This window comes from Microvirga splendida, from assembly GCF_016427565.1.
Lineage (GTDB): Bacteria > Pseudomonadota > Alphaproteobacteria > Rhizobiales > Beijerinckiaceae > Microvirga > Microvirga splendida.
In genome coordinates this window covers 1-90,568 of sequence record NZ_JAELXT010000020.1, presented here as the reverse complement: position 1 = coordinate 90,568, position 90,568 = coordinate 1, and the positions used below count along the sequence as shown (strand labels likewise).

Sequence of the window (90,568 nt, the reverse complement as noted above, 5' to 3'; positions counted from 1 at the left end):
CGGGGTGGAGCAGCCCGGTAGCTCGTCAGGCTCATAACCTGAAGGTCACAGGTTCAAATCCTGTCCCCGCAACCAACTCAACACAACACTCACAAAAGCCCCCACGGGAAACCATGGGGGCTTTGTGATGTTTAGGGCCCATGATCTCAGGTGGCGCAAGAGATGGCGCAGGCCGCGATACACGCGTAACGACAAAGCCTCCCTTGGTCTCGCAAGGGAGGCTTTGTCGATTTGCAGTTCGCAAGCGCGATGATGGAGTTCAGGCCACCTGGCCGACCGGGTCGAGGTCGGCACTCATCGAGAACCGCTCCAGTTGAACCGCGTATGCAGCCTCCAATCCTTTAAGGCGCATCTCCGGCTGGGGCTCGATCCGGTCGGCCGCCGCTCCGAGACGCATGCAGAAACGGTCGGAGGCGGACAGAAGGATGCGGAGCGACCTCGCCGACGGAGGAGTGCCCGACGAGGCGTCCTTCACGAGCACCGCAGCGGCCGCGTAGAGATCGTCGACGGCAGCTTCCGTTCCCGGGTCGCGCTTGAGCAGACTCATGGTGTTGATGAGGAGAACGCGCAGGTCGTGCAGATCATCCGCCCTGCCCGCTTGAGCAAGGAGATTGACGACCTTTTTGACAGCTTCGGTTCTGTCTTGGATTGTTTTTGCAAGAGCGCTATCGATCATGAGCCTCCCCCTTAAGGCCGTGCGCGAAATCCTCTGGGACTCACAAGACTCAGCATGCGCTTTCATGGTTAACCAATCATTACGACGACGCTGAAAGGCAGGCCTCGTCAGCGTTTCGCAGATCTGTGTCGACAGCATGCGATACTTTCCCGTGCGGCGTTTCATGAGCATTGAGATTCAAAACGAAGCCGACTACATCAGCGTACCGATCGTGATTTGAATCTTTGTCATGCCACAGCAGAACGACCTCATTCGACCGAATAGGATCGTCTCGCGAAGCAAGCGCTTCGCGAGGAGGTGCTGCACGCATGGCCATGAGCTGCGACCTGAACCAAGTCCCCAGCGGGAAGTTCAGGCGGTCAGCCCCGTCAGAGCCGGCGCCCTTTACGGCGCGCCTCCCACTTCGATGCCGGTCTGACGCACCCCGTCGCCGGTCCGATCCGGCGATTTTTCCATCCCGCATTCGCTCTTCGTCCGCAATGCAGGCTCGCCGGATCCCAGTTCGCTGAGACAAGGAGAAGCCCTGCAATGAACAGGGTCTGGACTGAAGAAGAACTCGACATCCTGCGCCGCGACCGAGAGGCCAAAGTGCCGGTTCCAGTGACGGCTGCGAAGCTCGGACGGCCGGTGCCGGCAACCTATGCCAGGGCCCGGCTGATCGGGACCCTCGTCCAGCCTCACCAGTCCTGGGATGAAACCAGCGTCGCACGCCTGCGCGAGCTCGTCTGTGCCGACCCGCCGATGACGGACAAGCGAATCGCCGCGGAACTCGGCAGGACCGTGACCCAGATCCGCTGGAAGATGCAGGATCTCGGTCTCATTGGCGTGAGGGATCTCTCCAAGCTTGCCAAGATGACGGCAGCGGAAACCGCTCGTCCGAAGGCGACAAAGTTCCCGTCTGACAGGACGCTCCCGAAGAGGCCCAAGGCTCCTCCGAGACCTGCGCGTCAGCCGGCTCACGAGCCTTCCTCACGTCCAGCCGCAATCGTCACGGCCCTTCCTGACAACGCACCTGCGATGCTCGACCCTCGGGCAGCCTTGGAGCAGGCGATCGAGGCTCTTGAAGCCACACTGACGGAGCGCTTGAAGAGCCTCGTTGCCGAGGCCGAGGCCGGCATGATCAAGGCGGCACGCGCAGCCATTGCCGAGAAAGGACGCATCGACCAGCGGCTTGTCATTCGAGTCAAACGCGCAGGCGAGGCGGAAGCCCGTCGTCTAGCGGCTGCGAAGGAGGCGGACGCGGAGGCCAGGAGAGCCGCGGCAGAGGCAAGAAGCAGGGAGGCCGAGGCGAGAAAGGCCGACGCTCAGCGGAAGGCTGAAGAGGCGGCGCGCGCTGCACGTGAACTCAAGCTGCGCGAGGAACGGCTGCGCGAAAAGGCTCAGCCGGCCGTCGTCAGAGCAGTCGAAAAGCCGAAGCCTGTCGAGAAGAGAGCCGCCCTGTCCGCTGTGCAGGGCGTGTCGCGCGTTGCCGCTCCGCGGCCTGTCCCGCAGCCGGAACCGTCAGCCGCGCCGAAGATCGTGGTGTGCGACGAGCCCGCCGCCGTCCGGCCGACGGAGCTCGATCCGGCGTCGTCGCAAGTGTCCGGCCGCGGCGGCTGGAAATCCGTTCGCCGGGACCCTGCCCGCGCGCTGGCGCAGGCGAAAGCCAAAGCCAAGCCGGCGAACCGCGCCGACGCCGTCGATCTGGCCCAGGCCGCGCAGGCCGCAATCGAGCGCTTCATCGCGGAACGCGGCGTGACGCGGACTGAATCCGGTGGCATTCAGGCCATCGTGTCCCGCCTTCAGGCGCGCGGCTACATCGTCGTGCGCGACGAAACCGGATGGACCATCGATCAGCGTCACCACGTCGCCAGCGAGTCCGACCTCGTGGCCTTCGCCGAGGCGCGTGGCATCACGTTGAGTGCCGCTGCTTAACCAAGGATCCAGCAGCACCCGACGCGTCGGGTTCTGCTTCTTGATCTGCCGTCTTGCCCGTGTCCTTATCCGCCCCACATCGGCTGCGGATTAAGGAGAAGATGATGGAAAAGCGCAGGCTCGGCCGCTCGGACTTGATGGTTTCGCCGCTTTGCCTTGGTGGCAATGTCTTCGGATGGACTGCCGACGAGGCAACCTCGTTCAGGATCCTCGACGCCTATGTGGATGCGGGGCTCAACTTCATCGACACGGCGGATGTCTATTCCACCTGGGCAGCGGGCAACTCAGGCGGAGAGTCGGAACGAATCATCGGCCAATGGATGAAGGCGCGCGGCAACCGCAGCGGGCTCGTGATCGCCACGAAGGTCGGCTCCGAGATGGGACCCGGCCAGAAGGGGCTGTCGAAGAGCTACATCCGCTCTGCCGTCGAGGCCTCGCTTCAGCGGCTTCAGACCGACTGCATCGATCTCTACCAATCCCACCGCGACGATCCCGACACGCCTCAGGAGGAGACGCTCGAGGCCTATGCGGACCTGATCCGCGAGGGGAAGGTGCGGGCAATCGGCTCCTCGAACTTCACAGCGGCACGGATGCGGGAAGCCCTCGCGATCAGCGCGAAACACGGACTGCCGCGCTACGAAAGCGTGCAGCCGAAGTACAATCTTTACGACCGCGCCGAGCATGAGGCCGAGCTGGAGCCTCTCTGCCGGGAGGAAGAGATCGGGGTCATTCCGTATTACGGCCTCGCCAGCGGCTTCCTGACCGGCAAGTACCGCTCGGAGGCGGATTTCGGAAAGAGCGTGCGCGGCGGGCGCATGGCGGCCTATCTGAACGAGAGGGGCAAGCGCATCCTTTCGGCCCTGGACGCTGTCGCGGCCCGCAAGGCTGCGACGCCGGCTCAGGTCGCCTTGGCCTGGCTCATGGCTCGTCCCGGCCTTACGGCTCCCATTGCTAGCGCTACGAGCGTGGAGCAGTTGCAGGACATCGTGAGAGCCACCAATCTGCGGCTCGAGGCAGCCGACATTGCTGAACTCGACCAAGCCAGCGCCTAGCGAATGAAAAGAGGGAGCATCGGGCTGATCGATGCTCCCCCAGAGACCTCCGTTTTTTGCATGGCAGCTCCTCCGTTGCACGAAGCGGAAGGGCTCTTATCTCGTGACGACCTGTGCTTCATGAAATTCCACAGGATAGAACGAGGTTTTCAATGAGCGCCGATGCCAATGCATTGTTCCAGCCCTTCACGTTGGGCAGCCTGACCCTGCCGAACCGTCTGGTCATGGCTCCCCTCACCCGCAACCGGGCTGCGGAGGGCGACGTGGCGCGTGACATCACCGCGACCTATTACTCCCAGCGCGCCGGCGCAGGCCTCCTGATCTCGGAGGGGTCGCAGATCTCGCATCAGGGACAGGGCTATCTGCGCACGCCGGGCATCTACACACCGGAGCAGGTTGCACACTGGCGCAAGGTAACGGATGCGGTCCACAAGGCCGGCGGGCGGATCTTCATTCAGCTCTGGCACGTGGGCCGGGTCTCCCACACCTCGCTTCAACCGGGCGGCGCAGCGCCCGTCGGTCCGTCGCCGCTCCAGGCCCAGACCAAGACCTTCCTTGAGCAAGGTTTCGCCGAAGTCTCCGAGCCCCGCGCACTCGAGCTCTCCGAGATCCCGGGCATTCTCCGCGACTACGAGAATGCCGCCCGCAACGCCAAGGAGGCCGGGTTCGACGGCGTCGAGATTCACGCCGCCAACGGCTATCTGCTCGACCAGTTCATGAAGGACGGTTCGAACCACCGGACAGATGCCTATGGCGGCTCCATCGAGAACCGCGCCCGCCTCACGATCGAGGCGGCGGAGGCCGTGCTGAAGGTCTGGGACAAGGGCCGCGTCGGCATCCGCCTCTCGCCGGCAAAGGTCAACGACGCGGCGGATTCGAATCCGCATGCTCTGTTCAGCCATGTGGTCGAACGGCTCGATAAGCTCGGGCTCGGCTACATCCATATGATCGAAGGCGCCACGCAGGGCGACCGGAACGCAGTCGATGTGGACTACGCCGGCCTGCGCCGCTCCTTCAGCGGCGCCTACATCGCCAATAACGGCTATACCCGCGACATGGCGACTGAAGCGGTCTCCAGCGGGCATGCGGACCTCGTGGCCTTCGGACGGCTCTTCATCGCCAACCCCGATCTCGTCGAACGCTTCCGCCTCAATGCGCCTCTTAACGAGCCGAACCGCGCCACCTTCTATGGCGGCGGCACCGAGGGCTATATCGACTACCCGGCTCTCGGCGAGGCAGCCTGACCGTCGGGCCGCAGCATTCGTTTCGCTTCGGAACTCCGGCAGTCGCCAAGCAGGTGACCGACCGCTCGTCGTCACAGGTGGCTTGAGCAGCTCTCGAATATTCCGGAGCAGGGTTGAGTGTGCTGAGCACCCAACCCATCATCATCCGCATGATGACAGGAAGCGAATTGCAGAAGCCTTTGGAGGAATTCCTGCAGCGGTTTTCCAACGAGACGCTGCAGGACCTCACCATTGAAAGCAAGCTCCTGCACGGCGGAGCGGAAGCCGCCGCCGTGCAGCTCGTCGATCTTCGTTACAGGGATAACAGGGGATGCCGCAGGAGCCTTCGCGTCGTGGTGAAGCATCTCCAAGGCAGGCCCGCTCGCGAGGCTGCAATCTACGAGAGCCTCGTGGCCGCTCACGCCCCGGGATTGGCGCCAGCGCTTCTGCACGTCGACCGCACTGGCGCGGACCAGGCCATCCTCGTCATCGAAGCGATCAGGAGAACCGCCGCGTGGCCGTGGCGCGATGTTCGCAGGGCCGAGGATCTGGTTACCCGCCTGGCGCAGTTCCATGTGAAAGCGGAAGATGCGCACATCGCCGATCCCGGGTGGGATTACGAGGCTGAACTCGGCGCCATGGCGGAGAGCACGCGAGAGGCGCTCGACGAATGCCGCCGGGATCCGGAACTCTCGGACCTCGCCGGGAGCCTGCGCTCCGTCGACGATATCGTTCTTGCCCTCCCCGAACTCCGCCGGCAACTGCTGAACGAGCGGCCGTTTGGATGCCGGCCCATTCATGGCGACGTCCATCCGGGCAATGCACTCACGGCCCGCCGTGGACGGGGAGAGGAGCCCGTACTGATCGACTGGGGCCGCGCCAGGCTCGGCTCGCCCCTGGAGGACCTGAGCTCATGGCTCCAGTCGCTCGGCTATTGGGAGCCGCAGGGCCGCCGCTATCACGACACGCTGGCAACGACGTATCTCGCAGCATTCGGAGAAGGCCTCCAATTCAACGCATCGGTCAGGGCCGCCTATTGGATGGCGGGAGCGTCGAACGCGCTGTCGGGTGCCCTGCTCCATCACCTCCGGCACGCGAGGGATCCGCATCAAACGAGCGCCGCGCGCGCCAACGCTTACTATGCCGCCAAGGATGCGCTTCGCGTCATCCGGCGCGCGCATGCCTTGTGGCGCTGACCCGGCACGGCGGGCGAAAAACAGCGGCAGCGCCGAATCTCGGCACCGGCCGTTTAGGGCCGCCAGATCGTCAGGCTGACATTGCCAGCCGGATCCAGAAGTCGGCGCTCTCCGGACGCCAGCCCACGCTCGGACAGAATGTCCTCAGCACTCCTGCCGGATCGGCACGCTGAAAAGATGGGAACGCCATCCGGCACATGGCTGCCTTCCGCGCGCGTCAGATGGAACGCGTCGTAGCCGATCGCGAGGAAGAGATCGAAGACCCGTCGTCCGCCGGGCACGGCAACCCGCCCCCCTTCCGGCAGCACGGTGCGGATCGCCTCGTCCCAGGACAGCCTGCCAGGATTCCACCACCAGCCGTCGGAGCGCCGCTCCAGCCCGGAGGAGGACGAGGACAGGACGATCCGCAGCCGGCCCCTCGGGTTCGGGTTGGCCTCGTGCCCGAGTCGCCCGAGCACGGTCACGGCGGATTTGTTGAGTTCCGCCTGAAAGTAGGCCCAGTCCCCCTCGTTGCGCAGGATGTCGGGCGTACGTCCCGACGCATCGGCAATGCAGTCGTTGTCGGACACGATGGCATAGCCGTGAATCTCAACCTGGGACATGGACCGGCCTCTTGCGGGACGAGTGAACGATGGCAGCCCTCATGAGGACCGCGAGAACGACCGCATTGAGCACATGCCAGAGGAAATGAGTTCCGGCCGGCAGGGACGAGCAGACCGCGCTGTCCATGGAGCGGAAGACCAGGGACAGGGCAAACGCCCCCGCGGCCATCATCAGCGCCCTGCCCGGCCCCCTCTCATTCCCGAGCAGGCACAAGCCCCCGACCGTCAGCAGTGCAAACGCTGCCGGTATATAGCCCACGGAGCCGTTCAGCGTCACGCCGGGAAAGACCGTGAACCACAGGCGGTCGAAGGACATGTTGAACGCGGCAAACAGCATCGTCACCAGGACGGAGACGACGAGGCCGAGCCGCAGGTAGCGGCGCATGGCGATCAGGAAGTAGCTGTAGATGAAGACCGCGATGGGCAGCACATCCGCCAGGAGGGACCAGCGGTTGGCGAAGGTATGAAACAGGAAGCTGCCGATCCCGACTACGAAGGTCACCGCGATCAGCCACAGGGCGGGCCAGTCCCGGGCTCCCGCCCGCCGCCAGAGCACAAGGGCATAGAGCGCCGCCGCAAGGAAGGCACCGTTGGTGAGCGCGTTCAGCGGCTCGGCCCAGAAGCCTGGCCCGAGGCGTTCGCAATAACTGTCGATGGAGGTGAGCCAGGATTCGGGCATGCGGTGCAACCGTGGGGATGACGATGAAGTTCCAGCTTGCCAGCCGAGGACGAAAATCCGATGAAGCAGATGGACCGAGGAAGCGGGAGTGCCGGGATGCGGATCGCCACGTGGAATGTGAACTCCATCAAGCAGCGGCCGGAGCACCTCGCCACCTTCGTGAAGAGCGCCGATCCGGACGTCGTCTGCCTGCAGGAGCTGAAATGCGTGGACGAGGCCTTCCCCCGCGCCGAGGTCGAGGCTCTGGGCTACAACGTCGTCACCCACGGCCAGAAGGCCTATAACGGCGTCGCCATCCTGTCCAAGCGCCCGCTCGAAGACGTGCGCCGCGGCCTGCCGGGAGACGAGAGCGACGAGCAGGCCCGCTACCTGGAAGGCGTGATCTCGACCTCCACGGGCGCCGTGCGGGTAGCCTCCATCTACCTGCCGAACGGCAACCCTATCGGCACGCCGAAATTCGACTACAAGCTCGCCTGGATGGACCGCCTGCGCGCCCATGCCCGCAGCCTGCTGGCGCTCGAAGAACCCCTCGTTCTCTGCGGCGACTACAACGTGATCCCCGAACCAGAGGACGCGAACGATCCCGCCGCCTGGACGAACGACGCCCTGTTCCAGCCGGAAAGCCGGGCGAAGTTCCGGGAGCTTCTCAACCTCGGTTTCATCGACGCCGTCCGCGCCTGCAACGACCAGCCGGGGCTCTACTCGTTCTGGGACTACCAGGCCGGAGCGTTCCAGCGGAACAACGGCATCCGCATCGACCACCTCCTGCTCTCGGCCCAGGCGCAGGACCGCCTGAGGACGACCTCGATCCGCAAGGAAGTGCGTGGCTGGGACAAGCCCTCCGACCATGTGCCGGTGATGGTCGACCTGGATCTCGACTGATCGTTAAATCTCTTCGTCTTCACCGGCCTTGTGCCGGTGATCTCGATTGAAAGAGTGCCGAGCCTCACAGAATCGAGATGGCCGGGACAAGCCCGGCCATGACAGTATGGATATTCAGCAATCCGCCTTAGCGGCGCGCCTGGATGTACTGCTCCAGCAGGGCCAGCGCGAGCTTGCGGTCGCTGTCGTCGGACGCCGCGAAGGCTTCCTTGTAGAGATCCACGATCCACTGATCCTTGGCGCCATCCGTCGAGGCCTCGCGGGCCAGCGTCAGCCACATGAGGCCCTTGGCGCGCAGGCGCGGAACCCCCTGGCCCGTCATCAGCAGATGGCCCAGAAGCGCCTGGGAGGCCGTGTGGCCCTTCTCGGCCGCCAGGTTGAACCAGCGGGCCGCATGGCGGGCATCCTTCCGGACGCCGGTGCCCTTGAGGTAGAGGCGCGCGAGATTGTACTGCGCGTTGGAGTCGCTGAAATAGGAGGCCGCGTAGCTGAACATCTCGACGGCGCGCGCCGGATTGGCCGCCACATAGGTGCCCTGGATGCCATCGAGGAAATAGCTGCCGAGCGCCACGAAGGCGCTGGAGACCACGGCGGCATTCGGCGAATCCGGGCTCTCGTCCGCATGCTGGTCCGCAAGCTTCGAGAAATACTCGAAGGCCTTCAGGTCGTCATGCTCGACTCCGTCGCCGTCGGCATACATGCGACCGAGCTTCCAGAGGGCGAGCGAATGCCCCTGCCCGGCTGCATATTCGAGCGCATGGACGGCTCCGATCTTGTCGCCGGCATTGTAGGTGCGCATGCCGCTGCGCAGGGCATCGCGCGCCGAACCGTACTTGGTGGCGGGTGCAAGCGCAGGCGCAGGCACGAGGGCGGGCGTCAGCGTCTGCGGACGCGGCGCGGCATCGAGCGCGTGAACCGCCCCCACCCCGAGGAAAGCCACCCCCAATGTGGCAAGGATGAAGTTAGACGTCCGCATAGGTTTCTTTTTCTGCGGCACCGCCAGGATGGGTGACTGCCCCATCCCGTGCGGGACCAACGGTTTGTGCGTATTTCCAGAGGTAGCCGGAGGTGGCGCTCGTCTCCCGCGGCTTCCATGCGGCCCGGCGCCGGGCCAGCTCCTCGTCCGAGAGCTCCACGTCGATGGTGCCGGTGATGGCATCGATGGCGATGATGTCGCCGTCCTCGAGGAGCCCGATGGGACCGCCCACGGCCGCTTCCGGCCCCACATGGCCGATGCAGAAGCCGCGGGTCGCGCCCGAGAAGCGGCCGTCGGTGATGAGCGCGACCTTGTCGCCCATGCCCTGGCCGTAGAGCGCCGCGGTGGTGGAGAGCATCTCGCGCATGCCGGGTCCGCCGCGCGGCCCCTCATAGCGGATCACCAGAACCTCGCCTTCCTGATACTGGCGCTTGGAGACGGCTTCGAAGCAGGCCTCCTCGCCGTCGAAGCAGCGAGCGGGGCCGCGGAAGGCCTGATGCTCGGCAGCCATGCCGGCCACCTTCACGATGGCGCCCTCGGGGGCGAGGTTGCCCTTGAGCCCCACGACGCCGCCGGTGGGGGTGATCGGGATGTTGGCCGGATAGACCACGTCCTGATCCTCATTCCATTTCACGGAAGCGAGGTTCTCGGCCATGGTGCGGCCGGTCACGGTCATGCAGTCGCCGTGCATGAAGCCGTGGTCGAGAAGCGTCTTCATGAGCAGCGGGATGCCGCCGACCTCGAACAGGTCCTTGGCCACATAGCGCCCACCGGGCTTCAGGTCCGCGATATAGGGCGTGCGCTTGAAGATCTCGGCCACGTCGAACAGGTCGAACTTGATGCCCGCCTCATGGGCAATGGCCGGCAGGTGGAGAGCCGCATTGGTCGAGCCGCCGGAGGCCGCCACCACGACAGCTGCATTCTCCAGGGCCTTGCGGGTCACGATATCGCGCGGGCGAATGTTCTTGGCGATCAGGTCCATGATCTGCTCACCGGCCGCGGCGCAGAACCGGTCGCGGATCTCATAAGGCGCCGGAGCGCCAGCCGAATACGGCAGCGCAAGGCCGATGGCCTCGGAGACCGTCGCCATGGTGTTGGCGGTGAACTGCGCCCCGCAGGCGCCGGCCGACGGGCAGGCCACCTGCTCGAGCTCGGTCAGGTCCTCGTCGGACATCTCGCCGACGGAGTACTTGCCGACCGCCTCGAAGAGGTCCTGCACGGTCACCTGCCGGCCGCGGAAGGAGCCGGGCAGGATCGAGCCGCCATAGATGAAGATCGACGGCACGTTGAGGCGCACCATCGCCATCATCATGCCCGGCAGGGACTTGTCGCAGCCGGCCATGCCCACAAGCGCGTCGTAGGAATGGCCGCGCATGGTCAGCTCGACCGAGTCGGCGATCACCTCGCGGGACGGGAGCGACGTCTTCATGCCCTGGTGACCCATGGCGATGCCGTCGGTGACCGTGATGGTGCAAAACTCGCGCGGGGTGCCGCTGGCGGCCGCCACGCCCTTCTTCACGGCCTGGGCCTGGCGCATGAGGGAGATGTTGCAGGGAGCGGCCTCGTTCCAGCAGGTGGCGACGCCGACCAGCGGCTGGGCGATCTGCTCCTTGGTGAGGCCCATGGCGTAGAGATAGGAGCGATGCGGCGCACGAGCCGGGCCCACCGTCACGTGACGGCTCGGCAGCTTCGACTTGTCGATCAGGCGCGCATCCATCGTCCGCACTCGTTTCACCCGGTTCTCACGAGGAGATCCAAGGCTTGGAACTCCTGTGATCTGCCATGTGCCGCGCCACCCGCGCAATGACCCTTAGGAAGGATCGTTTCAGCAGCCTTAACCTGGATTTGTCCCAGGGCGCTTTGCTGTAAAGCATTGGTTTGGAAGCACTTTAGCCAGCTTCATGAGGTGCGCTCCGTTTATGGCGGGATCGCGGCGGAGCTTGGGCTAAGGGAGGCAAGATGTTGAAGGTTTGAGGGTGTTGCTGGGCCGCAACATTTTTGGCTCTCCAGGAAGGCGCAGGACTCCTCTTCGATAGAGAGAGCGGAGCGCTTTCGGCCCCCCCCTGCTCACCGCCGGCTCGCCGGGGGCCCTCGCTCAATGTGCGCAACCGCACATGCCCATCTCCTCCGTCCAACCAGCACCGTTGCCGGCCCAACACATGGCCCTAACTGCCCTCTCGTTAACATTATAACGTAAAAAGAGGCATCCATCTTATTCGCCAGTCCTCGCTTGCGCATTCGCAAACAGAGCGACTGAGAATTTGAAGCAAGCTTCGTCTTAACAGGCAGAAAAAACGCCGCTCAAAACAGCTGAGCGACGAACGCGTCTTTACGTCCGACGATCAACATAGAAGGGAGACCAAGATGACTAAGACACTGGCAACTGGAGAAACCAGGGTTAACACTTATACAGGGGACGACCAAACCTACTCTAGCGTCACAACTTTGTCGAACGGCGGCTGGGTCGTTACCTGGATGTCCAATGGTGAGGACGGACACGGTTACGGGATCTATCAGCAGCGCTACAACTCAAAAGGTCAGCCGGAAGGTGGCGAGATCCGCGTCAACCATACCACGCTCAATGACCAGAGCATGCCATCGATCACAGGCTTGAAGGACGGAGGCTGGATCGTTACCTGGCAGTCTCCCGGCGCCGATGGCACCTCGACCGACATTTTCCAGCAACGTTTCAATCCTCGTGGATTGGAGTACGGCTACGAGACACGCGTCAATACCACCACAACCAACGATCAGAAAGATGCTCGCGTCACGTCCTTGAAGGACGGAGGTTGGGTGGTGACCTGGACATCTTACAACCAGGATGGTTCCGGAGATGGCATCTACCAACAGCGCTACAACAGCAGCGGGCAGGCCATCGGTGGAGAAACTCGCGTCAACACGACGACGAACAGCTTTCAGAACTATTCGTCTACGACAGCGCTCGCGGATGGCGGATGGTTGGTCTCCTGGGTGTCTTCGGCGCAAGACGGTTCCGGTCAGGGCATCTACCAGCAGCGATATAACGCCAGCGGGGAGGCCGTCGATGTAGAGGTCCGGGTCAACACGTTCACCGCCGGTCATCAGAGCCAGCCCAGCGTGACTGCCTTATCGAGTGGCGGTTGGGTGGTGACATGGACCTCTGAAGCTCAGGACGGCTCATCCCAGGGGGTGTATCAGCAGCGCTACAGCATCGCCGGCGACAAGTTGGGCAACGAGGTCCGGGTCAACACCACCACCGTGAACAGCCAACTGGGAGCTCAGTCCATCAGCCTGTCGGACGGCGGCTGGGTCGTCACATGGTCCTCCTACGACCAGGATGGTGACATGTTCGGCATATACCAGCAGCGCTACGATGCCGTCGGTCAGGCTGTTGGAGGCGAAATCCGGGTCAATACCACAGCTTATAACGACCAGCACTTGTCTTCGGCGACAGCTCTGCCGGATGGCGGCTGGGTGGTGACCTGGACGGCGAATGATCAGGATGGCTCCGGGCTGGGGATCTACCAGCAGCGGTTCGACAAGAGCGGCCAGAAGATCGGGCCGACAACACCCACGGATCTTTCTCTCTCCTCCCTTCAAGTCAACGAGGGAGCGCCTGTTGCTCTTTCCGTCGGCGATCTCGGTGCAACCGCACTCGTAACGGACCAAGGACTTACCTATACCCTGCTCGACGATGCGGGCGGGCGTTTCGAGATCGTCGGCAACAAACTCGCGGTCAAGGATGGCATCAGGCTCGATCACGAGCAGGCGCAGTCCCACACGATCAAGGTGCAGGTCAGAGATTCACTCGGGGCAACCTTCGAGAAGTCTCTTACCATTGCCGTTGCGGACGTCGCTTCCGAAAACCTCGTAGGGAGTTCGTCATCCGACACGATCAAGGGCGGTCAGTACGCGGATGTTTTCTACGGTGCCGCCGGCGACGATGTGTTGTGGGGCGGAGCTGGCAACGACAAGATCTATGGCGGGGACGGCAACGACATGCTCTACGGCGAGGCCGGCAAGGACGTGTTCGTGTTCGACACCAAGCTGAACAAACGCGCGAACGTGGATAAGATCGCTGACTTCCGCTACCGGGCCGACAGCATCTTCCTGGAGAACAAGATCTTCACCAAGCTGGGTTCCGGAACAGAATCTAGGCCCAAAAAATTTAAGGCCGACATGTTCACCACCGGCAACAAGGCCCAGGATGCCGAGGATCGGATCGTCTACGACAAGAAGACCGGCGCACTCTACTACGACCAGGACGGCACCGGCTCCAAGGCCCAGGTGAAGATCGCCACCATCACCAACAAGACCACCCTCAAGTATCACGACTTCTTCGTGATCTGAGTAGGGACGCAAGGAGCGCAGAGTTCGCTTCGAAACCATCGCTTCAACAGGGCCGGAGGCAATCCGGCCCTGTTCGAATCAAAATCAGATTCTTTCGGACGAAAACCAGACATCCTCGTAAATGGCGACACTGCTTGCATCGGGTGCCCGGTCGCGTTTAATCCAGACGGAGCGAACCGTCCCAAGGTCAGATTCCGTCGGCCGGTTCGCCACTGACGTGGTTTCCTTCGTGCCGCTGCAGGAGATGAACCCCACAGTCATCAGGGGTTGGGCGCTGAAGCCTCCGGATTGGCGCGTCACCAGAACTGCGGGGCCCCAATCCTTATGCGGCTGCCAGGGAAAGATCAGCCGTCCGCCGGGATTGAGCGACCGCAGCCATTCCACATCCGGAGCCGGTACGCCCGCATTCACATAGATAACATCGGCATTGGGCAGGACGCGTCCGAAGGCTGAGGCCGCATGCACCATGACATGAGAGTAACCCTGCAGGTTTCTCCGAGCTTCAGCCGCGAGATCCGCCTCGTACTCGAAAGCATCGACGCGGCCGCCAGGCTGCACGAGCAGGGACAGGATCGCGGAATAATAGCCTGTGCCCGCCCCTACATGGATGACGGTCTCACCCGGCTGCGGTTTGATGGCATCGATCCAAGCCGCATGAAGAGCAGGCTCGCCATTGTTGATGCCACGCTGCCGGTCAATGGCGACGAGCACATTATCGTAGATGTCCGAAACTTCACGAGTTTGCCTCGCATGACCCATGCTGATCACGGTCCAGGGCGGTGGCGGCAGGAAGGCTTCGCGAGCAACCTGTTCGAAGGCCCTTCTTATCCGGGGATCCCGGACACCGGCCAAATGCTCGATGTGAGACGCATAAGAACAGCGCGCCTGCTCAGATGTATCGGGAGTGATGCCTTCCTTCATATCCGCGACCGCCTCTGACACCCTCTCCGTTCAGAGAGGTCTTTGAAGGGCGAGCTTATGATATTTCCGAATCTTCAGGAATCCGGAAATGCCACTGCAACGCCACCTTCGCGCCAGCCTCCTCGTCGCTGCTCTGCCGCTGCTGCCCGCGTGCACCCAGACGGCCGCTCCCGTCGCCAACGCTCCGGAGGCTGAGGAAACGGGCATTATGGCTGCCATTCAGGACGCCCAGAGAACTCAGGCCCGCCACAAGGCCACCTCAGCGGTACTCGGCCATGCATCCGCACTCGATCCGACCGGCCTCTCAGGATTTGCGATTGACGCCCTCGAGGAGCAGCAGGAGCGCATCGAGGAGGAGAAGTACCGGCGGATCGATGAGGAGGTCGAGAAGGCCATTGCGGAAGGCATGGCCCTGCAGGCCCGCAGCGAGGCATTGGAGCAGAAGGCAGGCAATACCCGGCCGGGGACCTCACGGCGCAAGCCGAACCCGTGAGCGGTCTCCAAGTCAACCTAAGCAGACATGCACGCCGGGCAACTGCAGCGGACCAGCGCGCAGGCGGTCCATGAGGAAGGGCTTCATCTCGAAGCGGAATTTACCCCCTACATCCGGAACACGCCGAACTTCGTCTCCGGTACGGGAGCGTTGAGAGCCGCCGAGAAGGCCAGCGCCAGCACGCGGCGGGTTTCCGACGGCAGGATGACGCCGTCGTCCCACAGGCGCGCTGTCGCGTAGTAGGGCGAGCCCTCCTGCTCGTACCTGTCCCGGATCGGCGCCTTGAACGTCTCCTCCTCGTCCGCGCTCCAGGACTTGCCCTCGGCCTCGATGTTGTCGCGGCGCACGGTGGCGAGAACGCTCGCCGCCTGCTCGCCGCCCATGACGGAAATGCGCGAGTTCGGCCAGGTGAAGAGGAAGCGCGGAGAGTACGCGCGGCCGCACATGCCGTAATTGCCGGCGCCGAACGAACCGCCGACCAGCAGAGTGATCTTCGGCACCTGGGCGCAGGCCACCGACGTCACGAGCTTCGCGCCGTCCTTGGCGATGCCGCCTGCCTCGTACTGGCGGCCGACCATGAAGCCCGAGATGTTCTGCAGGAAAAGCAGCGGGATGCGCCGCTGGCAGCACAACTCGATGAAATGCGCGCCCTTCTGGGCGCTTTCCGAGAACAGGATGCCGTTGTTGGCGATGATGCCGACCGGCATGCCCCACAGCCGGGCGAAGCCCGTCACCAGGGTCGTGCCGTAGAGGCGCTTGAACTCGTCGAATTCCGAGCCGTCGACAAGACGGGCGATCACCTCGCGGATGTCGTATTGCTTCTTGAGATCGGTCGGCACGATCGCGTCGAGATCGTCGATGGCGTATTTCGGCTCCACCGGGTCGGCGACGTCGATGTCGATGCTCTTGCGGGTGTTGAGCGTGCCGACGATGCGGCGCACGATGGCAAGCGCATGGACGTCGTCCGTGGCGTAATGATCCGCCACGCCGGACTGGCGGGCATGCACGTCCGCGCCGCCGAGATCCTCCGCCGAGACCACCTCGCCGGTGGCAGCCTTCACCAGGGGCGGCCCGCCGAGGAAGATGGTGCCCTGGCGGCGCACGATGACCGTCTCGTCGGACATGGCCGGCACATAGGCGCCGCCCGCCGTGCAGGAGCCCATGACGCATGCGATCTGGGGGATGCCCAGCGAGGACAGGGTCGCCTGGTTGTAGAAGATCCGGCCGAAATGCTCCCGGTCGGGGAACACGTCCGTCTGGTGCGGCAGGTTCGCGCCGCCGGAATCGACAAGGTAGATGCAGGGCAGACGGTTCTCGCGCGCCACTTCCTGGGCGCGCAGGTGCTTCTTCACCGTCATCGGGTAGTAGGTGCCGCCCTTGATGGTCGAATCGTTGCAGACGATCATGACCTCGCGGCCTTCGACCCGGCCGATGCCGGTGATGATGCCGGCCCCGTGGATCGCGTCATCGTACATGCCGTGGGCGGCAAGAGCGCCGAGTTCCAGGAACGGCGCGCCGGGATCGAGCAGGCGCATCACGCGCTCGCGCGGCAGGAGCTTGCCGCGGGCCAGATGCCGCTCCCGGGCCTTGGCCGGTCCGCCTTCCGCCACGGCCTGCCGCTTGGCCTGCAGATCCAGGGCGAGTTCGGCCCAGGCGGCGCGGTTCGCCCGCGCGGCGTCCGAGGTCAGATCGGCAGAGGTGGCGATGACGGGCACGGCGTCGGTCTCCCTGGTTCTTGTGTTTTGGCTCCTTCCCGGCACAGCCGGAGGGCTTCACCGCTCAGTAGCTAGAACCGGGGAGGCTGTGCAACTGGGATTTGGGAGGTTGAGGCCTCAACCCTTGGCCTGAATGACGGCCTCTCGCCGGATCACGCCCGATCCGCAGCGATAGGCGATGCCGCGCACGAGCAGCCAATCCTCCGAGACCTGCTGGAGGTAGAGATGGGTGCCGCCGAGGGCGACGGTCGCCTGCAGCATCTCTTCGGTGGCGCGGCGGAAGGTGGAACTGCCGAGCGTCACGCCGAAGCCGACATTGATCTGTGTATGGGGGCCGGACGTCGTCGGAATGACCGGGCTCACCTCACCCAACCGCGTGCAGGCACGCATATCCACCTGCGAATCGACGATCTTCACGAGTTCCGTCGGCTCGGGCCGGTAGGCACAGGCCGAAGCGGCCAGGGCGATAAGGGAGGCAAGGAGGGCACGTTGCATGAAGGTTCCGCCAATGATCAGCCGTTTGCCCCAGCTTAGAGCATGAAGCCGCCTTGAGGAGAAGCCTTGCCGTATGGAAGGCGAAAATCCTAGGCGGCGTGACTCTGGAGCAACGGTGTCTCCACCCGCTCGGTCGGCCCGAAGATCTCCTCGAAGGCGCCGCGCATGACGGCGTCGACCTCCGGCAGGGTGACGGGGATCCCGAGATCGACCAGGCTCGTGACCCCGTGCTCGGTCACGCCGCAGGGGACGATGCCCGAGAAGTGGGAGAGATCCGGCTCCACGTTCAGGCTGATCCCGTGGAAGGTGGCCCAGCGGCGCACCCGGATGCCGATGGCGGCGATCTTGTCCTCCGCGGCCTCGCCCTTGTCGGGCCGGCGCACCCAGACCCCGACCCGGTCCTCCCGCCGTTCGCCGCGGACATTGAAGCCGTCGAGGGTCGCGATGATCCAGGCCTCCAGGGCGGCCACGTAGCGGCGCAGATCCGGCGCCCGGCGCCTGAGGTCGAGCATCACATAGGCCACCCGCTGGCCTGGGCCGTGATAGGTATACTGCCCTCCCCGGCCCGTCTGATGGACCGGGAAGCGATCCGGATCCACCAGATCCGCGACGTCCGCCGAGGTGCCGGCCGTGTAGAGCGGCGGATGCTCCAGGAGCCAGACCATCTCGCGGGCCTGACCTGCGGCAATCGCCTCGGTCCGGGCCTCCATGAAGGCGACCGCCGCCTCATAGCCGACGAGGCCGTCCGTAATGGCCCATTCCACCGGCCCAGAGCCGGGCTCGGCATGAAATTGAGCGGCCAAGCTGTCTCGCAGGTTCGACACCGATTCACCTTGAATTTCTCAGAATCCAGGACGGCAGCCGCCTGGGTCCTTCAAGAGCGAGGATCAAATCCTGCGCTCGCATGGGATCTTCGCTTATATAGTCGTTTCAGAAGCTTATCGCCTATCCCCTCCCGGCATCCGAGGCATTCGCGCCGTTCAATCGTCGCAAGCTCGATGGAGGGGGTTGCAGCGGTTCAATCGTTCTGCTAGAGCGACCACCTCTTCAGGAAAACCTTTCCTGGAACCGAGTTCGCGGTCATGGCGGAATTGGTAGACGCACTACCTTGAGGTGGTAGCGGGGAGACCCGTGGAGGTTCGAGTCCTCTTGACCGCACCAACTTTCAGCACGTCACGTGCTGGAGACATAAAGGCCCCTCACCGGGGCCTTTTTTGTTGACCGTTTCTGCCCGGCGTGGACGGCGGCTCAAGGTCCCTGCCTGGAGCGCCCGATTCAAGCGGGCAGGAACGGCGACAAGCGATTTTCCGAGAAAGCCTTTGAGGCGCATTGCGCTGGCTGGCGCAGGCACCTAAAAGGCCGGCAACCCATCTCCCGAGGACGGCTCATGCAGGAAGTCGACGACAAGACGCTGCTTCCGAACCCCGATGGGGCCGAGCCGGTCATCCCGGCGTTCCGGGACGAGGAAGGCGAGCTCAATCCGGAGTTCCTGGCCGCCGCCGCCGATGCCATCGACGCTTCAGAAGCGGACCTGCTGCAGCGGCTCGTCGAGGACTTCCACGAATCCGAGATGGGCGACCTGCTCGAGGCCCTGCAGCCCGAGCACCGCCACCGCCTGATCGAGCTTCTGGGCTCCTCCTTCGACTTCGCGGCGCTGACCGAGGTGGACGAGGCCGTCCGCGAGGAGATCCTCGAGGAACTGGAGACCTCGACCGTCGCCGAGGGCGTGCGCGACCTCGATTCCGACGACGCCATCACCATTCTCGAAAGCCTGCCGGAGGACGAGCAGGCGGAGGTTCTCGATCAGCTCCCCGCCATCGAGCGCGTGGCGCTGCAGCGCTCCCTCGACTACCCGGAAGACAGCGCCGGCCGGCGCATGCAGACCGAGTTCATCGCCGTGCCGCCTTTCTGGACGGTCGGGCAGACCATCGACTTCATGCGCGACGCCCCGGATCTGCCCGAGACCTTCTACGAGATCTTCGTCATCGATCCCGCCGCTCACCTGCTCGGCTCGGTTCCCCTGGACAGGCTCCTGCGCTCCAAGCGCCCGGTCACGATCCAGGAGATCATGAACGACGAGCCCGACCGGATGGAGGCCACCCAGCACCAGGAGGAGGTGGCGCGCCTGTTCGAGCGCTACAACCTCGTCTCCGCCGCCGTGGTGGACGAGGGCGGCCGGCTCGTGGGCACCATCCTGGTCGACGACATCGTGGACGTGCTGGAGGAAGAGGCCGATGCCGATATCAAGCAGCTCGGCGGCGTGAAATCGGACGAAGAGCTCTCCGACACCATCCTCTACATCCAGAGGAGCCGCTTCCCCTGGCTCTTCGCCAACATGTGCACGGCCTTCGTGGCGGCGAGCGTCATCCGCCTCTTCGAGGATTCGCTGGAGCGGATGGTGGCACTGGCGATCCTCATGCCCATCGTCGCCTCCATGGGCGGCAATGCGGGCACCCAGACCATGACCGTGGCCGTGCGTGCGCTCGCCACGCGAGAGCTGGGGCGCGCCAATGCCTGGCGCATCATCCGCCGCGAAGCGGCGGTCGGCGTGTTGAACGGCATGGTCTTCGCCGTCATCATGGGGACCCTGGCGGGTTTCTGGTTTCAGTCCATGGAGATCGGCTTCGTGATCGGCCTCGCCCTTGTCACGGTCCTGTTCTTCGCGGCGCTCGGCGGCATCTTCGTGCCCCTGACCCTCAACCGGATGGGCGTGGACCCCGCCGTCTCATCCGGCCCCTTCGTCACCAGCATCACGGATATCGTGGGATTCTTCGCCTTTCTGGGCATCGCAACGGCGTGGTTCAACCTGTAAGCTTGTTTCGCACCTCTCCCGTAAGGGCCTGTTAACGCTCTTGCGTCATCCCTGGTGTGATCCAGTCCCGCGTACAATACAGTTGAACCGATGAAGACTCGCCGCCGCTCCCCCAGCCGTTCCAAGAACTCTGGCCTGACGACGTTCGCTCGAATCGCCCGGTTCAGCGCCCTCGCGGCTGTTGCCCTGGGCCTCGCCTCCTGCGCCATCGCCCCCTCCTCGTCCAGCCGCTACCCGACCAAGGGCGATGCCCGTCCGCACGATGGCGTCGCCACGGCTCACAGGCTGCCCATCCACGGCGTCGACATCTCCAAATGGCAGGGCGACGTGGACTGGGCGTCGCTGCGCCGGGCCGGCACCAAGTTCGCCTTCATCAAGGCCACGGAGGGCGGCGATCACATCGACAGCAAGTTCCACGAGAACTGGCAGGCCGCCAGGAGAGCGGGTGTTCCGCGCGGCGCTTATCATTTCGTCTACTGGTGCCGCCCAGCCCATGAGCAGGCGGCCTGGTTCAAGCGGAATGTGCCCGCGGATCCGGACGCCCTCCCCCCGGTGCTCGACGTGGAATGGAACGGCCAGTCGGTGAACTGCCCGAAGAAGGTTCCGCGAGAGCAGGCCCTTGCCATGATCGACCTGATGCTGCGCGAGATGGAGGCCCATACCGGCAAGCGGCCGATCATCTACACCGACATCACCTTCCATAAGGAAATCCTGGAAGGCGAGTTCAACGACTATCCCTACTGGATCCGCAGCACCGCCGCCGAGCCCCACGTGCGCTACAACAACCGCCGCTGGACCTTCTGGCAGTTCACGACGACGGGCCGCGTGCCCGGCGTGAAGGGCGACGTGGACCGCAACGCCTTCTACGGCACCGAGAACCAGTGGCGCATGTTCGTCGCCAGCGCCTGCGACCCGCGTGACCACAGCCGCCTCAAGCCGCAAGGCATCTGCCGCGACATGGACGCGGTGCAGACCGCGAGCATCGACGAGTAACTCTCGATGCCAGGTTAAGGCTCAGGCTCCCCACGGATCGTGCGGGAGCCTTTTCTTTGTCGGCCAGGACCGATTGTGCGCCCGGCGGCGGCGCCTCACTTTTCTTGATGCCCTGACCTTGATAAGGGCAGCATTGCTGACCAAAATGGTCCGCGACAAAAACGATCCATCGCGTACCCTTCCGGGTCACGAGTGGAACGGGGAGGAATCAATGCTGCCGAATGCCGCCAAGGGCTTCAATTTCGATCTCGGCGAGACTGCCGACGCCATCCGCGAGACCGTCTCCAACTTCGCCCAGGAGAAGATTGCGCCGCGCGCCGAGGAGATCGACCGCACCAACCAGTTCCCGCGCGACCTCTGGCCCCAGATGGGTGAGCTCGGCGTCCACGGGATCACGGTCGAGGAGGAATACGGCGGCGCGGGCCTCGGCTATCTCGAGCACGTGATTGCCATGGAGGAGATCTCCCGCGCCTCCGCGTCGGTGGGCCTCTCCTACGGCGCGCACTCGAACCTCTGCGTGAACCAGATTCGCCGCAACGGCAACGAGGACCAGAAGCGCCGTTACCTGCCGAAGCTGATCTCCGGCGAGCATCTCGGCGCCCTTGCCATGTCCGAGCCGGGCTCCGGCTCGGACGTGGTCTCCATGCGCACCCGGGCCGAGAAGCGCGGCGATCGCTACGTGCTCAACGGCAACAAGATGTGGATCACCAACGGCCCCACCGCCGACACTCTCGTGGTCTATGCCAAGACCGACCCGGAGGCAGGCCCGCGCGGCATGACCGCCTTCCTGATCGAGAAGGGCTTCAAGGGTTTCTCCACCCACCAGAAGCTCGACAAGCTCGGCATGCGCGGCTCCGACACCTGCGAGCTGGTGTTCGAGGATTGCGAGGTGCCGGAGGAGAACGTGCTCGGCCAGGTGGGCCGGGGCGTGAACGTGCTCATGTCCGGCCTCGACTACGAGCGCGCGGTTCTGGCGGCAGGCTCGACGGGAATCATGCAGGCCTGCATGGACGTGGTGCTGCCCTATGTCCACGAGCGCAAGCAGTTCGGCCAGGCCATCGGCGAGTTCCAGCTCGTGCAGGGCAAGATCGCCGACATGTACGTAACCATGAATGCGTCCAAGGCCTATGTCTATGCGGTCGCCAAGGCCTGCGACCGGGGCGAGACCACCCGCGAGGATGCCGCCGGCGCGATCCTCTACGCGGCCGAGAACGCGACGAAGATGGCTCTCGACGCCATCCAGCTCCTCGGCGGCAACGGCTACATCAACGACTACCCGACGGGCCGCCTGCTGCGCGACGCCAAGCTCTACGAGATCGGCGCCGGCACCAGCGAGATTCGCCGCATGCTGATCGGTCGCGAGCTGTTCGCCAAGACCGCCTGATCAAGCTTCCAATGCAACGGCCGGGCACAGTCCCGGCCGTTCGTAGGTCGAGCCTGCCGCGGGTGCCCCGGATCTTTCCCTTCTGGAAAGACTGTTTACAGTCAGGAACGGATTCATACCCGCGAGACGGCAATGACCCTGAAGCTCTACGCCCATCCCTTCTCCTCGTATTGCCAGAAGGTGCTGATCGCGCTGTATGAGAACGACACCCCGTTCGAGTACCTGACGCTCGACGATGCGAAGAACGGTGCCGAGCTGGAGGCTCTCTGGCCCATCAAGAAGTTTCCCGTCCTCGTCGATGGCGGCCGTACCATCCTGGAGGCCAGCATCATCATCGAGCACTTGGAGCTCCATCATCCGGGTCCGGTGCGGCTGATCCCGGCCGACCCGCGCGAGGCCCTCGACGTCCGGCAGATGGATCGCTTCTTCGACAATTACATCGCAACGCCGATGCAGAAGATCGTCCTCGACCGCCTCCGCCCGGAGCAGGATCGCGACCCCTATGGGGTCACCGAGGCGCGATCCATGCTCGACAAGGCCTATGCCTGGCTCGACGAGACGCTGGCAGGCCATGAGTGGGCCGCAGGCGCCGCTTTCAGCCTTGCCGACTGCGCCGCCGCCCCGTCCCTCTTCTATGCCGACTGGGCGCACCCGATGAACGAGAGGTTTCCGCGCGTCCGCGACTACCGGCGGAAGCTCCTTGCCAGGCCGTCCATGGCACGGGCGGTGGACGAGGCCCGGCCCTACCGTCCCTACTTCCCACTCGGCGCGCCCGATCGCGACTGATGCACGGCAGGCATGCGGTCGCGAAGCGCTTGTTGCGCTGGCCCTGCAGGCTCCCGACCGTTATGAAAGCCTGATCCATTCTCAGGGAAACACCCATGACCCTCGACAAAGCCATCGCCGACGCCCTGCGGGCCGCCTCGACCGCGACACTCACCACCGTGCTGCTGAAGAAGGGCATTCGCCGCTGCTGGATGAAGGGGCCGATGCCAGCCTTCAATGCGTCGGAGAAGATGGTCGGACGCGCCTTCACCCTGCGCTTCGTGCCCGCCCGCGAGGACTTGGCGACGCCGGAATCCTGGGCTTCCCCGATCTCCACCCGGGCGGCCATCGAGGACATGCCGGAGGGCTGCATCGCCGTGATCGACGCCATGGGCGTCACCGATGCGGGCGTCTTCGGCGACATCCTCACTGCCCGCATGAAGAAGCGCGGCGTCGCGGCTCTCGTAACGGACGGCGCGGTTCGCGATGCGGTCGGCGTCGAGGGCACGAACCTGCCGGTCTGGTCCGCGGGCGTGTCCGCCCCTCCATCCGTTGCGGGCCTGACCTTCGTGGGCTGGCAGGAGCCCATCGGCTGCGGCGGCGTCGCGGTGTTCCCGGACGACGTGATCGTCGCCGACCGGGATGGCGTCGTGGTGATTCCGGCCGCGATGGTCGAGGAGGTCGCCAAGGCGGCCGTCGCGCAGGAGCACTACGAGATGTGGGTCATGCGCGAGGTGGAGAAGGGCGTGCCCCTCCCCGGCCTGTACCCGCCCAACGCCGAGACCAAGGCCCGCTACGAGGCCGAGTTGAACAAGTCGTAAGGCTTACGTCCTAACCAGAGCCCTCATCCTGAGGAGGTCACGTCAGTGGCCGTCTCGAAGGATCAGGGCGTCTCCAGTGCTCTCTGGATCCTCCTTCGAGACGCCGCTTGCAGCGGCTCCTCAGGATGAGGTTTGGGCTGGAAATGCTGGTAGCATCGAGAATGAGGCTGGCGGGTGTTCTATTACGTCTCGAAAATCGCGTGGTTCTTCACCACGCCATCCAATCTGCTGCTCAGCCTCATTCTGCTCGGGCTGGTCCTTAGCCTGTTCAAGCGGCTGCGCCGTCTTGGCATCGCGCTGAGCCTCGCCTTTACGCTTGCGACCATCGCCCTGGGGCTGCTGCCCGTTGCCAGCTATATCCTGCTGCCGCTGGAGGAGCGTTTCGCCCCGTTCCGGGACGACGGCAGGTCTGTCGACGGCATCATCCTGCTCGGCGGTGCCGTCGAGGCAGCGGACTCGAAGGCCCGGGGCAGCCTTGTGGCCAACGAATCGGCTGAGCGCGTGCTCGACACCACTCAGCTCGCCCATCGCTACCCGAATGCCCGCATCCTGATCTCGGGCGGCGGCGGCACGGTCTTCGGTGACGGCGCCGCCGAGGCACCGATCATCGCGGATTACTTCAAGAGCATCGGCATCGACCCTGCCCGCATCCTGGTCGAGGACCGCTCCCGGACGACTGCGGAGAACGGCGTCTATTCGAAGGAACTGGCAAGGCCTGCCGAGGGCGAGCGCTGGCTTCTCGTGACGTCGGCGTGGCACATGCCGCGCGCCGTCGGCGTGTTCGAGAAGGTTGGGTTTCCGGTTACGCCCTATCCGGTGGACTTCCGCACCGGGGGTGGATCGCGCGTGCACGGCCCCTTCGCCTTCATCTCGGAGGGCCTGAGGCGGCTCGATATCGGCGCTAAGGAATGGGCGGGGTTGATCGCCTATTACGCCTCTGGGCGCACCACGCGGCTGTTTCCCGGCCCTCAGGTTTCCGCAGACGGCAGCGCCAGCCGGTAGGTGCCGCGGAAATCGTCCGGATCGACCGGGCGGCCCTTGCGCAGGATGACGACGCGCCCCTCCTTCATGAGGCGCACGGCCACTTTCCGCACCGGCTGCATCAGCGGCCCCCACCCATCCGGCTGGTTGCCGCCGAGTGCCTGCGCCACGTCGGCGGGCCCGATGGTCCTGCCGGGGCCCCGCTCCTGCAGGAGCCCGAGCATCGCGGCTTCCAGTTCCTCGGGTGTCGCTGTCTTAAGCATCGGCCTGCCTCATCGCGGCGTCTAGGGCATCGGAGAGGAACTGGCGCCGCCACATGACGATCAGCACCCCGGCGGTCGCGGCCATGAAAAGATAGCCGCTCACGAACCAGCCGAGATAGGCGAGCGAGAAGAAGAACGCCCGCTGGCCCCGGTTGAAGTGCTTGCCCGCCACCGCGTTCATGGCACCCGCCTGACGCGCGACGGCGAGCGCCTCCTCGCGGCGGCCCTCCTCCAGCACCGGAACGGCCCCAACGATTATCGCCATGTAGTTGAAGAGCCGGTACGACCAGGCGAATTTGAAGAAGGCATAGACGAAGATCACCGCGAGGCCCCCGACCTTGACGTCCCAGGCAATCCGCGTCGGCTGCGCGCCGAACGGCAGGTCCGCGAAGAGCGGCAGGACCGCATCGGTCGAGCGTAGGAGCGCCAGCACGCCACCGATGGCGATGAGCGATGTCGAGGCGAAGAACGCCGTGCCGTTCATGAGCGAGGCCAGGATGGTCGTGTCGACGATGCGGTTCTCGCGCACCACCATCTGCTCCATCCAGCGATAGCGGTACCGGTCCATCACCCTGTTGAGGCTTTTCTGGCCTGCCGGCGTGAGCTCGAGCGCCGCGTGGTAGCCGAACCACGCGATCAAGAAGAAGGCCAGTGCCGCGTAGTCGAGATTGGTGAAGCCGAGCACCCGTGATCCCCCGTTGACTCCGCCGTCATCATGCCCAGTTTGTTGAAGGGCTCAATGCGGAAGAACGACCTGTCATGCCTCAAACCATCACCCGCGGCTACAAGACATTGCTCGACGAGGCCAATGCGAAGATCAGGACCCTGCCCGTCGCAGAGGCCCTGTCCCTGCATGGGCGCGAGGACGTGGTGTTCGTGGACCTGCGCGATCCGCGCGAGCTGGAGCGCGAGGGGCGGATTCCCGGCGCGGTGCACTGCCCGCGCGGCATGCTGGAGTTCTGGATCGATCCGGAAAGCCCCTACCACAAGCCGGTCTTTGCCCAGGACAAGACTTTCGTGTTCTTCTGCGCCGCCGGCTGGCGCTCGGCGCTCTCGGCCGCGACGGCACAGGACATGGGCCTGCAGCCGGTGGCGCACATGGAGGGCGGATTCACAGCCTGGAAGGAGGCGGGCGGCCCCATCGAGACCGCCGCGCCCAAGAAGACCTAGGCCGTTCGCCGGATTTCGAACCGCTCCGGCAGGTCGAGATCCGCATCGCCGCCGTCGATCGTAACGACGCTCTCGACAAGGGCTCCGGCCGGCCCCTGATGGCAGGCCTTCAGCATCACCGCGACGAGGTCGGCCGGGCCTGAGAACACGGCCTCGACCGAGCCGTCCCGCCTGTTCCGAACCCAGCCTGTGAGGCCGTGCAGTTCCGCCAGGTGCTGGGTCCAGGCGCGAAAGCCCACGCCCTGGACGCGGCCATGGATCAGGACATGGAGGGTTCGGTTGTCGGCCATCATTCCTCGGCGGCATTCGTCGCGTGCAACATCTGGAGCTTCAACGCCTGCACACGGCAGAGGTTCTTGAGCTCCAGAGCTGGCCTCAACGAGCCTTGCGGAGGGTGCCCGAGGGTGCGCTCCAGAGCGGGCGGACCTTGGCCTCCTGCGGTGCCGGCGTCTGCGTCGCAGACCCGCCCTTCGGCAGCCACACGCCCAGGCTCCGGATGTAGTCCTCCGGCAGGCCCGCATGCCGGGCGGCCTCGACCACGCCCTCCATGTAGCCCGGGAGCGGCGTGCCGGGCCTGGCGCTGCGGCCCACATAGACCACCGCCCGGCGTGGCCCCTGGGCCGTCACGACGGGCTGGATGACCTTGGTGTAGAGGCCCGTCGAGAGGCTCTCGTAGCGGTCGAGGGCCGGCACGTCGGCGAGCGCCAGATCCCACACCATGCCCCAGACTGCCCTCTGCGGGTCGCGGACCACCGTGGCGTAGCCTTCATCGAAGATGACGAAGCGGTGCCGCATGAGCCGGCCGATGCCGACCGGCTTCGAGGCCGGGCAGCGCTGCAGCATGGCAGCCCGGTCCATGTTGGACCCATAGGCGAAATACAGGGGCATCGGGTGCGCTTTGGCCCTTATGCAAATTCCAGGATCACCGCATCGACGGCGAGGCTGTCGCCTTCCTTGGCGTGGATCTTGGAGATGGTGCCGTCGCGCTCGGCGCGCAACACGTTCTCCATCTTCATCGCCTCGACGATGCAGAGCGGCTCGCCCACTTTCACTTCCTGGCCCTGGGCGACGCTGATCGCCTTCACCAGACCCGGCATGGGACACAGCAGCTGCTTGCCCGTATCGGCCTCCAGCCGTTCCGGCATCAGGGCGGCGAGTTCCGCCTCGCGCTTGGTATAAACCCGCACCTCGGTCGAGGCGCCTGCATGGGAGAGCGCGACGCCGTTGAGGATCGGCCGCACCTGAACGGCAACGGCCTCACCGCCCACCGTTCCGGCCCAGACCGGCTGGCCCGGCGCCCAATCCGACACGATCGGCCAGGCCTGGCCGTTGACCACGACGGCAAAGCCGCCATCGACGTCCTCGACCGTCACCTCGTGCCGCTCCTTGCCCAGAAGCACCACGCGCTCGCGCTCGAAACGCAGGCTGGCGGCCGGGCGCATCTGGCCCGAGATGTGGCGCTTGCGCTCGTTCAGGATGTGATCGATGGCAGCGCCCACGGCCGCCATGCGCAGGGCCACATCGCCCTCCGGCGCCGGCGCCTTGAACCCTTGCGGGAACTCCTCGGCGATGAAGCCTGTCGAGAGCTTGCCCGACTGCCAGCGCGGGTGCTGCATCAGGGCCGAGAGAAACGGGATGTTGTGGCGGATGCCCTCGATGGCGAAGGCGTCCAGCGCCGTCGCCTGCGCCTCGATGGCCTGGAGGCGGGTCGGCGCGTGGGTGACCAGCTTGGCGATCATCGGATCGTAGTAGATCGAGATCTCGCCGCCCTCGTACACGCCCGTGTCGTTGCGCACTGTGACGCCGTCCTGCTCGCCTTCCTGAGGCGGGCGGTAGGTGACGAGGCGGCCCGTGGAGGGCAGGAAGTTGCGCACCGGGTCTTCCGCGTAGATTCGGCTTTCCACCGACCAACCGTTGAGCTTCACATCGGCTTGGGACAGCCGCAGCTTCTCGCCGGCGGCTACGCGGATCATCTCCTCCACGAGGTCGATGCCGGTGATCATCTCGGTGACGGGGTGCTCCACCTGCAGGCGGGTGTTCATCTCGAGGAAGTAGAAGGACTTGTCCTGGCCGGCCACGAACTCCACCGTGCCGGCGGAATCGTAGCCCACGGCCTTGGCGAGAGCGACCGCCTGCTCGCCCATGAGGCGACGGGTGGCCTCGTCGAGGAGCGGCGACGGAGCCTCCTCGATGACCTTCTGGTTGCGGCGCTGGATCGAGCATTCGCGCTCGCCGAGGTAGATCACGTTACCGTGCTTGTCGCCGAGCACCTGGATTTCGATGTGGCGCGGATCGGTGATGAACTTCTCGACGAACACCCGGTCGTCGCCGAAGGAGCTGGCCGCCTCAGACGTGGCGCGGGCAAAGCCCTCGGCCACCTCGTCTGCGGAATAGGCGATGCGCATGCCCTTGCCGCCGCCGCCGGCGGAGGCCTTAATCATGACCGGGTAGCCGATCTCGTTGGCAATGGTGACGGCCTGTTCCGGCCCTTCGATGACGCCGAGATAGCCCGGCACCGTCGAGACCTTGGCAGCGGCTGCCGCCTTCTTCGACTCGATCTTGTCACCCATGGCGGCGATAGCACCGGGGTTCGGCCCGATGAACACGATACCGGCCTCGGCCAGGGCCTTCGGGAAGGCCTCGCGCTCGGACAGGAAGCCGTAGCCCGGATGGACCGCCTGGGCGCCGGTTGCCTTGCAGGCTTCGATGATCTTCTCGATCACCAGATAGGACTGGGCTGCTGCGGCCGGTCCGATATGGACGGCCTCGTCGGCCATTTCCACGTGGAGGGCGTCCCGGTCGGCGTCGGAATAGACCGCCACGGTCTTGATGCCCATGCGCCGGGCGGTCTTGATGACCCGGCACGCGATTTCGCCCCGGTTGGCAATCAGGATCTTGTCGAACATGAACCCTCGAACGCTCCAGCCTACAGCGCATCGTGCGAAAAAGTGGCCCCGGTTTTTCGCTCAGAACGATGCGCGCACCAAAAAGTTAGCCCCACCTCCGTTACTGCACATCGGTGCCTTGGGGAAGCGGGGCCGGATCAGCATTTAGCGTTAGACACGGAAGGCCGGTCAGGCGGCCATCTGGGACAGCCTCGCCTGCTGGCGTCCGCGCATGATGAAGTCGAGGAGCGCCACATCCACATGCCCCGCCTCGTCCAGGATGGCATAGGCGATATTCGTGGCGTTCGGGGACGGTCCGCTGACCTCCAGGAGGGTTGCGAGCCAGAGGGCATCGTCGTTGCCGACCACACCATAGGGCGCGCGCTTCCAGACGATGAAATCGGCGACGAGCCTGGTGAGCGCCGCTCCCCAGCCCTCACCGGCGGTGACGATGCGGTCGAGGGCGAGCAGGGACTCGACCTCGAGACGGCTCGCGATCCCATCGGAGAGGATCTCGTCTTGGAGCATCGCCACGTCATCATTGCCGACATGGCCCCTCTCGGTGGCTCTGTCGATGAAATCGCGAAGTTGATCCTTCAACATCCGTTCTGACTCCCGCCGGCTATTCTTGTCCCAACGCCGGTTGATCGTTTGTGCGGGGGTGACATTCACATGGACGGCAGGGCTAAACCGTTAACACGACATACTGAATCGCCGTTGAGGTTAAGCGTTGTTGAGACTCTTTGGTTGCCGGATTCTTGACGGATCGAAATCCCTAACGTTTGCGCGGATTTGCCGGTGAGGCTGCCAGCGCCTTGCATTCCCGCAAGGTCGCCCTTTCCGCACTTCATCGGCACGCGATGGTACATATTTCCCGGACAACGCAGCGCAATCCGCGCCTGCCCGTTAAGGAACGCTCCCATGCGGCACCACGGCATTCATCACGTCACCGCCATTGCGGGCCCTGCCCGCCGCAACCTCGATTTCTACACCCGCGTGCTCGGCCTGCGCCTGGTCAAGAAGACGGTCAACTTCGACGATCCCGGCACCTATCACTTCTACTTCGGCGACAGAATCGGCCAGCCCGGCTCGATCCTGACCTTCTTCCCCTGGGAGCACGTGGCGCCGGGACGCAACGGCGTCGGCACCACGCAGGAGACGGCCTTTCGCGTACCGGAGGGCGCCCTGGGCTTCTGGGCCCACCGCTTCATCGAGCAGGGCATCGAGCATGGTCAGGTGGAGAAGCGCCTCGGCCAGAGCGTGCTGACCTTCAAGGACCCGCACGGCACGAGCCTGTCGCTCGTCGGCATTCCGAACGCGGACGCCGAGGGTGCTTGGACAGCGGATGGCATTCCGGCGGAGCATGCGATCCGTGGCCTGGAGGGCGTCACGCTCCTCGTCGAGAACGGCGAGCGGACGGGCGCGATCCTGACGGACGTGTTCGGCTTCCGCGAGACGGCCCGCGAGGGCTCCCTCGTGCGCTATCGGACGGACGCGCTCATGGGCAGCACAGTCGACATCCGCAGCGCCGGCGGCTTCCTGCCGGGCCGGATGGGGGGCGGCTCCGTTCATCACGTGGCCTTCCGCGCAAAGGACGACGCCGATCAGGCCGAGATGGTGCGAAAGCTCGCCGAGACCCACGGCCTCCAGACCACGGAGCAGAAGGACCGCAACTACTTCCGATCCGTCTATTTCCGGGAGCCGGGCGGCATCCTGTTCGAGATCGCCACCGACGAGCCGGGCTTCGCCGCCGACGAGGCGCAGGACCGGCTGGGCAATGAGCTGAAGCTTCCGGCGTTTCTGGAACCGCGCCGAGGCGACATTGAGGCCCGGTTGCCCGAGTTGGCCTAGACAAAATCCCTCTCCCCCTACGGGAGAGGGACAGGAGCACCCTATGACCGAACTGTCCTTCATCCACCGCTACGAGCCCGCCACGGATCGATCCCGTCCGCCGCTCCTGCTGCTCCACGGCACGGGCGGCGACGAGAACGATCTGCTGGGCCTCGGCCGCATGATCTCCCCCGGCTCCGCCCTGCTGTCTCCGCGCGGCAAGATCCTGGAGAACGGCATTCCGCGTTTCTTCCGCCGGCTCGCCGAGGGCGTGTTCGACGAGGAGGACGTGCGGTTTCGCGCCAACGAGCTTGCGGATTTCTTCACCGAGGCACGCAAGGCCTACGGGCTTGCGGCGCCCATCGCGGTGGGGTTCTCAAACGGCGCCAACATCGCCGCCGCCATGCTGATGCTACGCCCGGAGGCGCTAGCCGGCGCGGCGCTGCTGCGGGCCATGGTGCCGCTGTCCCAGGCTCCCGACGTGGACCTTGCGGGCAAGCGGGTTCTGATGATCTCGGGCGCCATGGACCCGATCATTCCGGCGGAGAATGCAAAGCGCCTGGCTGCGTCCCTGTCCACATCCGGCGCCGAGGTCCAGCACGAGATCCTGCCTGCGGGTCACAACCTGTCGCAGACGGATCTGCAGTTGCTGGTGCAGTGGTTTGGGCGCTAGGCAGACACCATCCGATTCCCTGGTGTCATTCCCGGCCGGAGCGTCAGCGGAGGGGAAGGGAATCCATCGCGCTGAGCGTGCAAATGGATCCCCTTCCCTCGCCTGCGGCTCGCCGGGGATGACATCCACCTCGTCATGGCCGGGCTCGTCCCGGCCATCCCCATCTTAGGAAGCGGCCAGGATCCCAGCCTCGAAGAAGCGCTCCATGGCCTCCTCGGCGGCCTTGATGCAGATGCCGCGGCATTCGAGCCAGGCATCGTCGAAATGCGTGCTGCGGTAGCGCTCGCCGGAATCGCACAGGAGCGTCACGACGGAACCTTTTTCGCCGTTTCGCACCATCTCTCCGATGACCTGCGCAGCGGCCCAGAGATTGGTGCCTGTGGAGCCGCCGCAGGAGCGGCCGATGCGGCGCGACAGAACCCGTGCGGCCGCGATGCTCGCCGCATCCGGCACCGGGTAGGCGCGGTCGATGAGCTCCGGCACGAAGGATGGTTCGCAGCGCGGGCGGCCGATACCCTCGATCACCGAGGGCGGACCGGACACAGTGCAGACCTGCCGGTCCGCCAAGTGGCGGTGGAACACAGACGCTTCCGGGTCGGCGAGACACAGCCGGGTCGGCAGGCGGCGGTAGCGGATGTAGCGCCCGAGCGTCGCCGAAGTGCCGCCGGTCCCCGCCCCCACCACGATCCAGCTCGGGATCGGGTGCTCCTCGTGGCTCATCTGGCTGAAGATGGATTCCGCGATGTTGTTGTTGCCGCGCCAGTCCGTCGCCCGCTCGGCATAGGTGAACTGGTCCATGTAGTGGCCGCCCAGCTCCTCGGCCAGCCGCGCGCTCTCCGCATACATCTCGGCGGGGCTATCCACGAAATGGCTCTCGCCGCCATAGAAGGCGATCTGCGCGATCTTCTCGGCGGAGGTCGAGCGCGGCATCACGGCGATGAAGCGTAAGCCCAGCATACGGGCGAAGTAGGCCTCGGACACGGCGGTCGAGCCGCTCGACGCCTCGATGATCGTGGTCTCCGGCCCAATCCAGCCGTTGCACAGGCCGTAGAGAAACAGCGACCGCGCCAGCCGGTGCTTCAGGCTACCCGACGGATGGGTCGATTCATCCTTGAGATACAGCTCGACGCCCGGCACCGCCGGCAGCGGCACCCGCAGCAGATGCGTGTCCGACGAGCGGTTGAAATCCGCCTCGATGATCTGGATGGCCGTGGAGACCCAGGAGCGATTGCACGTGGCTGTCATGGGCATGTTCTCGATGAGCCTCACGGGAGGCGCCTGAGCCGGACCATCCGGTCGGCGCTGTTCACCAAGACGCCTTATCCGAGATCAAAGGACCAGCGCAATGGCCTCTGTCTCCCTGCCCTAGGGACTGACGGCGGCCGAAAGAGCGGGCTGCGAAGAGGACTCGGCCGGCTCTGCCATGGCGTGGAGGCTCTGGGCGATCAGCTGCGCCATGCAGTCATAGCCGCGGTCGCCCATGTGGAAGCCGTCGCTCGAGAGCATGGCGCCCAGGATGTCCGGCGACCTCTCGCCCCAGGCTTTCATCAACTGATACCGGGAGAACACCGGCACCTGCTCGGCGGCTCCTGTCGTCCCGACGAGGCGGACGAACCGCTCATAGCGGCCGAGATCCTTGATGGCAGGGAAATACTGCTGGTCGACGAGGAGAACCTCGACGCCGGCGGCCTGCGCTGCATCGATCCCCTGCCGCAGGAGGTCCGAGAACCGTCCCTCATCGCCACCCTTGACCGCGTCGTTCGTGCCGACCTGCCAGATGATCAGGTCCGGCTTGTCCGCTTTACGAAGAGCAGCCTCGAGGCGAATAACGGTTTCGGGGATCGTCTCCCCGCCCATTCCGGCGTTCTCGATCTGGACGGTGCCCTTCCAGATCCGGGAGAGATCCGCTTGGAGCTGAACCGGATAGGAAAACGCCGGGGAGGACGCCCCGACGCCCTGGGTGGAGGAGGATCCGATGGCCAGGATCCGAACGGGCTCGCCTTTCTTCAGCCGCGAAGCCAGACGCTCCATCTTGGCCTGAACGGAAAGGATTGGCTTGGCGCCCGGACAGCCCGTCTCGTCCGCCAGGGCGGAATAGCTCATGCCGACAATGAGAAGGGACGCTAACGCGGAAGTTGCCCGGGTGAAACCGACACGAGGCCAGATTGTCCGGCGCGCTCCAGTCTGGGAGCGGTCGAGCCTTTCTTTTTCCATTCGAGGTATCGTGCCAGTCCAAGAAGGGCGAAGATGCCGAAGAAGGTGAATACCATACCCACGACATGCGGACTAGCGGATGACTTGACGGTCGCCAGCGTCATCATGACTTCCCCGCCGGCACTCAAGACGGAGCCAACCGCAAAGACCGGCAGGGCATTGCGCCCGAGGCGCGCCATCTCAGCTCCGAAGGCGGTTTTCTGCAGCGCCTGCCCGAGGCGCAACTGGGTCACCACATAGGCCAGCGCCAGGAAGTGAAGCAGGCGGCCGATCCCGAGATCGCTCTTGATGATGTCGAAATTGACGAAAGCGCTCCAGAGCAGGTTAGGCGCAAGGCCGAACCCGTTCGTCATGGTGACCAGCGCGGCGGCCAGGAAGACCACGGCGCCCAGGAACACGGCACGGCGATACGGCATAGCCTTCTGAGACAGGAAGGCCCCCGTGAAGATCCCGATCGTGAACAGAAGCTGCCAGGCAAAGGGATTGAAGAACCACCGCCCCGGCTCGGGCCAGCTCGGGATGGCGAGCACGTCGGCGCGCGCCAGCATGTATATGCCGATGGACACGGCCGCGGCCAATGCCACATGGATCCGCATGAGGATCATGGCCACCGGCGCCCAGAGCATGAGGGCGATGTAGAGGGGGAGGATGTTGAAATAGCCCAACTGGTGGCCGAGCAGGAGAATGCCCGTGATGCCGCGCGCGGTATCGTCGAACACGGCGCCGCGGCCATGAGCCTCCAGCATGCCGATGTCGTTGCTGACCACGTAGCCGACGGAGAACAAGGCCACCGCCGCGCCGGTCATGATAAGGTGAATGCGGTAGAGTTCGAACGAGCGCCGAAAACAGCGCCTGACCACGCCGAGAACATCCCCCTTGGGCAAACGGGGATAATAGACGAGCGCGACGGAGAGGCCCGAGATGAACACGAAGGCTTCGGCTGCGTCGGAGAAGCCGAAATTGCGCGGCGTCAGGTTCTCCAGAATGTTGCCTGGAACGTGGTTGACGAAGATGATGACGAGGACGAGTCCACGCCAGAAATCGATTACCGTGTTGCGGCCGCCGTTGGCGTGCATTCCCGATCCTCTGAGTTTTTAGGTGACGGCACAACGCCGGAAACGGCTAAGGGATCCGAGGATCATCATCAACTCTTTGAGACAGATTCGGCCCGTCAGCGGGTATCACAAATGAGCGACTCAGAGGCAGGCGTGACAGAGCACCGCGCATGCTGGTTTCGACGAGCGGGAACCTGGGCGCTGGCCTTCAACTCAGCTCCTGCTTTGGCCTCTCGAACTCAAAAGGAATCCCCGTGCGAAGCTGCATCGTCGCGCTTTTCGCCGTTACGTCCATGGCTGCTGCGGCAGCCTCGTAGGCATCGCCCGTGCTCAAGAAACGCGCGCGCAGCAACAGGAATGGGCCCGTAAGCTGGAAACACCCGGAGGAACTTTTCCCTTATCTTCTTGAGATCGACTCGGAAACTGCCGACTCATTGATGAGGTCGCCGAGCGGTACACCCCCTCAGCACCCGAGCCAAATAGGAAGCTGTAAATGCCCGGAGCGACGTTGACCATGTCCCTGTGATGCGGCTGGAGAGGCTCAAAGGGATCATATAGGCTCTGACGCGTGTAAAGCAGAGCCTCCATCAAGCATCGTCTCGGTTCAATCAATGGGCTACTTGAATTTGATCGATGACAGCTAGCGTTTCGCCTTCAAAGCGGATATCGACGTTGGTGTACTGCCCGGCCGTGATCACCTTGCCATAGTGAACCTCTCGTTTCCCCATCAATGCGCTCCGGGCACCCGCAGCAGATGCGTATCCGACAAGCGGCGAAAGCCGGCTCGATCGTTTGAATAGCGGTGGAAAGCCAGGAGCGGTCGAGAGCTGGCTGTTTATCCGCCGTAGCAATTTTTCCTAACGAAATTTGCTAAACTCCAGATACTGGCGGCGGTAACGTCGACGGGGGAAACGCTGAAATGTCCTACCATGTAATCTTTGCAGATTTGAACGGTGGTTAAGACATCTTCGTTTCTCAGGACACAGTACGCAGTTCCGACAGGCAGATCGATTCCGGAGATGCACTGAACGATACGGCCTGGAAGCTTCCGTTCCTTCATCTCAGCTTCGAACTCGGGGATGAGTTGCTTGATCTCATCTTCGGAAAGCCTTACCAGGGTATAGGTTTGGCCGTCGAGGACGATTTCTTCCACATTAGCAGCACTCAATCTAGACGATGCTGCAATAATGAGCACCGAAGCTAAAGTCGCCAGAACATGCCCCGGTCTCATTGGCCTTCTCCAGAGTGAGATCGCGACGCGTCAGAGCGGAATATTGTCGTGCTTCTTCCAGGGCCGCTCCGTCTCCTTGTGCCGCAACATCGCCAGAGCCCGCGCAATCCGCCGCCGTGTCGAATGCGGCATGATCACTTCGTCGATGTAGCCGCGCTCGGCCGCCACGAAGGGTGACATGAATCGGTCCTCGTATTCCTTGGTGCGGGCCGCGATCTTGTCCGCGTCGCCGATGTCCTGGCGGAAGATGATCTCCACCGCGCCCTTGGCGCCCATCACGGCGATCTGGGCGGTGGGCCAGGCGTAGTTCACGTCGCCGCCGATATGCTTGGACGCCATGACGTCATAGGCGCCGCCGAAGGCTTTTCGCGTGATCACCGTCACCAGCGGCACGGTGGCTTCCGAATAGGCGAAGAGCAGCTTGGCGCCGTGCTTGATGAGACCGCCATATTCCTGCGCCGTGCCCGGCAGGAAGCCCGGCACGTCCTCGAAGGTGACGATGGGGATGCTGAAGGCGTCGCAGAAGCGCACGAAGCGCGCGGCCTTGCGGGAGGCGTCCGAGTCGAGCACGCCGGCCAGCACCATCGGCTGGTTGGCCACGAACCCGACCGTGCGGCCCTCGATGCGCCCGAAGCCGGTGATGATGTTCCGGGCGTAAGCTTCCTGGATCTCGAAGAAGTCGCCCTCGTCCACGACCTTCAGGATCAGTTCCTTCATGTCGTAGGGCTTGTTCGGATTGTCCGGGATCAGGGTATCGAGGCTGTCGTCGACGCGGGCCGGATCGTCGAAGCTCGGGATCTCGGGCACGCCATCCATGTTGTTGGCCGGCAGGAAATCGATCAGGCGGCGCACCTGCAGGAGCGCCTCCACGTCGTTGTCGTAGGCGCCGTCGGCCACCGAGGACTTGGTGGTGTGGACCTTGGCGCCACCCAGCTCCTCCGAGGTCACGGTCTCGTTGGTGACGGTCTTCACCACGTCGGGGCCGGTGACGAACATGTAGGAGCGGTCGCGCACCATGAAGATGAAGTCGGTCATGGCGGGCGAATAGACGTCGCCGCCCGCGCAGGGCCCCATGATCACGGATATCTGCGGGATCACCCCCGAGGCGACCACGTTGCGCTTGAACACCTCGCCATAGCCGCCGAGCGCCGCCACGCCTTCCTGGATGCGGGCGCCGCCGGCATCGAACAGGCCCACGATGGGCGCGCGCATCTTGAGCGCCATGTCCTGGACCTTGATGATCTTCTGGGCGTGGGCCTCGGAGAGCGAGCCGCCGAAGACGGTGAAGTCCTTGGCGAAGACGAACACGGTGCGGCCGTTCACGGTACCCCAGCCGGTGACCACGCCGTCGCCCGGGATCTTGGCCTTGTCCATGCCGAAATCGGTGGAGCGGTGCTCGACGAACATGTCGAACTCCTCGAAGGAGCCCTTGTCGAGCAGGAGCTCGATGCGCTCCCGGGCGGTCAGCTTGCCGCGGGCGTGCTGCGCCTCGATGCGCTTTTCGCCACCGCCGAGGCGGGCCTGCGCGCGCCGCTCCTCAAGCCGTTCGAGCATATCTTTCATGGCTGGACCCTGACTCCCGGGAAAATGATCCCCCGCTTAGCACAGCCGTGCCAGCGTCAAAATCCCACTATGGGTGTGTGCTCCACAGCACTTCACAGGGGGACCGGAGCAAGGTAGGACATTTATGTTGTTACGTTACCTCGGGGCTGAACATGAACAAGACTACCCAGTTTGCGGCTTTGGCCGTATCCCTTTCGCTTCTGGCGGCCGGCTGCGCGAGCCGCTCGGAGGATGTCGGAGCGGCTTATGTGTCGCCGGTCACCTACCAGAGCTACAACTGCAAGGAACTGAGCCTTGAGGCTCAGCGGGTCAGCAGCGCGGCCGCCGCCGCCGCAGGCGCCCAGGACTCTCAGCGGACTAAGGATGCGGTCGCCACGACGGCCGCCGTCGTCATCTTCTGGCCGGCCGCCTTCCTCGTGGGCGGCGACAATGCGAAGACGGCGGAACTCGCCAACCTGAAGGGGCAGATGCAGGCCATCGAGGCAGCCTCGATCCAGAAGAAGTGCGGAATCAGCTTCCAGCGCGGCTGATTTCCAACGAATTGAGCCGCCGGTGCTGTCGCGCCGGCGGCTTTTTCATGCCTGCGTCAGCCGATAAACCCGGGAGGCGGCCAGGAAATCGGCCTCGCGCCGGCGGCGTCGCTCCATGGCCTCGTAATCCTCGCCCCAGACGCTCTCCTGGTAGAGCTCGTCCACATGGGCGGCGGCCCAGGCCTGATCCACATCGAGATGCTCCGCCGCATGAGCGAGGGCGATGAGCACCGAACCCGACAGGGTCGTCATGACGTGCAGGGCGGCGAGCGCAAACGGCGAGCCAATCTGCTCGACCGCCCGGCGGATGGCCGCGACCGCTTCGTCCGGCTGCGCCACATGCATCACGCCCTCGCCTAAGGCAAAGTGCGCGCCGTGGGCATCCCTCGCCCAGTCGAGCACCGGGCTCCAGGCCGCATCCTGCGCTTTGGCGAGACGCTCGGGCTCGCCGGCCCGGTAATAGACGAGGTCCGATCCGGCATAGCGGACGAGGTCGTCGACCACCTCGGCCTTCCGAGGCGCAACGCCGTCGATGGCCGAGTTGACGATGCGGGTGACCGGCATGGTGGAGGGATCGATCTCGCCCCCCTGCCCCTGCCACTCCTCCGCCAGGGCCTCGGCCAGCGCCCGCGTCGGCATGGCCAGGGGCTGCTTGCTCGGCGTCTTCGCCGTGCGGCCGTCGAGGGTCAGATGGAACAGGCCATCCCGCTCCTCGACGCCGGCCTCCTTGTAGAAGCGCTTCGGCAGGGTGGGCTTCATGCCGGCCTGAGCGGCCCGCATGGGATTGGGTTCCTCGTCCGACGGGAACCAGTCGCGTGAGTCTGTCATGGGGCGAAAATAGGCGCTTCCGCAGCCATGTGCGAGGGATAGGGCGAAAAATCCTGTAGGAAGGGCTGGGGGCTCGGGAGCGGCGGCGAAGCTCCCTAGCCGCCTGCCTACCACCGGATCCTCAGTTCCCCTCCCACGGACCAACGGCTGAATGGCTCGTCGTCTCCGAGATCGGGGATGCCGTCGTTCTCGGACGAGCGCGCATAGGAGACGAGGTGGCTTGCATAGAGGGCGAAGGTCGCCTGCGAGGTGAAGTCGTAGTTCAGGCGTGCAGAAGCATAGGACACGAAGCCGCCTTCGCCGGGCTCGCTCCAGCCATATCCAGCCGCCCCCTGAAGATCGAACCACCAGCCCTCGGCCAAGGGGCCGTAGAAATGAACGCTCGCCTCCAGCGATTGGTAGCGGTCGGGATTCCAGTATCCGTTGTCGACGACCTCCGCGAAATCGAAGGCCGTGTAGCGGGCGCCGAGCCAGAAATACGGGTTGGCCGTAAACCGCTTGGCGAACTCCACCTGCCCCCAGGCCCGCTCGTTGCCGTCCGAGTAGTGGCTGTAGATCGCCTGGGCGCTGAAACGGGTCGCATTGTCGGGCGTGACGAAAACCTTGAAGCCGAAATCGTTCGCCAGAACATCGTTCACGATGGAGCGGGTGTTCTCGTCCGCGTAGCGCCGCATCAGGTTCAGGTCGAACCGGAACACGTCGGACGGGATCAGGCTCAAGGTGGTGTCGTGGGTCAGGGTAACGTCCTGATCGTCCTCTCCGTCTGGACGATTGCGCCGCGACTCGTCCTCGAGATTCAGGAACAGCGACGACTTGAGTTCCACATGGTCGCCGAACCTGTGCAGGCCCGCGATGCCGATGCTGGACATGTCGACGCCCGGGAAATCGTCGCCGCGATAGCGCATGAAGCGGGCCTGAGGCCCGAACTTCGTCAGGCCATCGTTGAACGTCAGCTCGTGGGAAGCCTGCAGCGACCAGATGGCGAGATCGTCTGAGCGGCGGGCATACCAGCTTTCGATGCGGGTCAGGGGCCGGCGCTCAAGATAGAGCTGGTCGAGAAGCGCCAGGGCGCCGGCATCGCCGGGCTTCTGCACGAGTACGGCCTTCGCATAATCCTCAGACAGATCCGGACGCCCCATCTCCCGCCGCGCCTGGGCGGCGATGAACAGCGTGGCGGGATTCCGGTCGCCGCTGGCGATAAGGGGCTCGATCCGGGCCAGGGCGGCGCTCGGCAGCCCCATGGATCTCTCGGCCGTCGCAGCGCCGCGGATCGCCTCGACGTTATTGGGCTGGAGCGAGAGCACCACCTCGAAATCGGTCAGGGCCGCCCTGTGGTCCGTGATGTCGTTGAGGGCGTTGCCTCGCCCGATGAGGGCCTCCACGTCACTTGCGTTCGACGCGAGGATCTCGCTGAAAACCGGGATCGCGAGCTTCTGCTGGCCGCTCCAGGCCAGCGCGCGGGCGAGGCCGAGCTGAGCATCGCGCCTTTCCTGCGCGCTCAGATCGGCCCGTTGAAGCACCTCCTGGAAGAGCGGAATGGCCCTGAGCGGCTGGCCTGCATAGAGCACCTGCTCGGCATATTCCCGCAGCAGCTCCCGGCGTCGTCCCGGCATGACGGCCAGCGCGCGCTCGAAGAGGTTCACGGCTTGCGCATTGCGGGTCTGACCCGCGGCCTGGCGGGCCGCACCCACGAGCGCATCCGAGAATGCCTTGCGGGTCTCCTCGTCGCGCGGGTTCTCCCGGTACAGGGGCTGCCAGGCGGCAATGGCCTCGCGGAACTGGTTGCTCCAGAGCAGCGCGAAGGCAAGGCCGCGTCGCACCCGCCGGCGCTCCGCCTCGGGGCGCTGGCCATCGCGCAGGGCCTCCCGGTACAGGGGCACCGCGCCAGCCGGATTGCCCGAATAGGCAACCTGATCGGCATATTCGGGCAGGAGTTCCTGACGCCGCTGCGGAGCGGTCTCGATGGCTTTGCGGAAGGAAGCCGCGGCATCGGCGTTGCGGGTGCGCTCGGCTGCCTGCCGGGCGGCGCCCACATAGGCCTCGGAGAGCGTCTTGCGCGCCTCCGCATCGCCCTGATCCGCCTTCAGGATGTCGCCCCAAGCCTCGATCGCAGGCTGGAACTGGCTGCTCCACAGAAGCGCAAATGCCAGCGCGCGGGTCGCCCGCTGACGCTCCGCCGCGGACAGATCCCGGCGGGCGAGAACCTCGCGATAGACAGGAACGGCCCTGCCCGGTTCTCCGGAAAAAGCGAGCTGGTCGGCATATTCGCGGCCGACCTGCCCTCGCCTGGATGGATCGAGCGCAATCGCTCTCTCGAACAGCGAAACCGCCTCCTTGTTGGCGCCCCGTCCTGCCGCCTCCCGGGCCTCCGCAATGGCGGCATCGGCGGGCGAGGCCGGAGCGGCCGGCGCTTGTTGGGATGGCGCAGTCTGGGAAGACTGCCCCGCCTGTGCGCGGCCTCTCTCGGCGCCGGTTCGAGCCTCCGCCAATCCCTGCCGGACCTGAGCGTCTTCCGGGGATGCCCGCAACACCTCCTCAAGAGCCGCGACGGCGGCGGGGAACTGGCCGCTCCACAGGAGAGCGAAGGCCAGCCCGCGCTCCGCCCGTTTCCGGTTGGCAGCGTCGAGGGTCGGATCGGCCAGACGTTCGCGATAGAGCGGCACCGCATCGGCGGGGCGACCGGAATAGGCGATCTGATCCGCATATTCGAGCAGGAGCTCGTTCCGACGCTCGGGGGCAAGTCCGATGGCCTGCTCGAAGAGACGGGCGGCCTCCCGGTTGTCATTGGTGGAGGCAGCCTGACGGGCCTGCTCCAGCAGGTCCTGGGCGGATTGGGCCAGGGACGGTGACGCGCCCAGCCCGAGCCCACAGAGGAAAGCAAGGCTTGCGAACCGAATACGAAGGGCAAGCCTACGCTGATGCATCGTCTGAGGATCTCGAATCACAACTTCAGGAGGGGCAGTATCTGGATTTTGCCCTTATGGCGGGTAAAGATTGGATTCGGCGACAGCATCGCCTCACCTAACTTCCTTTCCCGGAAAATAACCTACTTTCTTCCCTGAGCCAGAGGCTTGGCGTTTAAACTTTATTCGGAGACGTTCTGCTTGTCCCGCCCCTCCTCCCGTTTCCAAGATCAAGTCCCTTGGACTCCACTGCCATATTCGCCTCTACATGAAACAATATGGCAGTTCCTCTGCGTCGCGAGCCTCGTCTTTGGAACGTGGTACATCGGATGGCGCTGGGTTGCCTCGATCAATTATGACGCCCTGTGGTTTGCAATCCCGCTGCTGATCGCCGAAACGGGCTCCTTCATCGGTCTCGTTCTCTTCACCGTGAACCTCTGGTCGGCGAAGTCGCCGGTCCCCGGCCGCCTTCCGGCGAGCATCCGCGACTGCCTGGACGATCCGGACATGCCAGACCGCCCTTTGGCGGTCGACGTGTTCTTCGCCACCTACAGCGAAGACCCCGAACTCGTGCGGCTTGGACTGCAGGACGCCAGGAAGCTCACCTATCCACATCCGATCAACCTGCAGGTTCACGTGCTGGATGACGGCAAGCGGCCGGCCATGGAGGCCGTGGCCCGCGAAGAAGGGGCGAACTACATCACCCGCTCGGACAATATCGGGTTCAAGGCCGGCAACCTGAGAAACGCCATGGCGTCCACGTCGGGCGACTTCATCCTCATCTGCGATGCGGATATGCGGCCCTTTCCGACCTTCCTGGAGGAGACCCTCGGCTACTTCCGGGATCCGAAAGTCGCCTGGGTGCAGACGCCGCAATGGTTCTATGACGTCCCGCCCGGCGTCCCGCTGCCGGCGGCGCTCGGAAAATGGCTCGGAGGCGTCGGGCGCGGGCTCGGACGAGCCTTCGAGGGGATCTTCGGCCCCGTGCAGATCGGACAGGACCCGTTCGCGAACGACCCCCAGCTCTTCTTCGACGTCATCCTGCGCCGTCGGAACTGGGCCAATGCCAGCTTCTGCTGCGGGGCCGGTTCGATCCATCGACGGGAGGCTGTCATGGAGGCCGCGCTGCGGCAATGGTCCGATCAGGTCGCCGCTGCGGCCGGGCGCAACGAGCGGGCCGCACGCCAGCTCACCGGAGAGGAGGCGATCTCCGACTCGATCAGCGACGTCATGCGCTGGCAGAGCGCGCTTGAGGAGGAGTTCCAGCCCTACAAGTTCCACGTCTCGGAAGACATCTACACCTCCATCGTGCTGCACAGCGACAGGGAGCGGGGGTGGAAATCCGTGCTTCATCCGGTCGTCCAGGCCAAGATGCTCTCCCCGAACGACCTCCTGAGCTGGACGATCCAGCGGTTCAAGTATGCGGGCGGGACCCTGGACATCCTCGCCCACGACAATCCGCTGCTGCGGCGCGGGCTGACGCTGCCGCAGAAGCTCATGTACGGATCGACGTTCTATTCGTACTTGGCGCCCCTGTGGAACATCGTCTTTCTCTTCTCCCCCATCGTGTTCCTGTTCTCCGGCGTTGCCCCGGTCGCCGGGTATTCGCTGGATTTCTTCGTTCACATTGCGCCATTCCTACTCTTCAACGAGCTGTCGCAGTTGGTTGCCATGTGGGGGAACTCGAATTCCAAAGGCCGCGCCTGGTATCTTGCCATGTTCCCGCTGAATCTTCAGGCGCTCTGGGCTGTCGTCCGCGGCCGCAAGATCTCGTTTCCCGTAACCCCCAAGGACAGGCAGATCGGCTTCTATCCCCGTCTGGTGCGATGGCAGATGGCCCTCGTGGCATTGACGACCGCAGGTCTTCTCTGGGGCTGGATGTCCTTCACTCTCGGACGCGAGGGCTATACGCTGGGAGCCATGATCGCCAACACCCTGTGGGGAACCAGCAATGCCCTTTCGATGATCCCTATGATCCGGGCCGCATTCTGGCAGCCTGACCCGGTCTATGAGGCCCCCATCGTCGAAGGCCCACTCGCCGCACAATAAGACCTTCAGTTTGCATCGGAGACGTACAGTTGGGTTTCAGAACAGGCCTTCTCAACGCGCGAGGCCAGATCACCTTCATCATTGCGCTGGCGGTCTCGACCGGGTTCATCATCTATCTTGAGACCCTCGATACGGAAGCGCGCATCCAGGGCCGCGTTGCGACCGAGCTTGCGCGACAGAGGAACGCTCCCCCGGTGATTTCCCCCGCAATCGACGCAAGGGTCAGAGCCAATCTTCAACGCTCGGAAGAGATCTATGCCGCGGAACCGGACGCTGCGACCGCGCGGGCAGCTTTGCTGTCCTCCCTCGCCTCCGCGGTTCAGCTCAGCATCCTGAAGCCCGAGGATGGCCTGGCGCGGGCTCAGAGGGTCATTGCCGATATGGAACGGCAGACGGGCGACATCCCGCCGGTGCTCATGTCAGCCCTGGGAAATGCGGCGGTCGCCTTCCCGACCCTGCAGGACCGGATCGCCAGTCTCGCCTCGGCTCCGTAAGGCCGAGGCTTACTGCGAACGGGGAGCGATCCGCTTGACCATGCGCAGGCGGTTCTCGGAATCGCCCGAATGGTACTCGACCTCGTCCATGTTCATGCGGATCAGTGCCAGACCCATGCCGCCCTCGGGGATATCGGCAAGATCCGCCTCGTCGAACGCGAAGGTATCCTCCGGGGCCTTGTCCAGCACCTGAGCGGGCATGGGGGGAGCATGGTCGATGACCTCGATCACCACCTGATCGGCCTGAAGCCCGACCGCCACTTGGACGTCCTTGCCCCGCTCCCCGTGGTATCCGTGCTTGATGACGTTGTTGATGGCCTCGACGAGGCTGAGTTCAACGGCGTCCTGATCGTCGGGGCCGAGCAGGTCCTCGCAGAGGGCCCGGACGGCGCGGGCGAGGAGCGACACCTTGTCGAGGTCGCTATCGATGGAGAGGCTGATGGAAGATACCATCGTGGCTCTTTCTGCGCTCTGGCAGTGATGGATCAGGCGGAAAGCTGTTCGACTGCGGCATCCACATTCGGATGAAGGACGAAAACCCGGTCCATCCGCGTCAGGGTGAACAGGCGGCTCACCGCTCCCGTCGCGCCCGCGACCGCCAGGCTTCCCCTTGGCCCGAGGCGCTTGAGACAGCTGACGAGAGCCCCGAGGCCGGAGCTGTCGACGAAATCAACATAGCTCAGGTCGAGAACGATCTGGTTCTGTCCGGAGTCGATGCACCGCGTCATTTCATCCTTGAACGCCGGAGCCTTGCTGGCATCGATCCGCTTCTCCTCAACCCGGACGACGAGAATATTATCGCGTAGATCAGTGGACAGCATTCGCAGGGATCCTTTCGGCTAAGCGCTCCAGCATGAGAACGCTCAAATCGTCGTCCAAGGTTTCAGAGCCCCGCCAGTTCCGCAAGACATCATCGAGGCGGCCCAGCAGAACGGAGCTTGGATCTGCAGCGGCCTCGCGCACGAGGGTGCGCAGGCGGCCTTCGGAGAACTGTTCGCCGTCCTGGCCCTCCGCCTCGACAAGCCCGTCCGAGTAGATGAACAGCCGGTCGCCCGGATCGAGATCGAACTCGAGCCTGTCGTATGAGGCGGCGGGCAGCATCCCGACCGGAAAGCCCCCCTCGCCGATCACCTCGACGGCGCCGTCGGAGCGGATCACCAGGGGCGAGGGATGCCCCGCCTGGATGATGCTGGCGCGCCGGGAGCGGGGGTCGATCTCCCCCAGGATCATCGTGAAATACGGCAGGTCCTCTGGCCATTCCTCGTTGATCTGGACTGCAATTTCCTCCAGGGGCGTTCCCTGGGTCCTGGTCAGGATCGCTTGCGAAAGCGTATGGTGGCAGGCCACCGACACCAGCGCCGCCGCCGCTCCATGGCCGGCCACATCGACCTGGAAGAATCCGACCGAGCCATCGGTGCGCCGCACCACGTTATAGGTGTCGCCGGCGATGTGGCTCGAGGGGCGGAAGAGACCGTGATACTCCACACCGTCGAGCCGCGAAGACGGAGGCAGCATCGTCCGCTGAATGACGGCTGCAGCCTCCAGATCCTTCTGGAGCTGCCCATAGGCCTCCCGAAGGCGGGCATGGAGGACCTGCTTCTCGTTCTGGGTCCTCTGCCGCTGGATGGCATTGGCCTTGAAGACCCGCAGGGCATCGTTCATCTCGCCGATCTCGTCCCCTCGCGAGGAGCGAGGCAGCGGCGTCTCCAGATCGTTGTCCGCCAGCCTGAGCATGGCATGGCTAAGGCCCTCCAGGGGCCGGACGACCCTTCGACGCACCACCAGGATGCTGACGAGCACGGCCGCCGCCCCCAGCAGGAGCAGGACCGACCACAGGGCGACGGACCGCCGTGCCCGGCTGAGTTCCGCCTCGAGCCGCTCCCGCGAGCTGCGCAGGAGTTCCCGCTGCATCAGCGCGATGTTGCCCAGCGCCATCTCGGTCAGCCCATACCACTCTTCCGGCCCGAGCGAGGGCGGCACCTTTCCGAGGAGAGCCGCCAGCATTGATTTCTGAAGCGGCGCGAAAGTCGTGCTGTAGTTCTCGTGAGTTCTCGCGACGCTTTCCCTGACGCTCTCGCTCAGCGGCACGGTCAGCTGACCGTCGATAAGTTCCCAGGCGAGTTCCGCACGGCCGGCATTCTGGCTGATGGCGTCGATCTCCAGGGACCCGACACTGGATGGGCTTGCGAGAGCGCGGCTCATCAGCGCCTGGTTGCGGGCAATGCTCTCGCTGAGGATGGCGGCAAAAGCCCTCAGATTGGCCTCGGTCCTCAGAACCGGATCGAGTGGTCTCTCCTGCTGCAGAATGGTCATCCGGGAGGATTGCAGTTCCCCCACGAGGCGGGTGGCCTCCTGGAACCAGCGCGGAGCGAATTCTTCGCTTCTCATCCCATCAGCAGGCCTGAGAAAGCCGTCTGCCTGCTCCCGTAGGGTTTCGATCTCCCGGTGAATGCGGGACAGCGTGGCCAAGCTCCTGTCGGTATTCGTCAGCCCCCCCCCGGCGGCCACGATCTCGCGCTCGGCTGTGTTCAACAGGTCGTCCACCTGTCGCCGCACCTCGCGCAGTTCCAGGGCACCAGCTTCCTTCCCTTGTCCGATCAGCCGCACGTAGGTCTGACTGCGCTCACTCTCGAGGGCATCCGTCCCGAGCAGAAGCTGCTCCCTGACGGTATTTGAGGCCGCCATCCTCTTCGCTGTCTGGTACTCGCGCAATTCGTCGCGAATCTGGAGCGCGACGGCAACCAGCAGGGCGACCCCGAGGAATGCTGTCAGGATCAAAAGGATGTGGCGGATCTTCATAGAAGGGGGCTGCGGCGGTATCGGTTAAGCTGAAATGGACCCGTGACAGTGTTCGCGGGCGAGGGATGAATATGCACCATGAGCAAAGGATGGGCGGCTTGTCGAGCGCCGCTGCTCAAAACGGCCTGCTTTTCGGCACCGCTGTATGCACCTCCGACGTTCTGGCACAACCTCTCACCCGGGCAATTCTGCGTGATTGCTCTATTGTTACGCCAGAATATGAAATGAAGTGGGATGCCGTATGCCCGAATCCCGGCTTCCCCGACTACTCGGCCGCCGATGAGTTGGTTTCCTTTGCATTGGCCAATGCCCTGGCGGTTCACGGGCACACGCTTTGGTGGCACGAGTCCGTTCCTCCCGCGCTTCGCACAGAGCCTGAGAAACGGTTCCGGGAAGCCGCGATGGACCACTTGCAGGCGACGGTGACCCGGTATGCCGGGCGGCTGCATTCCTGGGACGTGGTGAACGAACCGCTGGAGCCTGCCGACGGCAGGGCGGACAGCTTGCGCGAGACGCCATTTCTCTCGGCGTTCGGCCCCGGTTATATCGAGACCGCGTTTCACCAGGCCTCGCTCCTGGACCCGGCGGCCATTCTCGTTCTCAACGAGATGGGGCTCGAATACGCCTCACCGGCGGCCGAGGACAAGCGCCGGCAGATGCTCGCCCTGCTCGAGCGGGAAAAGTCCAGGGGCACCCCGATAGCCTGCCTGGGCATCCAGTCCCACCTGACCGCCCTGGAGCAGCCGCGAAATCACCCGGAGCTTCGAACCTTCCTCCGGGAGGTTCGGGCCATGGGCCTGACCGTCATGATCACCGAACTGGATGTCTCGGATCACCTTTGCCCCCGCGACCGGAGGCGGCGCGACGCTATCGTGGCCGACACCTACCGGGCCTATCTCGATCTCGTCCTTGAGGAGACCGAGGTTCTCGCCGTGAGCACATGGCGCCTGTCCGACGACCGGACCTGGCTGAACGGCTTCCGCCCGCGGCCCGACGGCGCCCCGCAGCGGCCGCTCCTCTACGACCGAGCGATTCGAAGAAAACCAGCATGGCACGAGGTCGAGCATGCCCTCTCGAAAGAACGACAACCCGGATCCGACGAGGCTCCGCCATAGGAACTGATTAACGCAGACGGTTTATAACCGGGATGCGAGTAGCTTGCGTCCGCTCTGAAGTGGATTCGGCCGGCTGAATAAACCGACTTTTCGTGCGACGATAGCCTTCCCGCAGCGCATGCTTCAGGAATGAGGCACCGAGGATCGAGAGCAATGCCTTTCCCCACCGGCGCGAACGAGGAGGAGCGCCTGCAGATCCTCCTGGAAACCGGCGCGCTCGATGCAAAGGCCGATCCTGCGCTCGATCGGATTTGCGAAGAGGCACGGCTGCACTTCGAGGTCCCGATCTGCACGCTCACCCTGCTGGACAAAGCCCGGCAGCGCATCAAGGCAGCGCAAGGCATGGATCCTGGTGAAACACCGCGGGACGCAGCCTTCTGCAATTACACGATCTTAAGCGATGAGGTTTTCGTCATCGCCGATACCTTGGCGGACGACCGCTTCAAGGAAAATCCTTTCGTGACCGGCACTCCCTTCATTCGGTTTTACGCGGGAGCCCCTCTAACCTTCCTCAAGAACGTCAGGCTCGGCGCCCTGTGCCTGATCGATACGAAACCTCGTGTCTTCTCCCGGGGCGACAAAGCCGAACTTCAGCTCTATGCGGACAGGGCTGTCCGGGAGATCGCCGCCTCCGAATTCGAGAAGAGAAGCTGACACCGGTCCTGGGATCTCCTTCGAACGGCCGACGATAGGATCATGGCGCTTCCTACGCGTCTTCTGTCGGCAGGAGATCGCCTGCGTTCAGGCTCGACGAACAATTGGTGGAGGCGGGGCAAGCCCCGCCTCACCGTTGTTGAGATTAGACGTCCCAGAGACCGCCATCGCCCATGTCGTCGCCGACATCGCCGAACTCGGGCTCCTCGATGATGTTATTGTTGTTCTCGTCGTAAGACGCATAAACACCATCGTAGAACTCGCTGTCGGTCAGCCGGGTGTCGTTGTTCACGTCCCATTCGTTGAAGGCATCTTCGCCGAAGCGGGTGTTGAACGCCGTTGCGTTGTCACCCAGACCCGTCTCGAACTCGCTCTCGGTCAGGGCGGCGTTGCTATCCGCATCCCACTCGTTGAACACGCCGGCCTTCTCGAAACCGGTACGGAACTCGCTGTTGTTCAGGCCGGCATCGCGGTCCGCATCCCACATGCCGAACTCTGCGGCGCTCACGGGAGCCGCCACCAGGGCGAGACCGAAGGCATAGGCGCTGATACGGGAAATATTACGTAGCTTCATCGAAAGCCTCCTCTGTGTCGAATATGCTGGTTACCGGCGCGCATGCTCGTAATCATCGAGCAGAACATCCGCGCTCAGACACGGCTAATGCGGTCGACGGCCGGTATATCCCTTCGAACTGCCCCTTCCGTTCGCTAGCGTACGGAGATACTCACGATCTACTTTCTACGACAGCTGGCTATAGTATGATCTATTATTTGCCACTTCATTCACATCCCATGAAACCGCTTATCCGCATGCGGAGGCTGGATCAGTCGATGTCCTTCACGTCGATCCGGCGGTACACGGCCTCGATCAGCCCGAAGACGCCAAAAGCGCCGAGCCCGAACGCTGCAGCAGTGAGCAGAATCCAGCCATAGGGCGTGTGTTCGAGCAATCGAAGCACCCCGGCGAGCCCAAGTGCCCGGTCGGCCTGCAGTTGGAAGGCGGCCAAGACCATGGATCCCCCGATCAGGAGAAACAGAAGGCCGCGCGCGGTCAGGCCGAACCGGCTGACCGGAACCGCCCAGAGCCGGATATGATCCTCGCATTCCAGGTGCTCGTCGAATTCGGCCCGCCAGGCCTTGATCACCTTGGCGACCCCCGTTCCGATAACAGCCAGCCCGAAGGCCCCTGCCAGCCACGGGCCGAACGGGGCCGCCATGATCGAGGCAAACCATGCCGTCACGGCGGAACTGCGAGGAACCAGATCGGCATCCTGCCACCGAAGCATGAGGCCGACCGCAAAGGCGGCAATTCCGCCATAGACAAGCGCGCTTGCTGCCAGGACGATCCGGATGCCAAGCCCTTTCAGGTCGCGGCCGTATCCGGCGGGATCCATCGCGGCCTGAATGAGCCGCCAGGCACAAAGGCAGGCAAACCCCACTGCGATGCCGCCGAGGAGCAGGGAACCTGACGGCTGAGCGAACAGCACCCGCAAGGCGCCGCGCGTGCCGACAGGATCCCCGCCCAGATCGAGGGCTGCCAGCAAGGCGAGCGTACCAATCGCCAGGTACAGCGCTCCCCGAGCGCCATAGCCCGCGCGCGCTGCGATGGTCACCAGCCTTCGGTGTCTTGCATTCCTCAGGTTCGGCTCTGTCACCGGGTGGCCGCCGTTTGGTCACGCTGACAGAGCCCCGGGCGGACGATGCCGGAACCCCGAGTCTGTCGATTGCCCCCGGTCAGCGGAGATCCGATTGCCGGTGCTATTTCTGGAGGTGCTGCTCCGGCTCGATGATGAAGCCGTTGCGCGCATCCACCCTGATGTCCGTCCGCTGTCCGCGCCACTGTGCTGTCCCGGTATAGAAGGTGCCGTCCCGGCGCAGGTTGGAGATGTCGGAGAAGCCGCGCGATTGCAGGTACTCACGCACCCGCCCCGGCTCCACCAGCCCCGGATCGACCATGGGAGAGTTGAGCTCCCGCAGATCCAAGGCCCGCTCAGCGCCCGGCGCGGCGGTTCCGGTCGTCTCTACCTGCTGCCGCTGTTGAGTTGACGGGCTCTGGCCGCCCTGGGCAAGCGCGACCGTCGAGCCGCCTGCCACGATCGCGGCCGTGAGCACCGCAAGTGATCGTCCGCGCATAGTCACCTCCTGTGCCGCCCCCGACCCTGGATCAAAGCCGCAAGACGACAGGTGGATCCGAACGGGCGTCCCGATCCGTACGGCAATGGACAAAGAACAAGGCCTCGGTCCGCTGTAGGCAGGAACCCACCGGAGCGTCCGGCGCCGTACGGAATCCCTTCGGCCGATGCAGTCTTCAAGCGCAACATTTCCGGCTTTGTGGGTGTTGCTCCAGCCAGGCGTGACAGGTGTATTGCTCCTTTCACGACGTGATCGCATGAGGAGCCGCCATGACGACCGCAACTGAAAATTCCCACGGCCGCATGGCGCTCATCTTCGACTTCGACCTGACGCTCGCTCCCGGCACCCTCGACGCCCTGGTGCGCCGCTGCGGGGTGGATCCCCGAACCTGGAAGCGCGATCACGTCGAACCGCTCCGTAAGCAGGGTTGGGACGAGATCCTGGCGAAGGCCTACGCCCTCGCCCAGTTGTCCCGGTCGGGCGATGTGAAGATCACGCGGGACCTTGTGGAGGAGGTCGGCCGTGATCTCGATCCTTACGAGGGCGTGCCGGACATGTTCGAGTCCCTGCGCCGCACGGCGCGCGAGGTGACGCAGGATGTGGGCCTCGAATTCTATGTTGTCAGCTCGGGGCTCTACGACGTGATGGCCGCCACAAGGATCGCGCGGGAGATCGACGGATTGTGGGGCACGAAGCTCCATTTCGACGAGCGAACGGGAGAACTGGACTTTCCCATGGTGACCGTCACCCATCCGGAAAAGGTCCGCTACATCCTGGCTCTGTGCAAGGGGCTTGAGCCGACAGGGCCGAATGCCCCGGCGCATGTCTACCAGGATGTACCCGACGACACGTGGCATGTCCCCCTCGATCAGGTGATTTATGCCGGCGACGGCAGCAGCGATATGGCCGTGTTCCGCTTCCTGCACGACCGAGGCGGTCTCGCCCTCGGCGTTTACAAGAGCGATGAAGCCGAGGAATGGCGCGGCATGGAGGATGTGGACCCGAAACGGCGTGTCCAGAACCTTGCGCCCACCGACTACCGTGAAGGCTCCGAGCTGATGCGCTCGCTCACCCTTGCGGTGGAGAGCATCGCCCGAAAGATTGCGCTCCGGCAGCTCAGCCGCGGGGAATGACCGGTCCCGGTCGGATGGCGGGCGCAACGCCACCCTGCTCGTGACCGACAACCTTGGCGGAAGCAGTGACGCCTATTCATTCCTGCTGCGCCAGGCGCTCGGCTTCGTCCTAGCCACCACCCGCACGACAGCCGGCTTCCTCACGTAGCGTCCCGCATTCATGGATCCGATCACCGCCGCAAGCAGCACCGTCACAAGCCCTGCCCACAACAGCACTGTGAAGCTCAACATGGTATTCTCCTTAACATGCCATGCCGCATTGCGCGGACCGGCTGGTTGATGGGTGTCATTGCCGGGCCAATGCTCAGGGCCGGCGCCGGTTTCGGCTCGAGGACGGCGCCGGGCCTTTTCCAAGTACGGCAACAGACAGTACCCGCGCACAGGTGCCGTCACGCGCCACGGACCCCCAGGACCGGCCCGGGTTGGGCTGATGCCCATGATTTCCCGTACGCAGCCAGACATTTCCCGAGTTCCTGCCGGAACGGTCAGTCTGAGGCCCGGTTAGCCCTGCGGTCCGCGGCGGCACAACCGGTCAGCGGTTCCGACGCTAACGACAGCCAGGATGGCCGGTCCGGCCATCTCAGACCCAATACGGGCCTACAGGTGGAACTCATGGCAAGCACTTACACCCACTCCTCATCGTCCTCATCCGTGAACAGCGGCACCTGGCGCATGCTGGCCTGGGTCGGCGTAGCGCTCCAGGCGATTGCATTTGTGGCGGTCTGGTGGCTCCAGCGCTGGGGTGGATTGTGGACCATCGGCGGCTTCTTCATCCTGTCCCTTGCCTTCATGCTGATGAAGGACCGCATCCCGAGCCTGATGAGCTTTCTTATCGTCTGCGCGGCCCTGCTGAATGCGGGCGGCTGGGCCTGGAACTGGTTCAACCAGTTCGTCTGGTATGACGAGTTCATTCACACCTTCACGCCCTTCGCTCTGGTCTCCGCGCTCATGTACCGCTTGTGGACCGGCGGTTCGATCGACGATGCTCCCGGCAGCGGCTCCTTCGTGCTCAAGGCTGCCCTGATAGGGTTGGGGCTCGGCATTGCCTGGGAGATCGTGGAGATGCTGTTTCTCAACCTGACCGTCGTCGATACGCTGATCGATCTGGTGATGGACACTATCGGCGCCGCTCTCGGCGGCTGGTTCGCCGGCTGGGCGATCCGAGACCAGGGAGCCAATCAAACGAGGTGACCTTGGCAGCTGCCGCCCTACTTGCACGATGTATCCGGGCGGAGCAGGAGGTCCGATCTCGATGACGACAGGCGCAGGATCCCGCGCGAACCCAGGGCGCGAGCGGCAATTCTTCATTGGCTTGGCGCGCGCCTTTGCCGGGTCTCTGATCTTTGCACTGCCCATGCTGATGACCATGGAGATGTGGTGGATCGGCTTCTGGATCGACGAATGGCGCCTGGTCATCCTGACTCTGGTCCTGATCCCGCTCCTGACGGTCCTGTCACGCTTCAGCGGCTTCAAACAGACTGACGGACTGGTCGACGGGATCGTCGATGCCTTCGTGGCAATCGCGGCCGCTGCGGTCATGGCCATCGTCGTCCTGTTCATCTTCGAGGTGATCCGGTTCGGCATGCCGGCTCGCGAGATCATCGGCAAGGTTGCCCTCCAGACCTTTCCCGGCAGCATCGGCGCCATGCTGGCCCGCGGCCAGCTCTCGGGGGAGCAACAGGGATCTCAGGACGAGGAGATCGCCCAGGACCCGAGCTACCCGGGCGAGCTGTTCCTGATGGGGGTCGGCGCGATCTTCATCGGGCTCAACGTGGCGCCGACGGAGGAGATCGTGCTGCTGTCGTACATGATGGGACCGTGGCAGGTGATCGCCCTTGCTCTGCTGTCCCTCATCCTGATGCATGCCTTCGTCTATGCCGTGAACTTCCCAGGCCAGCCTCAGCTTGCAGAGGACCCGGGCTTCTGGAGCCTGTTCATGCGCTTTACCGTCGTCGGCTACGCGATTGTGCTGCTCATCAGCGCCTATCTGCTATGGACCTTTGGGCGGTTCGAAGGGGCGGACCTTGAAGAGGTTCTGGGCGCCAGCATTGTTCTGGGCTTTCCCGGAGCGATTGGCGCGGCCGCCGCGCGCCTCATTCTCTGATCCGGAGGGGGCCATGAACGCACCGACCAAGTCTCCGCCCAGGAAATCCGAGAGCTCCAGACAGATCCATCCCGGGTCGACAACATCGAAGTGGGAGTGGGTGGCGGCCGCCTGCGGCCTTCTGCTCGTTCTCGGAACCCTTGGCTATATCGTGTACTACGCTCTGACGACCGAGGCGAAGATACCGGATATAACCGCCGAAGCCATCCGCACGGAACCGACCCGCGGCGGTCATGTGGTGCAGTTCCGGGCACGCAACCACAGCAGCACAACGGCCGCCGGGCTGCAGATTACGGGAGAGCTGCGCCAGGGCTCGTCCGTCGTGGAAAGGAGCGAGATCACCTTAGACTACCTGCCTCCGTTCTCCGAGCGCGAGGGCGGTTTGATCTTTCAGGAGGATCCTGCGCGCTATGAGCTGCGCATCGCTCCCAAGGCCTATCGCGAGCCTTAGAAGGAAAGCAGGCTGACCGGAGCGGCTCATGCTGTGTCCGCCAGTGTACCAGAACCATAACCCGCGACAAAACTCTCGCGCCTGTCTGCCGTTGCTATTGTAAGCCGCGCGAGTCCACCCCTGCTCTCTTGACCGTGTGTTCAGGTGGATGGCTCCTTCGGGAGCCGCTTCGCAGGCTTGAAGATGATGCTTGTTGTCTCCTTGACTGCCCCGCCACCTGCGCATTGTGGCGGGGCTTTTTCATTCCGTTGCAGGAGCGCTCAATCGACACGCAGCCTCGTACGCTCGCCGAGCGCCCCACGGAAAGAACCCTGCCCGGCCACAAGGACGGACAGGGTTCACCAGTCAGGAGAATGTGACGACATGTGGCAACAATTGCTGGATTGTACCTGCCATCTGCTGTCCTTTGATGGACCTCAACGACAGGTAGCCTCACTGTCACAAAGCGCAAACGCCACGTCGGGGCGCAAGTTCTTGCAACAGCCTTCCAATGGTACGCTGCAGGACCGGAAACGGCGCCTCCCCTCCTCCGCACTCCGCTGCATGTCGGGAGTTCGTCTAGCAGCGTACCGACCGGATAATCCAACAAGAAACCCGGCGCTCTCGTTTGCTTTCTCTGAAGGATTGGCTCTGGCCACGGCGCAGATCCCGCGTGCCGACACCTGGGTGGCTTCCCATCCGCAACTGCTTCCAGGCCAAGATGTCTAGATGAAAGAGGATGTAAGGACATGAGACTCGCAAAACTTACGGTATTTCTCAGCGCAACGGCATTGGTGCCGCTGTCCGCCACAGCCCAGCAACAGAACCAGCAGCAGGCCCAGCCGCGCATGCAGCAGGCCCAATCGGGCCAGCAGCAGAACCAGCAGGGGCTGAGGGCGTCCCAGCTGCGCAATCAGACGCTTTACACCCAGGCGGGCCAGGAGATGGGGCGCGTCAACACCATCGTGCAGGGCCGTGACAACCAGACCTATGCCGTGGTGGCCTCCGGCGACCGTCAGGTGCTCGTGCCCGCCAACCGTCTTTCCTACCGCAACAATCGGTTCATGATCAGCGGCAACGCCAACCAGAGCCAGTTCGAGGCCTACAACCGGCAGGTCGCCGGTCAGTACCGCGAACTCGAGGACAATTACCGCCTGGCCATCGTCGGCTATGACGTCGATCCGGTCGTCGCAGCCCGTCCCGAGAACGATGGCACCAACGTGGTGGTGCGTCAGGCGGCGCCGACGGTGCGGGTGGACCCGGCGGATCCGCGGGTGATCGTGCGCCAGCAGCAGCCGCAGGTGACGGTGAACCAGGCGCAGCCGGAGATCCTCGTGCGCCAGCCGCAGCCGACGGTGCGGGTGGACATTCCGCAGCCGGAGATCATCGTGCGCATGCCGCAGCCCGACGTGAACGTGGCCATGCAGCAGCCTGACGTGCGCGTGCTGATGCAGCGCCCGGACGTCTCGGTTGTACAGCCGGGCCAACCGCAGGTGCAGGTGGCTGAGTCGCAGCCGCAGGTCATGCTGCAGCGCTCAGCCAATTCGGAGCCCAACGTGCAGGTGATGCAGGCCGAGGGGCAGCCCACGGTGCGCTATGAGCGCGCTCAGCCGCGGGTGGTCGTCAACCAGGCGCAGGGCCAGCCCAATGTGCGCTTTGAGCGGCAGGGTGAGGCCAACGTCAACGTTCAGCAGCAGAATCGGTCCGCCGGCATGGCAGGCAGCGCAGCCATGAACGTGGCGATGTTCGACCGTGATCGCGACAATGCTATTGCGCGCGACGAGTTCAACCCGTTCGTGGATCGCGTCTACACGGGCTGGGACGCCAACCGCAATCAGCGTCTGGAGCGCAACGAATTCTACGGCAGCCTGTACAATGTGTGGGACACCGACCTCGATTCCCGCCTGACCGAGGATGAGTACAACCAGGCTTGGGATACCTGGGGCTCGGGCCTGAACGACGTCGAGTTCGGCGAGTTCGATCGCAACGGTGACGGCATCCTGGACCGCAACGAGTTTGCCGGCGGCTGGGGGGACAGGGGCCTTTATGAGCGCTGGGATGCGGATCGCACCGGCTGGCTGGCCGAGAACGAGTTCGGCAACGGCCTGTTCGGCCTCTGGGGCGAACGCGACCGGATTGCCACCAATGACTTCCAGCCGTGGGTCGGCCGCAACTGGGGCATCGGCGGCACCCAGACGGCAGCAGTCGACACGAACACGTTCGAACCACGCCGTGATCCAGTCGACACCGGTGCGGTCGACGCAACCGCCAATGTTCGTCCGTTTGCCATACGCGACCTGGAAGACATGGACGTGTACAGCCTGCGCGGCCAGCAGATCGGCGAGGTCAAGCGCGTGGTGCGACGTTTGGGCGACAACCGGAGCTTCGTGATCCTTGAGCATGGCGGCTTCCTTGGCCTCGGCGAAAAGGAGGTCCCGATCCCGCTCAACCGCGTGTTCATGATGGGCGACCGTCTCGTGGCCGCCGGCCTGACCGAGGCGGAAGTCGAGGCCATGCGGGACTGGGACTTCAACGACCGCGAGTACAGCGAGATCGGCGACAACGAGACCGTCGAGATCGGCCTGCGCGGGTAACCGTCCCGTCACCTAACGAACGAACGTACTGGGGGCCTCGCGCCCCCAGTACTCCCTCCCCCGGCCGGGCCGGATCATCTAGACATGCAGCGTCGGGCTGATGACCTTCTCGAAGGCCATCAGCCTATATGCGTGATGGCTGCTCTTCGCTTTCGATCTTCCCGCGCCTCTGAAACCAGAGCATCCCGAGCCAGCACAGGAGCGCCCAGGCCGCGCCGGTGGCCCAGCCGCCCAGAACATCCGTCGGCCAGTGCACGCCGAGATAGACCCGGCTGATCCCCACCAGAACGGTCACGAGCACCGCAATGGACAGGACATACGCTTTGACGCGCCTGCTCGGCCGCACCCGGGCGATCAGGGCACCGAGCGTGAGATAGACGACGGCGGCCATCATCGAGTGCCCGCTCGGGAAGCTTGCGGTATAGACATAGGAGCCGTGGGACACGAGATCCGGCCGCGGACGGTCGAACCCCGTCTTGACCAGGCTGCTGAGCAGAATGCCGCCTCCGATCGAGAGCACCAGGGCCAGGGCGGCCCGGCTTTTGCCGGTGAGGAGAAGGTAACCGGCCGCAGCGGCGGTGAGCAGCGTCAGCACGCCCACGCCGCCCAGCGCCGTGAAGTCGCGCATCATCTCCTCGAGCCACTCGGGGCCGAGCGGATCGGCAAGATCGGTTTCGCTGTGCAGGGCCAGCAGGACCATGCGGTCGAAGGCATGGGTGTCCCCCTCCACAACCGCATCGGCCAGTTCGGCGAAGCCCCAGACGGCACCTGCCAGAACAAGCATCGACACCAGGATTGGCCACTCGAGCCGGCCAAGCCTTCGGAACACGGAGCCTGTATGGGAGCCTGTATGCATGTGGCGCATCAATGATGGTCCTTCTTCGACAAATTGACCTGAGCGGTTGCCCTGCCTGACCGAACGCCTCCTGGGACCGAGAGGTTTCGCTCCCTTGCCCCAGTGCGAAGTCGGTGCGGCTCCGTACCTGTCCATGAACTGCACGCTGCCGGTCTGGTTGGCTCCTGTGAGGCGGTTTTCCACCGGCACCGGACGCATGACGGAGGCGAACATGCATCGAAAGCTGATCATTGCGGCCACCGCAGCGGCTTTGGCTCTTCCCGCAACCCTCACCCCGGTGCGAGCCGATGTGATTGCCGAGGATGAGGGACTTTACGAGAAGGAGCGCTGGAATATCGGTAAGCGCTACGACAACCTCGACAACCCGTATGACGCACCGGGCATCATCACGAGCGGAGAGGATCCCGCGAACCCGTCCGGCCCTGCCCTCGACATGGGGGTGCCGTCCGGACCTCCCGGGGACGTCACCGGGACGGTCGAGCCGCTGGGTGACTGATCCAGTCGCCCGGCGGAATGCCCGTGAACAGGCATTCCCTTGTCCAAGGAGAACAAAAGCCCTGGACGGATATGGACCTCCTGAACGATCCGAAATCCGCGATGGGGCCCGCCACCTCTATACCTGTGGCCACACGCATTGATGCCAAGTCCTGGAGATCGCAAGACCTGGAGATCGCAAGACCTGAGGATCGGAGATGCTCGGCGAGCCGGGCGGCTAAGTTGGCCTGGATAGCAACGGGTGCAACCTCGGGCCGGGCAGCGACGTCTGGAAAACTGTCCAAAGGTCCATACCGGCAAAGCTTTGATATTTGGCGAGCGCGCTGGAGCTTGAACCCAGTTCCCTCTGATTGAGAGCTAGAGGTCCAGAGGCAGCAGTAAATGCTGACCATGTATACCTCCGTTGTCTGCACGATTGCGGACGTTCGACCCACCTCTGCTAAGTGCTAAGAGGAGAGATTAGGCTTCTTGCTGATAGGGAGGCTAAAAGATTGGGGCTGAGCGCAGCAGCCCAATCATAAGGCGGAGGGAGCAGGCGAAGTGCGCCCCTGAAGCTCGCGATATAAGCGTCAGAAACCTGTATCGACGCAGCTCTACTCCGGTCTCGTATTTTCAATACGATTGTCTTCGCCGTATTATCCGATCGCGCAACCAGCACCTATGGTAACTTTGTACATAGGATCTCGAGCTGACAGAGTCATACAGAGACGGCTTGGTGATAAGAGCCTAAGGCGAAGGACGGCTTCGCAAAGAGGTCCTGTTCTCATGCCCCCTTGCTCAGCTTCAATCCATCTGCCTAAATTGCTTGCAGAGCACAAGTTGAACCACAGCTCAGTCAAGATCCGGGGAGCGACTGACCGTGTACGATCTGGTCATCAAAGGCGGAATGATCGCGACGACCGAGGGTGTCTCGGCCACCGATGTCGCGGTCAGCGATGGACAGATTGTTGCGCTCGGCCGAAATCTTCCTCTCGGTCGGCGTACGATCGACGCCACGGGTCGGTTCGTCCTCCCTGGCGGTGTGGATGCGCATTGCCACATTCAGCAGCTTTCGGGCGGCGGGCTGATGAATGCCGACACCTTCGAGACGGCAACCCGTTCTGCCGCCTTTGGGGGCACGACCACGGTTATCTCCTTCGCGGCGCAGCATCGCGGCGACAGCCTGCGCACCGTGGTCGAGAACTACGCGCGCCTTGCTGCGGCGGGCGCGGTGACCGACTACGCCTTCCATCTCTGGATTTCCGATCCGACGCCGGAAACACTGGAGCGCGACCTGCCGGCATTGATCGAGAGCGGCCACCGGTCGATCAAGATCTTCATGACCTACGATCGCGTTCGCCTTCTCGACGAGCAGGTTCTGGACGTGATGATGGTGGCTCGCCGGCATGGAGCCCTGGTCTGCGCCCATGCCGAGAATCACGGGATGATCAAATGGATGGCCGACAGGCTCGTGTCCCGCGGCTATGTCGAGCCCAAGTTCCACGGCGTGAGCCATCCGCGGGTGTGCGAGATCGAGGCCTTCGAGCGTCTCATTCGTTTCTCCCAGCTGCTGGATCAGCCTATCATGCTGTTCCATGTTTCCACCGCCGAAGGCGCTGCCGTTATCCGGCGCGCCCGTGGCGAAGGCATCAAGGTGTTTGCCGAAACCTGCCCGCAATACCTGTTCCTGACGGCGCAGGACCTGGACCGGCCGGGGGTCGAGGGGGCCAAATGGATGTGCAGCCCTCCTCCCCGCTCGACGGACGATCAGAACGCATTGTGGCGCGCGCTCGAACTCGGCGATCTTCAGGTCGTTTCCTCCGACCATGCGCCCTACAGGTTCGATGAGACCGGCAAGCTTTCCGCCGGCTCCAACCCGGACTTCAAGCAGATCGCCAACGGCCTTCCCGGCCTCGAGATGCGCCTGCCGCTCCTGTTCGACGCCATGGTGAGCCAGGGCAGGTCGAGCCTGGAAAAGTTCGTCGAGCTGACGGCAACGGCCCCGGCGAAGATCTACGGCCTGCATCCCCGCAAGGGCGCCATTGCCGTCGGAGCCGATGCCGATATCGCAATCTGGAACCCGGATCGGGAGGTCGTGCTCACGGATGACGGGCTGCACGACAATGTCGGCTACAACCCCTTCGCCGGTCGCTCCCTGCGGGGCTGGCCGGAGACCGTTCTGCGCCGGGGTGAGGTGATCATCGCCGACGGAACGCTTCAGGCTGCTCCTGGATCGGGCCAGCTGCAATTGCGCGAACCTGCCGCTTCGATGCGTCCGACCGGACGCCTGAGCCCGGAGTTCGACCCGGACACCAATTTCGGGGCTCAGCTTCTGTGATCCCCCCGTCGAGACCAAGCGGCCTTCCGGCCCATCAACATTCATCCCTCTGCATCGGTGCCCGAAAACATGACTGACACGGTAACGGTTGTTCGAAAGGCTGCCTGGGTGGTGGCCTGGGACGAAAGCGCCTCGCGGCACGTCTACATGCAGGATGCCGACGTGGCCTTCTCCAGGACGGGGATCCTGTATGTGGGTCCTGCCTATCACGACCACGCCGATGAGGAGATCGCCGGCGCCTCCATCATGGTCATGCCCGGCCTCGTGAACGTTCATTGCCATTCCGGCGATGAGCCCATCGCCAAGGGTCTGTTTGAGGATGTCGGCACCGCAGCGCTCTGGGGCAATGCCCTGTATGAGTACTCCGCCCTGATCGATTCTGATGACGATGCCAAGGCCGCCTGTCAGACGATCATGCTGGGCGACCTGATGCGCAGCGGCGTCACCACGCATCTCGACATTGCATCGCCGCATGCGCAATGGCTCACCCTGGCGGTCGAAAGCGGATTGCGGGCTTATCTCGCCCCCGGCTTCCGCGAAGCGCAGTGGCGCATGGCCGGCAGCCATCGCCTGGACTTCGAATGGAACGAGGCGCGAGGACGGGAGCGCTATGCGGAAGCGCTCGCCTTCGTCGACGAAGCGCGTGCTCATCCCAGCGGCCGCATCGATGGCGTGATTGCACCGTCGCAGATCGAGACCTGCTCGGAGGAGCTGATTACCGATGCGGTGGCCGAGGCACGCCGCCGCGGGGTTTGGATCACCATCCATGCGGCGCAGACCATGGCCGAGCACGAGGAACTGCTTCGGCGGACGGGAGAGACGGCGCCCGCCATGCTGGAACGCCTCGGCGTGCTTGGGCCCGACCTGATCCTCGGACATTGCATCTTCCTCGATCATCATTCCTGGACCCGGCAGCGCAGCCGCGACGACCTCGCCCGTCTCGCCCGAAGCGGCACCTCGGTGGCCCATTGCCCCGTCACCTTCGCGCGCAGCGGCATGACGTTGGAAAGCCTCGGCTCCTATCAGCGCGCGGGCGTCAATGTCGGCATCGGCACCGACAGCTATCCCTTCAACATGCTGGAAGAAATGCGCGAGGCGCTGATCTGCTCGCGCGTTGCAGGGCGCAGCGTCTTCGATCTGGATACCGGTAACCTGTTCTCCGCCGCGACGACCGGCGGGGCCAGGGCTCTCGGCCGCAGCGACATCGGACGTCTTGCGCCCGGCGCCAAGGCGGACCTGTCGCTGGTCGACCTGAGCCATCCGGCCATGCAGCCGATTCACGATCCGCTGCGCAACTTGATCCACTGTGCCGCAGAGCGCGCCGTTCGCGATGTCTACGTGGACGGTCAGGCTGTCGTGAAGGATCGCAGGGTCGCGAACCTGGATTACGAGGGCGCGGTTCGGGAACTGCAGGATGCGCAGAGGCGCGCCTCCCGGCGGGCGGAGCGGGACGACCCGCAGGGCCGCTCCCTGTCTGTCCTGGCGCCGTACTCATTGCCCATCGCGGCCCGAGAGTGAGATAACCATGAATTCCTCGGTCTATGTCATCAACCCGAATTCATCTCAGACGGTTACAGCAGCAATCGATGCAGCCGTAGCGCCCCTGAGAAGCGTCGACGGACCGGGCATCGTCTGCCTCTCGCTGACCGAGGGACCGCCCGGAATCCAGTCGCAGCGGGATGTGGACGGCGTCATCATGCCCATGCTGCGCAAGGCATCCGAGCTGGAGGAGAGCGCCGGCGCCTTCGTCATCGCATGCTTCTCGGATCCGGGCCTCCACGCCTTGCGCGAGCAGAGCCGCCGTCGCGTCTTCGGGATCGCCGAGTGCGGCGTGCTCACGGCACTCACGCTCGGACAACGGTTCGGCGTCATCGCCATCCTGCCGACCTCTGTTCCAAGGCATCTCCGCTATTTCGGCGCCATGGGAGTCATGGATCGCTTCGCGGCCGATCTCCCCATCGGTCTCGGCGTTGCCGAGCTCTCCGACGAGCAAAAGACCTTGAGCCGCATGATTGAGGTCGGCCGCACGCTGAAGTCCGCCCATGGAGCCGATGTCCTTGTGATGGGCTGTGCCGGCATGGCTCGCTATCGCGCGGCCCTGGAGGAAGCCGTCGGGGTCCCCATCGTGGAGCCGACCCAGGCAGCTGTCGCCATGGCGGTCGGCCATGTCCGTCTCTCGCAGGCTTTCACACCCTGACTGCATTCGCACCCTTCCGATGCCCTCTCTCATCTCCCACGGAGCTTGAAATGACCGATGCCGTCGCCAAGACGACCCTTTTCCGGAACTGCGACTGGATCGTCGCCTGGGATAAGGCGGCCAAATCCCACGTCTATCTTCGCAACGCAGATTTCGTGATCCGGGGTGCCGACATCGTCCATGTCGGGAGCGGCTATTCCGGCGCAGCAGACGAGGAGGTCGATGCCAGCAGGATGATGATCATCCCGGGCTTCGTGGACATCCACAGCCATCCCGGCCATGAGCCGGGATGGAAGGGCATGCTGGAAGAACTAGGGAGTCCGCGCCTCGGCCAGAGTTCGCTCTACGAATTCATGCCGGTGTTCCAGATCGGACCGGAATATACGCGCCCGGCGCTTCGCGTGGCGGCATCCGAACTCCTGAAGAGCGGCGTCACGACCATCTGCGATCTCGGCAGGCCCCGTGACACCTGGGCCGACGAATACGCGGAAACCGGCATTCGCGCCGTCCTCTGGGGAATGTTCCGGTCCGGCCCCTGGAAGACCACCAACGGCCATTCGGTGGAATACAATCTCGATCCCGCCACCGGAGACCGGCTGCTGCGCGAGGCCATCGAGATTGCGGATGCGGCCTCGAAGCATCCGAGCGGACGCATCACGGGCTATTTCACGCCGGCCCAGATCGACACCTGCACGGAGGGGCAAATCCGCGATGCGCTCGATGCGGCGCGCGAACGGAACCAGCCGATCCAGATCCACGCCGCGCAGAGCATCGTCGAATTCCAGGAGATCATGCGCCGCTATGGCTGCACACCCATCGAATGGCTGGACAAGATCGGTGCCCTCGGGCCGGACACGATCATCGGCCATTGCATCTTCCTGAATGACCATCCGTGGCTGCATTGGCCCCATGCTGACGATTTCGAGCGCCTGCGCGACAGCGGCGCGCAGGTCGCACATTGCCCCGTGGTCTTCGCCCGGCGCGGCATCGCCCTGAACACCTTGAGCCGCTATATGAAGGCGGGCATCCGCTGCGGCATCGGAACGGACAGCTTCCCCCATAACATGCTCGATGAACTCCGCATGGCCTGTTACGCGGGCCGGATCATCGCGGGCAGCTTCACAGCGGCGACCACGCGGGATGCTTTCATGGCGGCCACTGCCGTGGGCGCCGACATGATCCGCCGCCCGGATCTGGGCCGCATCGCCCCCGGTTGCAAGGCGGATTTCTCGGTCGTCGACATGAGCAACCCCTACATGCAGCCCGATTATGAGCCCATCCGCAGCCTCGTCTACTCGGCGAACGACCGGGCCATCAGGGACGTCTATGTCGACGGTCGCCAGGTTGTGCGCAACGGCGAGGTCCTGGACTTCGACATCAGCGAGGACATCGAAATGCTGCGCCGCGGCCAAGCCGAGGCGATTGCGTCGGCATCCCAGCGCGACTGGGCGGGGCGGGCCCTCGAGGAGCTCAGCCCCCGCGTCTTCCCCATCCGCAATTAATGGAGCAAGGCAGCCCTGTTCCACTGCCGCAGATCCAGGAATCAAGAAAGACCCCGAAATCTCTCGGGGTCCTTTGCATTGTCACGACCGCTTTACTCGGGGCAAGTCGTGTCAGCGGGCGGCCTCTCCGTGACGGTCAAACACGACCTCGCCTCCACGGATCGTAAGATCGCAGCGGGTGTCGTGAAGGATCTCCTCGGGTGAGGCCGTCAGCAGGTCGCGGGAGAAGACCGCAACATCTGCCGCGAGGCCCGGCACGAGGCGGCCCCATTCGTGCTCGGCCTTGTTCACGTAGGCGCCGAAATCCGTGAAGGCGGTGATGGCCTGCTCGATGGATACCACCTCCCGTTCATCCATGACGGTGCCATGGGACGTCTTGCGGGTGAGCATCGCGAAGAAATTCGGGAAGGGGTTGATGTCGCAGACTGGCGCATCGCTGCCGGCTGCGGGTTTGAAGCCGAGATCGATCCAGGTCTTCAGGGGATAGGAGGGCTTTGCCCGCTCTTCCCCCACGACGGAAACATACAGGTCACCGAAATCGTAGATGAAGACGGGCTGCGGCACCGGCTGAACGCCCAGGCGCTTCATGCGGGCGTTCTGGTCGGCCCTTGCATAGCCTGCGTGCTCGATCCGGTGGCGCCGGTCAGGATCGGGCATCGCTGCGAGAGCGCGTTCAAAGGCATTCAGCGTCTGCTCGATCGCCGCATCTCCGATGGCATGAACGGCCAGTTGGTAGCCTTTCGCATGATAGTCATGAACGAGGTCGTTCATCTCGTTGTCATGCAGGAGCATCAGGCCGGTCGTCCTCGGCTCTCCGACATAAGGCTCGCTCATGGCGGCCGTCCGGCCGCCGGCGCTGCCATCCGTGAAGATCTTCACGGGACCGACTCGCAGCATGGAGTCACCTGCGCCCGTCACCACGCCATCCGCATAGGCCTGCTCCACAATGCCGCCCGGACCTCCAAGCAGGCACTGGGTCGTCCGCACAGGCAGGCGGCCCAGGCGCTGGGCGGTGCGGTAAGCCGCAACCTCGCGGTAGCCCGCCCTCATGCCGACGCCCGCATCCATCACGCTGGTGATGCCATAGGACAAGCACGCACGGCCGGCATCGTCGATGGCCTGAACGAGTTCCTCATCCGTCGGCTCCGGCAGAACGGCCTTGAGACGGTCGCGTCCGGTCTCGGCCAGCAGGCCTGTCAGGCGCCCGTCCCGCTGCTCGATGGCGCCTCCCTGCGGAACAGGAGTCGATTCGTCGATTCCTGCCAATTCGAGCGCCTTGGAATTGCAGATCGTCACATGGCCGCAGGCTCTCACGATCGCCACGGGATGATCAGGCGCGACGGCATCGAGTTCCTCGCGAAGGGGATGACGCCTCACGTCGAGTTCGAACTGGTCGTATCCGCGTCCCTGGATCCACTGCCCGGGCGGCGTAACCGAGGCGCGCTGTCTAACCCTTTCGAGTAAGGCCGCAAGAGTGGGCGCGGAGGCAGCGCGTACATCCACGTGCCCCATGATGACACCGTAAGGGAGAAGATGCATGTGCGAGTCGCACAATCCCGGGGTGGCAAGGCGGCCGGCGAGATCGATCACGCGTGTCCGCGGCCCGATGAGGGAATCCATGTCGGATGCCGAGCCCGCCGCCAGGACCTGCCCGGCCCAGAGGGCGACCGCTTCGGTCACTTGTTCCGAGAGGCCGCGGAAGATTCGGCCGTTGGTAAGGACGATATCGGCTTTGGGCAGGATCGGCATGACAACTCGCGAGCGATGAGCAGCGGCAAGACCTACTGCGGGAGGAACGCGACTGTGCATCCCTTTTGGCCAACCGGCAAGTTCCGGAATGCCTTACGTTGGGAAATTCTACCCTTGAAACCTCGGTTGTTTAGAGTCTAGCTTTGAAGGGTAGCGGCCGGATAAGGCGCACGGAAAGAGGGAATACAATGACACAATCCAGATCTTTGACCCGTTGGCTCGCAATGGGCCTTATCGCCGGTGTCGCCGCTGTCTCAGCTGCGCCGGCTTCCGCACAGGCGACGCTCGACACGGTGAAGAAGCGCGGCAAGATCCTTTGCGGCGTCTCGCCCGTCTCTCCCGGCTTCTCCTATGCCGACGACAAGGGCACCCGACGCGGCTTCGACGTCGATGTCTGCCGTGCCATGTCGGCGGCGATCTTCGCCGATCCCGATAAGGTTGAATTCGTACCACTCAATACGAATGTTCGCTTTCAAGCCGTGCAATCCGGTGAAGTCGACGTACTGTCCCGCCAGAACACATGGAGTTTTTCGCGCGACGCATCCCTCGGCCTCGATTTCGGCCCCGTGGTGTTCTACGACGGTCAAGGGTTGATGGTGCCGACCAAGCTCAACGTGAAGAGCGCCAGCGAACTTGCCGATGCCGCGATCTGCCTCCTTCCCGGAACGACGACGCTCCAGAACCTGGAGGACTACTTCCGGCCCAAGAACATCAAGTATGAAGCAGTCGTGTTCGAGAACTCCGATGAGTGGCGCAATGCATTCTTCAGTGGGCGCTGCGATGCCATCACCTCGGACCGCTCGGACCTCGCTTCCGTGCGCGCTATTGCCAACAATCCATCGGAATACGTAGTCCTGCCCGAGACTATTTCGAAGGAGCCGCTCGCTCCGACGGTTCGCCAGAACGACCCGAACTGGCGCGACATCCTGAGCTGGACGGTCTACACGCTCATCGCTGCCGAAGAGAAGGGCATCACCCAGGCCAATGTGGACGAGCATTTAAAGAGTAAGGATCCCGAGATCCAGCGTATGCTCGGCGTGAACGGCGACCTGGGACAGATGCTCGGCCTCGACAACAAATGGGGCTACAACGTCATCAAGTCCGTTGGAAACTATTCGGAGCTCTTCGAGCGCAATCTCGGCCCCGAGACCCGGCTGGGTCTGTCGCGCGGCCCGAACGAGCTCTGGACCAAGGGCGGCCTGCTCTACTCGCCGCCGTTCCGGTAACCTGAGATCGACGGGCGGCCTTGCAGCCGCCCGTTCCCCCTTCAGCGCTCCCTGGGAAGGATCAACATGCGGGCAGATTCGATGAGCGGGACGAGTCTCCTCTATAACCTTCGCTTCCGAGCGATCCTCTATCAGGTCCTCGCCGTCGGAAGCATCGTCCTTCTTGGATTGTATCTGTTTTCAAACGTCTCGCAGAAGCTTGCCGAACAGAACATCGCCACGGGCTTCGACTACCTGAGCCGTGAGGCAGGTTTCGTCATCAGCCAGACGATGATCGATTACAAGCCAACGGACACCTATGCACGCGCCATCCTGGCCGGCATCGTCAACACAGTCTGGGTTTCAGCCTGGAGCGTCGTCCTCGCGTCTATTCTGGGCCTCGTCGTCGGCATTGCGCGCCTGTCAAGCAACCCTTTGCTTTCTCTTCTCGCCTTTCTCTACGTTGAGGCGCTGCGGAACGTTCCTCTCCTGCTCTATCTCTTCCTCTGGTACGCCCTGATCGTCACCGGCCTGCCGGCGGTGCGCGAAGCGTGGGAAGTTCTCCCCCACGTCTTCGTCAGCAACAGCGGGCTGACCGTTCCGTCGCTGATCTGGACCCGTGCTCATACGGTCATCTTCGCCGCGCTGGTTCTCGGAGGAGTTCTCGCGGTTGCCGTTCACCGCCGCATGACCGCGGAGCGCATCAGGACCGGCAAGGCGCGAACCACGTGGCCATGGGTTGCATTTGCTCTCCTGATCCCACCAGTTCTTGCGTTCTTGATCCTGCAGCCTGAGTTCACGGTCAGCCTTCCCGAGAAAGGGCGCTTCCGCCTGACCGGCGGCTCACAGCTCACGCCGGAATTCACTGCACTCCTCGTCGGCCTCGCCCTCTCCGCCTCGGCCGGCATCGCAGAAATCGTGCGAAGCGGCATCCTGTCGGTACGCAAGGGACAATGGGAGGCGTCGCGTGCCTTAGGTCTGAGGGATGGCCTGACCATGCGGCTCGTCGTCCTTCCCCAGGCGCTGCGGGTCATCATCCCTCCACTCACCAGCAGTTACTTGAGCCTGTTCAAGAACTCATCGCTCGCCATCGCGATCGGATATCCGGATCTCGTGATGGTATCGAATACGACCATGAACCAGACAGGTCAGGCGATCGAAGGCATCGCGATCTTCATGCTGGTCTATCTTGGTCTTTCGATTGCGATCTCCCTGTTCATGAACTGGTACAACAGCCGCGTTGCGCTGAAGGAGCGCTAGGTCATGACGACTGCCACTGACATTGCCGAAGCGCAATTGAAGATGCCGGTTCGGCGCGACCCGGGTGTGGAACGCCGCCTGCTCCATCGTACGCTCAAGCCCCTCATTGGCACCCCGGTCAATGCGGTGATCACATTGGTCTGCCTCTGGGTCATGTGGCTGGGACTCAAGGGCGCCTACGGCTGGCTCGTAACCCGGGCCGTCACCGAAGGAGGCGCCCAGGCCTGCAAAGTGGGGCAAGGTGCCTGCTGGCCCTATTACGAAGCCAAGCTCCGTTTCATGATCTTCGGCGTCTACCCTTACGACGAGCATTGGCGCGTTGCGCTAGCAATGGCCCTTTTTCTCGGCGCGATTGCGATCTCGATGATCCCGCGCTTCTGGAGCGGCAAGCTCCTCGTTCTCTGGGCCTTCATCATCGTGGCGACGGGAGTTCTGATCAGCGGCGGGGTTTTCGGACTCTCTTATGTGCCGACGACTCAATGGAGCGGTCTGCCGCTCTCATTCCTGCTCTCGGCCGTCGGCTTGGCGCTCGGATTTCCCCTTGGGGTCGTGCTGGCACTGGCGCGCTCCTCGAAGCTTCCCGCCATCCGGGTGATCGCCATCGTGTTCATTGAGGTGATCCGAGGCGTACCGCTCATCAGCATCCTGTTCATGGCGTCGGTCATGCTGCCGCTATTTATGCCGAGCGGGGTTACCGTCGACAAGCTGCTGCGGGCCCAGATCGCGATCATCATTTTCGCCGCCGCCTATATTGCAGAAGCCGTCCGTGGCGGGCTGCAGGCAATTCCCCGGGGGCAGCACGAAGCCGCCAGCGCCATGGGCCTGCATTACTGGCAGTCCATGCGTTTCGTCGTTCTGCCTCAGGCGCTGAAGGTCGCGATCCCGCCGCTGGTGAACATCTCCATCGGTTTCTTTCAGGATACGACTCTCGTCACGATCATCGGCCTTCTCGATTTTCTCTCCACAGTTCGCACGGCTATGACGGATCCCAACTGGGTGGGTATTGCCGTGTTGGAGGGCTACGTCTTCGCGGCCGTCGTGTTCCTGGTGTTCTCCTACGGGATGGGCGCCTACAGCCGATTCCTGGAGCGTCGCATGCGCCTCGGGTACGATTAGAGGGCCCTGCTGGATCCGGGGTCCTTATCACGCCACTCTGGCGGCACGACGCTCCTTGGCGAGATCCATGACTTGGTAGGTCCAGTAGGTGAGCTGTGCCGCAGCAACGCCGAACGGACCGCCGTTCCACCTGAGACCGAAGGGTTCATAGAGTCGGTAACGATCGCTAGAGCCTAAGATGCCCTCCGCGATCACGCGCCCTCCGATGGCCGTCGTGTTCATGCCGCGCCCGCCGAAGCCGAACACGTACCAGACCCCTGGCTGAAGTTGCCCGATGAGCGGCATCAGGTGACGGGCATAGGCCATAAGGCCCGACCATGCCGTGTCCACGCGCACGCCCTCGAGCTGCGGATAGGTGGAGACCATCGTCTTCTGCATCATCTCTGCAAGACGACGAGGCTCGGTCCTGCGCGTGGTGATCCGACCGCCCCACAGAAGGCGCCGCCCATCGTCGACGAGGCGGTAATAATCTCCGGCACGCCTGTTATCGCTGATTGCCATTGGGGTGCGCACGGCTTCAGCGAGCTTCTCGGGTGCTGCCTCCGTCAGCAGCACGTAAGTTGCGATCGGCAGGATGCTTCTGCGCAAGCGGGGCACCAGGGCATCCGTATACCCTCCCCCGGCCAGGACCACGTCTCGCGCTTTCACCTCGCCCTGCAATGTCCTGACGGTTTTCTCCGCCCGGTCGAGATCGCACCCCGTGACGCGGGACCCCTCGAAGATCCGTCCGCCCAAGGCCTCGACGGCCTCTGCAAGGGAACGGGCATAGTTCAGAGGGTGGAAGTGAAAGCTCGCAGGGTCGTAAAGCGCCTGATGATATTTCGGTGACCGCAGCACGGCTCGTACCGCATCGGTCGGCATCATCTCGAGGTGATAGCCGAACTCCCTCTGCATCATCTCGCAGTGGCGCTCGAGACTATCCGGATCGTGGTAACGGAGCACGCTCAACTTGCCGTAGATCCGCCTGTTGTCGCTCATGGCGAGGCTGTCGATGTTCTCCTCGACAATGCGGGCACCCTCGATCGAGAGACGGTGCAGGACCTGCGCCCGTTCAACCCCGACCATGCGGGTTATATCGGCATGACCCGTCGCGTATCCGGGCCCGACAAAGCCCCCGTTCCGTCCGGATGCCCCCCAGCCGATTTTCTCTGCCTCCAGGATGACGACGGAGCGCCCCGACCGCGCCAGATCGAGTGCCGCAGAAAGTCCCGCAAGGCCACCGCCGATGACGGCGACGTCGGCGGCTGTTGCTCCCATGAGAGATGGTCGCTGCGACACATCGGAGAGCGTACGCGCGTAGTAGGTATCCCCGTATCCGGTCATGAGACGCCCTATGCCTTGGATTCAGCTGAGACCGTAGCGGGAGAGTCCCCTAATGCAAAGGCCCATGGAGCATCCATGTACACAGCCGAAGTATGTACCGTCCCTGGCAGTTCGTCAGTCGGAAGCGTGCCTGTCACTGCGGGCGAGAGTTGAGAGGCTGCTTTAGGCTATACAGCGACGATCCCCAGCTTGCAGGAACGTCCGCTGTTACTGCCCCAGGCCGACCTTCGGCTTGCTCCCAAGAGGTGCCAGAAAGCGACATTCTCTCTCCCGTTGAGGAGGCGACCGTCTTAATTCGCCGTGGTGCAATTGCTGACCACCAGGGCAGAGGTTTAGAGGGGGCTTAGCGGTAGCGGCCAGAATTCCTCGAAGATCCCTTGAGGCATTCGAAACCGGACGAAGGACAGCAGATCCGACCGAGCTTGGCTGGGTCTGCTGTCCGTCTAACCAGTTATAGAACAGATTCAGTCCTGATTATTCTGCTTGTTTAGGTTACCAAATTGCGGGATTGCATCCGGAGGGGTGTACCGGGGGGAGCCGTAGCGCGTCGGCGTGTTGAAGCCGTATGAATTCTGCCCTGTCGAGCTTGTGGAGGACTCACTTTGGTTCATGCTCATTACACCCGACCCAGGCGGATTGACGATCATGTAGATCTGATCACCATTTTGGGTCTGCGCCTGAACCAGAAATCTGGCATCAAGGATCCGGATGTTCTGGAACCCGGCTTGGCGCAGTTCCTGTCGCAGCATCGCCCGCTGGCTCGCCCGGCTCGTGCCGGCTCGGTCATCCTGCATCATCGGACCGGAACTCGGGTTCTGGTTTCCAAAAACTTGACCGTAGCCCTGGTTGCCGGATTGCGCATAAGCGGTTGCGGAGGCGCTTACGATCAGAGCGGTGGTCAGAGCGGCAAAAGATCTTGCTTGCATGCTCATCTCCTTTCTTCCAGGGGCTTAAACACGCGCCATCGGAACAGGGTCCGTCACTTGGTTCCCTATCGTACCCTGCTTGGCTCGATGAGCACGGCCAGACAGGCGGTATGCGGCTGATTTGGAGGCTCACCTCTGGTGAGCCTCAGGGCGCCGTTCCACGTGGTGGGGACGAACAATTCAAGTTGACCGAACTGCTCTGCACGCCCGCTGCCGCCGACAGCAGACCGTACCAGCCATTTGCTCGCAGATTAGCCGGTTGGTCCGTTATCTGCTGAGAGCCGGCTGTGGGTCAAACCAGGAAATTTCCTGCCATTCTTGAACGTCCGCTCACCGCGCAAATGCGGATGTTCGGCCTACTTCCGAGATGTGCCTGTTGAGACCTTCGCCTTGCGTGCTCGTCCTGACGCACCTCGTGACGGGCGCGTCCCACAACATTGATACCGTCTGTGCCCGCTAGTCGCACACAGACAGCTGGGCAGGCTAGGTACCAGAGTGGCTCACCTTTCGAGGCTCAAGTAGAGGAGCTCAGAAGAGCACGTTGACGCCCACGCGGCTGATCCAGCCGTCGTTCCGGAAGCGGTAGACGGCCTGCTCCCCTGCGCGGGCCAGCGTCAGGCTCTCGTCCTCCAGGTTGTAATAGAGGGTCTCGGTCTTGATGGAAATGTTCTGCGACAGCATATGCTCCGTGCCGCCGCCGACCACGAAACCGAACGTCCACTCGTCGCTACTCGCCTGCGGGCCGATGCCCGCCGGGACTACGGTGATCTGCCCCTGGTGCTCGACCTGAGCATGGGCCAGACCGGCCGTCACATAATAGAGCGACTGCTGCACGATCGGCAGCAGGCCGGGCATGGCGACACCGAGCCGCCCCTTAACCGCGCCGAACCAGTTCATCTGCGAACTCAGGTCGGTGCGCAGGGCGGCGGCGCCGTCGCCCCCCACGCTGCTGCGGGAGCGGCCCACATCCATGGCGGTCAGATCTGCCTCCAGACCCGCCACGAGGGTGCCGAACTGCCACAGGTAGCCGATCTGGGCCCCTCCGCCGAAGCCAGAGTCGCTCAGGCCCAAACGGGGGGGCAGCGCATCAGCTGAGACGCCGGAGACGCCGCTGCGCTCAGCCTCTCCCTTGTCGCCGATCCAGGCGCCATGCACACCGGCATAGAAGCCGCTCCAGCTGACCGCCGGCACGGCCTGCACCGGAGGCAGGAGCTCGGGGCGGCCCGGCAGGTCGGCAGCCGCGGTCGCGGCCGTGGTGGCGATCAGGGCGGACAAGGACAAGACGAGGGACTTCATCAGGATCTCCGAGGTGGCGTCGGACCATAAATTAGGATGCATGAAAATTCTGTCGCAGCAGGACACCAGGCCCGGGCAGGATCGCACCCCGCCGGGCCATGTGCCTTAAAGGATCACGTCGTTGAAGGTGAGCTTGCCGACCACTCGGATCTCGAATTCGGCTCGACCGTCACCGTCGGTGTCGCCCATCAGGATGCCCCGGTCGTAACGCAGCTCCCCTGCCCGCCCGGTGAAGCCGGCCGTCATGAAGTGGGAAGCCGCTTCGTCCGGGTGCAGGAACGGCACTTTCATGCCGGTCCAGCTGAAGGCCTGATTGCCCTTGAGTCGCTCGTTGGCATCAATGCCGCGCAGGTCGATCCGGTCCTGACCGGAGCGGAAATCGTAGATGACATCGCGCACGGAACCGAGCTTGCTCTCCTTGACCGAGTTAAAATCAAAGACGTCCCGGCCCGCACCGCCCCAGAGCTTGTCACGACCTAAGCCGCCGGTGAGCCAATCATTGCCACTATCGCCCTTCAGCGTATCACTGCCTGCCCCGCCATCGAGGCGGTCACGGCCTGAGCCACCGAGCAGCCGGTCGTGCCCGTTGCCGCCCCACAGGCGGTCGTTGCCGATACCACCCGAGACGGTGTCGTTGCCGTCATCGCCATAGAGCCGATCGTCACCGCCGAAGGAACCAACATAGTCGTTGCCGCCGCCGCCATGCAGAACGTCGTCGTCTGCCCCCAGCACCATGTGCTGGCTGGCGCTGTCGCCGAACACCACCTGAGAGCCTGCACCGCCCGTTACCTTGATGCTGCCGATAATGGCCGCAAACTCCACGTTCTGCAGTTGCAGGTGGGTCCCCGCAGGCAGGTCTTGAGCGTCGATAACGAGCGCCGTTGCCGGAGTGCCGGGACTGCCATTGCCGCTGATCACGAGGGGCTGACCAGGGGGCATCGTGCTACCAGCAGCCACGATCGGAACCAAGGTTTGCACGAGCAGCGGCGTGTTCGCCGGCAGGCCGCCGAGGAAGCCGGAGCCGCCTCCGGTGAGTTGGCCTTGGTCGGCTGATCCGGCAAGGCTGTGCGCCTTGATTTCGCGGATTAGGTCGGCAAGCGAGGTGCCGGCAGTCTTTGGAGCCGATGGGCCGCTCGCCTGCAGGCCAAAGCCCACCGGCACTTGCGCCTGAATGAGAATGGTCCCGCCGGACTTCGCCAACGGAATGTCGGAAGGGCCGCTGCCCGCCGTCATAATGGGGATGATGAGGGTCTGGCCCGTGCTGCCGTCCGGATAGACGATCGCTCCGGTCGACACCTCGACGCCGCCCATCAACGTGCCATCGCCTTTAACCTGCACGCGTACGGTCTTCACGGTGCCGTCGAGGGTCTCGACCGTGAAGGTCTCGGTGACGACCTCGCCGGACCGCAGGACCTTGGTCTTCTCGGCCTCATTGTCGAGCACATAGGTCCACTTGCCCTGAATGGCGTCGAAGGAGAAGGTGCCGTAGGCGCCTTGAACGTCGGCCTGAGCCTTGAAGCCGGCCTCACCCTCGTCCTCGTCAGCCACCGTCAGCATGCCGGTCGCGATCAGCGTGCCGTTCTCCGCAACCGATCCGGCATCCGTGCCGCCGACGACGGCGACGTCATTCACGGCGGACACGTGGAGATCGACGGTTCGCGCGTGGCTCAGCGCGCCGCCTGAACCCGTATTGCCCGCATCATCGATCGAGACCGTCAGGATCCGCGTTCCATGGTCGTTCGCGGCGGGGGTATAGATCACGCCGCTCGCCGCGATGAATGCGTTGATGTCCGCGACGCTACCCGTCAGCGTCAAGGCAGAAGACGTCCCGCCGATGATGACGCCCGATCGACTGGTGGCGGACAGGGAACCCGCCGGAATGCTCAGGGTCACGACCACCGGGGCCGATCCGGCATCGATGTCCGCGAAGCTGATGCCGATCAGCGCGGTCGCCGTATCCTCGATCACCGCGATACTGCCCGGTGATGCAGCAAAGGGAGCGTCGTTCACCGCCGAGACGTCGAGGTTTACCGTTTTCGTATCGTTCAGCGGCCCTCCCGAGCCGGAGTTCCCGCTATCGTTGATGGAGACGGTAAGCACATAGGTGCCTGTGCCATTGGCCGGAGGGGCATAGGTGACGTTGCTTGCGGCGATGAAGGCATTGATGTCGGCAAGGGTGCCCGTCAGGGTCAGGGACGACGCCGTTCCGCCAGCCGTGACACCCCCACTGGTGGTGGCCGACAGCGAACCCGCGGGCACAGACAGGGTGACTGTTACGGCAGCAGATCCCGCATCAATGTCGGAGAAGGTGATGCCCGTCAGCGCCGTCGTCGTATCTTCCGTTACGGAAATGCTGGCCGGCACGGTCGCTACAGGGGCGTCGTTCACGGCGGCGATCTCGAGATCGACCGTGTGGGTATGGGTCCGGGCACCGCCCGAACCCGTGTTGCCGCCATCGTTGACCGAAACCGTCAGGACTCGCGTGCCCGAGTCGTTGAGGGACGGCACGTAGGTGACGTGGCTTGCGGCAATGAAGGCATTGATATTAGCGGTGGTCCCGGTCAGCGTGAGGACCGAGGCCGTTCCATCAATCGTGACGCCCGCGCCGGAGGTGGCTGACAGGGAGCCCCCGGAGATGCTCAGGGTCACGGTGACATCCCCCGCCCCCGCATCAATGTCAGAGACGGTGATGCCCGTCAGCGCGGCCGGCGTGTTCTCCGTCATCGCGATGCTGCCCGGCCCGGTGACGACGGGCGCATCGTTGACAGCCGCAATGGTCAGGGCAACCGTCTTGGTATCGGTCTGCGCACCACCGCTGCCGGCATTGCCGCCGTCATCGATCGAGACGGTCAGCACGCGACTCCCCGTGCCGTTCGCATCAGACGTATAGGTGACCTTGCTGGCGGCGATAAAAGCGTTGATGTCGGCGATGGATCCAGTCAGCGTCAGGGCCGAGGCGGTCCCACCCACTGTGACATTGGCACCGCTGGTGGCGGCCAGCGACCCAGCCGCGATGCTGAGGGTCACCGTCACGTTCGCCGAGCCGGCATCCACATCCCAGAAGGTGATGCCCGTCAAAGCGGTGGCCGCGTCTTCCGTCACCGCGATGCCCCCCGGCACGGTGACGACCGGCGCGTCGTTGACGGTCGAGATGTTCAAGGCAACCGTCTTGGTATCGCTCAGGCCGCCGCCGCCGCCCGCGTTGCCATTGTCGTTGATGGAGATGGTCAGGGCCCTCGACGCCGTATCATCGTGGACCGGGATATAGGTGACGTTGCCGGCGGCGATGAAGGCGTTGATGCCAGCGACCGTGCCCGTCAGGGTCAGGGCGGAGGCGGTGCCTCCGACAGACACCCCCGCGCCGCTGACCGCCCCCAGTGTTCCGACCGGAATGCTGAAGGTCACCGTCACGTTGCCGGGACCTGCATCCTTGTCCGAGAAGCTGATCCCAACCAGGGCCGTGGCTGTGTCTTCCGTCACCGCGATGCTGCCCGGCACAATGGCAACGGGAGCATCATTGATGCTTGTGACGCCCAGACCGACCGTATCTGTCAGGGTGCTGAACGGAGAGGTTCCACCAGTGCCGGTGGCTCCAATGTTGGTCGTGCCCCCGTTGCTGCCGGTCGACTGATCCCAGGCGCGGATGGTGAGGCCCACCGGAACCGTGCCGTTGAAGTCGGCGTTCGGCTCGAAGTAGAGCCGTGTCGCTCCATCGGCGGCAAGGAGCCTTGCGGCGTTTTGCGAGGGCGTGCCGAGAGCCGACCAGGAGGCGCCCCCGTTGATGGAGAACCACCATGTGCCGTTCGAGGCATCGGCTCCGACGATGGCGATGCCACGGCTGGAGGCGGTGTCCACGTCCGAGATGCCACCGGCCAGATCGGAGACCAGAAGCCCCATCGCCTGCCCGGCTGCCGGCGGACCCGCATCCTCCGCGACCGTCAGGGACAGATTCCGGTCGGCAAGCTGCGGTGCGTCGTTGGCCGGGGACACGTTGACCGTGATGGTGCCATTGGCGGGTCCTGATCCGGCAGCATCGCGGATCTGCGTCGCGATCGAAACCGGCTTGTCCCAGTTGGGGGCAGGCGTGAATGTGACTGCGGCCAAGGCTGCATTCACGTCTGCAACCGATCCACTCACCCTCCACACGCCCATGACAGAATCGTAGGTCGGCGTAGCCGAGCCGAAGGATCCCACCGACAGAGCGCCCGCAACGGGTTGGCTCAGCGTCAGCGTCGCGGTGACCGTATCTCCAACATCGGCATCCGCCACGACGATATCGCCGAGCGCGACCGCTCCGCCATCCTCGACGGCGGCGATGACCTGCGTCAGGTTCGAGGCCGTCGGCGCATCGTTGACGCCCTCAACCGTGATGGTCGTCATGGCTGTATCGAAGCGCCCTGTTGAATCCGTCACCGTATACTGGAACGACGTGGTGCGGGTCTGACCCGCCGCCAGATCGGCGAAATCGCCGCCATCGGAGAATTGTAGGGTGCCGTCCGCATTCAGCAGAACGCGTCCGCCGCCGGATAGATCGGTCCAGCGGCCGACATCGGCCGCCTCTCCATTGAGGTGCGTGGTGGTTTGAGGATCGACAACACCGAGCGGACCTCCATTGTCGAGATCCTTGTCGTTCGCAAGAACGCTCTTCCCTGCCAACGCAACGCCGGCCTTGGTGCTGAATGCGTCGTCCACGGCATCCGGGTTATCTTCAAGGCGATTGTCGTAGAAGACCGTCTGATCGACCTTGGTTCCGGGCTGAAAGCCCATGAAGAACCAATTGTAGGTTAATGTCTTCGTCGAAGCATTGTAAGTCGGCGCATATACAGCATTGACCCCGTTCATCGATCCCTGATCGGTGATTGTGCCAGGGGCGACGCCTGTGGGAGCCAAGCCTTCGATCTTGATGGTGAACCCAGCGGGTTGTGCGGTTCCCTCGAATTGGGCAAAGACCTGATTGCCGGAAATGTCGATGGTCATCGTCCCGCTCAGAAGCCCGTTGGGGCCCTGCACCGGCTCCATATCAAGATCGCCGTCTGTATCCGACAGGATTCTAGCCGATAAGGGTACGACGAGTTCAGGCCCGGCTCCGACGACCACCGACGTGAATTCGTAGGGAGCCTCATAGACGAACCATCCCTGCAAGGAGAACGTGATCTTGACCTGAATTCCCTCGAGACTGCCTACCATGTCATGCCCCCTCGCCGACCCAGAACTGACGAATGGATCTGACGTGCCGTCCCGCGGCGCCACTGGCCGCTGTTGTGAAGAACCGTGGCACTTCTCAAAGCCGGCCACCTGAGGGTGAGCACTACTAAGAATATTGCCCTAGATGTCGAGTTCAATTACTGCAAGATGAGATTTTATTAACCAATGTTACCTTACGGCAACACGCCTGCCGAACTCGCCTTTGAAAACCTAACTCTGTCACAGTCAATGTAGTTGGTGACAGAAGCCCAACTGACGAACTCCTTCGAGCGCCAGCGATCGCAATCTACCACCGACTTGCCATGTCGGCTCTTCCCGGGCGATTTGAAACGCTGCCACTTGCGCTCGCGTCGCACCACTTGATGCGAGTTCTTGGCTCGATTGTTCTTACGTAAATCCTGCTTGTGGCTTGGTGACAGACGCAACTCCTGTCGATCTGCTGACAGGCGAACAGGTAAAGTCATCACTGAAAGCGTAGATGCCCGCTCAGGATCAGGCTCGAAAGTCCGCACCTCTTTCAGAATGTCCGCTTTGGCGCGACAGGCTGACAAGAGGCCTGGACGAGTGAGCTCGCTTGCAATCTGGAGCGTTGTTGCTTCAGCCCGACCGAGCGCCTAAACCTAGAACCGAGATGTCTCCGGTCACAATCGCAATCACAACGAGAGCGAGGAGCAGAATGTCCAGTACGCCTTGCAGGAGTGGAGTGGGCTCTCCGATGACCGATGTCAGAGCCCGGCGGCCAAGGAATGCGTCAGCAACAGCCAGTAGAACGACATTGATGGCAGCGCTCCCAAGTACATTGTTGATCGCCAGCGGAGCATTGCCCGCGAATGAAGCGGTGGTGACCGTGGCAAGCTCAGGCAGCGAGGTGATGCCACCTAAGAGTAACAGGCCCACAAAGCCACTGCCCAACCCGCTCAACCTCGATATTTCATCTAAGTAGCCGCTGAGCCTCGTTCCAGCGCTCCAAACGAAGGCGGCAGCAACAACGAAGGCAGCAATCACAATCCAAGTGAATATTGTTGGAAGTTCAGCAATGCCCGACTCCCTATGGGGACACTCTTCATTCCGGGAAAGACGGATCGCTTGGCGTCGGCCTAGCACCTGATGAAGTTACCGAGCCAGCAAATTGTTGACCACTTCAGCGATGTGCAGCGTCCTCCGTCCTGTGCCCTGCTCGATTTGCTCACGACAGCTGAAGCCGTTTGCGAGGATGAGCACATCCTCGTCCGCCGCGCGAACCATCGGCAGGAGCACACGCTCGCCGACTGCAAGCCCGACATCGTGGGTTTCCGCAGAAAATCCAAAGGCTCCCGCCATGCCGCAGCACCCGGATGGCATGATCTCGTAGTCAAGCCCAAGCGCATCGAGCAGGCGGCGCTCGCCCTCCTTATGAATGACGGCATGATGGTTGCAGTGGATCTGGACCAAGGCCCTGTGTCCAGTCCTGGGAATGTTCAGCCCGTCCGCCTTCTTGCTCAGGAAATCGCTGAAGAAGGTGGTTTGTGAACTCAACTGTTGCGCCTGCCGGTCTTCCGGAAAGAGGCCGAGGAGTTCGTCTTTGAATGCTGTCACGCAGGCGGGTTCGAGACCGATGACAGGCGTTCCTGAAGCGATATCGGGGCCCAGAACTCGCATGGTCTGGCGCCACAGGCGCTTCGCCGATGTCAGCATACCCTGGTCGTAAAGGGGCCTGCCACAGCAGAGGGGGCGCCTGGGGATCGTGACCTCATATCCGGCGGCTTCGAGAGCCTGAGTGGCCGCAATCGCGGTCTCAGGACGGAAGAAGTTGCTGAAGGTATCAGGCCACAGCAGGACCCGCCTTCCGCCCGTGGCCTGTCGACCGCGCTGCCTGAACCACTCCGTGAAGGTCTGGTGCGCCAATCGCGGTAGGGTGCGTTGCTGGGCAATCCCGCCCACAGCCTTGGTGACATTGCGGACCAGCGGGACCTGGGTTGTGAAATTGGCCAGGAGCGGAGCCTTCGCTCCGAACCGCGCCCACCAGTAAATCAAACCCATGGAATAGGCTGAACGGGGACGAAGACGGCGCTTATAATAATGAGCGCGGAATTCGGCCTTGTAAGTCGCCATGTCGACGCTCACGGGGCAATCGCTCTTGCATCCCTTGCAGGCGAGGCAGAGCTTGAGAGCCCCCTCGACCTCGTCGCTTCTCCAGCCGTCGTTGATGGCCCCACCATGCAGCATTTCAAAGAGCATACGGGCGCGCCCGCGGGTCGAGTGCTTTTCCTCGAGCGTCACGAGATAGCTCGGGCACATGACTTGGTCTTTGCTATCGTGGCGACGGCACTTGCCCACGCCGACGCACCGCTCAACCGCTCCGCGGAAGCCGCCCTCCTCCTCAAAATGGAAGTGGGTTTTCTGACTGGGCGGGTCGTAGCTCGGACCCAGCCGGAGATTGGAGGTGATCGGATATGGATCGACGATCTTTCCAGGATTCATCATGCCATGAGGATCCCAGATCATCTTGAACTCGCGGAAGGCCTGGATCAGTTCCGGGCCGTACATCTTTTCGAGAAGCGCGGCGCGGGATTGCCCATCCCCATGCTCCCCTGAGAGGGAGCCGCCATAGCGCACCACGAGATCCGCCGCCTCCTCCAGAAACCGCCGCCAGGTCTCAATGCCCTGTTCCGATTTGAGATCGAAGCTGACACGGCAATGAACAAGGCCGTCGCCAAAGTGGCCGTACATGGGAGAGACATAGCCGTACCTGTCGAAAAGAGCTTTCAGATCGCGCAGGTAGTCTCCGAGACGCTCCGGCGCGACGGCCGTATCCTCCCAGCCCTCCCAGGTCTCGGGTCGGTCCGGAACATAGGCGCTGCCAGGCAGTCCCGCCCGGCGCACGGCCCAGATCCGCTCTTCGGCCTCATTACGTCGTATCAGCTTGGCTTCCGCATGAGGCTTCGCGTCGAAGATCTCGATAAGCTGCCTGCCCTTCCCGACCGCCTCCTCCTCGGTGTCGCCGCCGAACTCGATGACGAGCCAATCGCAGCCTTCGGGCAGTAGACGCATGTCGCTCTCATGCAAGTGTTTACGCATCATCGAGTCAACGAGGAAATGGTCGATGCCCTCGATTGCCAGGGGCTTGTGTTCCAGGATCAGCGGAACCGCGTCCGCAGCTTGGAAGATATCCGCAAAGCCGACGATAACCAGGATGCGCTCCGGAGGACTCGGGATCAGCCTCAGCGTGGCCTCCAGGATAGTGACGCAGGTGCCCTCCGTTCCGACCAGCGCCTTTGCGACGTCGAAACCGTTCTCCGGGAGCAGCTTGTCGAGATCGGCGTATCCGGAAACTCTACGTGGGATCCTCGGGAAACGCTCGCGGATCAGCTCTGCGTACTTATGACGGAATGTATCCAGCTTGCGATAGATCTCGGCCCGTCGCCCGCCGGCTGCGAGAATGGACCGCAATTCAGCGTCGCCTGTCCGGCCGACCTGCAAGCGCAGACCGTCGTACGTCAGAATGTCGAGAGCCGCCACATTGTCCGCGGTTCGCCCGGCCTGGACCGAATGCACACCGCACGAATTGTTGCCAATCATGCCGCCCAGGGTGTTGTGGCTGTGAGTGGCGGGATCAGGGCCGAAGGTCAGATGGTGGCGCTCGGCGGCATCGCGCAAGTGGTCGAGAACGCAGCCCGGCTCGACCCGGGCGCGGCGCTTTCCGGGATCGATCTCCAGAATGCGACCGAGGTATTTGGAGAAGTCGATCACCACTGCCGTGTTGCAGGTCTGCCCGGCAAGGCTCGTGCCGCCGCCGCGGCTCACCAGCGGGGCACGGTGCTTACGGCAAACCTCGACCGTCCGGACCACATCCTCCGCCGATTCCGGGATCACCACACCTAAGGGAACTTGGCGGTAATTTGAGGAGTCTGTGGCATAGAGCGCACGGTCACCATCCGTGAAGCGAACTTCTCCATCAACGGCACGGACTAAGTCCTGCGCCAGGGCATCCCGATCGGGCGCTTGCGTCCATGCTTCCCGGATCCGGCCGTTCGATCCACGCTCCTCACGCCGGGAATGATAGTGCCCGTTGTCTGTTCTCAGACGATCTGACAAAAGGGCCTCCTTTCCATACCGCGCTCGGACTCATGCAGCAAACTGCTCCGCGTCCGCGTGCCTGAAGGTGAGACCATGACCCGGCTGCGACAAATCCGGTCGGATGGTCCCATTCCGGAGGACAGGTGCGCCGTCGAAGAGCATCTGCTCGATCCGAACGTGATCGTGGAACCATTCCACATGCCGGAGGCGTGGCGCAGCGCAGCAGACCGGAAGATGGAGTGCCGGAGCCGTATGCGCCGACAGCGCCATCGGCTGCGCGTCGGCGAGAGCTGCCGCCTTCAGGAAGCCTGTGTAGCCGCAGCAGCGGGTTGCATCGGCCTGGACTACATCGACGGCACCAGCATCCATCATACGTTTGAAGTAGAAAGAGTCGTAGCCGTATTCACCGGCCGCGATCTCGACCGGAGGTGGAGCACGATCCCGTAGCAGGCGCAGTCCCTCAAGATCGTCGCTCGACACCGGCTCCTCAAACCAGATGACGCCGAGTTCCGCCCCCAACTCCGCGAACAGCAAGCCGTCCTTCCGGTCAAAGGCTCCGTTTGCGTCGATCATCAGAGCGGCGGCGCCAATAGCTTCCCTCGCGGCCTCCATGCGCCTCCGGTCCTCACCCGGGTTGCTGCCGATCTTCATCTTGACGAAGCGGCACCCGTTCTCATGAACCCAGGAGCCAAATTGCTCGCGCAGGCGCTCATCGGAGTAAGTGGTGAAACCGCCGCTGCCGTAGACAGGGACGGAGTCTCGGGCCATTCCAAACAATTGCGTGAGAGAAATCCCGAGGAGCCGGGCCTTGAGATCCCACAACGCAACATCGATCGCTGCGATCGCACTGGCGGCTACTCCCCGCGAGCCGATGTTCCGCACTTGCGCGACCATTGCATTCCAGATGCGCGGGATCGCGAATGCATCTTCATGCATGACGATGGGCGCCAGCGTCGAGGCGATCAGCGGCACCACCGCTATGCTCGAGTAGGTGTAGCCCAGCCCGGTCACGCCTCCGGCCGTCACTTCGGCGACAACGAGCGTCGTCCGCTCCCAGGCGAAGGTCCCATCGGCCTCGGGGGCATCGGTCGGGATCCGGTAAGCCCGGACCTTTACCTCCTTGATCGGCACTTCTGCCCGAGGCATCATGCGCCTCCGTCTTAGATGATCTCGCGCACCGTGTTGGATGCGACGGTCAGCGCGATCTTGGAAGCATTCGGTGTTCCGCTCGCGAGAGACTGGGCGAACTTTGCTGCCTGCTTTGCATCCACCTTCGGTGGCATGGGCGGCTCGTGGGGATCGACCACAGCTTCGATCAGCACGGGTCCGGGAGTTGCGAGGGCCTGCTGTAGGATCGCGCCGCATTGCTGCGGATCCTCAATGGTGAACGCCTGAAAGCCGAACCCTCTGGCAATCGTGTTGAAGTCGACCGGCTGCAGTTCGCAGGCATATTCCGGATTGCCGAGAAAAACCATCTGCTCCCACTTGATCTGCCCGAGCGTGTTGTTCTTGATGACGATGATCTTGACGTCGAGATTATACTTCACAGCAGTCGCCAGCTCGCAGCACAGCATCGTGAGACCGCCATCGCCCACGAAAGCGACCACCTGGCGTCCCGGATAGGCCACTGCCGCCGCATTGGCGTATGGCAACCCACAGGCCATGGTGGCGAGATTACCCGAGCACGAGAACATCATGTTGCCGCGAATATCCACGTGGCGTGCGATCCAGCTGGTGATGGTGCCGGAATCCGTTGCCAGAATGGCATCATCTGACAGGAGCTTGTTAAGTTCGTGCGCCACAACTTGCGGCTTCATCGGCGTATCGGTCCTTGTGCCGCGCTCGCTCATCAGCTCGCGCCAATCCTGCATGCCACTCTGAGCTGTTTCCAGGAACGACCGGTCCTGATGGTAATCAAGCCGAGGCAGCAGCAGCTGCAATACCCGCGCCGAGTCGCCGACGAGCGCGGCATCGACCGGATAGCGGAGGGACACCCGCTTCGGATCGAGCTCGATTTGAACGCACTGCGCCTGGCCGGGCTTGGGATAATACTCGATGTATGGAAAGCTCGAACCGATGATGAGCAGCGTGTCGCAGTCCTCAAGCGCCTCCTGAGACGGGCGGGTTCCGAGGAGGCCTGTTCCGCCGGTCGTGAGCGGGTGCTCATCCGGCACAACCCCTTTTCCGAGGAGAGGTTTCGCAATCGGAGCTCCAAGGCGCTCGGCCACCGCGATCACCTCATCCCGGGCATGCAGGGCGCCTCGCCCGGCAAGAACGACGATCTTGCGGCCCTCGTTGAGGATGGCGGCAGCCCGTGCGAGCTGGTCTTCGGCCGGAACATGCGCGCTTTCGGCCATCAGGTCGGATACGTGGTTCGGCAGATTGCGCTTGGAGCGTTTGCCGGACGAGACCGACTGCGACTGCATGTCGACCGACATAGTGATGTGGGCGACGCCCCGATAGGCGAGCGCCGTGCGGCAGGCGAGCTCCGTTACGTTTTCCACGTGAGTGGGGCCCATGATGCGCGAGTTGTAGACGCACACGTCCATGAAGAGCTTATCGAGCTCGACGTCCTGCTGAGTGTAGGTGTGCAGCAGATCATGGAACTGCAGACCCGTAATGGCGAGCACCGGCTGCCCATCGAGCTTGGCGTCGTAGAGACCGTTCAGGAGATGAATCCCACCAGGACCGGACGTTGCAAGGCAGACGCCGAGCCGGCCCGTGTATTTGGCGTAGGCGCATGCCATGAAGGCTGCCGCTTCCTCATGCCTGACCTGAATGAAGCGGATCTCGTCCTTCTTCTGGCGGAGCGACTCGATAATCCCGTTGATGCCGTCACCCGGAATCCCGAAGATCGTGTCGACACCCCAATCGATGAGGGTATCGACGAGCACGTCAGCAGCGGTTGTGGCCATGGCATCTGTCCCTTTTCAGCGCGACGTCGCGGGCACGCCAAGGGTGTCACGCGACCGCAGCGTTATGGACCCCTAACCCGTCTGCATCCTTGCCGTTCCGGGTACTGTACGGTGGAGAACAGAGAAACGCTTCGTGGCGCATGACGACCGGAACCCGGTCGTAGCTCTCTCGTTGATCCCGTTGAGCTTAGCCGCTACGTCAAAGGAACCGCATCTCCCGTGTCTCGATCATGATGCCACGAGCGATCGCGGGCTTCCGCGGGACGAGGATTAGCCCGCTTTCGGAAGCGTCCAGATCATGTGAGGAATGGCATGAAAAGTCAGATCATCCACGATGCTCACGGCCTCCGGACCTTCGTCGCAGTTCTCGATATCGGCGACGAGGTCACCTCATGCCTTCAGCAGCTTGCGGAGACTGAAGGGTTTACAGCCGCTCAGATCACAGCCATTGGCGCCTTCAAGGATGCAGTCCTGACCTACTGGGACTGGGACACCAAAGCCTATCAGGAAATTCCTGTCCGGGAGCAGGTGGAGGTTCTCTCACTCAACGGCGACATCGCACTGGACGACACTGGAAAGCCGAAACTTCACCTGCACACCGTGCTTGGCCGTCGGGATGGAGCCGCGATGGGCGGTCACCTGAAGGAGGCGCACGTTCGCCCGACGCTTGAGGTGATCATAACTGAGATGCCGGCCCACCTGCATCGCAAGGAAGATCCTGAGACCGGCCTGCCGCTGATTGCTCTTCAGAAATAGACCGGAGCAGTGCGAGAGCCGATTCTGGTGATGGGCTGAGGCATTGTATTCGGAATCCCGAGCATTCGTGCCAATGGACCACCTTAAGCGCCTGTAATTGTTGTCGATGTGAACTCGTGCAGTTTGCCGTTGGTCCGCAGAGATCTGGGGGCCTGTAGCTGGATTGCGGCAACTACCGGCTAATTCCCAGTACAGAATGGCCCGCTCGTGTGGGTATACCGGAGCGGCTTCATTTGCCTTCTATTACTGTACTGGCTTCCACGATGATGGTCGATTGGTGGTGATCAACGAGGCGTCGGTCCGCAACCAAAATCGGTCTCTCTACGATTGACCAGGAACTCGCCACTTCGCGAACCGTGCTGGTACGCCTTGTAGACCGCTGCCTTGTCCGCATCGTAAGGCAAGGCCTCCTGGCTGAATCGGAAAGTGGCCTCATGAACATCAGACAGGGCCTGCCGCTGGTCTGGCGGTGCCTTCGCCCGCAACCGGAAGAGTGCCGCAAGAATGCGGCTGACGACGTCGGCATCGGACCCTGCATAGCGGGCGAGCGCCGAGAAGGCGGAACAGACCAGCTCGTCAAACCTGACGACCTCCACGACAACACGCAGCCGGCCGGTCTGGTCATACCGCGCCGGTGAAGGAGGATTCCGTTGGGCAAGGTACCCGAACGCCTCCTCCAGGCGATCAATGCAATAGAGGGCCGTAGTCGGGTCATTGATACCTGGCGACAATGCCCGCTGAGCAATCTCGACAATACGTCGGATGGAGAATTCCAAGTCTTGCGTTGGCGTCCGGTCGTCACCAATAACAGCCACCTGCCGAAGCTTGCCGAGAGTCTCGTCGGAAATGCAGTGGTCGGAGAATGTCGTAAGCACGGCATCATGCGCTGCTACGAAGCTGCCCGGCGGCGCCTCGATGCGCACGATCAGGTCATGCTCAATGGCAAGCTGCATGAGCAGGTCACCGTCGATGTGCTGAACGTACCCGCTCGACGGTGCGCTGATTGGTTGTGCATTGCCGCCGAAGTCGTGCAGGCTGATCTGCTCGATTCGGCCGCTCGCGTGCGCCGGGGGCTCATCGCCCATCTCCGAAGGAAAAAGCCGGTCGATGGCACAGCGCGCGTCCGACGCGAGCTGCGCCAGTAGTGTTTCAATCCGGATTGAGGTCGCCGTGTGATGGATGAAGAATATCAGAACGGCGATGCTCGCAATCGCCAGGATGACCCCGAACGCAACGGAGAGATGAGGCACGAAGCTGGACTCGTCGGTGCCGCGGACGGTTCGCAGCACCAGAAGGCAGTAGATGAACGTCGAGATGAAGGTACCAAGAACAACCTGGTTGCCGCGGTCACGCATGAAGTTGCGCAGAAGCCGCGGACCGAACTGCGACGACGCGAGCTGGAGGGTGAGCATGGTGATTGAAAAGGTCAGCCCCGCCACCGTGATCATGGAGCCTGCAATGGCGGAGAGAATGGCCCGGGCGCCTTCCGGTCCGAAGGTATAGAGCCAGCCGAGCTGCTGGACCAGCTTGGTGCCCACCCAGGTGTCGACCTGGATGAGAAGAAAAGACAGTCCGGTGGCCACAACCGCCAAAGTCGACGGCAAGAACCAGAAGCTGGTGCGCAGCCGATCCCAGCGATTCATCAGCCAATGAGCGGTAAAGAACTGACCGATTGCCACCTCCCTATTCCTGGGGCTCCGGCTATTTGATTCTGCCGGCTTTAGACAACCACTGGCTCTGGAACCAGTTCGGCCATGAAATGGCTTGCCTACCGTAGCGGGTCACTGGGGCGGCCGCAGCAGGCCCGGCAGACAGGGGCTGAATCGGCCGTCTCGAACATAGGGAGCATGTCCGGGCCGGAGACGACGCCAGGATCATTGGAGCCATCATGATGGCTGACAGAAGAGCTCCGACCCCATCCTCATGAGCAGCGCCCTGAAAGCCGCACAGGATGCCGAGCCAGAACTCCGGCGGAGTTTTTGCTTCCCAGCGGCCGAACCCCAGGCCGCCCAGCGGCGATGATGGGGCCCAGGACGCTGCGCGATTACGTGCCGTGCGTTGGTCAACTCTTCTTTTCTTTCTCGATCTTCTGACCTGCGGGCGAAACGAGATACCACTCGCCGAACTGATCATGCACGTCCTGCCCGGTGGCGGTGCCGGATCCCTGATCCTTGGCATAGTAGTAGAGCGGCATGCCGTTGTAGGTCACCTGCGTCTGGCCGCCTTTGCGTTCGACTGTGCCGACGAGCGCGTCCTTCACCGCCTGTTCCGTCTGGGGCTTGCCGCTGGTCAGCATCGGCGGCCAGACGGCCGCGCAGGCATCATAGCAGGTGCTTTCGCCCTTCGGGTCCTTCTCGAACATGTACAGGGCGCGGCCGTCCGCATCGACAAGATATTCGCCGTAAGGCTGCTGCCTCTCGGCCTGAAGTTTGGCTGCGGCTGAGGTCTGCGCCAGCACGGGACCCATGAGCACGGCGGCCGCGGCAAGCGCCAAAACAGTGGTGGTCCTGAGCATCTCTTCCTCCTCCGACAGCCCGAGATTGGGCAAGAACCGGTTCAAAGGGGCCAATCCGGGCACGCCGCAGGGTGTTCCAGTCCTGCGGGCGAGCATGGTGCGGCAGCGAACCGATGGCTGGGAGGAGATCCCAGCGGCTTTTGGCCCGGCGCAAAGTCGGTGCGGGCGCGTCCCTCTCCCAGGTTGCCACCGCGACCGCTCTGGCCGTTCCCGTGGCCGTCACCCCGATGCGGGCGGACGTGATTGCCAAGGATGAGGGACTGGACGAGAAGGAGCGCTGGACCATCGGCAAGCGCTACGATGATCTCGACAATGCGTATGACGCATCAAGCATCATCCCGAGCGAAGAGGCTCCCGCGAACCCGTCTACAGCCTGCCAAATCTAGGTTCTGCAGCGTACCGGCAGAACGCTGCCGCCAGAACCCGCGCGACAGTCCATCGTTTGCGCCTAGTGGCAGCAGCGTCGCTGGCCACCACGTGCCGTCGCACGCTCTTCCGACAACCCCGCTCATTTTCCTGGCAGGGTTCTCTCCGAGGAGATCAGGCAATGGCGGTTCAAACCGATATGGCCATGCCGCGCACGAACGCCACTCGCACCCGAAGGAGAAGGACATGAAACGGATCATCACTGGACTGCTCGGCGGCGTGGCCATGCTCGGCATGGTCTCGGTGGCGCACGCACAGTTCGGGTTCGGCCTGTTCGACGCCAACCGGGATACCTTCGTCAACCCGGTGGAGTTCGGCACCGGACTGGACAGGGGCGGTCTCTTCGGCGGCGACGGGCTGTTCGATTTCTTCGACAATGACGATGACGGCTTTCTCGGCTTGAACGAGATCGAAGACCGGGACGAAGTCTATTTCACGTCCTACGACGCGAACCGGGACGGCTACCTCGGCCGAAACGAGTACTACCGCGGCATGTTCGACGTGTACGACGCGAACAACGACTTCCTGCTCGACAACAACGAGTTCGGCCTCTTCGGCTCCGACCTCGGCCTGTTCTGATCGGGGCGTCTTAGTCGGCATGGGAGAGACCACCGCGCGCCCGATGGTGCGCGGTGTCATCGCGCAGCAGGAGAGAGCCATGCGCCTTTTCGGATCCGGACGATCAGATCCTCCAAGCCATGCGCAAGCGCCGCCCGCAGCTCCCGAAGCTCCGGCCGCATCTGCCAATCCTGTTTCTCCTGCTGCGGAGGAAGGTGATATCCGCACTGCCGAGAGTATCGCTGCTCCCCGGACGTCACCGCCGCCGGAATGGACCTCTTGGTCGTGGTTCATCCAGCGCATTCTCGCCCTGGTGGGCATCGTCTCCCTCACCTA

The 90,568-nt window shown here is 63.6% G+C and carries 77 protein-coding genes, 1 tRNA gene and 2 pseudogenes; 39 read left to right on the top strand and 41 right to left on the bottom strand.

Annotated features, from left to right (window positions below; all coding sequences use genetic code 11):
- Window positions 1-259 precede the first annotated feature (259 nt).
- Entirely contained in the window at window positions 260-814 is a 555-nt protein-coding gene (locus JAO75_RS17250) for a hypothetical protein (protein ID WP_199050376.1), read from the bottom strand.
- Window positions 815-1,204: 390 nt separating this feature from the next.
- Between JAO75_RS17250 and JAO75_RS17245 the strand changes: the two genes are divergently transcribed.
- The 4 genes from JAO75_RS17245 to JAO75_RS17230 all read left to right on the top strand — a co-directional run bounded on the left by JAO75_RS17245 (window position 1,205) and on the right by JAO75_RS17230 (window position 6,061).
- Entirely contained in the window at window positions 1,205-2,590 is a 1,386-nt protein-coding gene (locus tag JAO75_RS17245; RefSeq protein ID WP_199050375.1) for a hypothetical protein, read from the top strand.
- A gap of 104 nt (window positions 2,591-2,694) precedes the next feature.
- Entirely contained in the window at window positions 2,695-3,642 is a 948-nt protein-coding gene (locus JAO75_RS17240) for an aldo/keto reductase (protein ID WP_199050374.1), read from the top strand.
- A gap of 152 nt (window positions 3,643-3,794) precedes the next feature.
- Complete coding sequence (locus JAO75_RS17235) at window positions 3,795-4,886, top strand: alkene reductase (RefSeq protein WP_199050373.1); 1,092 nt, start codon at window positions 3,795-3,797, stop codon at window positions 4,884-4,886.
- A 119-nt stretch (window positions 4,887-5,005) separates the two neighbouring features.
- A complete protein-coding gene (locus JAO75_RS17230; RefSeq protein WP_199050372.1) occupies window positions 5,006-6,061 on the top strand; it encodes a phosphotransferase in 1,056 nt (351 codons plus the stop codon).
- A gap of 53 nt (window positions 6,062-6,114) precedes the next feature.
- On the opposite strand, the gene JAO75_RS17225 is transcribed toward JAO75_RS17230, so the two are convergent.
- Together JAO75_RS17225 and JAO75_RS17220 are read right to left on the bottom strand one after the other, a co-directional pair.
- A complete protein-coding gene (locus tag JAO75_RS17225) occupies window positions 6,115-6,663 on the bottom strand; it encodes a dihydrofolate reductase family protein (RefSeq protein ID WP_199050371.1) in 549 nt (182 codons plus the stop codon).
- Entirely contained in the window at window positions 6,650-7,342 is a 693-nt protein-coding gene (locus tag JAO75_RS17220) for a ceramidase domain-containing protein (RefSeq protein ID WP_199050370.1), read from the bottom strand. The genes JAO75_RS17225 and JAO75_RS17220 overlap by 14 nt, the downstream gene beginning before the upstream one ends.
- Window positions 7,343-7,438: 96 nt before the next feature.
- Here JAO75_RS17220 and xth point away from each other — a divergent pair, with 96 nt between their 5' ends.
- Complete coding sequence (xth, locus tag JAO75_RS17215) at window positions 7,439-8,224, top strand: exodeoxyribonuclease III (protein WP_199050369.1); 786 nt, start codon at window positions 7,439-7,441, stop codon at window positions 8,222-8,224.
- A gap of 127 nt (window positions 8,225-8,351) precedes the next feature.
- Here the strand turns inward: xth and JAO75_RS17210 are convergent, their stop codons facing one another.
- Window positions 8,352-9,200 (bottom strand): tetratricopeptide repeat protein, encoded by an 849-nt coding sequence (locus JAO75_RS17210; protein WP_199050368.1) that lies wholly within the window; start codon window positions 9,198-9,200, stop codon window positions 8,352-8,354.
- On the bottom strand, window positions 9,187-10,917 hold the full coding sequence (gene ilvD, locus JAO75_RS17205; RefSeq protein WP_199050367.1) for a dihydroxy-acid dehydratase: 1,731 nt from the start codon (window positions 10,915-10,917) through the stop codon (window positions 9,187-9,189). The genes JAO75_RS17210 and ilvD overlap by 14 nt, the downstream gene beginning before the upstream one ends.
- A gap of 647 nt (window positions 10,918-11,564) precedes the next feature.
- On the opposite strand from ilvD, the gene JAO75_RS17200 reads away from it, so the two are divergent.
- On the top strand, window positions 11,565-13,529 hold the full coding sequence (locus JAO75_RS17200) for a calcium-binding protein (protein WP_199050366.1): 1,965 nt from the start codon (window positions 11,565-11,567) through the stop codon (window positions 13,527-13,529).
- 84 nt (window positions 13,530-13,613) lie between these two features.
- Here JAO75_RS17200 and JAO75_RS17195 read toward each other — a convergent pair whose 3' ends face one another.
- Entirely contained in the window at window positions 13,614-14,450 is an 837-nt protein-coding gene (locus JAO75_RS17195; protein ID WP_210340311.1) for a protein-L-isoaspartate O-methyltransferase family protein, read from the bottom strand.
- An 88-nt stretch (window positions 14,451-14,538) separates the two neighbouring features.
- Here JAO75_RS17195 and JAO75_RS17190 point away from each other — a divergent pair, with 88 nt between their 5' ends.
- Entirely contained in the window at window positions 14,539-14,943 is a 405-nt protein-coding gene (locus JAO75_RS17190; protein WP_199050365.1) for a hypothetical protein, read from the top strand.
- 107 nt (window positions 14,944-15,050) lie between these two features.
- On the opposite strand, the gene JAO75_RS17185 is transcribed toward JAO75_RS17190, so the two are convergent.
- The 3 genes from JAO75_RS17185 to lipB all read right to left on the bottom strand — a co-directional run bounded on the left by JAO75_RS17185 (window position 15,051) and on the right by lipB (window position 17,956).
- Window positions 15,051-16,658, bottom strand: a complete 1,608-nt coding sequence (locus JAO75_RS17185) for a carboxyl transferase domain-containing protein (protein WP_199050364.1) — start codon at window positions 16,656-16,658, stop codon at window positions 15,051-15,053.
- 117 nt (window positions 16,659-16,775) lie between these two features.
- Window positions 16,776-17,153 carry a hypothetical protein gene (locus tag JAO75_RS17180; protein ID WP_199050363.1) on the bottom strand — a complete coding sequence of 126 codons (378 nt, stop codon included), beginning with the start codon at window positions 17,151-17,153 and terminating at the stop codon, window positions 16,776-16,778.
- Window positions 17,154-17,242: 89 nt separating this feature from the next.
- Window positions 17,243-17,956 carry a lipoyl(octanoyl) transferase LipB gene (lipB, locus tag JAO75_RS17175; protein ID WP_246742574.1) on the bottom strand — a complete coding sequence of 238 codons (714 nt, stop codon included), beginning with the start codon at window positions 17,954-17,956 and terminating at the stop codon, window positions 17,243-17,245.
- A gap of 273 nt (window positions 17,957-18,229) precedes the next feature.
- On the opposite strand from lipB, the gene JAO75_RS17170 reads away from it, so the two are divergent.
- The 7 genes from JAO75_RS17170 (at window position 18,230) to JAO75_RS17140 (ending at window position 24,930) form a co-directional block, all read left to right on the top strand.
- Window positions 18,230-18,314, top strand: a tRNA-Leu gene (locus JAO75_RS17170).
- Window positions 18,315-18,540: 226 nt separating this feature from the next.
- Entirely contained in the window at window positions 18,541-19,965 is a 1,425-nt protein-coding gene (gene mgtE, locus JAO75_RS17165; RefSeq protein WP_199050361.1) for a magnesium transporter, read from the top strand.
- A gap of 90 nt (window positions 19,966-20,055) precedes the next feature.
- The gene (locus tag JAO75_RS17160) at window positions 20,056-20,958 is read left to right on the top strand and encodes a glycoside hydrolase family 25 protein (RefSeq protein ID WP_199050360.1); all 903 of its coding nucleotides are present in this window, start codon (window positions 20,056-20,058) and stop codon (window positions 20,956-20,958) included.
- Between the two features lie 211 nt (window positions 20,959-21,169).
- The gene (locus tag JAO75_RS17155) at window positions 21,170-22,342 is read left to right on the top strand and encodes an isovaleryl-CoA dehydrogenase (protein WP_199050359.1); all 1,173 of its coding nucleotides are present in this window, start codon (window positions 21,170-21,172) and stop codon (window positions 22,340-22,342) included.
- 132 nt (window positions 22,343-22,474) lie between these two features.
- On the top strand, window positions 22,475-23,128 hold the full coding sequence (locus tag JAO75_RS17150; RefSeq protein ID WP_199050358.1) for a glutathione S-transferase family protein: 654 nt from the start codon (window positions 22,475-22,477) through the stop codon (window positions 23,126-23,128).
- 95 nt (window positions 23,129-23,223) lie between these two features.
- Window positions 23,224-23,928 carry a ribonuclease activity regulator RraA gene (locus JAO75_RS17145; protein ID WP_199050357.1) on the top strand — a complete coding sequence of 235 codons (705 nt, stop codon included), beginning with the start codon at window positions 23,224-23,226 and terminating at the stop codon, window positions 23,926-23,928.
- Between the two features lie 174 nt (window positions 23,929-24,102).
- A complete protein-coding gene (locus tag JAO75_RS17140; RefSeq protein ID WP_199050356.1) occupies window positions 24,103-24,930 on the top strand; it encodes an ElyC/SanA/YdcF family protein in 828 nt (275 codons plus the stop codon).
- Here JAO75_RS17140 and JAO75_RS17135 read toward each other — a convergent pair.
- Both JAO75_RS17135 and JAO75_RS17130 read right to left on the bottom strand, forming a co-directional pair.
- The gene (locus JAO75_RS17135; RefSeq protein WP_199050355.1) at window positions 24,897-25,172 is read right to left on the bottom strand and encodes a DUF3253 domain-containing protein; all 276 of its coding nucleotides are present in this window, start codon (window positions 25,170-25,172) and stop codon (window positions 24,897-24,899) included. The two genes, JAO75_RS17140 and JAO75_RS17135, sit on opposite strands and share 34 nt — an antisense overlap.
- The gene (locus tag JAO75_RS17130; protein WP_199050354.1) at window positions 25,165-25,857 is read right to left on the bottom strand and encodes a DUF599 family protein; all 693 of its coding nucleotides are present in this window, start codon (window positions 25,855-25,857) and stop codon (window positions 25,165-25,167) included. Before JAO75_RS17130 ends, JAO75_RS17135 begins: the two co-directional genes overlap by 8 nt.
- Before the next feature lie 74 nt (window positions 25,858-25,931).
- On the opposite strand from JAO75_RS17130, the gene JAO75_RS17125 reads away from it, so the two are divergent.
- Window positions 25,932-26,342, top strand: a complete 411-nt coding sequence (locus JAO75_RS17125) for a rhodanese-like domain-containing protein (protein ID WP_199050353.1) — start codon at window positions 25,932-25,934, stop codon at window positions 26,340-26,342.
- On the opposite strand, the gene JAO75_RS17120 is transcribed toward JAO75_RS17125, so the two are convergent.
- From JAO75_RS17120 to JAO75_RS17105, 4 genes and pseudogenes are all read right to left on the bottom strand, one after another.
- Window positions 26,339-26,632, bottom strand: coding sequence for an acylphosphatase (locus JAO75_RS17120; protein ID WP_199050352.1), 294 nt, complete (start codon window positions 26,630-26,632; stop codon window positions 26,339-26,341). The two genes, JAO75_RS17125 and JAO75_RS17120, sit on opposite strands and share 4 nt — an antisense overlap.
- Window positions 26,633-26,819: 187 nt before the next feature.
- Window positions 26,820-27,230: pseudogene (locus tag JAO75_RS17115) on the bottom strand (gamma-glutamylcyclotransferase family protein); the annotation flags it as partial.
- 17 nt (window positions 27,231-27,247) lie between these two features.
- Window positions 27,248-29,248, bottom strand: coding sequence for an acetyl-CoA carboxylase biotin carboxylase subunit (locus JAO75_RS17110; protein WP_199050350.1), 2,001 nt, complete (start codon window positions 29,246-29,248; stop codon window positions 27,248-27,250).
- 168 nt (window positions 29,249-29,416) lie between these two features.
- Window positions 29,417-29,830, bottom strand: coding sequence for a hypothetical protein (locus tag JAO75_RS17105; RefSeq protein WP_199050349.1), 414 nt, complete (start codon window positions 29,828-29,830; stop codon window positions 29,417-29,419).
- 318 nt (window positions 29,831-30,148) lie between these two features.
- Between JAO75_RS17105 and JAO75_RS17100 the strand changes: the two genes are divergently transcribed.
- Complete coding sequence (locus tag JAO75_RS17100; RefSeq protein WP_199050348.1) at window positions 30,149-31,078, top strand: ring-cleaving dioxygenase; 930 nt, start codon at window positions 30,149-30,151, stop codon at window positions 31,076-31,078.
- A 43-nt stretch (window positions 31,079-31,121) separates the two neighbouring features.
- Entirely contained in the window at window positions 31,122-31,730 is a 609-nt protein-coding gene (locus tag JAO75_RS17095; protein ID WP_199050347.1) for an alpha/beta hydrolase, read from the top strand.
- A gap of 165 nt (window positions 31,731-31,895) precedes the next feature.
- Here the strand turns inward: JAO75_RS17095 and JAO75_RS17090 are convergent, their stop codons facing one another.
- The 5 genes from JAO75_RS17090 to JAO75_RS17070 all read right to left on the bottom strand — a co-directional run bounded on the left by JAO75_RS17090 (window position 31,896) and on the right by JAO75_RS17070 (window position 37,793).
- Complete coding sequence (locus JAO75_RS17090; protein WP_199050346.1) at window positions 31,896-32,975, bottom strand: PLP-dependent cysteine synthase family protein; 1,080 nt, start codon at window positions 32,973-32,975, stop codon at window positions 31,896-31,898.
- Between the two features lie 120 nt (window positions 32,976-33,095).
- Entirely contained in the window at window positions 33,096-33,833 is a 738-nt protein-coding gene (locus tag JAO75_RS17085; protein ID WP_199050345.1) for an SGNH/GDSL hydrolase family protein, read from the bottom strand.
- Window positions 33,834-33,853: 20 nt separating this feature from the next.
- Window positions 33,854-35,020 carry an OpgC family protein gene (locus tag JAO75_RS17080; RefSeq protein WP_199050344.1) on the bottom strand — a complete coding sequence of 389 codons (1,167 nt, stop codon included), beginning with the start codon at window positions 35,018-35,020 and terminating at the stop codon, window positions 33,854-33,856.
- An 814-nt stretch (window positions 35,021-35,834) separates the two neighbouring features.
- Complete coding sequence (locus JAO75_RS17075) at window positions 35,835-36,230, bottom strand: hypothetical protein (protein WP_199050343.1); 396 nt, start codon at window positions 36,228-36,230, stop codon at window positions 35,835-35,837.
- Between the two features lie 30 nt (window positions 36,231-36,260).
- The gene (locus tag JAO75_RS17070; protein WP_199050342.1) at window positions 36,261-37,793 is read right to left on the bottom strand and encodes an acyl-CoA carboxylase subunit beta; all 1,533 of its coding nucleotides are present in this window, start codon (window positions 37,791-37,793) and stop codon (window positions 36,261-36,263) included.
- A 152-nt stretch (window positions 37,794-37,945) separates the two neighbouring features.
- On the opposite strand from JAO75_RS17070, the gene JAO75_RS17065 reads away from it, so the two are divergent.
- Window positions 37,946-38,323 (top strand): hypothetical protein, encoded by a 378-nt coding sequence (locus JAO75_RS17065; RefSeq protein WP_199050341.1) that lies wholly within the window; start codon window positions 37,946-37,948, stop codon window positions 38,321-38,323.
- 45 nt (window positions 38,324-38,368) lie between these two features.
- Here JAO75_RS17065 and JAO75_RS17060 read toward each other — a convergent pair whose 3' ends face one another.
- Together JAO75_RS17060 and JAO75_RS17055 are read right to left on the bottom strand one after the other, a co-directional pair.
- Window positions 38,369-39,151: an ATP12 family chaperone protein gene (locus JAO75_RS17060; protein ID WP_199050340.1), complete on the bottom strand. Its 783-nt coding sequence runs from the start codon at window positions 39,149-39,151 to the stop codon at window positions 38,369-38,371.
- 107 nt (window positions 39,152-39,258) lie between these two features.
- Window positions 39,259-42,075, bottom strand: a complete 2,817-nt coding sequence (locus JAO75_RS17055) for a tetratricopeptide repeat protein (protein WP_199050339.1) — start codon at window positions 42,073-42,075, stop codon at window positions 39,259-39,261.
- Between the two features lie 486 nt (window positions 42,076-42,561).
- On the opposite strand from JAO75_RS17055, the gene JAO75_RS17050 reads away from it, so the two are divergent.
- Both JAO75_RS17050 and JAO75_RS17045 read left to right on the top strand, forming a co-directional pair.
- Window positions 42,562-44,103, top strand: coding sequence for a glycosyltransferase family 2 protein (locus tag JAO75_RS17050; RefSeq protein WP_199050338.1), 1,542 nt, complete (start codon window positions 42,562-42,564; stop codon window positions 44,101-44,103).
- Window positions 44,104-44,132: 29 nt separating this feature from the next.
- Entirely contained in the window at window positions 44,133-44,597 is a 465-nt protein-coding gene (locus tag JAO75_RS17045; RefSeq protein ID WP_199050337.1) for a hypothetical protein, read from the top strand.
- Window positions 44,598-44,606: 9 nt separating this feature from the next.
- Here JAO75_RS17045 and JAO75_RS17040 read toward each other — a convergent pair whose 3' ends face one another.
- From JAO75_RS17040 to JAO75_RS17030, 3 genes are read right to left on the bottom strand one after another with little or no spacing between them, the layout of a single operon-like run.
- Window positions 44,607-45,050: an ATP-binding protein gene (locus JAO75_RS17040; protein ID WP_199050336.1), complete on the bottom strand. Its 444-nt coding sequence runs from the start codon at window positions 45,048-45,050 to the stop codon at window positions 44,607-44,609.
- Window positions 45,051-45,082: 32 nt separating this feature from the next.
- Window positions 45,083-45,418: an STAS domain-containing protein gene (locus JAO75_RS17035; RefSeq protein ID WP_199050335.1), complete on the bottom strand. Its 336-nt coding sequence runs from the start codon at window positions 45,416-45,418 to the stop codon at window positions 45,083-45,085.
- Window positions 45,405-47,396: a PP2C family protein-serine/threonine phosphatase gene (locus JAO75_RS17030; protein ID WP_199050334.1), complete on the bottom strand. Its 1,992-nt coding sequence runs from the start codon at window positions 47,394-47,396 to the stop codon at window positions 45,405-45,407. The genes JAO75_RS17035 and JAO75_RS17030 overlap by 14 nt, the downstream gene beginning before the upstream one ends.
- A gap of 65 nt (window positions 47,397-47,461) precedes the next feature.
- On the opposite strand from JAO75_RS17030, the gene JAO75_RS17025 reads away from it, so the two are divergent.
- Complete coding sequence (locus JAO75_RS17025) at window positions 47,462-48,511, top strand: endo-1,4-beta-xylanase (RefSeq protein ID WP_343234644.1); 1,050 nt, start codon at window positions 47,462-47,464, stop codon at window positions 48,509-48,511.
- Between the two features lie 153 nt (window positions 48,512-48,664).
- A complete protein-coding gene (locus tag JAO75_RS17020) occupies window positions 48,665-49,165 on the top strand; it encodes a GAF domain-containing protein (protein WP_199050332.1) in 501 nt (166 codons plus the stop codon).
- 145 nt (window positions 49,166-49,310) lie between these two features.
- Here the strand turns inward: JAO75_RS17020 and JAO75_RS17015 are convergent, their stop codons facing one another.
- From JAO75_RS17015 to JAO75_RS17005, 3 genes are all read right to left on the bottom strand, one after another.
- The gene (locus JAO75_RS17015; RefSeq protein WP_199050331.1) at window positions 49,311-49,739 is read right to left on the bottom strand and encodes an EF-hand domain-containing protein; all 429 of its coding nucleotides are present in this window, start codon (window positions 49,737-49,739) and stop codon (window positions 49,311-49,313) included.
- Between the two features lie 250 nt (window positions 49,740-49,989).
- Window positions 49,990-50,778: a DUF1206 domain-containing protein gene (locus tag JAO75_RS17010; protein ID WP_199050330.1), complete on the bottom strand. Its 789-nt coding sequence runs from the start codon at window positions 50,776-50,778 to the stop codon at window positions 49,990-49,992.
- 145 nt (window positions 50,779-50,923) lie between these two features.
- The gene (locus JAO75_RS17005) at window positions 50,924-51,298 is read right to left on the bottom strand and encodes a hypothetical protein (RefSeq protein WP_199050329.1); all 375 of its coding nucleotides are present in this window, start codon (window positions 51,296-51,298) and stop codon (window positions 50,924-50,926) included.
- A 269-nt stretch (window positions 51,299-51,567) separates the two neighbouring features.
- Here JAO75_RS17005 and JAO75_RS17000 point away from each other — a divergent pair, with 269 nt between their 5' ends.
- Window positions 51,568-52,431 (top strand): HAD family hydrolase, encoded by an 864-nt coding sequence (locus JAO75_RS17000; protein WP_199050328.1) that lies wholly within the window; start codon window positions 51,568-51,570, stop codon window positions 52,429-52,431.
- 72 nt (window positions 52,432-52,503) lie between these two features.
- On the opposite strand, the gene JAO75_RS16995 is transcribed toward JAO75_RS17000, so the two are convergent.
- A complete protein-coding gene (locus JAO75_RS16995; RefSeq protein ID WP_199050327.1) occupies window positions 52,504-52,662 on the bottom strand; it encodes a hypothetical protein in 159 nt (52 codons plus the stop codon).
- Between the two features lie 381 nt (window positions 52,663-53,043).
- Here JAO75_RS16995 and JAO75_RS16990 point away from each other — a divergent pair, with 381 nt between their 5' ends.
- The 4 genes from JAO75_RS16990 to JAO75_RS16975 all read left to right on the top strand — a co-directional run bounded on the left by JAO75_RS16990 (window position 53,044) and on the right by JAO75_RS16975 (window position 57,559).
- Window positions 53,044-53,622, top strand: a complete 579-nt coding sequence (locus JAO75_RS16990; protein WP_199050326.1) for a hypothetical protein — start codon at window positions 53,044-53,046, stop codon at window positions 53,620-53,622.
- Window positions 53,623-53,683: 61 nt separating this feature from the next.
- On the top strand, window positions 53,684-54,535 hold the full coding sequence (locus tag JAO75_RS16985) for a TIGR02587 family membrane protein (RefSeq protein ID WP_199050325.1): 852 nt from the start codon (window positions 53,684-53,686) through the stop codon (window positions 54,533-54,535).
- Window positions 54,536-54,548: 13 nt separating this feature from the next.
- Window positions 54,549-54,986, top strand: a complete 438-nt coding sequence (locus JAO75_RS16980) for a TIGR02588 family protein (RefSeq protein WP_199050324.1) — start codon at window positions 54,549-54,551, stop codon at window positions 54,984-54,986.
- A 728-nt stretch (window positions 54,987-55,714) separates the two neighbouring features.
- Window positions 55,715-57,559: a PRC-barrel domain-containing protein gene (locus JAO75_RS16975; protein WP_199050323.1), complete on the top strand. Its 1,845-nt coding sequence runs from the start codon at window positions 55,715-55,717 to the stop codon at window positions 57,557-57,559.
- Between the two features lie 124 nt (window positions 57,560-57,683).
- Here the strand turns inward: JAO75_RS16975 and JAO75_RS16970 are convergent, their stop codons facing one another.
- Window positions 57,684-58,424 (bottom strand): phosphatase PAP2 family protein, encoded by a 741-nt coding sequence (locus JAO75_RS16970; protein ID WP_246742573.1) that lies wholly within the window; start codon window positions 58,422-58,424, stop codon window positions 57,684-57,686.
- Between the two features lie 85 nt (window positions 58,425-58,509).
- Here JAO75_RS16970 and JAO75_RS16965 point away from each other — a divergent pair, with 85 nt between their 5' ends.
- The 5 genes from JAO75_RS16965 (at window position 58,510) to JAO75_RS16945 (ending at window position 64,926) form a co-directional block, all read left to right on the top strand.
- On the top strand, window positions 58,510-58,911 hold the full coding sequence (locus JAO75_RS16965; RefSeq protein ID WP_199050322.1) for a hypothetical protein: 402 nt from the start codon (window positions 58,510-58,512) through the stop codon (window positions 58,909-58,911).
- A gap of 852 nt (window positions 58,912-59,763) precedes the next feature.
- Complete coding sequence (hydA, locus tag JAO75_RS16960; protein WP_199050378.1) at window positions 59,764-61,227, top strand: dihydropyrimidinase; 1,464 nt, start codon at window positions 59,764-59,766, stop codon at window positions 61,225-61,227.
- A 69-nt stretch (window positions 61,228-61,296) separates the two neighbouring features.
- Window positions 61,297-62,745 carry an amidohydrolase family protein gene (locus tag JAO75_RS16955; protein ID WP_199050321.1) on the top strand — a complete coding sequence of 483 codons (1,449 nt, stop codon included), beginning with the start codon at window positions 61,297-61,299 and terminating at the stop codon, window positions 62,743-62,745.
- 7 nt (window positions 62,746-62,752) lie between these two features.
- Complete coding sequence (locus JAO75_RS16950; protein ID WP_199050320.1) at window positions 62,753-63,424, top strand: aspartate/glutamate racemase family protein; 672 nt, start codon at window positions 62,753-62,755, stop codon at window positions 63,422-63,424.
- Between the two features lie 50 nt (window positions 63,425-63,474).
- On the top strand, window positions 63,475-64,926 hold the full coding sequence (locus JAO75_RS16945; protein WP_199050319.1) for an amidohydrolase family protein: 1,452 nt from the start codon (window positions 63,475-63,477) through the stop codon (window positions 64,924-64,926).
- 111 nt (window positions 64,927-65,037) lie between these two features.
- Here JAO75_RS16945 and JAO75_RS16940 read toward each other — a convergent pair whose 3' ends face one another.
- A complete protein-coding gene (locus JAO75_RS16940) occupies window positions 65,038-66,675 on the bottom strand; it encodes an amidohydrolase (protein WP_199050318.1) in 1,638 nt (545 codons plus the stop codon).
- Window positions 66,676-66,863: 188 nt separating this feature from the next.
- Here JAO75_RS16940 and JAO75_RS16935 point away from each other — a divergent pair, with 188 nt between their 5' ends.
- The 3 genes from JAO75_RS16935 (at window position 66,864) to JAO75_RS16925 (ending at window position 70,256) form a co-directional block, all read left to right on the top strand.
- Window positions 66,864-67,901, top strand: a complete 1,038-nt coding sequence (locus tag JAO75_RS16935) for an amino acid ABC transporter substrate-binding protein (RefSeq protein ID WP_199050317.1) — start codon at window positions 66,864-66,866, stop codon at window positions 67,899-67,901.
- A gap of 81 nt (window positions 67,902-67,982) precedes the next feature.
- A complete protein-coding gene (locus JAO75_RS16930) occupies window positions 67,983-69,140 on the top strand; it encodes an amino acid ABC transporter permease (RefSeq protein WP_246742572.1) in 1,158 nt (385 codons plus the stop codon).
- A gap of 3 nt (window positions 69,141-69,143) precedes the next feature.
- On the top strand, window positions 69,144-70,256 hold the full coding sequence (locus tag JAO75_RS16925) for an amino acid ABC transporter permease (protein ID WP_199050315.1): 1,113 nt from the start codon (window positions 69,144-69,146) through the stop codon (window positions 70,254-70,256).
- 27 nt (window positions 70,257-70,283) lie between these two features.
- Here JAO75_RS16925 and JAO75_RS16920 read toward each other — a convergent pair whose 3' ends face one another.
- The 8 genes from JAO75_RS16920 to JAO75_RS16885 form a co-directional block, all read right to left on the bottom strand.
- Window positions 70,284-71,579: an NAD(P)/FAD-dependent oxidoreductase gene (locus tag JAO75_RS16920; RefSeq protein WP_199050314.1), complete on the bottom strand. Its 1,296-nt coding sequence runs from the start codon at window positions 71,577-71,579 to the stop codon at window positions 70,284-70,286.
- A gap of 464 nt (window positions 71,580-72,043) precedes the next feature.
- Window positions 72,044-72,505, bottom strand: coding sequence for a hypothetical protein (locus tag JAO75_RS16915; protein ID WP_199050313.1), 462 nt, complete (start codon window positions 72,503-72,505; stop codon window positions 72,044-72,046).
- A 528-nt stretch (window positions 72,506-73,033) separates the two neighbouring features.
- The gene (locus JAO75_RS16910) at window positions 73,034-73,801 is read right to left on the bottom strand and encodes an outer membrane protein (protein ID WP_199050312.1); all 768 of its coding nucleotides are present in this window, start codon (window positions 73,799-73,801) and stop codon (window positions 73,034-73,036) included.
- Window positions 73,802-73,906: 105 nt separating this feature from the next.
- Window positions 73,907-78,988, bottom strand: a complete 5,082-nt coding sequence (locus JAO75_RS16905) for a VCBS domain-containing protein (RefSeq protein ID WP_199050311.1) — start codon at window positions 78,986-78,988, stop codon at window positions 73,907-73,909.
- Window positions 78,989-79,603: 615 nt separating this feature from the next.
- Window positions 79,604-80,011, bottom strand: coding sequence for a hypothetical protein (locus JAO75_RS16900; RefSeq protein ID WP_199050310.1), 408 nt, complete (start codon window positions 80,009-80,011; stop codon window positions 79,604-79,606).
- A gap of 108 nt (window positions 80,012-80,119) precedes the next feature.
- On the bottom strand, window positions 80,120-83,080 hold the full coding sequence (locus JAO75_RS16895; RefSeq protein WP_199050309.1) for an FAD-binding and (Fe-S)-binding domain-containing protein: 2,961 nt from the start codon (window positions 83,078-83,080) through the stop codon (window positions 80,120-80,122).
- Window positions 83,081-83,110: 30 nt separating this feature from the next.
- Window positions 83,111-84,193 (bottom strand): enolase C-terminal domain-like protein, encoded by a 1,083-nt coding sequence (locus JAO75_RS16890; RefSeq protein WP_343234642.1) that lies wholly within the window; start codon window positions 84,191-84,193, stop codon window positions 83,111-83,113.
- 29 nt (window positions 84,194-84,222) lie between these two features.
- Complete coding sequence (locus JAO75_RS16885; RefSeq protein ID WP_199050307.1) at window positions 84,223-85,977, bottom strand: thiamine pyrophosphate-dependent enzyme; 1,755 nt, start codon at window positions 85,975-85,977, stop codon at window positions 84,223-84,225.
- A 312-nt stretch (window positions 85,978-86,289) separates the two neighbouring features.
- Here JAO75_RS16885 and JAO75_RS16880 point away from each other — a divergent pair, with 312 nt between their 5' ends.
- Entirely contained in the window at window positions 86,290-86,733 is a 444-nt protein-coding gene (locus JAO75_RS16880) for a PPC domain-containing DNA-binding protein (protein WP_199050306.1), read from the top strand.
- A gap of 284 nt (window positions 86,734-87,017) precedes the next feature.
- Here the strand turns inward: JAO75_RS16880 and JAO75_RS16875 are convergent, their stop codons facing one another.
- The gene (locus JAO75_RS16875; protein ID WP_343234641.1) at window positions 87,018-88,412 is read right to left on the bottom strand and encodes a DUF2254 domain-containing protein; all 1,395 of its coding nucleotides are present in this window, start codon (window positions 88,410-88,412) and stop codon (window positions 87,018-87,020) included.
- A 383-nt stretch (window positions 88,413-88,795) separates the two neighbouring features.
- Window positions 88,796-89,248, bottom strand: a complete 453-nt coding sequence (locus tag JAO75_RS16870) for a COG4315 family predicted lipoprotein (protein ID WP_199050305.1) — start codon at window positions 89,246-89,248, stop codon at window positions 88,796-88,798.
- A gap of 140 nt (window positions 89,249-89,388) precedes the next feature.
- Here JAO75_RS16870 and JAO75_RS16865 point away from each other — a divergent pair, with 140 nt between their 5' ends.
- The 3 genes and pseudogenes from JAO75_RS16865 to JAO75_RS24680 form a co-directional block, all read left to right on the top strand.
- Window positions 89,389-89,634: a hypothetical protein gene (locus JAO75_RS16865; protein ID WP_199050304.1), complete on the top strand. Its 246-nt coding sequence runs from the start codon at window positions 89,389-89,391 to the stop codon at window positions 89,632-89,634.
- 226 nt (window positions 89,635-89,860) lie between these two features.
- Entirely contained in the window at window positions 89,861-90,253 is a 393-nt protein-coding gene (locus tag JAO75_RS16860) for a hypothetical protein (protein ID WP_199050303.1), read from the top strand.
- A 79-nt stretch (window positions 90,254-90,332) separates the two neighbouring features.
- Window positions 90,333-90,568 (top strand): annotated as a pseudogene (locus JAO75_RS24680) (hypothetical protein); the annotation flags it as partial.

Excerpts from the sequence above, each read along its gene's own strand:
- JAO75_RS16955 (WP_199050321.1), top strand. The coding sequence starts at position 61,297 with ATGACTGACACGGTAACGGTTGTTCGAAAGGCTGCCTGGGTGGTGGCC.
- JAO75_RS17035 (WP_199050335.1), bottom strand. The coding sequence starts at position 45,418 with ATGCTGTCCACTGATCTACGCGATAATATTCTCGTCGTCCGGGTTGAG.
- JAO75_RS17080 (WP_199050344.1), bottom strand. The coding sequence starts at position 35,020 with ATGCACGCCAACGGCGGCCGCAACACGGTAATCGATTTCTGGCGTGGA.
- JAO75_RS17220 (WP_199050370.1), bottom strand. The coding sequence starts at position 7,342 with ATGCCCGAATCCTGGCTCACCTCCATCGACAGTTATTGCGAACGCCTC.
- JAO75_RS17105 (WP_199050349.1), bottom strand. The coding sequence starts at position 29,830 with ATGTTGAAGGATCAACTTCGCGATTTCATCGACAGAGCCACCGAGAGG.
- JAO75_RS16885 (WP_199050307.1), bottom strand. The coding sequence starts at position 85,977 with ATGGCCACAACCGCTGCTGACGTGCTCGTCGATACCCTCATCGATTGG.
- JAO75_RS16870 (WP_199050305.1), bottom strand. The coding sequence starts at position 89,248 with ATGCTCAGGACCACCACTGTTTTGGCGCTTGCCGCGGCCGCCGTGCTC.
- JAO75_RS17225 (WP_199050371.1), bottom strand. The coding sequence starts at position 6,663 with ATGTCCCAGGTTGAGATTCACGGCTATGCCATCGTGTCCGACAACGAC.
- JAO75_RS17145 (WP_199050357.1), top strand. The coding sequence starts at position 23,224 with ATGACCCTCGACAAAGCCATCGCCGACGCCCTGCGGGCCGCCTCGACC.
- JAO75_RS17180 (WP_199050363.1), bottom strand. The coding sequence starts at position 17,153 with ATGCAACGTGCCCTCCTTGCCTCCCTTATCGCCCTGGCCGCTTCGGCC.
- JAO75_RS17060 (WP_199050340.1), bottom strand. The coding sequence starts at position 39,151 with ATGACAGACTCACGCGACTGGTTCCCGTCGGACGAGGAACCCAATCCC.
- JAO75_RS16910 (WP_199050312.1), bottom strand. The coding sequence starts at position 73,801 with ATGAAGTCCCTCGTCTTGTCCTTGTCCGCCCTGATCGCCACCACGGCC.
- JAO75_RS17025 (WP_343234644.1), top strand. The coding sequence starts at position 47,462 with ATGAATATGCACCATGAGCAAAGGATGGGCGGCTTGTCGAGCGCCGCT.
- JAO75_RS17040 (WP_199050336.1), bottom strand. The coding sequence starts at position 45,050 with ATGGTATCTTCCATCAGCCTCTCCATCGATAGCGACCTCGACAAGGTG.
- JAO75_RS17190 (WP_199050365.1), top strand. The coding sequence starts at position 14,539 with ATGCCACTGCAACGCCACCTTCGCGCCAGCCTCCTCGTCGCTGCTCTG.
- JAO75_RS16905 (WP_199050311.1), bottom strand. The coding sequence starts at position 78,988 with ATGGTAGGCAGTCTCGAGGGAATTCAGGTCAAGATCACGTTCTCCTTG.
- JAO75_RS17090 (WP_199050346.1), bottom strand. The coding sequence starts at position 32,975 with ATGACAGCCACGTGCAATCGCTCCTGGGTCTCCACGGCCATCCAGATC.
- JAO75_RS17200 (WP_199050366.1), top strand. The coding sequence starts at position 11,565 with ATGACTAAGACACTGGCAACTGGAGAAACCAGGGTTAACACTTATACA.
- JAO75_RS17065 (WP_199050341.1), top strand. The coding sequence starts at position 37,946 with ATGAACAAGACTACCCAGTTTGCGGCTTTGGCCGTATCCCTTTCGCTT.
- JAO75_RS16935 (WP_199050317.1), top strand. The coding sequence starts at position 66,864 with ATGACACAATCCAGATCTTTGACCCGTTGGCTCGCAATGGGCCTTATC.
- JAO75_RS16915 (WP_199050313.1), bottom strand. The coding sequence starts at position 72,505 with ATGCAAGCAAGATCTTTTGCCGCTCTGACCACCGCTCTGATCGTAAGC.
- JAO75_RS16990 (WP_199050326.1), top strand. The coding sequence starts at position 53,044 with ATGGCAAGCACTTACACCCACTCCTCATCGTCCTCATCCGTGAACAGC.
- JAO75_RS17235 (WP_199050373.1), top strand. The coding sequence starts at position 3,795 with ATGAGCGCCGATGCCAATGCATTGTTCCAGCCCTTCACGTTGGGCAGC.
- JAO75_RS17210 (WP_199050368.1), bottom strand. The coding sequence starts at position 9,200 with ATGCGGACGTCTAACTTCATCCTTGCCACATTGGGGGTGGCTTTCCTC.
- JAO75_RS17195 (WP_210340311.1), bottom strand. The coding sequence starts at position 14,450 with ATGAAGGAAGGCATCACTCCCGATACATCTGAGCAGGCGCGCTGTTCT.
- JAO75_RS16860 (WP_199050303.1), top strand. The coding sequence starts at position 89,861 with ATGAAACGGATCATCACTGGACTGCTCGGCGGCGTGGCCATGCTCGGC.
- JAO75_RS16930 (WP_246742572.1), top strand. The coding sequence starts at position 67,983 with ATGAGCGGGACGAGTCTCCTCTATAACCTTCGCTTCCGAGCGATCCTC.
- JAO75_RS17120 (WP_199050352.1), bottom strand. The coding sequence starts at position 26,632 with ATGGCCGACAACCGAACCCTCCATGTCCTGATCCATGGCCGCGTCCAG.
- JAO75_RS16995 (WP_199050327.1), bottom strand. The coding sequence starts at position 52,662 with ATGTTGAGCTTCACAGTGCTGTTGTGGGCAGGGCTTGTGACGGTGCTG.
- xth (WP_199050369.1), top strand. The coding sequence starts at position 7,439 with ATGCGGATCGCCACGTGGAATGTGAACTCCATCAAGCAGCGGCCGGAG.
- JAO75_RS16880 (WP_199050306.1), top strand. The coding sequence starts at position 86,290 with ATGAAAAGTCAGATCATCCACGATGCTCACGGCCTCCGGACCTTCGTC.
- JAO75_RS17110 (WP_199050350.1), bottom strand. The coding sequence starts at position 29,248 with ATGTTCGACAAGATCCTGATTGCCAACCGGGGCGAAATCGCGTGCCGG.
- JAO75_RS17245 (WP_199050375.1), top strand. The coding sequence starts at position 1,205 with ATGAACAGGGTCTGGACTGAAGAAGAACTCGACATCCTGCGCCGCGAC.
- JAO75_RS17075 (WP_199050343.1), bottom strand. The coding sequence starts at position 36,230 with ATGAGACCGGGGCATGTTCTGGCGACTTTAGCTTCGGTGCTCATTATT.
- JAO75_RS17020 (WP_199050332.1), top strand. The coding sequence starts at position 48,665 with ATGCCTTTCCCCACCGGCGCGAACGAGGAGGAGCGCCTGCAGATCCTC.
- JAO75_RS16980 (WP_199050324.1), top strand. The coding sequence starts at position 54,549 with ATGAACGCACCGACCAAGTCTCCGCCCAGGAAATCCGAGAGCTCCAGA.
- JAO75_RS17070 (WP_199050342.1), bottom strand. The coding sequence starts at position 37,793 with ATGAAAGATATGCTCGAACGGCTTGAGGAGCGGCGCGCGCAGGCCCGC.
- JAO75_RS17015 (WP_199050331.1), bottom strand. The coding sequence starts at position 49,739 with ATGAAGCTACGTAATATTTCCCGTATCAGCGCCTATGCCTTCGGTCTC.
- JAO75_RS17135 (WP_199050355.1), bottom strand. The coding sequence starts at position 25,172 with ATGCTTAAGACAGCGACACCCGAGGAACTGGAAGCCGCGATGCTCGGG.
- JAO75_RS16920 (WP_199050314.1), bottom strand. The coding sequence starts at position 71,579 with ATGACCGGATACGGGGATACCTACTACGCGCGTACGCTCTCCGATGTG.
- mgtE (WP_199050361.1), top strand. The coding sequence starts at position 18,541 with ATGCAGGAAGTCGACGACAAGACGCTGCTTCCGAACCCCGATGGGGCC.
- JAO75_RS17125 (WP_199050353.1), top strand. The coding sequence starts at position 25,932 with ATGCCTCAAACCATCACCCGCGGCTACAAGACATTGCTCGACGAGGCC.
- JAO75_RS17005 (WP_199050329.1), bottom strand. The coding sequence starts at position 51,298 with ATGCGCGGACGATCACTTGCGGTGCTCACGGCCGCGATCGTGGCAGGC.
- JAO75_RS17160 (WP_199050360.1), top strand. The coding sequence starts at position 20,056 with ATGAAGACTCGCCGCCGCTCCCCCAGCCGTTCCAAGAACTCTGGCCTG.
- JAO75_RS16925 (WP_199050315.1), top strand. The coding sequence starts at position 69,144 with ATGACGACTGCCACTGACATTGCCGAAGCGCAATTGAAGATGCCGGTT.
- JAO75_RS17055 (WP_199050339.1), bottom strand. The coding sequence starts at position 42,075 with ATGCATCAGCGTAGGCTTGCCCTTCGTATTCGGTTCGCAAGCCTTGCT.
- JAO75_RS17095 (WP_199050347.1), top strand. The coding sequence starts at position 31,122 with ATGACCGAACTGTCCTTCATCCACCGCTACGAGCCCGCCACGGATCGA.
- ilvD (WP_199050367.1), bottom strand. The coding sequence starts at position 10,917 with ATGGATGCGCGCCTGATCGACAAGTCGAAGCTGCCGAGCCGTCACGTG.
- JAO75_RS16950 (WP_199050320.1), top strand. The coding sequence starts at position 62,753 with ATGAATTCCTCGGTCTATGTCATCAACCCGAATTCATCTCAGACGGTT.
- JAO75_RS16975 (WP_199050323.1), top strand. The coding sequence starts at position 55,715 with ATGAGACTCGCAAAACTTACGGTATTTCTCAGCGCAACGGCATTGGTG.
- JAO75_RS17250 (WP_199050376.1), bottom strand. The coding sequence starts at position 814 with ATGCTGTCGACACAGATCTGCGAAACGCTGACGAGGCCTGCCTTTCAG.
- JAO75_RS17050 (WP_199050338.1), top strand. The coding sequence starts at position 42,562 with ATGCCAGACCGCCCTTTGGCGGTCGACGTGTTCTTCGCCACCTACAGC.
- JAO75_RS16945 (WP_199050319.1), top strand. The coding sequence starts at position 63,475 with ATGACCGATGCCGTCGCCAAGACGACCCTTTTCCGGAACTGCGACTGG.
- JAO75_RS16940 (WP_199050318.1), bottom strand. The coding sequence starts at position 66,675 with ATGCCGATCCTGCCCAAAGCCGATATCGTCCTTACCAACGGCCGAATC.
- JAO75_RS17100 (WP_199050348.1), top strand. The coding sequence starts at position 30,149 with ATGCGGCACCACGGCATTCATCACGTCACCGCCATTGCGGGCCCTGCC.
- JAO75_RS16970 (WP_246742573.1), bottom strand. The coding sequence starts at position 58,424 with ATGCGCCACATGCATACAGGCTCCCATACAGGCTCCGTGTTCCGAAGG.
- JAO75_RS17240 (WP_199050374.1), top strand. The coding sequence starts at position 2,695 with ATGGAAAAGCGCAGGCTCGGCCGCTCGGACTTGATGGTTTCGCCGCTT.
- JAO75_RS16985 (WP_199050325.1), top strand. The coding sequence starts at position 53,684 with ATGACGACAGGCGCAGGATCCCGCGCGAACCCAGGGCGCGAGCGGCAA.
- JAO75_RS17150 (WP_199050358.1), top strand. The coding sequence starts at position 22,475 with ATGACCCTGAAGCTCTACGCCCATCCCTTCTCCTCGTATTGCCAGAAG.
- JAO75_RS17030 (WP_199050334.1), bottom strand. The coding sequence starts at position 47,396 with ATGAAGATCCGCCACATCCTTTTGATCCTGACAGCATTCCTCGGGGTC.
- JAO75_RS17000 (WP_199050328.1), top strand. The coding sequence starts at position 51,568 with ATGACGACCGCAACTGAAAATTCCCACGGCCGCATGGCGCTCATCTTC.
- JAO75_RS17085 (WP_199050345.1), bottom strand. The coding sequence starts at position 33,833 with ATGAGCTATTCCGCCCTGGCGGACGAGACGGGCTGTCCGGGCGCCAAG.
- JAO75_RS17155 (WP_199050359.1), top strand. The coding sequence starts at position 21,170 with ATGCTGCCGAATGCCGCCAAGGGCTTCAATTTCGATCTCGGCGAGACT.